This window comes from Phyllobacterium sp. 01N428, from assembly GCF_056399405.1.
The window spans coordinates 169,770-283,163 of the sequence record NZ_JBFTRH010000002.1 but is presented as its reverse complement, the minus strand read 5'-3'; the positions used below and the strand labels follow the sequence as shown (position 1 = coordinate 283,163).

Sequence of the window (113,394 nt, the reverse complement as noted above, 5' to 3'; positions counted from 1 at the left end):
GAAATGAAACACATTTGACAGGGCAAAAAAATTCGAGATCACGATAAAATGTTCCGATATGGGGCATATCTTTGCACTGCAGCATTTTTGCCACTAAAGGGCGCAGAGGCCCGTTTCAGCCACAATTGGGCCATAATTGGCCCGTTCGTGGATATGTCGCTTTATTGAAAACTTTAGGTTTTTTACCGTTTTCGCATTGCGGTTATCAGGCGGCCGTCAATAGTCAACAGTCCGAGCGCGATGAGCCCCATCCCAAGAAAATCATGCGCGGCGAGCCGTTCGCCAAGAAAAATTGTTCCAAGCAGGATGGCGCTGACCGGGACAATCAGCGTCACGAGCGAAGCGTTGGTCGCGCCTGCCGTCTGCACGATGGAAAAATAAAGGATATAGGCATAGGCAGTGGACAGGAGACCAAGACCGAGGATCGCGGCCCAAACTCCGCCATCGATCGTGGCGACCTGCGGGACGCCGTCCCAGAACAGGACAATAGGTATCATGATCAACGTCGCCGCGGTCATCTGGCCAGTGGAGGTGACGGTTGGCGGAACGCCTTTGAAGCGCTTGGCGAGAATGCCCGCAAAGGCGTAGGACAGCGTTGCCGCGATCACCAGCATTTCCGCCCATAGCGGTCCGCCCAACCCGGTCAGCGCCCCTGGACCAATGAGAGTAACGATGCCGGCAATGCCGAGCAGGATGCCGGCGATCTTGTTGACGGTGACCTTTTCATCGACTGTTAGAAACGCGGCAACAACGACAGTCCAGATCGGAGTCGTTGCGTTGAGGATGGCCTCCACTCCAGCGCCAAGGGCCGTCTGGCCGATGAACAACAATGAAAACGGTATGACGTTCATCAGCAGGCCGAGCCCGGCAAATTTGAGCGCGTGTTGCCGGTAGCTCCAGAAATTGATGCCGCGTGCAAGCAAATAGAGATGAAGAGCAAGGGCGGCTATGGCGACGCGAAAGAGCACAAGGGTAAGCGGCGGGACGACCTGAACTGCGATGCGGGCGAAGAAAAACGAGCCGCCCCAGATAGCGCCGAGAAGAAACAATTGCGCCCAGGCGAAGCCTGTCATGGCAAGGGGTCTTGGTGCGATGGTTTGGGATGACAAGGTTTCAATTCCTCCAGAAGCCTGCCCGGCGTTCCACATTCACGGCAAAACAGGATCAAGGCCACCCGATTCCTGCCGGACAAGAAGCGACTTTCGTCCGTCACGTTCGCTTGCTAAGAGTTTCGTATGACGCAGAACGACAAGATGCAACGATTCGCCTCGGCCCGTGAAGCAGCGCTTACCTTACGGCCCGATCAACCCGTCTACTGCTTTCGTCCCCATGTCCTCATCAAGGATGCGGACCGGTTCATGAAAATGTTCCCGGGCGAGACAGCCTATGCGGTCAAGACAAATGGCGAAGATCTCGTTCTCGATACGTTGGCGCGCAATGGCGTCAGCACATTCGATGTGGCTTCCCCCGGCGAATTCGCGGCCGTTCGCAAGGTCGCCCCGAATGCGCAGATGCTCTACATGCATCCGATCAAGGCGCAGTCTGACATTCGCCTTGCTCTGGAAACCTATGGCATCCGCGTCCTTGCCGTCGATCATGAGGACGAGATCGCCAAGATCACGCGCATCGTCCGCGCGCTCGATATCGATCCGGCCAGTATTACGCTTTATGTTCGCCTGCAAACCAAGGGCCATGCCGCCTATGAACTCTCGAAGAAGTTCGGCGCGGCGCCCGCACATGCCATCGAGCTCCTGCAGCGCTCGGACAAAATCGGCTACAAGGTCGGCTTGTGTTTTCACGTCGGCAGCCAGATCGAGGATCCCGATACCTATGAGAATGCGTTGCGCTCCGCTGACTGGGTGCGCAATCGCGCCGGCGTCCCGCTCGCGGGGCTGGATATTGGCGGCGGCTTTCCGGCCGAATATGGCCACGATCCGAAGCGCAAGCATGTGGAAATGCCCTCGCTCGGGCAACTGATGTCGCGCCTGCGCGGCGATATCAAGGAATACGGCTTCGGCGATCTCCCGCTTGTGGCCGAACCCGGCCGCGTCATTGTCGCTCGTGCCTTCTCGCTCATCGTGCGGGTGCTCCTGCGCAAGGGCAGGCGGCTCTATATCAATGATGGTATCTGGGCGTCGCTATCGGATTCATGGACGGGCAAGATCACGCTGCCGGCGCGCTTCATCCCCGATCCTGCCAAGAAATTGCGGCACGGGGATGTGGAGGAGATCGTACCGTTCCGCGTCTGCGGCGCTACGTGCGATTCCGTCGATATTCTGTCGCGGCCTTTCTGGTTGCCAGCGACCGTCGAAACGGGCGACTGGATCGAGATCGGCCATATCGGCGCTTATTCCCTATCGCTTCGCACGCGCTTCAACGGATTTTATCCGGACACGTTTGTCGAAGTCGATACGGCTTTCGATGAAGGCAGCGAGCCGGAAGGCTTCGCATCCCTCGAAACGATGGCTCCGCCGCAATAGCGCTTCGTTTTAGAGCTTGCCGAGCAATTCCGGCGTCGGCCAGGAATCGGCGGGCATGCCGAGGCGGATCTGCTCATCTCTCACGGCATCGCGCGTCAGGATGCCGAACACGCCGTCGATCTTCGGCCCCATGTCGTGGCCGCGTGCCGCAAGCTTGTTCTGCAGTTCCTTCATCTGGTCGGGGTTGAGCCCGACTTCAGGTGTCGTCGCCTGCAGCGGTCCGGCTCCCGCCAGGCGCGTGGCGAAATAGGCCGCCGTGGTGGCGTAGATGATGGATTTGTTCCATTCGACGAACACGTCGAAATTGGCATAGGAAAGGAAGGCTGGTCCCTTGCGGCCCATAGGCAGCAGAAGGGAAGCATCGCCATCATCCGGCCCGAGAGGACCATTCATGCCGGTCACGCCCCACTCCGACCATTTGGAATGCGGCAGCCGGTTGGTGCGGATGGCGTTTTCCCAAGGCAGATCCTTGGTTAGCTTGACCTCTTCGAGCCAAGGTTCACTGCGCTTCCAGCCGAGATCGCGCAGGACGCGGGCCGCGGTCATGATCGCGTCCGGCGCACTGTGCTTCAGATCGACCTTGCCGTCGTCGTCGCCATCGACGCCGCGTTCCAGATAGTCGGTGGGGAGCATTTGCATCTGCCCGATTTCGCCGGCCCAGGCGCCGGTCGTCTTGGCATCGACGACGCCGTTGTCGAAGAGCTTCAACAGCGCAATCAGTTGCGGCCGGAAGAGTTCGGGCCTGCGGCAATCGAACGAGAGCGTAAGCAGTGCATTCAGTGTGTCGAAATCGCCCTGGACTGCCCCGAAATCGGTCTCGAGACCCCAGAATGCGGCGATGACCGGACCGGGCACGCCGTATTCCTGCTCGGCCTCGGCGAAAGTCGAGGCATATTTCTTGAGGTTGGCTGCGCCCTGCTTCAACCGGTAATCGGAGACCATGCGCGAGGAGAAAGTCAGGAATGTCTGGCTGAAGACACCCTGTGCGCGATCGCGCTCCAGGACCTTGTCGTCGAGCGAAGCCTTCAACAGCTCGTTCAGCCCACGTTCCCCTACGCCGGCACTGCGGGCTTCGGCAATAAGGCCGTTGAACCAGGGTTCGAGTTCGCCGCCGCAAGCAGGCTTTTCAGCCGGTGTCTGCGCAGGCGCTACCTGATCCAGCGCATAGGACGCGCTCGATGTCAGAAGAAGGCCGGCAGCGGCAAGGGCAGTCGAAAGTCTGTTCATCAGGGAAATCTCGTTCTAACGGGCACGCCCAAGCGCGCAGATGCCCTGCTAATGCACGAATATGCAGTTGAGGTGAAGTCAAAGAATCGCGAAACAGGGCGGGGGCCTTGCCCTTTATTGCACCTTGTTGCGCACCAGCCACTCTTTCCAGGATTTTTCGCTTCCGGCAAAGACATTGATGTCCGCATCGCCGCGCATTCCGGGGATGGAGCCGGTGCCGGTATATTGCCAGAAGGTCCAGGGGTGCGACCCGTATTTCTCGTCGGGATGCCCGGCTACCGAGCGCAACCAGAAGGGATAGCCGACAAATTGGCGCAGGTCATTGTCGTCAAAGAAATCGACCGTCGTATAAATGATCGGACGCTTGCCGTAGTAGCGTTCGACGATATCCATGAAGGTCTTCATCTCGCTGCGCACGATCGCGGCATTGGGCCGGAGTTTGCAGGTTGGCGAGGCGGCGTTCCACTCCATGTCGAGGACCGGCGGCAAGGCGCTTGGGTCCTTCGGGACGTGCTGGATATACCACTTGGCCTGATCCTTTGCCGTGCGGCAGAAATAATAGAAGTGATAGGCGCCGCGTGGAACGCCGGCTGCGCGCGTCGCGGCCCAATTCTGGGCGAAGCGGTCATCCACCCGGTCGCCGCCTTCGGTCGCCTTGATGAAGGCGAAGGAAATGCCATTGGCCCGGACGGTCTGCCAATCAACCGTAGATTGATATTTCGATATGTCCGTCCCGTGGATTGGATAGTGCCAGGGCGTCTTCCCGGTCCAGTCGTGCGGATCGCGGTCGCCGAAGCGCGGCGCCTTTACGTTGCCTGTCGGCGCGGCGATCTGCTGGACAGGCCTTGTCTGTTTGGCATCGGAAAAATCATAGTCGACGGTCGTGCAGCCGGTCAGAAGAACAGTCAGCAAACCTGCTGCAAGTCGTTTCATATATTTACGGTCCATCATCGAATCGTGGCGGGATCAGTGCTCATCCACTAGAGATGCGCGATTATGCTTAACAGATGATGAGCGTGAGCGCGCCTCGTCGATGCTGTTCTGATTGCATATTTTTGCATGCTGCATCGAATCTTAAGCCGTGATACTCGTTGCAAACAGCGTTTGGTGCGAGGGGCGGGACGATGAGAAAACTTGGTTTGCTGGTTTTTCTTGTCGCGCTGGTTGCGCTCGCCAATGCCTTTTTCGCATCGTGGGTTACGATCAACAGGGATGATCTGGCGATATCCGTCAGCCAGTCCGGCAGTTGCGTTCGCCCGGCAATACCGAGTTTCTGGCGCAACTATAGAGGGTACCCCGATTACGACAACGAGCTGATTTCCGACTATTTCGGCATCTATGCCGCTTACGCTTCCAACGTCTACGCGCCATCGAACCGAGACCGTTTCAATCTCAAACCAGAAATATTCGGCTGGGCTCCGCAGGGCGGGCCGATCATCCGGCCGGGTGGGTTCTACGCTGAGCTTTTCTACAAGCGCAGCCCGGTGCGGCTTTCGGTAATGCTCGTCATCAGAGGCAAGGACAGCGCGTTCAACCTGCCGGATCTGATCAGCGAGAACACCTTGTTTACCCAGATGATCAATCCGTGGGATCAATACCGGACTGTGCGCAAGGAGTTTTCGCGTATCCGCCGTGAGGCGCAAAGCGGATCGGCGGGCCTGCCGGTCGAATATATCGTCGTCGGGCATGGGCTTGGCGGCGGACTTGCGCGCCACCTTGCGGCAGCGTTTCCATGTACTGCGGCGGTTACCTTCGATTCCACCTTCGTTTCCAACAATCGGCGCCTGGCCGAGCCCTATGACGGCCAGGTCGTCGATCTCTTCGCCGACAATGATTTGCGCTCGCGGCTCGCAGTCCTGCCAAATCCGCGCGCCTTCTTTCGCATTTCGCGGGTCCACCAGTGGTACCGCGTGCGCAATGCCGGAGATTTCTCGGGTCCCGCCGGCATGCAGAGGGCTGCCGTTGCGATGGCACGCATCCCGGTCATGTGCCTGCTGCGCGATGATTGCGAGTTGAAGCGACCGACAAGCGGCGATAGCGGCGAAGAGAACCCGCAAAGCGGGCGTTCGGCTGCGGAAATGTCAATGCTCTTTTGCCTCGCGGGCCCGGGTTCGGCCGGCCCCAAAGCCGACCTTTGCCAGTAGGTCAGGCGTGACGGCGGATTACTGAAATCCAGGCAAAGCCGCGATATAGCCTATGGATTTCGGCCTGCGCATTGGCGGCCAGGGCGATCTTGCCTGCAACATCGAACAGGTCGTTGCGAGGCGTCACGTGGTACCATTCGAGCCATTTGTAAAGCCCACGCCGCGCGAAGGCAGGCAGATCGCGCAGATCGCCAAAATCGACAACATGCAGCGCGCCACCCGGCGTGAGATGGTTGATCGCTTCGCGCATCACCGCCTGCCATTGCGGGATCATGGATACGGCATAGGAGATGAAAATGCGGTCGAACTCGCGTCGCCCGAGGATCGCTTCAGGTTCGAACTTTGCCGCGTCGGCATAGGCGAGCGTGGCGCGATCACCAATTCCTGCCGCAGCTATCTTCTTGCGTGCCGTTGCCAGCATTTCATTGGAGATATCAATGCCGTAGAGCGAAGTCTCAGGATAAGCCCGCCCGGCAAGCACCAGGTTGCGGCCTGTACCGCAGCCGATCTCCAGGATACTGCCACTCGTTGGCGGGGTGAGCCCGGCAAGCATCGGGTCGCGGCCAAGCAGGTAGTATTTGCGGGTAGCGTCATAGAAGTGACGCTGATGCCGGTACACCCGGTCCATCAGCGGGCCGTGTTCAATCTTGGCAAACATCAGGCGCGGTCCTTGCGAAGGTAGAGGTGAAAGCCGCCATAGATCGACGAGCGATCGCGCTCGTGCAGCGCGCGGGAAAGTTCTTCCTGATAGTCCCATCTCTCGAGCAACGTATCGTCGACGCGGCCAGGCAGGATCGTAGGTTCGGCCGCCGTGCGGAAGATGACGCGTGCGCCCGGCGCGGCGGTGCGGGTAATCTCTGCCCATAGTTCGTTGAGCTGGGTGTCGTTCATCCAGTCCTGCGCATCCAGAAGAATGAAGCGATCGACCGAGGCGTCGGGTTTTGCCGCGAGGAATTCGGTGAAGGAGGCATTTACGACGCTCATCCGGCCGGCCCGGTGGCGCACGGTGGCGAAATTGCTGCGGGAAAGGTAGGGCGGCAGCGGGCCGGTCTCGGCATTGTCGCTGTAGCCGCGGCCAAAAGCCTGCCAGGCAAAATAGTTTTCCGAGAGCGGAAAGCCGCAGGCGAGCTTTTCCAGCCTGCCGCGCAGCACCTGCGCCATATTGCCATCGCCGGCGGTGGCGAGCGCATCATATTGCTGCGGAGGAATGCCTAGTCCGAACAGCGACGACTTCCGCTTCGTCGCCCAGCGGATCATGCGCTTATCGAAGAGCGGGGCGAGGGCCGTATCGAAATAGGCGCGCTGCTCCTCCATGGTGGATGCCTTGAGCAGATCGCGCGGGTCGATGCCATACAGCCTGGCAATGCGATGCCCCATGCCGATGAAGAGCCCGAGCAGCCCGTGCCGATAGAGGTCCCGTGAGAAGATGGTGATCCGGCGCCGGCCCGAAAGCATGCGCTTTTCCCAATAGGCGCGGCTCGTCGCGTCGAGGTGCGGCTGGATGAAACGTTCATAGGCAGCAAGATTGGCCCTGTCGTCGGCCGTGCCATAGAAGCGGTAGAAGGCGTCGTAATTGGGCAGGCGGGCAACTGCTGCAAGCTTGAGGCGGTTGAAGGCGACATGCGCGGTGTTGAGGTCGACGGCTTCGACGCTGGCCGGATCGGCCGTCAGGTAGGACATGGCGTTGCAGCCGCCAGAGGCGATGGTGACAATCCGGTGGCCAGGCAGAATCTGCAGTGCTTCCATGTCCACCTCCGGGTCTTCCCAGATTTGCGGATAGACCAGCCCCTTGAAGACATGGGCGAAGAGGCGTTCCGAAAGGCCGGCTTTCGAAAGGAGCCTGTTTTGCCGGACCGCCTTGTTGAGTTTCTCGTTGCGCGGGGACAGTTCGTTGGATTGTCTAGCAAGCGGCATCTAATCGAATCCCCTTTATTGGAAATTCCTGCCCGCCTAGCATCCCCATGTAACAAATGGGTGACGCACGCCATTGCAGCGGCTTGCCAAGTTGATTCAACTTAAGCGGGCAAGTAATTGAGCTTGCACGGCGAGGAAGTGTGACGGCCGTGCAAAGGCAATTTAGCAGGTGTCGTTCGTTTCGTGTTTTATCGACGTTTCGTTGCCGCCACTCCGCCAAGCCAGTTTCAGCGTAAATCCAGGCGCAGGTGCTCGTCGTCATAGGACTTGCCGTCGTAACGCAACGCATCCTTCTCAAAACCAAAAACGGTAAATCCGAGACCAAGATAGATATTGCGCGCGGCGAGGTTGGTTGCCATCACCGTCGCATGAAGAACGTCGACATGCTGCCTCGCATGTTCGATCACGGCCGCAGTCAATCGTCTGCCCAAGTCATGACCTCGCCAGGCGGGATCGACGAAGACACCCCATAGCAGACCTACGTGGCGCTTCTTGACCTTCGGACTGACGGCAAAGCCGGCAAGGCCAATGAGCAGGTCACCGGCGAAGGCGCCGAACGCCGCGTTTGGCTGCACCTCCAGCATCGAGCGTACGTCGGCGATGTCGCGGCCGCACTCTTCCTCATAGCTCGAACCGAATGCTTCGGGTGCAGTCTGCAGGCAATGCAGCCGCAGGGCCTGGAAACGTTCTGCATCGTCGCGGGTGAGGCGCCTGACCGCAATCTGCACCGGTTCAACCATCATTCTTTCCATAACCGCCGGGGGTGGGTGTGGTGAGTATCACGGCTTCACCGGCGTCGAGGACGGTCTGGTCGCAGGCTTTGAGCATTTCGGTCGTTCCATCGTTGCGACGCACTTGCGTCTTGCCTGTCTCGCCATTGCCGCCGCCGTCGAGGCCTTGGGGCGGCCGGCTGCGATGCGACGACAGGATGGCGCAATCCATCCGTTCGAGGAAACGGATCGTCCGCTGCGTGCCGTTGCCGCCCGGGTACGTCCCGGTGCCGCCCGAACCGTCGCGGATATGAAAATCCTCGAGCAGGACCGGAAAGCGCATTTCGAGGATTTCGGGATCCGTGAGGCGTGAATTGGTCATGTGCGTATGGACGGCGGCGGTTCCGGCAAAGCCGGTGCCGTCGTTGAAATGGCCTGCGGGCGATCCCGAGCAGATCGTCTCGTAATATTGATAGCGCGCGTTGCCGAAGGTCAGATTGTTCATCGTTCCTTGCGAATTCGCCATCGCGCCCAAGGCGCCAAACAGGGCGTTGGTGACATGCTGCGATGTTTCAACATTGCCGGCAACGACGGCCGCCGGGTAGGTGGGCTTCAGCATCGACCCATCTGGGATGATGATGTCGATAGGGCGCAGACAGCCGGCATTCATCGGTATCGCGCCTTCGACCATGACACGGAATACGTAGAGCACCGCAGCGCGCGCCACAGGCTCCGGCGCATTGAAGTTGTTTTTCATGACCGGTGACGTGCCGGTAAAATCCACCGTTGCCCGGCGCTCGTTGCGATCGACGGTAATCTTCACCGCAATCGTCTGGCCGGTGTCGGTCTCGTAGCTGTATTCGGATTGCTCGGGCAGCCGGTCGAGCACGGCCCGCACACTCTCCGCCGCATTGTCCTGGACATGGCCCATATAGGCTTCGACCACGCCGAGCCCGAACTGGCCGATCATCTTTTTAAGCTCAGCAACGCCCTTTTCGTTAGCGGCGATCTGCGCCTTCAGGTCGGCGATGTTCTGATGGACATTGCGCACAGGGAAAGGGTGATCGGTGAGAAGCGCAGTCAATTCCCGTTCACGAAAGCGGCCACGCTCGACGAGACGGAAATTGTCGATGAGAACACCTTCTTCATCGACGGTCGTCGCGAGCGGCGTCATCGATCCCGGCGCGGAACCGCCAATATCGGCATGATGGCCACGTGAGGCGGCGTAGAAGAGAATGTTTTTTCCCGCATCGTCGAAGACCGGCGTCACCACAGTAATATCCGGGAGGTGCGTGCCGCCATTATACGGAGCATTCAGGGCAAAGACATCGCCCGGATGGATATCGCCGGCATTGAGCTTGATGATCGTCTCGACCGAGCGGTCCATGGAGCCGAGATGAACGGGCATGTGCGGTGCGTTGGCGACGAGGGCGCCGCTGCCGTCGAACACGGCGCAGGAAAAATCGAGACGTTCCTTGATGTTGACCGAATAGGCGGTGTTCTGCAGCGTCACGCCCATCTGTTCGGCGATCGACATGAAGAGATTATTGAAAACCTCGAGCATGATCGGATCGGCTTCGGTGCCGAGCGCGGCCGTGCGAAGCTTCTTTTCGGCGCGGCGCATGAGGACATGGTTCAAGTCGGTGATCTGCGCGCGCCAGCCTGGCTCGACGACGATGGTCTGATGCGGCTCGATGATCAGGGCCGGGCCCTTGATCTCATGCCCGGGTGCGAGGTTTTCGCGCCGGAACGCCGGAGCGTCGTGAAACGCACCCCCTGAGAAAATCCGGCATGTGTTTTCGTGCCGCGGTTCTGCCGCAACCGGAGCCTGCTTCTTTTCGACTTGCGTCCGCTCGCGGGAGTCCATGCCCTCGACGCCGACTGCTTCGACCACGATGCCCTTATTGTCGTATATAAAGCCGAACTGGGCCTTGTGAGCAGCTTCGAAGGCAGCGCGCGCTCCATCAATCGCAAAGGCGCTGAAATCGATTGGTATCGTCGTATCGGTTCCGTCATAGCGCAGATGCACAATGGGACGCGCCGCAATTGCCTCGGCCGGAACACTCTGGCCTGCAAGTTCGGTCGTCACGGCAGCCGACAGGCGCGCAACGAGTTCGCGGATTTCCTCAAGGTTTTCGGAAGAAAGCGGTTTGACGAGCGCCTGTTGGCGTGATGCGAATATCGAGGAAAGGCCGATACCATAAGCTGAGAGCAGGCCGGAGAAGGGGTGGATAAGCACCGCTTCCATGCCGAGCGCATCGGCAACAAGGCACGCATGTTGCCCGCCCGCGCCGCCGAAGCAATTCAGGAGATAGCCGGTGACGTCGTAGCCACGCTGCACCGATATCTTCTTGATCGCATTCGCCATATTCTCGACTGCGATCGTCACGAAGCCTTCGGCAACCTCTTCCGGCGTCTTGCCGTCGCCGATTTCTGCCGCAAGCTGCGCAAACTTTCTCGCAACGATCTCAGCATCGAGCCGCTTGTCTTGCCCGGGACCGAAGATCGCCGGAAAATATTCGGGCCGCAGCTTGCCGAGCATGACATTGGCGTCCGTAACCGCAAGCGGCCCGCCGCGCCGGTAGCAGGCGGGGCCAGGATTGGCACCGGCCGAATCGGGACCGGCCTGGAAGCGCCCCGCGCTGTAGTGCAAAATGGAACCGCCGCCTGCGGCGACCGTATGAATGCGCATCATCGGCGCGCGGATGCGCACGCCGGCGACTTCCGTATCGAAGGCGCGCTCATAATCCCCATCGTAGTGGGCGACATCGGTGCTGGTCCCACCCATGTCGAAGCCGATCACCCGGTCGAACCCCGCAAGCCGTGCCGTCTCGACCATGCCGACGACGCCGCCCGCAGGACCGGACAAAATGGCGTCCTTGCCCTGGAAAAGATCGGACGCCGTCAGCCCGCCTGATGACATCATGAAGGAAAGGCGCGGCCCCTGTTCCGACCCGTCGCTCGCCCCAAGCTCGCCGGCAACCCGATCAACGTAGCGCCGCAGGATTGGAGACAGATAGGCGTCGACGACGGTGGTGTCGCCGCGCCCGACGAGCTTGGCGAGCGGCGAAACTTCATGGCTGACCGACACCTGTCCGAACCCGAGGTCCCGCGCCACCCCGGCTGCAAGCTGTTCGTGTGCCGGATAGTTCCAGGCATGCATGAAAACGATGGCGACGGTATCGATCCCATCCGCTTTGGCCCCGGTCAACAAGGCGCGTATCTGCGCGGCATCCGGCGCAACTTCCACTGTGCCGTCCGTTCGCACCCGCTCATCGATCTCGACGACGCGCTCGTAGAGCTGTTCGGGAAGAATGATTTCCTTCGCAAAGATGTCGGGCCGCGCCTGATAGGCAATCCTCAGGGCATCGCGGAAACCGCGTGTTATGACGAGCAAGGTCCGGTCGCCCATGCGCTCAAGCAGCGCATTGGTTGCGACAGTCGTCCCCATCTTCACCTCGCCGATACGCTTGGACGGAATGTGATCGCCCGGCTCGACGCCGAGGAGTTCGCGAATGCCCTGGATGGCCGCGTCCTTATAGGCTTCGGGATTCTCGGAGAGGAGCTTATGGGCATGAAGCTGCCCAGCCGGATCGCGCGCAATCACATCGGTGAACGTGCCACCGCGATCGATCCAGAAATCCCATCTGTCCTTCACGGGCAGCCTCCGTCTTCAGGTGATTCGGCGGCGCGGAAAAAACCTCGCACATGCCCCAAGTGAGAATAAGCCAAACGGCAGCAAGCGCAATCATGGAAGATTTTACATTAAGATTCGCGTGAAACTGTTGATATCCACGGGAAAATTAACTGAGAGCGCAAACAAACCGCCGCCAGCCGCCAATTCGTTTTAAGGTGAAGGCGAGGGGCCAGTTTTAGCGATGGAGAGGAAACGATGAAGAACAGACTTTTTGTGGCGATGGCGACAGCCTCACTTCTCGTGCTTGCCGGTTGCGGCGAGAGCGAACAGAAATCGGAACAGGCTCCGGCAAAGACCGAAGCGCCAGCTCCGGCTCCCGCCCCGGCACCAGCGCCTGCGCCTGCTGCCCCGGCGGCAACCGAGACGCCTGCGGCTCCCGCTGCCCCTGCCGCGACACCCGCAACGCCGATGAATGCTCAAGACACGTTGAACAAGCTGAAAGAGCAGGCAGCGACCATGACGCCCGAGCAGAAGCAGTCAGCGGTAGCGACGGCGCGCAAGGCTGCTGAAGACGCTGCTAAATCGGCTGGTCAGACCGACGACCAGGCCAAGGTCGCTGCCGACGAGGCGGAGAAGGCCATCAAGGACGCCCTCGGCATGCAATAACGCTTGCTTTTCGGCCGGGCGCTCCGCTGTCCGGCCGAAGGTGGTGCGCGCCATGCGGCAACGCGTCCACCGCCGCGACATTGATATGGCTCTCGCATTTGCGAATGAATTTGAATAAAACGAAGTCATGTCGATTTGGCGCCGCATCAGCGATTTCATTACCAGCACTGCGATCGATGCATTCTCGAGCATCATCGAAGCCGTCCGAACCACGTTTGAGGGCGATCCGGAGACGCGCCGGCGCGTGGCTTTCTCCATTGCGATGATTGCGCTTTCGGCGAAGATGGCAAAGGCTGACGGCGTCGTGACGCAGGCCGAGGTGAATGCCTTTCACGAAATATTCCACGTCCCGCCGCAGTATCAGGAGCAGGTTACGAGCCTTTACAATCTCGCCAAGCAGGACGTAGCCGGCTATGAGGCCTATGCGACGCAATTGTCCGGGCTTTGCGGCACCGGCAAGCCCAATTGCAAGATGCTGGAAGACATTCTCGATGGGCTCTTTCACATCGCCAAGGCCGACGGCGCCCTGCATGACAAGGAACTCGTTTTCCTCGGAACCGTGGCCGAAATCTTTCAGCTCGACGAGGAACAGTTCGACCGGATACTCGCGCGCCATGTGGGTCTAAGCCAGACGGATCCCTACAGGGTCCTCGGCCTTTCGCACGGCGTCAGTTTCGAAGAGGCCCGCAAGCAGTACCGCGCGCTGGTGCGTGAAAACCACCCGGACGTTTTGATCGCTCGGGGCGTGCCGGAGGAATTCATTGCCATCGCCAACCAGCGCATCGCAGCGATCAATGCCGCCTGGGACCGGGTTGAAAAAGACCTGAAGGCGTATGAGCGGGTTTAAGCCGGACCACCTTTCCGCCGACGTCCATGCCTCGCCAAATTTCGGGCCGCGCAAGGACGGCAAGCGACCGTCATATCTCATATTGCATTATACCGGCATGGAGACCGGCGAGGCTGCCCAGAACTGGCTCTCCAATCCCCAAAGCGAAGTCTCCGCGCACTACGTCGTCCATGAGGATGGGCGGATCGTGCAGATGGTGCCCGAGAGCGAACGGGCGTGGCATGCAGGCCAGAGCTTCTGGAAGGGTGAGACAGACATCAACTCCTGCTCGGTGGGTATCGAGATCGTGAACGGCGGTCCGCTTCTCGGTTTTCCCGATTTCGAACCCGTGCAGATCGATGCCGTCATAGATCTTTGCAAGGGCATTGTATCCCGCCATGGCATCCGGCCCGAGGCGGTGCTTGCACATTCCGACATCGCTCCGGCGCGCAAGATCGATCCAGGCGAAAAGTTTCCCTGGCCTGTCCTTTACGATGCCGGCGTCGGTCACTGGGTGAAAGCGTCGCCGATCAGAGGCGGGCGGTTCTTCACGCGCGGCGATCAGGGCCAGCCGGTCGAGGCGCTGCAGTCGATGCTGGCACTTTACGGCTATGGCGTCCCTATCGACGGGGTCTTCGGAAACGCGACACAATTGGGCATTTTAGCGTTCCAGCGCCATTTTCGCGCCGAAAAGGTCGATGGAGTCGCCGACATGTCAACTATTGAGACCCTGCATCGACTACTTTATTCGCTGCCTGCTCTCTCTGCGTAAGCGTTTGAACCAAAAAACCTTTTCCGGCTCGTTTTGTGCAATGCAACCTATATATATCAATGGGTTACATTTTGTTATTTGGCCGATCAATATTCGGCTGCATTGGACCGTCAAATCCTTGGCCAGTGTTCCGGCTCTGCCCTTTTGATTTTTGGCACGGAACGATCCCGGTGTGCACATTCGTGTCGCCCAAGCTTCTAGACGGAAAACGATGAACAAAAAATTTGGTATGATTCTCGCCCTTTTCGGGGCGATGGCCCTCTATGGCTCAAATTCAGCACTCAGCAGCCCGGCAGAGCCGAACAGTATCGCTGATTACATCAAGTTGAAGCGTGAACGGGAAGCCCAGGCAAAGGCCAAGGCAGCTCCGGCCGCAAAAATCACCCAGTCGAAGGAAAAGGGTAAACGCATCGTCGCCAAGGCGCCGGCAACGAAAAAGGCAGCTGCCAAGCAGCAGCGCGTCAGCAAGAAATCCGCCTCGCACAAGCGCCCGGTCGTTCAGGCCAAGGCCCGCATCAAGACCACTGTCGTCAACGAGACCATTGCCAGCGTCGATACGATGACGACGGGGAGCATCGCCTCTGCCGGCGCTTCGGCGATCGGCGGGACCAAGTATTCGACGATCATCAATTCCTACGCCGCCTCCTATGGCGTACCGGTCGCCCTTGCCAATGCCGTCATTCGCGTTGAAAGCAATTACCAGCCGAACATGACGGGCAGCGCCGGCGAAATCGGCCTGATGCAGATCAAGTATGAGACGGCCCGCGGCCTCGGCTATACCGGTACGCGCCAGGCGCTCTACAACCCGGAGGAAAATATCCGCTGGGGGATGAAGTATCTTGCCGGTGCCCATAAGCTCGGCAACGGCACCACCTGCGGGACGATCCTGCGCTACAATGCAGGTCATGGCGCGACGCGCATGAACCCGGTTTCGGCCAATTACTGCGCCAAGGTGAAGCTGGAGATGGCGTCCAACTAGGCTTTGGGTGCAATCATCGCATGATTTGAAAGGCCGGGCCCGACGCCCGGCCTTTTTTCGTTTGCGTTTTTCGCGCGAAACGCCTTTATACGCGTCGCCAGCTGGCCGGGCAGCCGCGCATGTCAAAAGCCGAAAGGCGGCATGTGAGGAAAGTCCGGGCTCCAGGGAAACACGGTGCCGGATAACGTCCGGCGGGGGCGACCCCAGGGAAAGTGCCACAGAAAGGAAACCGCCCCGCCTGTATTTCGGCTGCGACCGCGCAACGCGGTCCGAGCCCAAATACTGGCGGGGTAAGGGTGAAAGGGTGGGGTAAGAGCCCACCGCGCAACTGGTAACAGGGGCGGCATGGCAAACCCCACCGGGAGCAAAACCGAATAGGGACGGCGTGCCGGGCGCAAGCCTGGCGATCAGTTTCCGGGTCAGTCGTCCGGGTGGGTTGCAGGAGGCGGGCGGCAACGTCCGTCCAAGATGAATGGCTGCCGCGTCGGGCGCGAGCCCGGCCATACAGAACCCGGCTTACAGGCCAGCTGGCACTTCAATTTCCACGGGATGATCGATCACTGTGAAGCCGCTCGGCGAGCGACTTCACAGTGGTGCGAACGCGTAAATGTGGCCTTTCCTAACGCTTCATTAAGCTTAATGAGCGATAAATTTCAGAATCGCCGGTCGTGCGCCGAATTGACGGCTCATTCCCTATCCGTGTCCGCTGGTCCCATTGACGCCCATAGTGCCCCATGATACCGATTGACTTCATCAGTAGCGTTCATTCGACACGGTGTCCCCCGCATTACGAACACGCATGCCAGGGCTGGCCATGGGCTGACCATGCCGATGCCTTGTCCGAACCATCGGAAGTTAGAACCATTGGTACCCCGAAAAATGCGGACGGGGCGGAAACGGCGGTGTTACGTCTTGAACCGGTTCCTCGGAAATATAACGAACAGGATCGACGCCAAGGGGCGGGTCTCGGTGCCGGCGCACTTCCGTTCGATTATCCAGAAGGCCGGTCACGCAGAGCTCTATGCGCTGCGTTCTCTGCATCTGCCTGCCCTCGATGTGGGCGGGCCGGAGCTTCTGAGCCGGTTCGACAAGCGTCTGGAGAGCGAGGATCCTTTCGCGGAGACGGCGGACGACATGTCCTTCTACCTGCACGCCGACGGCGGCTTTCTGAAGCTCGACGGGGAGGGGCGGATTACGATCACGGATTTCATCCGGGAGCATACGGGCGTCTCGTCGGATGTGACCTTTGCGGGCGCCAACACCCACTTTCAGATGTGGCATCCGGATCGTTTCGAAGCGCATCGCACAACGGTGCGGGAACGCCTCGCGGAAAAGCGCCAACTCGAGACGCTGAACGGGGGCACTCGATGACGGCATCCGACGACCGGCACATTCCCGTCCTGCTCGACGAAGTCATCACGGCGTTGCAGCCGCAGCCGGGCGAATTGATTATCGACGGCACGTTCGGCGCGGGCGGCTATACGCGCCGCGTTCTCGAAACAGGCGCGTCGGTTACGGCGATCGATCGCGACCCTTCCGCGATCGAGGCAGGCCGCGCCATGGAAAAGGAGTTTTCCGGGCGTCTCACGCTTGTCCAGGGCACGTTCTCGACGCTCGATCAGGTTGCCTTGCTGGGCGGCGCGCCCGATGGGGTCGTTCTCGATATCGGCGTCTCCTCCATGCAGATCGACGAAGCAGAGCGCGGTTTTTCCTTCCAGAAGGACGGGCCGCTCGACATGCGCATGTCAAGTTCCGGACCAAGCGCCGCCGATGTCGTCAACCGCCTGAAAGCGGGCGACCTTGCGCGCATCTTCAATTTCCTCGGCGAGGAGCGCCATGCCGGACGTATTGCGCGCATGATCGAAAAGCGCCGCGCGAGCGAGCCGTTCATCCGCACACGCGATCTCGCCAACGCGATCGAAGCGCTGGTCGGGCGCAATCCGAAGGTGCCGATCCATCCGGGGACGCGCGTGTTCCAGGCGCTGCGCATCTTCGTCAATGACGAGCTGGGCGAGCTCGTGCGCGCGCTCCACGCGGCCGAAAGAGTGCTGAAGCCGGGCGGGCGTCTTGTCGTTGTCACGTTTCATTCGCTGGAAGACCGTATCGTCAAGCGATTCTTCGCCGATCGTTCGGCAAGTGGCGGCGGATCGAGGCATCTGCCGCAGGTCGAACAGCGGCTGGCAAGCTTCACGCCGATCGGCAAGGGCATTGTTGCGCCGAGTGAGGCTGAGGCCGAGCGCAATCCGCGCGCCCGGTCCGCAAAGCTGCGCGGCGGCGTTCGCACAACCAATCCACCGCTTGCCGAGGACCATTCCATTTACGGCCTGCCCAACCTGCCCGCATTCCAAGATAAGGCGAGGAACTGATCCGTGCTGCGCACCTTCGATATCATATTGATAGGACTGATGATTGCGGCGGCCGCCGTGACCTACAAGATAAAGCACGATGCGGAAAAGCAGATGGCGCAGGTCAGCAAGCTCGAACGCATGATTGCCGATGAGCGCGACACGATCGACCTGCTCAAGGCCGACTGGAGCCTGCTCACCCAGCCCAATCGCCTGCAGAAGCTGGTGGAGACCTTCCAGGGCCAGCTCGACCTGCAGCAGATGGAAGCGCAGCAGATCGTCAACATCGACGAACTGCCGCAGCCAAAGCCGGCATCGGACGGGCTTGATGATGTCGCGAACATCATCACCGAGGCGAATGCGGGCAATACGATAAAGACGGACGCGACGCTGACCGGCAGCGTCAAGAAAAGCAGCGCAGCCGTTCCAGGCGCAAAGCCGAAGGGGCATTGATGATGGCAGCGCTGTGGATCAAACGGAAAAAGAACCTTCTCGAAGCAGGCGTTGCGCCGGCCTTCGCGCTTGACGCGAAGAAGAAGAAATCCGGCAATCGTGCACGCAATCGCGTTGTCATGGCCATTGCCGGTTTCATGGGCATATACGGCATTATCAGCGGCCGCCTGATCTATTACGGCATGCAGGAAGATACGACCGGTTATAATGGACCGACTGGCGCCGTGCTTGCCTCGCGTCCCGATATTCTCGACCGTAATGGCGAGGTGCTGGCTACCGACATCAAGACCGCGTCCCTCTACGCCGAGCCGCGCAAGATCATCGATCCCGACGAGGCGATCGAACTTCTATCGACCGTGCTGCCGGATTTGAACTTCGAGCAGACCTATAACCGTCTGAAGAGCAATGCGGGCTTCGCCTGGCTGAAGCGCGGTTTGACGCCCCAGCAGAAGAGCCAGATCATGGCGCTTGGCATCCCCGGCATTGGCTTCAGGACCGAGAAATCACGCTTCTACCCGGGCGGGCCGACCGCTTCGCATATTCTCGGCCTCGTCAATATCGACAATCAGGGCATTGCCGGTATGGAGAAATACATCGATGAGCAGGGTCTTTCGGACCTGCGCGATGTCGGGCTCGCGGACAGCCGTTCGCTCGAGCCGGTGAAGCTGTCGATCGATCTTCGCGTCCAGCACGTCGTCCGCGATGTCGTCGTCAATGCGATGCAGCGCTACCGCGCCATTGCCGCGGGCGCCGTCGTCCTTAATGTTCATACGGGCGAAGTCCTGGCGATGGCCTCGGCACCGGATTTTGATCCGAACAATCCGTTCAACGCGCTCGACAAGGACAGGCTCAACCGCATGTCCGCCGGCACCTTCGAGATGGGCTCGACCATCAAGAGCTTCACGACGGCGATGGCGCTCGATTCCGGCAAGGTCAATATCAACAGCACCTTCGACGCCAGCCGCCCGATCACGATCGGCCACCAGACCATTCGCGACTTTCACGGCAAGCACCGCGTGCTGACCCTGCCTGAAGTCTTCATTTATTCGTCGAACATCGGTTCGGCAAAGGAAGCCGACGTCGTCGGCATCGAGGGTCACAGGGCGTTTCTGCATCGTCTCGGTCTGCTCGACCGCATGCAGACGGAGTTGCCGGAAGTAGCGCGCCCGATGGAACCGAAAGTCTGGAAGAAGGTTCACTCGATCACCATTGCGTTCGGTCACGGCATGGCGACAACACCGTTGCAGACGGCCGTCGGCGCCGCCGCCCTGATGAACGGCGGCAAACTGATAGAGCCGACATTCCTGCCGCGCACGGAGGAGGAAGCCACCAAGGTTGCCAAGCAGGTCGTCAGCGAGAAGACGAGCGAGGACATGCGCTATCTCTATCGCCTGAACAGCGAGAAGGGCTCCGGCGGTTCAGGCGCGCGGGCGAATGTTCCGGGCTATCGCGTCGGCGGCAAAACCGGAACGGCGGAAAAAGTCGTCAACGGCCGCTATTCGAGCGATGTCAGGTTCAATGCGTTTGTGGCGGCGTTCCCGATCGACAAGCCCGAATATGTGGTGTTGACCATCATCGACGAGCCGAAGCCCGAAGAGGGCAAGGTTGCGGCAACTGCCGGCTTGAACGCGGCGCCGATGGTTGCGGACATTATTCGCCGTTCGGCATCGTTCCTCGGCGTCAAGCCGGATTTCAAGGAAGAGAACATGGCAGCGCCAACGATGGTGTCGTTCGATGAATAGCCACAGCTTCGCTCGCGAATGCCCCAGAAACGACTCAAAACGATGCGTTTTGCGAGCAGAATCGATGATTCTTGACCTTATGAGATGAAAAGTTTTTGAAAATGGGTTCCACTGCGGCCATGCAACTTAAAGATCTGAACGGAATTCCTGAAATCGCTATCTCCGAACTCGGCGATAAGACGATAACGGGATTGACGTCGGATTCGCGCAAAGTGGAACGCGGTTTCCTGTTTGCCGCGCTGAAGGGCTCCAAGGCCGATGGCGCAACCTATGCGGCGGACGCGGCGTCGCGCGGGGCCGCGATCATTGTTACCTCCAAGGGTGCGAAGCTTGGCAAGATTGCCGTTCCGATCGTTTATGTCGACGATCCGCGCCGTACCCTCGCGCTTGCTGCGGCAAGCTTCTACAAGCTTCAACCGGATGTGATGGTGGCGATCACCGGCACGAGCGGCAAGACGTCGGTCGCATCCTTCACCCGCCAGATTTGGGCGCAGGCCGGCTTTGCCTCCGCCAGCATCGGCACCACCGGCGTCGTATCGCCCAAGCGCGACGATTATGGTTCGCTGACGACGCCCGACCCGGTCGAACTCCACAAGCTGCTCAGCGAGCTCGTCGACGAGGGCGTTACCCATGCCGCCATGGAGGCATCCTCGCATGGTCTCGACCAGCGCCGCCTCGACGGCGTGCGGCTCTCGGCCGGCGCCTTCACCAATCTTGGCCGCGACCACATGGACTACCATGCGACGGTCGAGGAATATCACGCCGCCAAGCTGCGGCTGTTCACGGAACTGCTGCCGAAGGGTGCGCCGGCGGTCATTTTTGCCGATGACGCCTTTTCCAAGCCGACGATCGCTGCTGCCACCGACGCTGGCTGCAAAGTCCTGACCGTCGGCCGCAAGGGCGATTTCATCACCTTGAAACGCGTCGAGCACGAGCGCTTCCGCCAGCACGTGGAGATGCACATTGCCGGGGAAATCTTCGAGATTACCCTGCCGCTCGCCGGCGACTTCCAGGTGGCGAACGGCCTTGTCGCGGCAGGACTTGCTATCGCGACCGGCGTTCCGCCTGCAGCGGCCGTGCGCGGCCTCGAACGCCTGAAGGGCGCGCCGGGGCGGCTCGACCTCGTCGGTGCGACAGAGGAGGGTGCGCCCGCCTATGTCGATTACGCCCACAAGCCCGACGCGCTGGAAAACGTCCTCGCGTCGGTGCGTCCGTTCACGACCGGCCGCGTCATCGTCGTCTTTGGCTGCGGCGGCGACCGCGACAAAGGCAAGCGCCCGATGATGGGCGAGATCGCGACGCGTCTCGCCGACGTGGTGATCGTCACCGACGACAACCCCCGTTCAGAAGTGCCCGCCACCATTCGCGCCGAAATCCTTGCGGCAGCGCCGGGCGCCATAGAAATCGCCGACCGCCGCGAAGCGATCCGCCATGCGGTTTCGATGATGAAATCCGGCGACACGCTGATCGTGGCCGGCAAGGGCCATGAAGAAGGCCAGACAGTCGGCGATGTCGTTCTGCCGTTCTCCGATCATGCAGAAGTCGGCTCGGCGCTGAACGACCGTCTGGCACGGGAGAGCGGCGCATGAGCCTGCTCTGGACCTCCGATGCCATGATCGAAGCGATGAACGGGCGGCCCGTCGGCAAGTTGCCGGAGGGGATCACCGGCATTTCCATCGATACCCGTAGCCTGAAGCAGGGCGAGGCATTCTTCGCCATCAAGGGTGATGCGCTGGACGGACACGATTTCGCCACCGCGGCGGTCGCCGCGGGCGCGGCGCTGCTTGTCGTTGCGGAAGCGAAACTGCCGGCGCTCGGCAAGTTGAAGGCGCCGATGATCGTCGTCGATGACGTGCTCGCGGCGATGACGCGGCTCGGCATTGCTTCACGGGCGCGCTCCAATGCGCAGATTATCGCGGTGACCGGATCGGTCGGAAAGACTACGACCAAGGAAGCGTTGCGGCATGTGCTTGCCACCAGCGGGAAGGTTCATGCCTCGGCGGCGTCCTTCAACAACCACTGGGGTGTACCGCTGACGCTTGCCCGCATGCCGGCCGATACCGATTACGGTGTGTTCGAGATCGGCATGAACCATCCCGACGAAATCCGCCCCCTGGTCAAGATGGTGCGCCCGCACGTCGCGCTGATCACGCTCATTGCGGCGGCGCATCTTGGTCATTTCAAGAATCTTCAGGAAATTGCTACCGCCAAGGCGGAGATTTTCGAAGGCGTCGTTCCCGGCGGCTACGCGCTTCTCAACCGAGACGACAAGCATTTCAAACTGCTCGAGAAAATGGCGAAGGATGCGGGCGTCGAGCACATCAAGACCTTTGGTGAGAACGCCCGGGCAGATTATAGACTGATCAAATTGAAACTCCTCGGCGATTGTTCCTGCATGACAGCGCGGCTCGCCGGCGAAGAAGCCGTGGTCAAGATCGGAGCGCCCGGCCGACATATTGTGCAGAACGTTCTTGGCGTCCTCGGCACGGCGCATCTGGCCGGTGCAGACATGGCCAAGGCGACGCTTGCTCTCGCCTCGCTGCGCCCGGAAAGCGGGCGCGGGGCGCGCCATACGCTGGAAGTGGCAAAGGGTACGTTCACGTTGATCGACGAGAGCTACAATGCCAACCCGGCCTCCATGCGCGCCGCGATCGAACTGCTTGCGGCGGCAACCCCGACCGGACGCGGGCGGCGCATCGCCGTGCTCGGCGACATGCTCGAACTTGGCAAGCAGGCGCCGAAACTTCATGCGGAACTCGCTTCAGTGATTGCCGACAACCATATCAACATGGTTTTTCTCGGCGGTCCTGAAATGGCGGCGCTCAAGGCGGCCATGCCGGTTGAATTTCATGCCGAATACAGGCAGAGCGTAGAGGAACTGCAACCGCAATTGCTGAAGACGATCCGGGCTGGTGACGTGATCATGATCAAGTCATCCAAGGGGACTGGATTCTCCCAGATCGTGAAAACGCTCTTGCAGAAATACAATTCCATCGAGCCTGCCGGTCCAGCCGAGTAAGCTGCGGGGATGGGGAAAGGGCTCTAGCCACATGCTTTATTATCTCGCCGGTCTGGCGGAACATATCCAGGCGCTGAACGTGTTCCGCTATATTACGTTTCGGACCGGCGGTGCGCTGATTACCTCGGCGCTCATCGTTTTTCTGTTCGGACCCCGCATCATCGACTCGCTGCGCATCAGGCAGGGCCGCGGCCAGCCGATCCGCGCCGACGGCCCGCAGACGCACTTCAAGAAGGCAGGCACGCCAACCATGGGCGGCCTCATGATCATGACCGGGATTCTCCTGTCGTCGCTGCTCTGGGCCAACTGGTCGAATGTCTATGTGTGGATTGTTTTGCTCGTCGCGCTGTGCTTCGGCGCCATCGGCTTCTACGACGATTACCTCAAGGTCAGCAAACAATCGTTCAAGGGATTTTCGGCCCGCGGGCGTCTCGGCATCGAGTTCCTGATCGCGGGGCTGGCCGGTCTCGGCATCATGTGGGCGGGACAGGAACCTTTTTCGTCGTCGCTGACCTTCCCCTTTGCCAAGCAGTTCATCATCAATCTCGGCATCTTCTTCATCCCGTTTGCTGCCTTCGTGATGGTCGGCGCGGGCAACGCCGTCAATTTCACCGATGGTCTCGATGGTCTTGCCACCGTCCCGGTGATGATCGCCGCAGCTTCCTTCGGGGTTATCGCGTACCTTTCCGGTAACGCGATTTTCGCCGATTATCTGCAAATTCACTTCGTGCCCGGCACCGGCGAGCTCGCCGTCGTCCTTGGGTCCGTCATCGGCGCGGGCCTTGGGTTCCTCTGGTTCAACGCGCCTCCCGCTGCCATCTTCATGGGCGACACCGGCTCGCTGGCACTTGGCGGTCTCATCGGGGCTGTTGCCGTCGCAACCAAGCACGAGATCGTCCTTGCCATCATCGGCGGCGTCTTCGTCATGGAAGCGATGTCCGTCATCATCCAGGTGGCGTCGTTCAAGATGACCGGCAAGCGCGTGTTCCTGATGGCGCCGATCCACCACCATTTCGAAAAGAAGGGCTGGACCGAGAGCCAGGTCGTGATCCGCTTCTGGATCATCGCCGTCATTCTCGCCCTGATCGGCCTTTCGACGCTCAAGCTCCGGTAGGCCGCATGATCCCCGCCCATTCCATGAAGGACAAGACCATCGCGCTCTTCGGGCTCGGTGGATCGGGCATTGCGACCGCGCAGGCGATCGCCGCGGGCGGGGCCAAAATTATTGCATGGGACGACAACCCGGAAAGCGTCAGGAAGGCGCAAGGCGCCGGCATCGAAACCGGCGATCTTCGAAACGTCGACTGGAAGCAGTTTTCCTCCTTCGTCCTGTCGCCCGGCGTACCGCTGACGCATCCGCGCCCGCACTGGAGCGTCGATCTTGCGAGAGCAGCAGGCGTTGAGATCATCGGCGACGTCGAGCTTTTCGTGCGCGAGCGCAATCGCGCCGGCAAGAACAGCCCGTTTATCGCCATTACCGGCACCAATGGCAAGTCGACGACAACTGCCCTCATCGCGCATATCATCAAGGCTTCGGGCAGGGACGTGCAACTTGGCGGCAACATCGGCACGGCGGTCATGACGCTGGAGCCGCCGGCGGATAATCGCTTCTATGTCGTCGAATGCTCGTCCTACCAGATCGACCTTGCGCCATCCCTCAATCCGACGGCAGGCATACTCCTCAATCTGACCCCGGATCACCTCGACCGGCACGGCACGATGCAGCACTACGCCGAGATCAAGGAGCGTCTGGTGGCAGGAAGCGAAACGGCGATTGTCGGTGTCGATGACAGCTACTGCGCGGCGATAGCGGAGCGGCTGGAGCGGACCGGCAAGCATGTGATTCGCATCTCCAAGCGCATGCCCATCGAGAACGGCTATTTCGCCAAGGGCTCCGATCTCGTCCGCGCCAGGAACGGCGATGCGTCGGTAGTCGCCACTCTTGCCGGCATCGGTTCGCTCAGGGGCGAGCACAATGCCCAGAATGCGCTTGCCGCGCTTGCTGCCTGCCTCTCAGTCGGGCTGTCGATGGAAGAGATCAATGCGGGCCTGCGCACCTTCCCGGGTCTTGCGCACCGCATGGAGCAGGTAGCGAAGCTCGGCAATACTCTGTTCGTCAATGATTCCAAGGCCACCAATGCCGACGCGGCGGCGCCGGCGCTGTCGTCGTTTCCACGCATCTACTGGATCGCCGGCGGCCTGCCCAAGGAGGGCGGCATTGCCTCGCTTGCGGGCTTCTTTCCGCGCATTGCCAAGGCCTATCTGATCGGAGAAGCCGCTCCGCAATTTGCCGCGACGCTCGGCGACGCAGCGCCCTTCGAGATTTCCGGCACCATCGCCGCTGCCGTCGAACATGCGGCCCGCGATGCCGCAAGCGACAGTTCCGGCGAACCTGTCGTGCTGCTTTCGCCTGCCTGCGCCAGCTTCGACCAGTTTCAGAACTTTGAAAAACGCGGCGAGGCATTTCGTTCCGCCGTCCTCGCGCTTGAGGGCGCATCACCAATTGGAGGCATAGATGGTTAGTCGTATTGACCGTGGTCCCGTCGCCGACTGGTGGTGGACAATAGACCGATTTCTGCTGGCGGCCTGCCTGGCGCTGATGGGCCTCGGGATTCTTTTGTCTTTTGCCGCAAGCCCCGCCGTTGCCGAACGCATCGGCCTCGAGAGCTTCTACTTCGTCAAGCACCAGTCGATGTTCATGGTGCCGGCAGTTGTCGTGATGTTCGCCGTATCGTTCATGGCGCCGCGCACCATCCGCCGCTTCGCCATCATCCTGCTCGGCGTTTCACTCGTCGCGATGGTAGGGGCGCTGTTCTTCGGCATCGAGGTCAAGGGCGCGCGGCGCTGGGTTTCGCTTGCCGGCGTTTCGATCCAGCCGTCGGAATTCATGAAGCCGGCCTTTGTCATCGTCTGTGCCTGGCTCTTCGCCGAGAACGAGCGCCACAAGGATATTCCCGGCAATCTCTTCTCCATGATGCTCTTCGGCGTGGTGGCCGCGCTCCTGGTGGCGCAGCCCGATCTTGGACAAACGATCCTTACGGCAGGCACCTGGGGCGCCATGTTCTTCATGGCAGGGGTTCCGTGGCTTTGGATCATCAGCCTCGGCGTGCTCGGCATGGTCGGGTTCTTCGGCGCCTATACGGTGTTTCCGCACGTCGCTGGTCGTATCGACCGATTTTTGACCGGTGAAGGCGACACGTTCCAGGTCGATGCCGGCCGCGAGGCGATCATACGCGGCGGCTGGTTCGGGCAGGGACCAGGTGAAGGCACGATCAAGCGCATCATCCCCGACAGCCATACGGACTTCATCTTCTCGGTGACGGCTGAAGAGTACGGCATTGCCCTGTGCCTGCTCATTGTGGCGATCTTCGCCTTCATCGTCATTCGCGGGCTGACGATCGCACTCAAGGAGCGAGACGACTTCACCCGCCTTGCAGTGTCGGGTCTCGTCATTCTCTTCGGCTTCCAGTCGATCATCAATATATCGGTCAATCTCCACCTGATGCCGGCCAAAGGCATGACCCTGCCATTCATTTCCTATGGCGGCTCGTCGCTTATCTCGGTCGCCATATCCACCGGGCTGCTGCTTGCTCTGACGCGGCGCAGGCCTGAAGCGCGGCGGTCGGCCACGCTCGGCAGCGCGAACATGCCTTCCATGGCCGGCGCACGCTGAGGGGTCATGGCAAAGGGGATTATCTTTCTTGCCGCCGGCGGAACCGGCGGTCATCTTTTCCCGGCTCAGGCGCTCGCACATGAGTTGATCGCCCGCGATTGGGAAGTTCATCTTGCCACAGACGACCGGGCGGAGCGGTTTACCGGCGCATTTCCGGCAAAAGCAATTCACGTCGTACGCTCGGCTACGATTGGCGGGCGCAATCCCTTTTCGCTCGCCAGGACGTTCTGGACCCTGTGGCAGGGCAATCTCGATTCACGCAAGCTGTTTCGGGCGATGAAGCCGAAGCTCGTCGCCGGCTTTGGCGGCTACCCGACGCTGCCTCCGCTCTATGCGGCAACATCGCTGCATATTCCGACGCTCATTCACGAGCAGAATGCGGTCATGGGCCGCGCCAACAAGGCGCTTGCGGCGCGCGTGACCGCAATTGCCGGTGGCTTCCTGCCCGATAATGGCGGGCCATTCGCGCAGAAGACGGTGTTGACGGGCAATCCCGTGCGGCCCGAGGTTCTGGCCGAGGTCGGAAAAACCTATGAGCCAGCGCAGGTATCGGGGCCGTTCCGTTTCCTCGTCTTTGGCGGCAGTCAGGGCGCGCAATATTTCTCGGCGGCGATCCCCGCGGCGATCGAATTGCTGTCACGCGAGAACCGGGCGCGACTGGTGGTGACGCAGCAAGCCCGCCCCGAAGACGAAGCCAAGGTCCGCGCTGCCTATGATGCGCTCGGCATCAGGGCGGAGGTCGCTCCCTTCTTCAAGGATATGCCGCGCCGCATCGCCGAGGCGCATTTCGTCCTCTGCCGGTCGGGGGCGTCGACGGTTTCGGAGATCGCAGCCATTGGACGACCGGCCGTGCTCGTGCCGTTTCCGCATGCGCTCGACCATGACCAGGCGGCCAATGCCGCGGCGCTCGCGGCGGCCGGCGGCGCGGAAGTGATCAAGCAGTCGGAACTGTCGCCGGAACGCATCGCCTCGATCCTTGCCAATGCCATGAACGAGCCCGACCGGCTGGCCATGACCGCCGAGAAAGCCCGAAGCACCGGCCAGCCGGAGGCGACAAGGTTGCTTGCCGACCTCGCAGAGGCTATTGCAACCGGCCAAAGCGTCGAAAAATTCAAAAAAGGAGTGCGTCCATGAAGATGCCGCTCAACATAGGTCTCGTTCATTTCATCGGTATCGGCGGTATCGGCATGAGCGGCATTGCCGAGGTTCTGCATAATCTCGGCTACAAGGTGCAGGGGTCGGACCAGTCCGACAGCGCCAATGTGCAGCGTCTGCGCGAGAAAGGCATCGAGGTCTTCGTCGGTCACGCGGCCGACAATCTCGGCGACGCGGAAGTGGTGGTCGTCTCGACGGCGATCCGAAAATCCAACCCGGAACTCGTCGCGGCGCGCGAAAAGCTGCTGCCCGTCGTTCGCCGCGCTGAAATGCTCGCCGAACTGATGCGTTTCCGTCAGGCGGTTGCCATTGGCGGCACCCATGGCAAGACCACGACGACCTCTATGGTGGCAACATTGCTCGACGCCGGCAATCTCGATCCGACGGTGATCAATGGTGGCATCATCAACGCCTATGGTACGAATGCACGCATGGGTGAGGGCGACTGGATGGTCGTCGAGGCGGATGAAAGCGACGGCACGTTTCTGAAGCTTCCCGCCGACATTGCCGTCGTGACCAATATCGATCCCGAGCATCTCGATCATTACGGGACCTTCGACCGCGTGCGGGAGGCTTTCCGCCAGTTCGTCGAGAACGTGCCGTTCTACGGCTTCGGCGTCATGTGCCTCGATCATCCGGAAGTGCAGTCGCTGGTCTCGCGCATCGAGGACCGCCGGGTCATCACCTATGGTGAAAATCCGCAGGCCGATGTGCGTTTCGTCAACCTTGCCGTCAATGGCGCAAGCTCGACATTCGATGTCCAGATCGCCAAGCGCAAGACCGGCGATACGATGGTGATCGAAGGTCTGCATCTGCCAATGCCCGGCCGGCACAATGTGTCGAACGCCACGGCTGCAATCGCCGTCGCCAATGAGCTCGGCATTTCGGCCGAGGACATCAAGAAGGGGCTCGCATCGTTCGGCGGCGTCAAGCGTCGGTTCACCCATACGGGTTCATGGCAGGGCGTCGAGATTTTCGACGACTACGGCCATCACCCGGTTGAGATCAAGGCGGTGCTGCGGGCAGCGCGCGATTCCGCCAAGGGCAGGGTGATAACCGTCATGCAGCCGCATCGCTTTACCCGGCTCGCCAGCCTTTTCGACGACTTTGCCGCCTGCTTCAACGATGCCGATACGGTTATCGTGGCGCCGGTCTATACGGCAGGGGAGGATCCGATCGAGGGCGTCAATTCGGAAGCTCTGGTTTCGCGCATCCGCACGGCCGCTCACAGGGACGCGCGCTATATCAGCGGGCCCCAGGAAATCGCGCCGCTGATTGCCCAGATTGCCAAGCCAGACGATTTCGTCATTTTTCTGGGTGCCGGCAATATCACGCAATGGGCCTATGCCTTGCCAAAGGAACTGGCGGCGATCTAGATTTGGCGGTTGCGCCGCCAGCGGGATGTGCGGCGCTGTGAACCGTTGGAAGGATAATATGTACTCACTGGTTGACGGCGAGGCCCTGCTGAAGAAGCTGGGCGATCGATTTTCGAAGCTGCGTGGCCGCTTGACCCCCAATATGGGCATGGAGAAAGTCACCTGGTTTCGCGCCGGGGGACCGGCCGAAGTCATGTTCCAGCCAGCGGATGAAGAAGACCTTGCCGAATTCCTCAAAGCAGTACCTGCTGAGTATCCGATCCTCACGGTCGGCATCGGTTCCAACCTTCTGGTGCGCGATGGCGGTATTCCGGGATTCGTCGTTCGCCTCTCCGCCAAAGGGTTTGGCGAAGTCGAGCGGGCCGGTGACGTGCAACTGCGCGCAGGCGCAGCAACGCCGGACAAGCGCGTTGCTGCCGCAGCGCTCGAAGCCGGAATCGCCGGCTTTCATTTCTACCACGGCATCCCCGGCGGTATCGGTGGAGCCTTGCGCATGAATGCGGGCGCGAACGGCGTCGAAACGCGCGAACGCGTCGTCGAGGTGCGCGCGCTCGACCGCAAGGGCGAGCGTCATGTGCTTTCCAATGCCGACATGGGCTACGCCTACCGCCATTCGGGTGCGGCGAGCGATCTTATCTTCACCTCGGCCCTGTTCGAAGGCACACCCGGCGACAGGGCCGAAATTCAGTCGGCGATGGACGCGGTTCAGCACCACCGCGAGACCGTTCAGCCGATACGCGAAAAAACCGGCGGCTCGACCTTCAAGAATCCGGAAGGGTCGTCGGCCTGGAAGGAAATAGACAAGGCCGGCGGGCGCGGATTGATGATCGGCGGCGCCCAGATGTCGCCCATGCACTGCAATTTCATGATCAACACCGGCACGGCGAGCGGACACGACCTCGAGACCCTGGGCGAGACGATCCGCGCCAACGTCCTGAAGAACTCCGGCATCCGGCTCCATTGGGAGATAAAGCGCTTAGGGCGGTTCCGTACCGGCCAGGATGTGCAGGAATTCATGGGGCAGTTGTTGTAGGACCGTCGTTTTTTTAATAGCTTTTACAATCCTTTGCCAAAAAATCAATTTTCAGTGGTACTTAAATATGGTACTAAATCTAAAGCGTCGCCATTGCGTGACCCTGCAGCAAATATTTGCGCGGCCGGCCAGCGGCTCCATTCGCTGGTCGGATGTCGAGGCTCTATTGCTTGGTTTGGGCGCTGAACTCACGGAGCGCGAAGGGTCGCGTCTTGGCGTCTTTTTGTTCGGTGAAATCAGGGTGTTTCACCGTCCGCATCCTTCACCGGATACCGATAAGGGCGCCATTGCAAGCATTCGAAAATGGTTGGAGAGCCACGGTATAAGGCCATGAAGAACGTTATCCAGATTGAAGGCCACAAGGCGGTCGTTTCCTACGACCCGGATATCGAGATGATCCGGGGCGAGTTTCTCGGTCTGTCCGGAGGAGCCGATTTCTACGCGGATAGTGTTGAAGGGCTGATGGAGGAAGGCCGCCGGTCGCTAAAGGTCTACCTCGATATGTGCGCGGAAAAGGGTATTGCCCCGTTCCGTGAGTACTCGGGGCGTTTCAATGTCAGGCTCCCTGCGGAAATCCACGAGGCTGCCGTTTTGGCTGCGGCATCTGAAAACAAGAGCCTTAATGAGTGGGTGGCGGAAGCCATTGAAGCCGCGGCACGCGCTGCCTGAGTACCCGCATTTTTTTACGGCGAATTTCATTGTTGAATCATTGAGGGCTTGTCAGCGAATCAACTCTCTGATTCTTTAGGGACAAGCGTTAACTGATTTGAGTCGGCTGCTTTTTTGCCAGCCTTGGGTGTCTGCGGTCCCGGCCGCCGGACGTGCCCGGACTCATGTCTTTTTTCGCGTTGATGGGGAAATTCGAGGGGATGCCTTGATGGCGAAAAAGCATGTTGCAGTGCTGATGGGCGGCTTTTCATCGGAGCGTCCGGTGAGCCTTTCTTCCGGCAATTCCTGCGCCGATGCTTTGGAGGCCGAAGGCTATGCCGTCACCCGCGTCGACGTCGACCGCAACATCGCCAGCGTCCTGAACGACCTTCGGCCCGACGTCGCCTTCAATGCCCTTCACGGTCCCTTCGGCGAGGACGGTACGATCCAGGGTATCCTCGAATTTCTTGAAATTCCCTATACCCATTCCGGCGTGCTGGCCTCGGCGCTTGCCATGGACAAGCAGCAGGCGAAAATCGTTGCCAAGGCGGCCGGCGTGCCTGTCGCGGAAGCGAAGGTAATGAACCGGTTCGACTTCACGTCGGCGCATCCGATGAAGCCGCCCTATGTCGTTAAGCCGGTCAATGAAGGTTCGAGCTTTGGCGTCGTTATCGTCAAGGAGGATCAGTCGCATCCGCCCCAGGTCATCACTTCGCCCGACTGGAAATATGGCGATACGGTCATGGTCGAACGCTACATTCACGGCCGCGAATTGACCTGCGCTGTCATGGGCGATGTCGCCATCGGCGTGTGCGAAATCATCCCCGTTGGCCACCAGTTCTACGATTATGATTCAAAATACGTTGCCGGCGGATCAAATCATGTGGTGCCGGCTAAAATTTCACTAAAAATTTACCAAAAAGTACAAACACTGGCACTCAAGGCGCATCAGGCAATTGGATGTAAAGGAATTAGCCGGTCGGACTTCCGTTACGACGACCGTTTTTCCGAAGATGGCGAGCTTATCTGGCTGGAAGTGAATACCCAGCCCGGCATGACGCCAACATCCCTTGTACCGGATATCGCCAAAGCTGCGGGGCATACCTTCGGTGAATTGTTGAGTTGGATGGTGGAGGACGCATCGTGTTTGCGTTGAAGGCTAAAAATGCGCATCCGCGCGCTGCAGTGACGGTCGGTTCGGACCGCACGGCGGGTTTTGGCCGCTTCCGCGTCGTCCTGCCGAAATTCCTGCGCAAGCCGGTCCGCGTCTTCTCGCGCCTCGTCGAAGGCGAGCTCACGATCCCCAATCATGTTGGCACCATCGGCGCGGTTGCCTTCTTTGCCTTGACCGGCGCCTATGGTGCGATCCTCGGCGGACATGCCCCGGAGGTCGTGAAAGTAACGACTTCGACCTTCGGCTTTGCCATCGAGGACGTGAAGGTTGTCGGCAACAGTGAAACTTCGGAGATCGATGTCCTCGGCGCGCTCGGGCTCGACGGTGAGACCTCGCTGGTCGGACTGAGCGCAGCGGATGCGCAAAAGGCGGTTGCGACGCTGCCCTGGGTCGAATCCGTCGATGTTTTCAAGGTCTATCCCAACACCATCCAGATCTCGATCCACGAGCGCACCGCGCTGGCGGTCTGGCAAAACGGCTCCGAGCTTTCGGTGATCGATGCGGATGGCCGCGTGATCGTCCCCTATACGGGCGGACGCAGTGCCACGCTGCCGCTGGTTATCGGTGCCGGCGCCGAAAAGCAGGCGAAGCTGTTGTTCGCGCAGATGGCGGCGTTCCCGCAGATCGCAGCTGAGGCAAAAGCCTATGCGCGCGTTGGCGATCGTCGCTGGGACCTGTTCCTGAAGAATGGCGTGACGGTGATGCTGCCCGAGGGGCAGATCAAGCAGGCTCTCGCCGACATCGTCGAAATGGACAACAAGTCCGGCATCCTGTCGCGCGACATCGCCTCGGTGGACATGCGTTTGACAGACCGCGTGGTCGTGCGGCTGACGCCCGACGCGATGATGCAGCGTGTTGAGTATTTGAAGGCGCGGGACAAGGCGCCAAAGCGTTCGGAGAAGCGTGTATGAGTATTCTGAACGGAAAGAGCACCTCGAATGGAGCGCCATCCGCCAAGCGGACGCGCTCCTTGACGGTTCTCGACATCGGCTCGAGCAAGGTTTGCTGCATCATTGCGCGGTTGCGTCCGCGCGAGGAAAGCGCGCTTCTGCCTGGCCGTACCCATCGCATAGAAGTGCTCGGCATCGGTCACCAGAAGTCGCGTGGCATCAAGTCCGGCGTCATCGTCAATCTCGATGCGGCCGAACAGGCGATCCGCCTTGCCGTCGACGCGGCGGAGCGCATGGCAGGGCTCACGGTCGACTCGATGATCGTCAATATTTCATCCGGACGGCTCAAGAGCGAGACGTTCTCCGCCAGCATCAATCTTGGTGGCCATGAAGTCGACCAGGCCGACATCCGCCGCGTTCTTGCCGCCGGCGCCAAGCAGGCGCTTGCCACCGAACGGCATCTCGTCCACTCCCTGCCGGTTGCCTACGGTCTCGATGGCGAGCGCGGCATCCGCGATCCGCTCGGCATGATCGGCGATACGCTCGGTGTCGATATGCACGTGCTGACGGCGGATGCCGCTCCGCTGCGCAACCTTGAGCTTTGTGTCAATCGCTGCCATCTCTCGGTCGAGGCGATGATCGCGACACCCTATGCCAGCGGCCTTTCGGCCCTCGTCGACGACGAAGCCGAGATGGGTGCCGCCTGCATCGACATGGGCGGGGGCACGACCACCATCTCCGTCTTCTCCGAGGGCAAGTTCATTCATGCCGACGCCATCGCCATCGGCGGCAATCACGTGACGATGGACGTCGCACGCGGCCTCTCCGCGCATATGGACGATGCCGAGCGGCTGAAGGTGATGCACGGTTCGGCCCTGCCGAGCGCGGCCGACGATCGCGATCTCATCAGCGTGTCGCCGCTCGGCAACGATGCGCGGGATGTCCCCAATCAATATCCGCGTGCCGTGCTCACGCGCATCATCCGCGCCCGCGTCGAGGAGACGCTGGAGCTTGCGCGCGACCGTCTCAATCAGTCCGGTTATGGGCAGATCGTCGGCAAGCGCGTCGTACTTACAGGTGGAGCCAGTCAGTTGGCAGGGCTGCCGGAAGTCGCCCGCCGCATCCTGGCTCGCAATGTGCGCATAGGTCGTCCTCTCGGCGTTACGGGGCTTCCCGAAGCAGCCAAGGGTCCGGCCTTCTCCGCAGCGGTCGGTCTTTTGATCTATCCGCAGGTAGCAGGCATCGAAGAGCGTTCTGTAAAGGCCGGTTCATCATCGCTGATGACAGGTACAGGTGGGCGTTTTCAGCGTATCGGCCAGTGGCTGAGAGAGAGTTTTTGATCAATCGGGGAAACCCAAAAGAAAATGCCGCAGCGGCGAGGCGGTAAGGACGAAAAGGAACGAGACACATGAGCATCAATCTGCAAAAGCCGGATATTACCGAGCTTAAGCCCCGCATCACCGTGTTCGGTGTTGGCGGTGGCGGTGGCAATGCGGTCAATAACATGATCAATGCCGGCTTGCGCGGTGTTGAGTTTGTTGTGGCCAATACCGACGCACAGGCGCTGTCGCAATCGAAGGCGGAACGCCTCATTCAGCTGGGCGCTGCCGTTACCGAAGGCCTCGGCGCTGGATCGCAGCCGGAAGTCGGCCGCGCAGCCGCCGAAGAGTGCATCGACGAGATCATTGATCATCTGTCGGGCACCCATATGTGCTTCGTTACCGCCGGTATGGGCGGCGGTACGGGTACGGGCGCTGCACCGGTCGTTGCCCGTGCGGCGCGCGAAAAGGGCATCCTCACCGTCGGCGTCGTCACCAAGCCATTCCATTTCGAAGGCCAGCGCCGCATGCGCACCGCCGACATGGGCATCGCCGACCTGCAGAAGAATGTCGATACGCTCATCGTCATTCCGAACCAGAACCTCTTCCGCATCGCCAATGACAAGACGACCTTTGCCGACGCCTTCGCGATGGCCGACCAGGTTCTCTATTCGGGCGTTGCCTGCATTACCGACCTCATGGTCAAGGAAGGCCTCATCAACCTCGATTTCGCCGACGTTCGCTCGGTGATGCGCGAGATGGGCAAGGCCATGATGGGCACCGGCGAAGCCTCGGGCGATGGCCGCGCAATGGCTGCCGCGGAAGCTGCGATCGCCAACCCGCTCCTCGACGAAACCTCGATGCGCGGCGCCAAGGGCCTCCTGATCTCGATCACCGGCGGCCGCGACATGACGCTGTTCGAGGTGGACGAGGCTGCAACGCGTATCCGCGAAGAAGTCGACCAGGATGCCAACATCATCCTCGGCGCCACATTCGATGAAAGCCTCGAAGGCATCATCCGCGTTTCGGTCGTCGCTACCGGCATCGACAAGCAGGTTGGGGAATCGGCGCCTGCGCCGATCGAATTTCGCCAGCCGATGAAGCCTGTGGCGAAGCCCGCGCCGCAGCCGGCAGCACGGATCGAGACAGTAGCCCGCCCGGTTGTACAGCAGCCGGCCGTCCGCACCGCCGATCCGGTCGCCGATGTGATCCGCGCCGCCGAATACGACGTTCCGCAGCGCGCACCGCAGCCAATCGAGCAGGAGTTCCGTCCGCAAAGCCGGATCTTCCAGGCTCCTGCACCGGAAGTCTTCGATGCACCGATCGCTGCCGCACCGGTTCAGCCCGTGCATCAGCCTGCACCGCAGCCGCAAATGCAGGCCGCTCCCTTGCAGCCTGCTGCGCCACGCATGCCCAACGTCGCCGATTTCCCGCCTGTCGTTCAGGCGGAACTCAGCGCACGGGATATGGCGTCGCGCGATCATGGCCGCGAGCAGGCCGCTTACGAGCCGCAGGAAGACCGCGGACCGATGGGCCTCCTCAAGCGCCTGACCGCTGGCCTGACCCGCCGCGAAGACGAGACCGCACGCCTCGAGCCGGCGCAGCCGCGCGAACCGGCAATGCGCCCGGCCGAGCCGCGCCGCCCGCTGTCGCAGGATGCGTCGATCTACGCGCCACGCCGTGGACAGCTCGACGATCAGGGCCGCGTGCAGCCGCAGTCGCGTCAGGCTTCCGAAGACGACCAGTTGGAAATCCCGGCCTTCCTGCGCCGGCAGGCCAACTGATCTGATCACGGATTGTTAACGATTATGAATTCCGCCACTCAAATCGTGGCGGAATTTCTCTTTAAAACCATTGAATTGGCATGAAAACGACTTAGCTGCACGCATGGCGGTTTCGTTACAAATGTCCCGAAACCGTGATTTTGCTTCGCAAGGCGCCATCTGTATCTTGCGCTGCAATATGACAGGGTGGTTGATTCCGCGGCAACGCCGCGCGTCAGTCAGATGTCCAGACCGGATATCGATCCGGCAAGTTCACAGGCAAGGGGTTCAATGCGCGATTTCCAGACGACGATTGCAGGACGCATCACGCTTTCCGGAGCGGGCGTTCATAGCGGCGCCCCCGTCAGCCTGACCTTCCTGCCCGCCGATCCAGATACCGGCATCGTATTCCACCGGGTGGACGGCAAGGGCGATACGCACCCGATCAAGGCGCTGGTGTCGCAAGTCGGGACGACCGATCTTTCGACGACACTGACGAATGGTGCCGGTCTCACGATCAGCACTGTCGAGCATGTCACGGCTGCGATTGCCGGCGCTGGCATCGACAACATGACCATCGAAATCGATGGGCCGGAAGTGCCGATCCTCGACGGGACGTCGCTCGCCTTTCTCGATGCCTTCGAAGAAGCCGGATTTGTGCGCCAGGCGGCCAAGCGCCGTTTCATCCGCATTCTCAAGCCGACGCGGATCGAGTCGGGCGCTTCCTGGGCCGAGTTTCGGCCCCATGACGGCACGCGCTACGAGGTTGAGATCGATTTCGAGACGCCGGTTATCGGCCGTCAGAAATTTGCCGCCGACATGGACGAGAAGACCTTCCGCAAGGAGATCGCACGGGCGCGCACCTTCGGGTTCATGCGCGATGTCGAAAAGCTCTGGGCCGCCGGCCTGGCGCTCGGTTCCTCGCTCGACAATTCGCTCGTCATCGGCGACGACAATTCGGTGATCAATCCGGGCGGCCTGCGCTACAAGGATGAATTCGTGCGTCACAAGACGCTCGATGCCATCGGCGACCTTGCGCTTGCGGGTGCGCCGTTTATCGGTTGTTTCCGTTCCTATCGGGGCGGACACCGGCTCAATGCGGCTATGCTGCGCGCGCTTCTGTCGGATCATTCGGCTTTCGAGATCGTGGAAATGGCCGGAAAGCGCAGCCAATCGCGCGGGGCGACGCTTGTCGCGGTCAACGCGCCGGTATTCGCACCCTGGGTCCTGTAGTCCGATAAATTGAAACTGGCTGCGCCGGCGTCGCCACGTAGAAACAGGGTTTCAAACGCTCATCGGATTCGGTCGTCGGACGGCGGACTAACACTAGCACGGCCGCTGGGACGATATTCTCATCCTGGGGTTTGCTCCTATCGTTCGACAGATACAGCGCTGCGCACCGCCTCGGTCATGATCGAGGCGAGGCGAAGGGTTGCCGGTTCGGCATGTGCTTGCGAGCGATGCAGGAGGAGACTGAGGGACGGAAGCCCAGGAAGGCGGCTTTCGGCCGGCGCCAGAGGCTGGACGCTGGCGGGCAGTCCAACCGGTGTTCGAACAGTTACGCCCAATCCTGCCGCCGTTGCCGCCCACAGCCCGGCAAGGCTGGGGCTGGTAAAGGCGAGGCGCCAGGCGATGCCGGCATGATCAAGGGCGTTGGTGGCGGCAGTGCGCAGCAGGCAGGGCGCTTCGAGGCATGCCAAGGGCAGAGGCTCGCCAGCAGCCGCCAGCCGGTCAATTGACGCGTTGGCCGGACCTACCCAGCACATCGGCACCTCGGCAATGCGCTCGCAATAGGGCGTAACCGCCCCGTCGCTCCAGGCGAGGGCCAGATCCAGTTTCCCGGAGGTGACGCGATCGATCAATTCGGCGTTGCGCGCAACACGGGCTTCGATGCGAACCTTTGGATGGGCGCGTGCAAACTGGCCCAAAACCTGTGGCAAAATGGTCTCGCCGAAATCCTCCTGCAGGCCAAGCCGCACCCAGCCTTCGAGTTCGCTGCCGTGGATCGCTACAATAGCCTCGTCATTGAGATCGAGCAGGCGGCGGGCATAAGCCAGCATGGTTTCTCCGGCATCCGTCAACCCAAGGCCGCGACCTTGCTTGATGAAGATATCCGTGCCGGCCTGCTGCTCCAATTTTCTCAATTGCGAACTGACCGCAGAGGTTGAGCGCCCAAGCTTGTCAGCAGCCTTCGCGAAGCTGCCAAGCTCGACGCCAGCGACGAATGTCCTCAGCACCTCGAGATCCAATGTGATCTGCCGCATTTTAACTATCCTATATTTTAGGATCAATTGTTTAAATTATTCCAATTTTAAGGATTATGATGAGCGCGTATAGTCGCTGCGTCAAGCAAAGTTACGCAGCAATCAAAGGACTATAACGATGCCATTCACTCGGATCACACTGCTGGAGGGAAAGTCGCCGGAGTATTTGAAGGGGCTGTCCGACAGCCTGCATCAGGCGATGGTGGAAACATTCGACGTGCCGGCGGCGGATCGATTCCTGGCGATCCACCAGTTGCGCCCCGGCGAACTCATATTCGATCGCAGCTATTTCGGCGGGCCGCGCTCCGACGATTTTGTCGTCTTTACCATCACCACGGGCAAGCCACGCGACACGGCGACCAAGAGAGCGTTCTACAAGCGGCTCGTGGCATTGCTCGCAGAGTCCCCGGGAGTGAGACCCGAGGACGTCATGATCATCGTCAGCACATCGAGCCGGGACGAGTGGTCGTTCAGCAATGGCGAAACCCAGATGCTGGATGGCGCTGCCGTCGAGGAGGCCCGGACATGATCGCCATGCAATATAGCTTCACGCTGCCTGCGGACTACGACATGTCGATCATCGACAGAAGGATCGCCGAAAAGGGGCCGCTTCTCGATAACCTGCCCGGCCTTAAGTTCAAAGCCTACCTGACAGCGCGCAAAGGCAGCAGAAATACCGAAAATCTCTACGCGCCCTTCTATCTCTGGGACGATGAATCCGGCCTGGCGGACTTTATCTGCGGTGATGGTTTCGCCAACCTGACGCACTCGTTCGGCTGGCCGACGGTCCGGACCTGGTTCGTCTGGGAGGCGCAGATCGCGCGTAACATCCGGGAAGCAGTCACGGCAACGCGTCAACTTCGCGAAACGCCGGCCTATGCGCCGCTTGCGGATTTGCGCAGGCGCGAGAGCGCCGACGTGTTAGAGGATGTCGAGCAGAATGGCGCGCTGGCGTCGATTTCTGCTTTCGAGCCGACGACCTGGACGCGCGTGCGCTTTCAGCTATGGGGCGAGAGAAATTCAGCCAGACAAGGTCAGGGGATCGAGACGTTCGATGTCGGGCACGTTTCCTTTCCGGGAGGGGCACAACCCGATTAGACTTTCGTAGGGCTTTTAACGGTTGTATGTCCATGCAACGAGTAACGCTGTCGGCATCCGCAGGTCCAGCGAGACCGACGCTCGTGGAGCCGGTCGTGAATTCGGAACTGAAGACATCGCTAGCCAGCCGTTCGCTCATTGCACTCGCCATGCTGAATTTCTTCTTGGCTGATGCGCGCGATGGGCTTGGTCCGTTTCTCGACGGGTTTCTGGCAACGCGCGGATGGACGCCGGTAACGCTCGGCTTCATAGCGATGCTCGGCGGCATACTCGGAATGGTGGCGACCCCATTATTCGGAGCCATGGTGGATGCGTCGCGGCACAAGCGCCTGCTGATCATTGTCCCTGTCGTGCTGGTCAATGCCGGTGCGCTTTGGACACTTGTCAGCCCCGACAACCTGTCGGTGTTCGGTGGGCAGTCTGCGACCGCTATTGTCGGCGCGATCATCGGCCCGGCGCTCATGGGCCTCACGCTTGGCCTCGTGGGCGAGAAGAAGTTTCCGGGACAGGTAGCCAGCAACGAATTCTGGAACCACGCCGGAAATGTCGTTTCCATGGCCGGAACATTCGGCGCCATCCTTATGTTCGGCGAAAGTGGCGTGGTCGTTCTCATGCTGATCACCGCCGTCGCCAGTATCCTTGCCGTACTGGCAATCGACCCGGATGAAATCGACAATGACGTCGCGCGCGGCCTTGTTCCTGAACGCGATAATGACAACGGCCCGTCCGGCTTTGCCGTGCTCTTCGACAATAAGGGCTTGATCTTTCTTGCCGTAACGCTGCTGATCTTTCATTTTGGCAATGCACCCATCACGCGGTTGATAGCGCAGAATTTTTCGGTCCAGCTTGGGACGCCGTTCCGGACGACGGCGATTACAATAGGGGTCGCGCAGCTGGCGATGATCATTGCCGCGCTCGCCGCGCCAATGCTGATCAGGCGCTTTGGCCTCGCTTCCGTGTTCATTATCGCGCTTGCCGCGCTGCCCATACGCGGCGCGATTGCCGGAACGCTGACAAGTTTTGTATCGATCTTCCCTGTACAGATCCTTGACGGCGTTGGCGCAGGTCTGATCGGCATTGCGACGCCGATCGCGGCGGAACGGATTCTGTCGGGAACCGGACGCTTCAATGTCGGCCTTGCCGCAGTCATGACAGTGCAGGGCATCGGCGCTTCACTCAGCAATGCGGTCGCCGGTTGGCTCACTCAAATCGGCGGTTACGCCCTGGCCTATTGGGTGCATGGCGGCGTAGCGGTGCTGGCGCTTCTCCTGTTTCTTGCCACAAGAACCTCCATTGCGCCGGACAGCCCAAGAACGCGAGCACGTGGGCCGAAAGCGCCTGCAGAATCGCCTTGAGCATTCATAAAATGGAAGAGCTGTGAAATTGCCGAGCTTCAAGGCTTTGCGGAACCTGCATTCAACAATTGCCTCAACCTTATGATTTGAAGCGTATTATCCGGTTTCCGAAGTAATCTTTACTGCTTATTCCGCCACCTTTTTGAGCTCCGCCACAAAATTGGACGATTGGATGGCAATAAGATTGCTGATTCTTTCGGCTTGTGGTTTATGAACGCCCAACCGACGGTAAGATTGACTTTGTTTGAGCATGAGTCGCAAGCGTGGCCAACAGGTTTGCGAGTGATGCTCTTGAATTATGTGTGGGGCCGGAGAGAGCATGGCGAACTGCAGAATGTCGATGAATAAGCGGTTTGGCGGCAAGGCCAGACTGACCCTTCTCCTTGTTCCGATCGCCGGCGCATTGGCAATTACAAGTTGTGCATCTAAGGATGACGATATCGATCTCAACGCCTATGTCGACACGATCGAGCCCGCCGACGTTCTTTACAATCAGGCGCTCGCCAATCTGAATTCCGGCCGTCTTGACGAGGCCGCCAAGAAGTTCGACGCGGTCGACCGCCAGCATCCCTATTCGGAATTTGCGCGCAAGTCGCTGGTCATGGGCGCTTTCGCCAATTACCGCGCCGGCAAGTATGACGAAGCGGTCAACATGACCAAGCGCTACATCGCGCTCTATCCGAACCAGCCGGAAGCGGCTTACGCCTATTACATCACGGGCCTTGCCTATTATCGGCAGATCCCGGACGTGACGCGCGAACAGAGCATGACGCGCCGTTCGATTGCCGCCTTCAACGAGGTGGTCGAGCGTTTCCCGGATTCCGAATATGTCGAAGACTCGCGCGCGAAGATACGCTTCGGCCGCGACCAGCTCGCCGGCAAGGAAATGCAGGTGGGCCGCTATTATCTGGAGCGGAAGGATTATGTCGCCGCCATCAAGCGCTTCCGCGGCGTTGTCGAGCAATATTCGAACACCCGCCACGTTGAAGAAGCTTTGGCGCGCCTGACCGAGGCTTACTATGCCTTGGGCGTTACTAACGAAGCGCAGGCCGCGGCCGCTGTGCTCGGCCAGAACTATCCGGACAGCCAGTGGTACAAGGACAGCTACAAGCTCTTGCAAAGCGGTGGATTGCAGCCGCGTGAAAGCGCTGGATCGTGGCTTTCCAAAGCCGCAGCGGCTATTACTGGTGGTAAAGACGGCGTCTGACCCTAACCTGAGCGATCCATGCTTTCGCATTTGTCGATCCGCGATATTGTTCTGATTGAACGGCTCGACATCGAGTTTCGCGATGGCCTGTCGGTGCTGACCGGCGAGACAGGTGCCGGCAAATCCATCCTTCTCGACGCGCTGTCGCTGGCTCTCGGAGCGCGCGGCGACGCCTCGCTCGTTCGTCATGGGGCCGACCAGGGCCAGGTAACGGCCGTATTCGATGTGACCGGCGGTCATCCGGCCCGTGCCTTGCTGCGCGACAACGACATCGATGACGATGGCGACATCATCTTGCGCCGCGTCCAGACCGCTGACGGCCGCAGCCGCGTGTTCATCAACGATCAGGCGGCAAGCGTGACCCTGCTGCGCGAGCTCGGAAAGCGGCTTGTCGAAATTCACGGACAGCACGACGATCGTGCTCTTGTCGATATCGACATTCATCGCACGCTGCTCGACGCCTTCGGGGCGCTGGAAGTCAAGGCGGCGCTGGTTCGCGATTTGCACAAGGCATGGCGCGACGCTGAGCATTCGCTCGTGCGCCACCGGGCCAAGGTTGAGGCCGCCGCGCGCGAGGCCGACTATTTGCGCGCGTCCGTCGAAGAACTCGCCAAGCTCGATCCTGAGCCACAGGAAGAAGAGACGCTGGCGATCAAGCGGACAGATATGATGCGATCCGAAAAGATTGCGGGCGACGTCAACGATGCCAATGAGGTGCTTTCAGGCAACGGGTCGCCAGTGCCGTCGCTGGCGAGTCTGGTTCGCCGGCTCGAACGCAAGGTTCCCGAAGCGCCGCAACTGCTTGAACCGCTCGTCAAGGCGATCGATGAAGCGCTCAATGCACTCGCCGAAGCGCAAAATGGCGTCGAACATGCGATTCGCGCCATTGATTTTGACCCGCGCGTCCTCGAACAGACGGAGGAGCGACTTTTTGCTCTGCGTGCAGCGGCGCGTAAATATTCGGTCGCAGTCGACGATCTTGCCGCGCTGCGCGATAGGATGGATGCCGATCTCGCCGATATCGATGCAGGCGCCGAGCGGCTTGCCGCGCTGGAACTTGAGGCAACGGCAGCGCGCGATGCCTATGATCGAGCAGCGACTGTGCTTTCCGCCGATCGCCGCGAAACCGCTGATCATCTCAAGCAGGCGGTGATGGCCGAACTGCCGGCGCTCAAGCTCGAGCGCGCCGAGTTCATCGTCGAAATCAAGACGGATCCGGCAAACCGCAGCGCCGATGGCATCGACACGATCGAATATTGGGTGCGGACAAACCCCGGCACGCGTGCCGGGCCCATGATGAAGGTTGCGTCCGGCGGCGAACTTTCGCGCTTTCTGCTGGCGCTCAAGGTGGCGCTTGCCGATCGTGGTTCGGCCCCGACCCTCGTCTTTGACGAAATCGACACGGGCGTGGGCGGCGCTGTTGCCGATGCGATCGGCCAACGGCTGCGTCGCCTTGCCGGTCAGGTCCAGGTGCTTTCGGTAACGCACGCGCCGCAGGTGGCTGCAAGGGCACAGACACACTTTCTCATTGCGAAATCAGCAGCCGGCGATGACCGGGTTGCGACATCCATCCGGGCGATGGAAACGAACGACCGGCAGGAGGAAATCGCCCGCATGCTTGCAGGCGCCAGCGTCACCGACGAGGCCCGCGCCGCGGCGGTCCGGCTTTTGCGCGAGAACGCCGCCGCCATTTCCTGAGTTATGGCAGGAGGTGGCGGCTGCGCCCCCAACGCGCAGATTGCACGATGCTTTTCGCAATATGTTAGGCTAATCTCCCGTCCGAATCCGTATATTCAGCGTCGGACAGGCCATGGCAGACACCCCCGTAGAAAAACTGACTGAGCCGGAAGCGGCCGAGGAACTTGGCCGTCTGGCGGCAGAGATCGCCCAGCACGACTATCGCTATAATACGGAGGACGCGCCGATCATCTCGGATGCCGAGTATGACGCCCTGCGCCGACGCAACCTTGCCATCGAGCAGCGCTTCCCGCACCTGAAGCGCGAAGATTCGCCCTCCAACAAGGTCGGCGCCAGCGTTTCGGAAAAGTTCGGCAAGGTTACGCATGCCATTCCGATGCTGTCGTTGGACAACGCTTTTTCCGACAGCGACGTTGCGGATTTTGTCGGCCGTATCCGCCGCTTCCTAAAGCTTGGCGCCGATGCCCCGGTAGCCATCACTGCCGAGCCGAAGATCGATGGCCTGTCGCTGTCCCTGCGCTACGAACTCGGGCGGCTCGTGACGGCGGCGACGCGCGGCGACGGGGCGACCGGCGAGAATGTCACGCTCAATGCCCGTACCGTTGCGAGCATTCCGAACGTCCTCAGCGGCAAGCCGCCAGAGGTGCTCGAGGTGCGCGGCGAGGTTTATATGAGCCATGCGGATTTCGCCGCGCTCAATGAACGCCAGGCCAAGGAAGGCAAGCAAATCTTTGCCAACCCGCGCAATGCCGCGGCAGGATCGCTGCGCCAGCTTGATGCCACGATCACGGCGTCGCGCCCGCTGCAGTTCTTTGCCTATGCCTGGGGCGAAATCAGCGAGATGCCGGCGAAGACCCAGATGGGGATGGTTGCGGCCTTCAAGGACTGTGGATTCCGCGTCAACCCGCTGATGCAGCGGTTCGAGACGGTGGAGGGGCTGGTCAAGCATTACCACCAGATCGAGGAACAGCGCGCGCTTCTCGGCTACGACATCGACGGGGTGGTCTACAAGGTCGACGAGCTTGCCCTGCAGCAGCGGCTTGGCTTCGTTTCGCGCAGCCCGCGCTGGGCCATCGCCCACAAGTTCCCGGCGGAACGGGCGATGACCATACTGCGCGGGATCGATATTCAGGTCGGACGCACGGGGGCGCTGACGCCGGTTGCGCGGCTGGAACCGGTCACGGTAGGCGGCGTTGTCGTCACCAACGTCACCCTGCACAATGAAGATTACATCAAGGGTATTGGTCAGAACGGTCAGCCGATCAGGGAAGGTCGCGACTTGCGCATCGGCGATACGGTCGTCGTGCAACGCGCCGGCGACGTCATTCCGCAGATCGTCGATATCGTGGCCGACAAGCCGCGCGGATCGGCTCCTTACGTCTTTCCCGACACATGCCCGGCTTGCGGCTCCCATGCCGTGCGCGAGGAAGGCGAGGCGGTGCGTCGCTGCACCGGCGGGCTGATCTGCCCGGCCCAGGCCGTGGAGCGGATACGGCATTTCGTCTCGCGCAACGCGTTCGACATTGAGGGACTTGGCGAAAAGCAGGTCGAGTTTTTCTTCAAATCGGACAATCCCGCGCTTCATATCGGTACGCCAGCCGACATCTTCACGTTGAAGAAGCGGCAAGCCAACTCCTTGGCGAAGCTGGAAAATATCGACGGTTTTGGCACCCTATCGGTCAAAAAGCTCTATGACGCCATCGACGACAGGCGGGAAGTGTCATTGAGCCGCTTCATCTACGGCCTTGGCATACGCCATGTCGGCGAAGTCAATGCGAAGCGGCTGGCGAAAGCCTTCCGCTCCTATGCACGGCTGGCCGAGACAGCCATGGCGGCCGAGATGCCGAAGGACAGATCCGACAAGGGCAACGATGCCTGGCGCGAACTCAACGACGTTGAAGGTATCGGCAGCATCGTCGCCGAGGCGCTCGTCGATTTTTACGCGGAGGAACACAACCGCGAGGCGCTTGCGGCGCTTCTTGCCGAAGTGACACCGCTCGACGAGGAAGTGAAGACAGTCAACGACTCGCCCGTGGCGGGCAAGACGATCGTCTTCACAGGGTCGCTCGAGCGCATGTCGCGCGACGAGGCGAAGGCGATGGCCGAACGCTACGGCGCGAAGACCGCGGGGTCCGTCTCCAAGAAAACCGATCTTGTCGTTGCTGGGCCCGGCGCCGGCTCGAAGCTCGCGCAGGCGCAAACGCTCGGCATCGAAGTCATTGACGAGGATTCGTGGTTTACGTTGGTGGGGGCATGAGCGAGCCGCTGTTCAAGGGCTTTGGCGACAAGGCATTGCCTTTCCTCAAAGCGCTGGATTTCCATCAGAATCGGGAATGGTTCCTCGAAAACAAGGATCTTTTCGAGGCCCATCTCTACGAACCGCTCGGCGATCTCGTCGAAGACCTGATCGCCCGCTTCGAAAAGGCAGGCCTCCCGTTTAAAGGCGATCGCAAGAAGTCGCAGTTTCGGATAAAGCGCGACACGCGCTTCGCCAAGGACAAGAGCCCCTATAACCGGCATCTTTCGGCATTGCTTTCTCCGGATGGCAGCAAATGGACCGAAACCGGGTGCTTTTACGTTTGCGTCGGGCTTGAAGATTATCGCGGCTGCTATGCGGCGGTGGCCTGGTGGCAGCCGAAGGGCGAGCTCCTCACCGCCATGCGCAAATCGATTGTCACGAAGCCGGAGAAATACCGTGCGATGGTCGAGGCCCTGCGCAGGAACGGCCTTGAATTGCGCGACAGCGACCGGTTGAAGCGAACGCCGCGCGGCTTCGACCATGTGACGGATGCGGATCTGATCGAAGCGCTGCGCAACCGGGGTTTCGTCGTGCGCCACGCCATCGACCCTAGGGCGATTACCGCGCCGGAGCTTGCCGATGATCTGTTTGATTTCGCCTTGCGATCCAGACCGTTGATCGACTGGGGTCGATCCATCGAGGGCACGCTCGTCACTGAAGTCGTTACATTGTAAACGTATCGGCAGGTGGACCGGATAGGGTTCACTGCAGCAACATTGATCTTATCGATCAACAAATGTCGCGTGACACACCCGCGCGTATGGCCTAGAGCACGGCGATGGACGAACAAATATATCAGCGGACGGCCACCGGCGAGACGAGTTCCCGCACGCAGTTTTGGGAAGGCTTTGTAAAGGGCCTGCCTATCATGGTCGCGTCGGCGCCATTCGGGCTGCTGTTCGGCGCACTTGCCATCGATAATGGTTTTACTGTCGGCGAAGCAGTGTTCATGAGTGCGTCGATTTTCGGCGGCGCCAGCCAGATGGTCGGCATCGAACTCTTTGGCCATAATGTTCCCGCCTGGCTGATCGTCTTTTCGATCTTTGCGGTCAATTTCCGGCACGTGCTCTATTCGGCAGCCGTCGGACGGCGTATCGGCCATTTCAAGCCACTCCAGAGCCTTTTGAGCTATTTCCTGCTCACCGATCCGCAATATGCGGAAACCGAGAAGCGGGCTGAATCCGGCAAGCCTGTAACCTTTATCTGGTACCTCGGCGTTGCGACGCCGATCTATATCATGTGGGTGCTGGAAGCCTGGATCGGCGGCCTCTTCGGCAATCTCATTTCAGATCCCCATGCGCTTGGCATCGACATGCTGCTGCCGATCTATTTTCTCGGTCTCGTCATGGGGTTCCGCAAGCGCGATAATTGGGGACCTATCGTCATCGCCAGTGGCGTCGTATCGATCATCGCCTACAAGACCATCGGCTCGCCTTGGCATGTGAGCATTGGCGCACTTGCCGGCATACTCGTCGCTGTCATCGTCGCCAAAGCTGAAAAAGCGCAAGGGAAGGACTGAGATGTCGTCGATCTTCTGGATTACGGTTGCCGGCGCGATCCTGACATTCCTGACCCGTATCGGCGGGCACCTCGTACTCTCGCGCTTTGAGCGCATTCACCCGCGCGTCGAGGTTGCCCTCAATGCCGTTCCCGCGGCGGTATTGACGACGCTTGTCGCGCCTGCCATCGCCACCGCCGATTGGCGCGGGCTGGTTGCGCTCGTCTTTGCCGGGCTGGTTTCGCTGCGCTTCAATGCGCTGACGATGTTTCTTGCCGGCGCAGCAATGATCATCCTGCTGCGCCAGTTTTCCTGAGCCGATCTCAGCCCTTCGGTTCGTGGCCGAAGGGCTCGGTCGCCGCGATCAGCCACTCGCGTTCCTCGCCGCTCGCATGCGGCAGCAGGGTTTCGCGCACGCGGGCGTGATAATCGTCAAGCCAGACGAGTTCATCGCGCACGAGAAGATCGGTGTCGATGAGGCGCTTGTCGATCGGGCACAGGGTGATCGTCTCGAAACCCATCATCGGCAAGTCGCCGCCCTCCGGCACCGACGGCTCGGTGACGATCAGCAGGTTCTCGGTACGGATACCGTAGCCGCCGGGCTTGTAATAGCCGGGCTCGTTCGAAAGGATCATGCCCGGAAGCAGCTCATGGACGCCGCGCTTCGAGATGCTCTGCGGCCCCTCATGAACGGACAGGAACGAGCCGACGCCGTGGCCGGTGCCATGGCCATAGTCGTAACCCTGCTTCCACAAGGCAATACGGGCGAGAACGTCGATATCCATGCCGCGTGTCCCCTTCGGAAAGCGCGCCGTGGAAATGGCGATCATGCCCTTGAGCACAAGGGTGAACTTGCGCTTCATGTCCTCGGTCGGCGTGCCGACTGGCAGAGTGCGGGTGATATCGGTGGTGCCGTCGCGGTATTGGCCACCGCTATCGATCAGATAGAGTTCGCCGTCCTGGAGCACGCGGTTCGACTGGGTGCTGACGCGGTAGTGGGCGAAAGCGCCGTTCGGACCAGCGCCGGAAATGCTGTCGAAGGACAGGTTTTCAAGCGGCATCTGGAAACCTTCGGCCACCTTGCGCCGCGTTTCTTCAAGCCTGGTCGCCGCCTTGATCTCGTCGATCGTGCCGGGTGCCTGCGTGTCGATCCACGACAGGAATGACACCATGGCGACGCCGTCGCGCTCATGCGACTTGCGGGCGCCCTGAAGTTCCACAGCATTCTTCACCGCGCGTGGCAGGCGTGCGGGATCAAGACCGTCGGCCACCTTGCCGCCTGCCTGCTCGATGATCAGGCGCAGTTTTTCTGCTGCAAGCGCCGGGTCGAGCATCACCGTCTTGCCTCCAGCGGCAAAGGCAGCAACGTCGCCTTCGAGGGTCGACGGCGCGCGCAGCGTCGAAAGCTGGGTAAGGTATGCTTCGGTCTCGATCGGCAGCTTGCGCTTGTCGATGAAGAGAAGCGGCTCACCGCTCGCCGGGATGAGGGCAAAGGCGAGGGGGAGCGGCGTATTGCTGACATCGTTGCCGCGAATGTTGAAAGCCCAGGCGATCGATGACGGATCAGTGAGGATGGTCGCATCGGCCTTGGCCTTGGCAACCGTCTCGGCCATCTCATGCAGTTTCTCGCTGGCAAGCTTACCGGCATATTTTTCGGGCTGGATCGTGACCTGTTCGAGCGGCGCCGAGGGCTGGCCGTCCCAGATCAAATCAACGAGATTATCCTTCACCGCAACGAGCGTGCCGCCATTTTTCTCGAGCGCCTCGCGCAGCGCCTTGGTTTCGCTTACCGTATGAAGCCAGGGATCGAAGCCGATCGTGAATTTCCGTTCGGCGTTGCGCAGCCATACCGGCGGCGGCGTATCGACCAGGCTTTCCACGGTGAAAACGTTGGGATCGGTCTGTTCCGCCGCCTGCAATGTGTAGCGGCCATCGACAAAGAGATAGGCCTTGTCCTTCATGATCAAGGCGACGCCGGCCGACCCGGTGAAGCCGGTCAGCCATGCGAGCCGCCGTGCGCGGGCGGGCACGTACTCGCCCTGATGCTCGTCGGCGCGCGGTACCAGAAATCCGTCAAGACCAACGGATTCGAGTTCGGCGCGCAGTTTTGCAACGCGGGGGCCGCCGGTAGCTGGATTGCTGACGACCTCAAACGACTGGAACATGATTAATCTGACCTCTTTTGTTGGAGGCCGAACCTATCGCCACGGCCGCGCTCGCGCAATGGAAGAGGCGATGCGCAGAGCGAATTTTGCCGCGGGAATCAGCAGCCGCACAGGAAGATTGCAGAATTATTGCGGGGCGCATGTGTGAGGTGCATCACTGCCATGCGTGAACCGCGCTGGCGGGAGGCGGGCAAAATCAGCTAGATTCGAAGCGGGAGGATCGGTCTGCCACCATAATCACGGAGATGAGACATGGCCCAGAAGATCCGCGGATTTTTCAAGACAGCCCTTGAAAACCTGGTTTCCTGTCGCACGGCCCAAATGGGCCGCTATGCCGTGCGCGCCATCGACGCGCCGCGCGAAAGATACCGGCACAGGATCTATTCCGTTTGACGCTTCAGTAGGTTGCGCGGGACTTGAGATGCAGCGTCACCCAGCCTTCGCGGTGCAACGTCTTCTGGTGGAATAGCCCCTGGATACGATAGGCTGCCAAAACCTTTTCGCGCTGTGACTCCAGTATTCCAGAAAGGATCAGCGAGCCGCCATAGGCGAGGTGCCTGCGCATTTCGGGCGCTAACTGCATCAGCGGCCGCGCCAGGATATTGGCAACGATCAGATCGAATGGCGCCGCAAGACGCATTGCCGGATGGTGGAACCCGGTCGCCGTTTCGGTTTTGACGCGAGCGGCGACACCGTTCTTGACGACATTTTCGCGGGCGACCGCTACCGCAACAGGATCGATATCGGTCGCAAGCACCGGGATCGGTGCGAGCTTGGCAATGCCGATGGCAAGGACGGCACTGCCTGTGCCGAGATCAAGCGCGTTTTGCGGATGGTCCCTGCGGATCACTTCCCCGATCATGTCGAGACAACCGGACGTGGTGCCGTGGTGGCCGGTACCGAAAGCCTGGCCGGCGTCGATCTCGATGGCGAGATCGTTGATCCGCCGCTTGTCGCGATCATGCGAGCCATGGACGAAGAAGCGTCCGGCGCGCACAGGTTTCAGTCCTTCGAGCGAATGCGCCACCCAGTCGATATCCGGCACCTGTTCGCGCTGGAGCTCAAGACCGAACATATCGCTGCCGAGTACGTCGCGCATGCGCGCCTCGATCTCGTCGGGCTCGAACGTATAGACCGAGACTTCGAAGATTTCGCGATCCTCATCGATTTCCGAGGAAGATATCGGCAGGCCGTCCTCTTCGAATGCGCGCTCCAACAGGGCGAAGACGCGGCTGGCCTCGATCTTGCCGGCGGTGAGGAAAAGACGGGTCTGCGTGGTCATCAGGGAACTTTCAGCTCTTGGCGAGGCGTTGCAATTTCTCGACAGCCGTATCAGGATTTTCGCCATAGGCAATGGTGCCGAAGAAGCCACCCTTGCTGTCGAGCAGATAGATCGACGCAGTGTGGTCCATGGTGTAGCCATCACCTCCCTCTACGGGAACCTTGCGGGCGTAGACGCTGTAGCCCTTGAGCATGGCGGCAAGCTTGTCGGGCTCGCCGGTGACGCCGACGATGCGATCGGAAACATTACCGACATAGGCTTTCAGCGTTGCCGCGTCATCCCGCTCCGGATCGACAGTGACGAAATAGGCGTTGACGCCGTCCGCCTCGGGTCCGAGCTTTTTCAGCCAGCCGTCAAGTTCGAAGAGGGTCGTCGGGCAGATCTCCGGGCAATGGGTGAAGCCGAAGAAGATTGCCGAGGGCTTTTGCCGGAATGCTGCTTCGGTGATCGGCTCGCCATTCATCGTCGTCAGTTGAAACGCTGAACCGAACGGGCCTTGCGCCCCGCCTGCGCTCTTGCGCGACGCCTCAAAAGTGACCCATCCGGCCGCGGCCACAACAAGCAAGGTCGCCGCAATGAGCAGGGGCAGCAGGCGTCTATTCATGGATGAAGGCTCCGGGACGGCGTGGCGGCTACATGCACCAGGCAAGACCCGCATTAATGAGAGAAAGAAAGATCGAATCGCTATTGTTGAACCATGCGGCAAAGGTCAGCCCCGTTGCGACTGACGCGCCGAGCGCGAGCGCTGCGTAGAGCGTCAATCTGGGTGTGCTGACCGACGGCGATGTTTTCATGACGCGAATATAGGATTTGCCGGCGGTTTATGCAAAAGAAATGCCGTGGGCCCGATGCCCGCCAACCAGTTTCGAGAAGATGCCATGGCTGACACCAACGATCCCCGTTTCATGAACGAGCAGCCGCGTATCCATCCGACCGCGCAGCTCAAGGGCGTCAAGCTCGGCAAATATGCGGAAGTCGGTGAAAGAGTGATCCTGCGCGACGTGACGGTCGGCGATTTCTCCTATCTGGAACGGCACAGCGAGGGTATCTACGCCGACATCGGGCGCTTCTGTTCGATCGCCGCCAATGTTCGCATCAACGCGCTCGAACATCCCATGGAGCGGTTGACGATGCACAAGGTCAGCTATCGCCCCAATGAATATTTCCGCTTTCAGGGCATCGACAACGCGTTTCGCGCCCGCAGACAGGCGAAGCGGGTCCGCATCGGCCACGATGTCTGGATCGGCCACGGAGCGGTGATCATGCCCGCTGTCGAGATCGGGCACGGCGCCGTCATCGGCGCCAATGCCGTGGTCACGCGCAATGTCGAGCCCTATATGATCGTCGCCGGCAGCCCGGCAAGGATGATACGGCCGCGTTTCCCGCAGACGATCGCGCCACGCCTCATCGAACTTGCGTGGTGGGACTGGCCGCTCGACAGCATCTTCGAGGCAATCCCCGACATCCAATCGCTTTCCATCGAAGACTTCCTGGCAAAGTGGGAAGGGCATCGCCCCGGCTCATAATGGCTTGCAATCGCCGCCTTAAATCGCCAACTGTCTCTGGCGAACGTTTTGAACCTCCGGAGATTTGAATGAAGAAGACATTGATTGCACTCATGCTTTTCGGCGTCGCGGCATTCCAGCCGGCAAAAGCCGAGGAGGTCGGCAAGGTGGGCGTCGACTGGTTCGGCAATGATATCGTCATCGATGCGGTCCATGATCCGAAAGTGGAGGGCGTGACCTGCCACCTTGCTTCTTTCTCCCGCGGGGTTATCGATCGGCTGCAAAAGGGCAACTGGTTCGAAGACCCGTCCAATGCGTCGATTTCGTGCCAGCAGACGGGCCCGGTGACCATTGGCGATATCGAACTCGGCGAAGGCGGGGAACGCGTATTCTCCGAGCGCACCAGCCTTATCTGGAAGAAGCTCGTCATCACCCGCATCTACGACAAACCCAACAATTCGTTGATCTATCTCGCGCATGCGACGCAGGTTCAGGACGGCTCGGCCAAGACCTCGATCTCGACCATCCCGCTCTTTGCCGGCAATGTGACCTGGAGCAAGGGCAAGCCCGAATAGAGGGTGGCCGGCTACGATGGCGGATTATGGTAGCCCTTTCGTCTAATAGGAATTTATTCTTATAACGTATAGGTTAGGACCAGTTCTGCATCAAGGAAACTGGTCATGAAATTCACGATTAAAAATCATAGGCTTGCTTCGATCGGTTCCCAGATTCCGTTCATTGCTTCGCCCAATGTCGGCGGCGCGCTGGCCCCGAAATTCATCGTTATTCACTATACTGCAAGTGGGCCGGACGCCGATATCGCCCGATATTTTTCGCAAAAGTCCGCCAACGTCGCGGCTCACCTCGTCGTGCCGCGCGATGGGTCGATCTTTCAGTGCGTGCCCTTCGACAAGGTTGCATGGCACGCGGGTCAAAGCCGCTGGACCGGCAAGGGCGGCCGGCAGTATTCCGGCCTCAACAATTCTGCGATCGGCATCGAGATCGAGAACTGGGGACCTTTGAAGAAGAGCGGCGCCGGCTGGGTATCGTGGACGGGTGCGCCGGTCGAAGGTCAAAAGGTTATCGAAGCCAGGCACAAGTTCGGCGCGCCCGATTGCGGGTGGGAGGTTTTCACGACGGCGCAGGTCGAGACCGTGCTCGCGGCGGTCCAGTCGATCTGCGCCGAATATGCCATCGAGGATATTCTCGGCCACGACGATATCGCGCCCGGCCGCAAGTCCGATCCGGGCCCGGCCTGGGACATGGCGACGTTCAAGGCCAAGGTGAAGGGCGAGGCCGAAGATGGGGATGCGGTGATGGTCGTGCATTGCCCGAGCGGGCTCAACATCCGCTCCGGCGCAGGGGCGTCGTTCCCCCTGGTTCATAATATGCTGCCCGATGGTACGAAGGTTCTGGTGCACGAAGCCAGCGGCAAATGGCGCTACGTTTCGGTGCTCGAGGCTTCAGGAAAGCCAGACTTTTCAGGCTGGGTTCACGGCGATTGGCTGGTTTAATCCAGCCAATCAAATCGCCTGGACGAAACTGTCGAGCACGCGCTTCTGGCCGGCCTTGTCGAAATCGATCGTCAGCTTGTTGCCTTCGATCGAGGACACGTTGCCGTTGCCGAATTTGATATGGAAGACGCGGTCGCCGACGTCGAAGTTGGAGGGCGTTTCGCTGACGGATTTCGCCACGAGTTCGCCATCGATGGTGCGGCCCTTTACCGAGCCGCGTCCGGCGCCGAAGCCCGAATCCGTCTCGCCATAGCCGATCCGCTCCACCTTCGCGCCTGAGCGTGAGCCCCAATTATTGCGTGTGGCGTCAGAGCGATGCTGCTGCGCGCGCTGCCAGCCGGGGGTCGAATAGCTGTTCTCGAACGGGTCGGCGCGGTCGAAACGCGACTGGCCATAACCGCCGCGTCCGCCATAGCCTCCATAGGAATCGCCACCCGCGACAACGTCCACATGCGCTTCCGGCAGTTCTTCGAGAAAGCGCGAGGGGATCGTCGATTGCCACAGACCATGGATGCGCCGGTTGGAGACGAACCAGATGTGAAGGTTCTTCTTGGCGCGGGTCAGCCCAACATAGGCGAGGCGGCGCTCCTCTTCGAGGCCGGACCTTCCGCCTTCGTCAAGCGCCCGCTGGTTCGGAAAAAGACCTTCCTCCCAACCGGGGAGAAATACAGTCTCGAACTCCAGTCCCTTGGCCGAATGCAGCGTCATGATATTGACCGCGTCAAGGTTCTCGTTCCGCTCGGCATCCATGACCAGCGCGACATGTTCGAGGAACGAGCGCAGCGACTCGTATTCCTCCATCGAGCGAATCAATTCCTTGAGGTTTTCCAACCGGCCAGGCGCTTCGGCCGACCGATCCGCCTGCCACATCGCGGTATAACCGGATTCGTCGAGGATTTGCTCGGCGAGTTCCGTATGCGGGGTATTGTCGATGAGCGCCTGCCAGCGCTTGAAGTTCTCGATGACTTCGCGCAGCGCTGAACGCGGCTTCGGCTTCAGCTCTTCGGTTTCGACAAGGTCGACGGCGGCATCGAACATGCTGATGTCGCGGGCGCGGGCATAATCATGCAATTGGCGGATTGCTGCCTCGCCAAGCCCGCGCTTCGGCGTGTTGACGATGCGCTCCAGGGCAAGATCGTCGGAAGTCTGCGCCACGACACGCAGATAGGCGAGGGCATCGCGTATCTCGAGGCGTTCGTAAAAACGCGGTCCGCCTACAACCCGGTAGTTCAGTCCGAGCGTGACGAAGCGGTCTTCGAATTCGCGCATCTGGTGGGAGGCGCGCACGAGGATTGCCATGTCGTTGAGATTGTGGCCGCGACGCTGCGCCTGCTCGATTTCCTCGCCGACAGCGCGGGCTTCCTCTTCGGAATCCCAGGCGGCGTGGACGTTGACCTTGGCATCGTCTGGGTTTGCCGCATCGGTGAAGAGCGTTTTGCCGAGCCGGCCTTCGTTGTGCGAGATGAGGTAGGAGGCAGCTCCGAGAATGTGTGCGGTCGAGCGATAGTTGCGCTCGAGGCGGATGACCTTGGCCCCGGGGAAATCCTTCTCGAAGCGCAGGATATTGTCCACCTCCGCGCCGCGCCAGCCATAGATGGACTGGTCGTCGTCGCCGACGCAGCAAACATTCTTCGACCCCTGCGAAATCAGGCGCAGCCACATATATTGGGCGGTGTTCGTGTCCTGATACTCGTCGACCAGAATGTAGCGGAACTTTGCGTGATATTCCTTCAGAACATCCGGATTGGCGCGGAACATGCGGATCGGATGACATAAAAGATCGCCGAAATCGCAGGCATTGAGCGTCTTCAAGCGGTTTTGATAGGCCGTATAGAGTTCGCGCCCCTTGCCGTTGGCAAATGACCGCGCATCGCCCTCCGGTATCTCAGCCGGACCGAGGCCCTTGTTTTTCCAGCTGTCGATCATCAGCGCGAATTGCTTGGCGGGCCAGCGCTTGTCGTCGATTCCCTCGGCCTGGATAATCTGCTTGATGAGGCGGATCACGTCGTCCGTATCGAGAATGGTGAAATCGGATTTGAGCCCGACGAGTTCGGCGTGCCGGCGCAGGAGCTTGACACCGATCGAGTGAAACGTGCCAAGCCAGGGCATGCCTTCGACGGCGCCGCCGACAAGGACCCCGATGCGCTCTTTCATCTCGCGCGCGGCCTTGTTTGTGAAGGTCACGGCGAGTATCTGGCTCGGATAGGCTTTGCCGAGCGAGAGGATATGCGCGATGCGGGAGGTCAGAACCCGGGTCTTGCCCGTGCCGGCACCGGCGAGGACGAGGACAGGTCCCTCCGTCGTCTCCACGGCAAGGCGTTGCTCGGGATTGAGGCCATTGAGGTAAGGCGGTGCGCCGCGCGCCTGCATGGCGCGCGCAGCTATGCCCGATGGACGCCGCGGCGCCTCAGGTTCATCGAAGAATGGAATATCGTCAGGCAATCCGGCCATTTGAACCCAATGTAATGATTCGGGATCGAAAAACTAGATAAAAGCGATACAAAAAGAGAACGGGCGCGCGCTGAGAGGGCTTGAGCGGTGTATATCTCCGGTTGCATTGTTCCTTAGTCGATATTGCTTCAAGCAATTTAAAGGCTTACCCATTTTGACCAGAGCCGACTCTGGCAGCCGCCGGCGCATTCGCAGCCGCATGCCAAGGCCACCGAACCGAACCTGATTGAGCCTGGAAAGGACCCCCACCATGGCAATCACTCTGACGGCGCTCATCTTCTTCATCTTTGCAGCGGTGCTTGGCGTCGGCGGGATCTGGCTCATTATTCTCGGCGGCAGCTGGTACTATCTCATCGCTGGCATCCTCTTCCTTGCCACGTCGATCCAGCTTTTTCGCAAGCGCAGTTCCGCCCTCATCATCTACGCCGTTCTGGTCATAGGCACATTGGCCTGGGCGATCTGGGAGATCGGGTTCGACTGGTGGCAGCTTGCGCCGCGCGGCGGCGTGATCATGCTTTTCGCGCTCTGGTTACTGACCCCATGGATCCGGCGTGAGCTCAACGAGGAAGAGGGAAGGTCGCCCTCTGATTTTCTGCCGGCACTGCCATTGGCCATCTCGGCAATCGTCGGGCTCGGCGTTGCCGGCTACGCGATGACAGGCGATCCGCTTGAGATCGTGGGCGAACTCAGCAAGGAAGTCATCGTTGCCACGCCTGACCTTGGCGGCAATGTGCCGGACAATGAATGGCACCAATATGGCCGCACGCCCTACGGCCAGCGCTATTCGCCGTTGAAGCAAATCACGACCGAGAATGTCGGCAACCTGCAGCTCGCCTGGCAATATCAGACCGGCGATGTGAAGCTGCCTCAGGACGTTGGCGAAACCACCTATCAGGTCACGCCGCTCAAGGTCCACGATACGCTCTATCTGTGCACGCCGCACAATTGGGCGATCGCTATCGATGCGGCGACGGGCAAGGAGAAATGGAAGTTCGATCCGAATGTCGGTCTCAACCCGGATCGCCAGCATCAGACGTGTCGCGGCGTCTCCTATTATGCCGATCCGAATGTGACGGCGGGGCAACCTTGCGCCGAGCGCGTGTATTTGCCGACATCTGACGCCCGTCTGATTGCCCTCGATGCCGCCAATGGCCAAATCTGCCCGTCCTTCGGCGACAAGGGCACAGTGCATCTTGAAAAGGGCATGCCCTACAATCCCGCCGGCTATTACTACTCGACATCGCCGCCGGTCATCGCGGCTGGCAAGATTATTGTCGGCGGCGCCGTCAATGACAATTACTCGGTCCACGAACAATCCGGGGTCATCCGCGCCTTTGACATCAATACCGGCGCCCTGATCTGGAACTGGGATTCCGGCAATCCGGACGTAACGACGCCGTTGCCCGAAGGACAGACCTATACGCATAACTCACCGAACAGCTGGTCGGTATCCAGCGTCGATGAGAAGCTTGGCCTCCTCTTCGTGCCGCTCGGCAACCAGACGCCCGACCAGCTGGGAGCGGGGCGCAGCGAGAATGTCGAGAAATTCTCCTCATCCATCGTTGCCCTCGATCTGAACTCCGGGCAGTTGCGCTGGGTGCGCCAGACCGTGCATCACGACCTCTGGGATATGGACATCCCGGCCCAGCCGGTGCTTGTCGATATCAACACGGCTACGGGCTCGGTGCCGGCCCTGGTCGGACCCACCAAGCAGGGCGACATCTATGTTCTTAACCGGCGCACGGGCGAACCGATCATACCGGTCAACGAAGTGCCGGCGCCAACGGGCGCCATCGAAGGCGATTTCACGTCACCGACGCAGCCGGTTTCGGACCTTACCTTCATGCCGCAGCGCCTGACGGGCAAGGACATGTGGGGCGTGTCGATGTTCGACCAGCTCGCCTGCCGCGTCGAGTTTCTTCGCCTGCGCTATGACGGGCGCTATACGCCGCCCTCGCTGCAAGGCTCGCTGATCTATCCCGGCAATTTCGGTGTGTTCAACTGGGGCAGTGTCGCGGTTGATCCGGCGCGCCAGGTGATGTTCGGCATGCCGACCTATCTCGCCTTCACCTCGCGGCTGGTGCCACGTGCCGAAGTGCCGCCGCCCGGCGCGGGTACGAAAGGCAGCGAGCAGGGCCTCAACCGCAATGAAGGCGCCCCCTATGCGGTCTATATGGGCCCGTTCGTCTCGCCGCTTGGCTTGCCTTGCCAGGCGCCGCCGTGGGGCTATGTCGCCGGGGCGGATCTGCGCACCGGCAAAATCGCCTATAAGCGCCGCAACGGCACTGTCCGCGATTCTTCGCCGCTGCCCTTGCCATTCAAGGTCGGGGTGCCGGGCATCGGCGGGCCGATGATCACGGCAGGCGGCGTCGCCTTCCTCGGCGCGGCTGTCGATGATTATCTCAGGGCCTACGATCTCACGAGCGGCAAGCAATTGTGGGAGACGCGGTTGCCAGCCGGTGGCCAGTCGACGCCGATGACCTATGCGCTCGCCGACGGCAAGCAATATGTCGTCATCGTCGCCGGCGGTCACGGTTCGGTCGGTACCAAGCCCGGCGATTACGTCATGGCCTATACATTGCCGAAGTGAGCATTATCGCTGCGGCAATTTCAGCGGTGCGCCGGTCTTCACCGTCCGGATGGCGAAGTTGGAGCGTATATCGGCGACGCCGGGCAAGAGGAGCAACTTGTCGGTGAGGAAGCGTTCATAGGCGCTGAGGTCTTCGACCACCACTTCGGCCAGAAAGTCTGCCGTACCTGAAATGAGGAAAGCGGCGGTGACCTCGGGCATCGCCAGGAGCGCGGCCTGCTGCGCTTCCGAGTTTTCGCGGCTGTGGTGCCCGACCTTTATTTCCACGAAAACCGTCAAGCCGAGGCCTACGGCCTTGCGGTCGATGTCGGCCCGGTAGCCACGGATCACGCCAGATTTTTCGAGGTTGCGGATACGGCGCAGGCAGGGGGACGGGGAGAGGTTCACCTTCTCGGCGATCTCGACATTGGTTGCACGCGCATCCTCCTGCAACGCCTCAAGAATGCTGATATCAAAATTATCCATATTTGGCATAAATGACCTTTTATAGAGATAAAACTTCCCGAAAGTTGCTGAAAGCATAGGCAGAGCGGCAGCAACTTGCAAGGACATGCTTCGACGGTTTGCCGTATTGTTCTCTCAACCGAACGATGTTTCGGACGAAACGAAAGGACATTCCGATGGTTGCTCTTGCCCCCGAAATGAAGAAGTCCAATTCACTGGGAGCCGGTTACGCCGGCGCATTGATTACCATCCTTATCTGGGCGACGTGGATCATCGCCACCCGCCACAGCAGCGCAACACACCTTGGCACCATCGATCTCGGCTTGATCCGCTATGGTGTTCCGGCGCTCGTCCTTGCGCCAGTCTGGCTCAGAACCGGACTCATTCCGCGCGGCGTGCCGGTCATGCTTGTCGCCATCATGGTCTGCGGGGCAGGGGCACTCTTCTTCCAGATCACCACCTCTGCCATCCATTCCACGCCTGCTTCCGCGGTGGGCGTATTGCTCGGCGGATCGATGCCGCTGGCTGCCGCGCTGATCGGCGTGGTCGTCTTCGGGGAGCGGCCTGATTTCACCCGCTGGCTCGGCCTTGCCGCAATAGTGGCCGGTCTTGCGATACTTCTTACCATCGCGCTCGGCAGCCACGCGATCGGGTGGATCAGCGTTACCTTTCTGCCGCTGGGAGCTCTGCTGTGGGCAGGCTATACGCATGCGTTCAAGCGCTCCGGCCTCACGGCGCTTGAAGGCGGCGCGTTGATTGCGGTCTGGTCTATCATCATCCACATTGGCCTCGCGCTTGTCTTCGGTACGGCCATCACCAGCGTTCCCCTGGCGGAGATCGGGTTGCAGTTTCTCAGCCAGGGCATCCTGTCGGGCCTCGCCGCCATGCTCGCCTATGGGATCGCTGTGCGTGTGCTCGGCGGCAGCCAGGCAGCGGCCTTCAGCGCCCTTACGCCGGTTCTTGCCGCGCTGGGTGGTGCCGTCTTCCTTGACGAACCGGTCGGCGTCTGGGAGATTGCGGCAGCATTGATAACCGGGCTTGGCGTTGCCCTCTCAACCGGTATCCTTTCACACCGCTGCAAGCGCTGATGTGAAAGGTCGGCGCCTCGCCCCCCAACAAGGGTGAGGCTGTCATGAATGATCCTAACGCTACTCCGAAAATCACGCAGGCCATGGTCGATGCCTATGACGAGTATACGCACCTGACGCTTGACCGGCGCTCTTTCATGGACAAATTGACCAAGCTTGCGGGCTCCGGTGCTGCGGCCGCCATGATCGCCCCGCTGCTGGCGGCAAATTCCGCGAGAGCGGCCATCGTCGCTGCCGACGACAAGCGCCTTCTCACGAAGGATGTCGTGTTTCCCGGATCCAAAGGCGAGATCAAGGGCTATAGGGCAAGCCCTGCAGATGCGTCCGGCAAGCTTCCCGGCGTTGTCGTCATTCATGAAAATCGTGGCTTGAACGATCATATCCGCGATGTCGCGCGGCGCATGGCGCTCGAAGGCTTTGTTGCGCTCGCGCCTGACCTTTTGTCCGTTTCGGGGGGAACGCCGCCGGATGAGGACAAGGCCCGCGACATGATCGGGGCGCTCGATGCCAGCACGGCGATTGCCGAAGGTGTCGCGACCATCGACTATCTGAAGAACGACAAGGCCACCAACGGCAAGGTCGGGGTCGTCGGCTTCTGCTGGGGCGGCGGGCTTGTCAATGACCTTGCCGTCAATGCGCCCGATCTTGGCGCAGGTGTCGCCTATTACGGGCGCCAGCCCAAGGCTGAAGACGTGCCGAAGATCAAGGCGCCGCTCCTCCTGCACTATGCCGGGCTCGATACACGCATCAATGCGGGCATCGACGCCTACAAGAAGGCGCTCGAGGCGAACGGCAAGACCTTCGAAATCTTTGTCTATGATGGCGCCAATCACGCTTTCAACAATGATACTTCGGAGGCGCGTTACGACAAGAATGCCGCCGAGCTTGCCTGGGGCAGGACAATCGGCTTCTTCAAGAAGAACCTGGGCTAGCGCGAAACAGCGAACGAGGCCAACAGCTTGCGGGAAGCGTCGCGGAGCACTACTTCTGGATGACGTTCACGTAAGGAACCGCCAATGCGCCTGGTCACAATTGCCCTAAGCTTTCTGATGTTGCTGCTCGCCGGCATTGGGGCAAGCCGCGCTGATGATGTCGTATTTCCGGGCGGATCGAGCATAGGGCTTGTCCCGCCGCCCGGGCTGGTGCTTTCCACCAATTTCAGCGGTTTCGAAGACGCAGCCAAGGGCACCTCCGTCGTCGTCACCGAAATGCCCGCCGACGCCTACGCGGCACTGGCGGCGAAATTCAATCCCGAGGGCCTGCGCGAGACGGGCATCGAAACTGTGGGCCAGCCTGAAAACTGGCCAGTTCAAGGGGCGGTCGTCTCCAAGCTCATGCGCGGCAGCCAGATGGCGGCAGGCATAAAATATCGCAAGTGGATCGTGCTCGTCGGCGCACAATCGACGACTGCCATGGTCACGGTGCAAATTCCCGATGGCGTCGAAGGCGGCCTGTCCGATGCCGATGTCGATCAGGCGCTGCGCAGCATCGTCGTTCGCCCGCCGCCAAGCCTCGATGAACAGATCGCATCGCTCCCCTTCAAGCTGACCGACATGGCAGGCTTTCGTCCTGTGCGCGTCATCGCCGGCGCGACGTTTCTTTTGACCGAGGGAGCAAATGACGTTGCGACGAACTCCACACAGCCGATGGTAATCATTGCCTCAAATCTCAATACGGCGCCCGAGCCGTCCACGCGCATGGACTTTGCCAGGCAAGCGTTTGCGTCGCTGACCGGCATCAAGGATGTCAGTTCCGACAATGAATCGAGTTCCGAAGCCGACGGCGCCGAATGGGTCGAGATCGACGGCAGCGCCAAGGATGCGGCAAGCGGCGATCCTCTCTACGTCGCTCAAATTGCCCGTTTCGAGGCCAGCCGCTATGTCCGTGCCATCCTGATCGTTCGTGACAGTGAGAAGGCCAAATATGCCGATCGCTTCCGTAAACTAGCCAAATCCATGACGATCAATTAAAATTAGTCATGGAAAAGAGCTATCGACTCAGTGAAGACCAGATACGGCCATTGATTCGCAACTATGGTGGCTGCATCGCTACGGACACGATAACGATCGATGGTTTTCCGGTGCGTTTCATGTACCGCGAAGACCCCGACAACGAGTTCGACAGTGGCTGGCGCTTCCTTTCCGGGTTTGAGAGCGACGACTACATGGAAGATCCGGAGAACAGCGGCATCTTTGACGTCAATACGATCGCCAATTACGATCCGAGCATTATCCCTTTGCTGGACGCTCCGGTCGGCAGTGTCTTCGAGAAGACTGGCCAGCAGGAACGCTTCGTCGCGGTGACCGATTGGCATCCGGACGATGATGACGACGAGGAAGACTGACACGCGGCGTTGCGACGCGCTGGGCCTTCAACTTTCACACTGAGTTACAACTGGACAAGTCACGTGCATTCCCCGAAAATGCAGCGATAATCGATGAATCCTCGATTGTTGTGCCCAGCCCTCGCTTGTGCGCGGGTGGTGGTGAAAAAGAGTGTGCGAACGCGCATGCATGAGTTTGTGGCCGGTTTCGGCCGTAAACCATGCGCGGAAGGGTGGAGACTGAAATGGCACTGGCAGACGCAGAGGCATTGCTGCGCAACGAGAACGGAATTGCAACTGTCGTATCGATTCTCAAGAAGCGCTTCGGCGATAATGCCCAAACCGGCAAATCCATTCGCGAACAGCATGCCCACACCACGAGCTACGTTCCGAATCAGGCTCCCGATCTCGTCGTCTTCGCCGAATCCGTCGAGGATGTGCAGGAGGTCGTGCGCCTTTGCGCAGAGTGGCAGGTACCGGTCATCGCGTTTGGAACAGGTACTTCCCTCGAAGGCCATGTAAACGCGCCGGCCGGCGGCATATCGATCGATCTGTCGCGCATGAACCGCATTCTCAAAGTCTATAGCGAAGATCTGAATGTCGTTGTCGAACCTGGCGTTACGCGCAAGGAGCTTAACGAATATCTGCGCGATACCGGGCTGTTCTTCCCGATTGATCCCGGCGCAAATGCGAGCCTCGGCGGCATGGCGGCAACGCGTGCCTCGGGAACGAATGCAGTGCGCTACGGCACAATGCGCGAGAATGTTCTGGCTGTGAAAGCCGTGATGCCTGACGGTCGTCTCATCACCACGTCGAAACGGGTAAAGAAGACATCCGCGGGCTACGACCTGACGCGGCTTCTCATAGGTTCCGAAGGCACGCTTGGCATCATCGTTGAACTCACGCTCAAGCTATACGGCATTCCGCAGGCGATTTCTGGTGGCATCTGTGCGTTTCCCGATCTCGAGAGCGCCTGCAACACAGTGATCGAAACCATCCAGATGGGCATCCCCGTGGCGCGCATCGAACTGGTCAACCAGCTCGAAATGCAGGCCATGATCGCCTATTCAAAGCTCGACTACGAACCGGCGCCCTACCTCTTCCTCGAGTTCCACGGCAGTGAAACCGGGGTGGCGGAACAGGCGGAGCTCTTCGGCGAAATCGCTGCGGCCAATGGCGGCGGCGCGTTCAAATGGACTGCCAATGTTGAGGAGCGGGAGAAACTCTGGTCGGCGCGGCATAACTCCTACTTCGCCTGCATGACGCTCGCTCCGGGCAAGCAGTCGCTGTCGACGGATGTCTGCGTGCCGATCTCGCGATTGGCGGAATGCATTGTAGAGACGGAAACCGACATCGAGAGCAGCGGCCTCATCGCGCCGATCGTCGGCCATGCGGGAGACGGCAACTTCCATGTGCTCGTGCTGTTCGATGAAAAGAACCCCGAGGAGATACAAAAGGTCGAAGCCTTCGTCGAGCGCCTCAATTTGCGGGCCATTGCAATGGATGGTACCTGCACCGGTGAGCACGGCATAGGGCAGGGAAAGATCAAGTTCCTGAGAGCAGAGCTTGGCGGCGCGGTCGACGTCATGGAAACGATCAAGCGCGCCATCGATCCGGGCAATATCATGAATCCCGGCAAGATCTTACGGCTTTGAGCTTGCAAGTTGATTCGGGGCGCTGAACCTTTTTCTGAGGATTGCGTGCGAGCGAGACGCTCGTCACGCCCGCGTGCGCAATCCTCTGTTATAGCGCCCAAGATAGAGTGATCGGAGCAGGAACCTGGCACGCCTTTTTGTTTTCATTGGTGGACTCCTCGTCCTGGTGCTGACCGCAGCACTGATCGTGCCTTATTTCGTCGACTGGGCCGGTTATCGTTCGTCGTTCGAGCGGGAGGCGTCGGCGCTTCTGGGCCGGCCCGTTACGGTTGCGGGCAGCGCGAGCGCACGTCTCCTGCCGTTTCCTTCGGTAACATTCTCCGATGTGCGAGTCGGCGATCCCGGCACCGAGCCTGTCATGACGATCGACAAGTTCTCGATGGATGCCGAGCTTGCGCCCTTTATACGCGGCGAAATCCTGATTTTCGACATGCGCATCGAGAACCCGCGGGCCACCGTTCGGATCGACAAGGACGGGGCGTTCGACTGGGCGATCCGTCCGCGTACGCCGTTTCATTCCGCGCAGGTACGGCTTGAAGACATGCGCATCACGGACGGATCGATCATCATCCGCGATGCTTCCACGGGAACGACGCGTACGGTTACCAATCTCGATGCCACGCTTGCAGCGAACGATCTGTCCGGACCCTGGAGCTTCGATGGCACGCTGTTCTTCAACGGCAAGAAGACCGCCGTTACTGCATCCACGGGCGCGGTCAAACCCGATGGTACGATGAACCTGCGCACTCGCTTCACCCCTGACAGTGTTCCGGCCTCGTTCGAGACCGACGGTCTCGTTTCGCTTCAGAACAGCGGCCTTAAATATACCGGCAGTATCGCCATTCGCTCGGCCGATGAAGTCGCGGCGGCAACGGGCGCCAAAGTCGAACCGAAAAAGGCAAAGCCGCTATTGTCCAGCCTGCGCGTGACAGGCCGCTTCGAGGCCGACCACGCCAAGGTGACGATCCCCGAGTTCCGCATGGAGCAGGGGCCCGTGGACGATCCTTATGTGGTCAATGGCACCGCCTTGTTCGATTATGGCAAGAACCCCCACTTCGAAGTGACGGCAGATGGGCAGCAGGTCACGTTCGCGGAGCAGGCTCAGCCGGCGAAAGGCGCAACGCCGACCCCGATAACGGCGGCCGAGCGTCTGGCGGTGTTCCGTCGCCTCATGGACCAGCTGCCAATTCCAACAGTGCCGGGCAGGATCGACCTCAAACTGCCCGCGATCGTTGCGGGCGATACGACCATCCGCTCCGTCACCATCGACGCTGCGCCATCCGCAGCCGGCTGGACGATCAACCAGTTGCGGGCCGAACTGCCGGGACGCACGCAATTCGAGGCAAAGGGCACCTTAAGGGTCGGTGATGATTTCGGCTTCGACGGCCGGTTGCTCGTCGCTTCGCGGCAACCCTCCGGGCTCGCAGCATGGCTGACCAATTCGGTCGATGAAGCGATCCGGCGTCTGCCGGGCGCGGGCTTTTCCGGCGATGTAAGCCTGCGCGATGACTTGCAGAAGATCGACAATCTCGAGGTGGCCCTTGGCGGGGCCTCGCTGAAGGGTTCGCTTCTGCGTAGCGCCAAGGGCGAATCCCTGCCACTGACGCAACTGGTGCTCGAGGGCGGCGCGCTCGACGCGGATGCGCTTGAAGCATTTGCTGCCATCTTCGGCAATAATGGCCAGCCTTCGGACGATGGTTCACCGCAATTGCGCGGACAGGACCTCGATGTGCATCTTAAAGCCGGACCCGTTACCCATGGCGGTCTTGTCGCAGAAACGCTCGACACCTCATTCCGCCTGCGCGACGGCGTCTTCGATATCGATCGCCTGACGATCGGCAATGTCGCCGGGGCAACCATTACCGCAACCGGCAAGCTTGAACCCTTCAAGGCGGAACCATCCGGCTCGATCGATTCGACCGTGCTTTCCGACAACCTTGCTCCCTTCGTGACGGCCATGGCGCGAAGGTTTCCCGACTTCCCATTCATAACGTCGCTCAGCCAGCATGCGGCAAGCTATCCCGGCCTCTTCGAGGAAACCAAGCTTAACGTTCTCGCCAATAGCCTGCAGGGAAAAAGCGGTGCCAACGAGTTCTCCTTAAGCGCGGCCGGCAAGACCGGCGGGATGGACGTCACGCTTTCAGGTACGACTTCGAAGAACAGTGAGGGTTTGCGAAGCCTTGAACTCACCATGGATTCGCGCAGCGAACAGGCGGAAGCCCTGATGGCGTTCATCGGCCTGCCGGCGCTGCCCCTTGGAATGGCGGGCGGGCTTGAAGCGGATCTTGCCTTGAAGGGCAACGAGAAGGATGGGCTGCAGACGCAACTTTCGCTGAAATCATCGGACGGACAGGCGCTGGTCGATGGCGTGTTTCGCAATACCGGCGATGTTCTCAGCGGCGAAGGAAGGGCGTCGATCAAGGCGGCGGATCTCGAACCCTACATCGCGACGGCAGGCTACACGCTTCCCGGCTTTGGCGATGGCATGCCCGTGGATCTCGCCAGCAGCTTTCAACTGGGCAAGGGCAGGCTTAACCTTCCCGATCTTGCGGGCCAGGTGAGCGGCACCAAGGTCGGCGGACGGCTCGGAATAGAAATCGCCAACCAGGTGCCTGACGTTCAAGGCGATTTGAATGTGGCGCATCTCGATCTTGCGACTCTCGGTGACTTCATGCTCGGGACCAGCGCACTCCAAGCGGAGGCGCGCGCGCCCTGGCCGACGACGACGTTTTCGGGCACGCCGCTGTTTCCCCTGAATTTCAAGCTGAAGCTTAATGCAAACGAGGCGGATGCCGGTTTCCTCGGGACGATCGGCAAGTTTCAGGCAAACACGGCGCTGAAAGACGGATCGCTACGCTTCGATGACGCGAAGGGGGATATTCTCGGCGGCAATTTCAACGGTATGTTCGAACTGCGCAATACCAGCGGAACGGGACTGGCAACAGGTCAATTCACCCTGGACGGTACGGCGCTCGATACGCTTTACAAGCCTGATGAGGACGTAATCCCCTTCGTACCGCTCCGCGGCAAGACAAAAATATCGGCATCGGTCAATGCAACCGGCACGTCAGTGGCGGAGATGATGCAGTCGGTGGCGGGTTCCGGTGTCATTTCTGTCGCCGATCTTGCGATCAATGCCCTCAACCCAGCGGCATTGACGCCGATTGTGACCGATACGGATGCGGCCGACGGGCCGGTTACGCCGGCAATGATCGACGCCACGATCGGCAAATATCTCAACACTGGCGAGTTCAAGGCCGGCGCTGCCGAATTCGCCTTCACCATCGCCGGCGGCATGGCGCGCACTTCGACGTTCCAGTTGGCGAGCGAAGGGGCAACGCTTGGCGCCGATCTTCGTGTCAACTTTCCGGATCTCACCGTAGCATCGCAGGGACGTTTTGTTTTCGATCCCGGAAAATCGACGGTGGCCGGGGCCGATCCCGTCGTCGAGTTTAGCCTCTATGGGCCATGGGCAGCACCGAAGGTGACGCTCAACCAGCAGCCATTGGAGCAATTCCTGACGCAGCGGGCGCTTGAGCGCGAGCAACAGCGGGTCGACGCCATGCAGGCGGCGCTTGTCGAAAAGCAGCGGCTGCGCCGCGAGGCGCAACTCTTCCAGGCGCGTGCGGACGAAAGGCAGCGTCTTGCCGAAGAGGCGCGGTTGAAGGCTGAACAAGAGGCAAGGGAAGCGGCTGAACGCGCCGAGGCGGAAAAACGCGCCGCCGAGGAGCGGGCGGCAGCGGCAAAGAGAGCGGCGGACGAAGCCGCGGCCCAGAAGGCCCTTGAACAGGGCCAAACGCCGCCCGCGCAAGGGCAGGGCGGCGCAGCTGTGGCCCCGTCACAGGGATCTGGTACGATAAACAAGCAGTCCGTCGACGAGTTTTTGAAGACGCTCGAACCAAAATTTTAGGTCGGGGAGAATTCCTTCGATGAGCGCTGTCTATCCGGCGTCATAGGCACGTTGCAGCTCGGCGATTTCGAGCTTGTGCATATCCATCAATGCATTCATGACGCGCGTAGACCGGTCCACGTCCTTGTCCTGCAGCATTTCCATGATCAGCGATGGAACGATCTGCCATGACAGGCCAAACTTGTCCTTGAGCCAGCCGCATGGTCCGGGTTCACCGCCATCCGCCGTCAGTTTCTCCCAGTAGTAATCGATTTCTTCCTGGTTGGCGCAGTCGACGGTGAGTGAGACAGCCTCGGTGAATCTGAACTGCGGCCCGCCATTGAGGGCGAGATATTCCTCGCCTGCCAACTGGAACTTGGCGATCAATACCTTGCCTTCCTTTTCCGGATCGCTCTTACCCCAATGGGTTATTTCAAGAACCTTCGAATCTTTAAAAACCGACAAATAGAATTCAATCGCGTCCTCAGCATTTCCGTCGAACCAAAGGCATGGCGTAATCTTCTGGTTGGCTGGCATCTATCCTTCCTTTCGATTTGAATTCAACCGCTCCGAGGACGAACGAAGATGGGCCGGACCGACACCGCGCCGATATTTTTTTGCAGAGTCGCAACAGCTATTACGGCCGATTGTTGCAGGCGTTTCTCACCCAGTCGAGAACATAAAGCCTTAACGCCGACGAAAGATTGGAATTGCGGTCGCGCGTCTCATCCACTTCGGCAATGAGCCCGGCGATGGTCAGATTGCGGGCTTTGGCGATGTCGAGCAAAAGATCGTAGAAGGCGTCTTCAAGCGAAAAGCTCGTGCGGTGGCCATGAATGGAAACCGAGCGCTTGCGGACGGCGCTCACGTCTTGTCCGTAGGCACGTCAGCCGGGTCGGCGGCGTCGGGCTTTTCCAGCCTATTGACGTCGAGAAAGCGCGCGGCCTTGTTGGTCTCATCGCGTTCGAATTTCTTTTCGACCTTGGTGCGACCGTACCGGATGCGGTTCTCGGCGGCGTGCTTGTCCTTTGCGTCCTTGGCCCTGCGCTTCTTGACCAGGCGAAGGTTGACGATCTCCCCCACGGCTATTTTTTCTTGCGAAAGGAGTCCAGCGATACGACGGAAGCCGATGATTTTTCGCCGTTTTCCTCAGCAGCTTCACCGCCTGCCTTTGCAGGCTTCTTCGCTGCCTTGACGGGCGGCTTCGGCTTGGCGCTCGGCGTTGCGACCTTGGGCTTTTCGGGCTGGGCAGGCGCGATGCTGGTGACGCCCTGATCATTGTCCCCGACCGTTTCGGCAATCTCGACATCGAATTCAAGTTCGAAATTGACCGAAGGATCATAAAAGCCGCGAATGGCCGAGAACGGCACGACGAGGCGCTCCGGCACGTCGCCGAAGGAGAGACCAACCTCAAACTGCGTGTCGGTCACCTGCATGTCCCAGAACTGATGCTGCAACACGATCGTCATCTGCTCGGGATATTTCTCGTGCAGCCGGGTCGAGATTCGCACGCCGGGCGCGCCAGTCAGGAAGGTGACGAAGAAATGATGATTGCCCGGGAGACCTGCCTTGGCAACTTCGCCGAGCACTTTGCGGATGACGCCCCGAAGCGCTTCCTGGGCAAGTATATCGTAGCGGATCATATCTTGTGGCATGCATTCTTATCCCATGGATTCACCCCTGCCTGTCAAGCGAAAGGGTGACCGAATTTCGACCATTATGGCGCATGGCTAAAGGAATTGCGACCGCTTGTCAGCACTGCGCTTAAATTTAACGTGATGGGCCACGCGGATCGTTAAGCGCAGTGAGCGGAGAGGGAAAATGGCGGCAATATTGATCAGCCGACAACGGAAAGCGCCGGGCTCGGGCGGTTCGAATCGTTGCCCTGGGGGGCATAGGCGCGAAGGAACGTGCGGACCGCATTGCGCGACGCGCTCTCCATCTGTTCCGGGCTCGGCGTTTCGCCGAACAGCGTTACCATCTGCAGGTCGGCGTTGACGAGCGCAAGAAACTGGCGCGCGGCGACATCGACATCGTCGATGTCGAGGATAGCTTTGTGGTTGAGGCGGGCGAACAGCGCGGCGAGAGCCGTGGTAATCTTGCCCGGCCCATGCTGGCGCCAGGCCTCGAACAGATGCGGATAACGTTCGCCCTCACTTTGGACAAGCTTGCGCAAAAACCGCCCGTCCTGATTGCAAAGGCAATTCTGGGTCAAACGTATGGCAAACCCCGTCAGTTCGTTCTCGAGATTGTCACTTTTCTCGGGAAAGGTCGCAAGGACCGAAAAGAGCGCGGCATTGGCCCGGTCCATAACATCGGCGACGACGGCGGTAAACAGCGTTTCCTTCTCGCGGTAGTGGTTGTAGATGGTCTGGCGCGAAACGCTGGCCTCGACGGCAATTTCGTCGATACTCGCTCCGGAAAAGCCTTCGCGGCAAAACACGTTGGCAGCGGCGTCGAGGATGGAAAGGCGTTTGGCGCATTGGCCACGCATGGTGGGCCCCGCGGATTTCAGGGCAACGTCACGATTTGTCATGAATGAAAGATAAGGCGTCTTGACGTTTTAGACAATGGTGTCTAATTTGACACTCGTGTCCAAAATTGTTGACACGCCAATTAACGCGGTACGTGTACTTCCTCCCAAGACTGTGCGCTCCGTCAAACCTCATCCTGATCGCAAGGCACCGCGGAAACAATCCGGTTTCTGCGCCGCAGCTTTTGAAAGATTTGGCATCATGACGACATCCTTCTTTCGCAACGCTCTCATCCTCGGTCTTCTCACTGCGATCGGCCCATTTGCCATCGACATGTATTTGCCGGCCATGCCCTCGATCGGCAGGGAACTCGGCGCAGAAAACAGCGCCGTACAGCTGAGCCTGCTGGCATTCTTCATTTCCTTTGCAATTTTCCAGTTGCTGTACGGTCCCTTGTCCGACATGTGGGGCCGCAAGGCGCCCCTCTACATAGGCATCGGCCTCTTTGCCGTCGCCAGCATCGGCTGCGCCCTTGCGCAGGATATCGAAACGCTCGTCGCCTTCCGCTTCCTGCAGGGAATTGGCGGCGCCGCCGGCATGGTCATTCCGCGGGCGATCGTCCGTGACATGCACACGGGCGTCCAGGCGGCCCGCCTCATGTCGCTGCTGATGCTGGTCTTCAGCATTTCGCCGATCCTGGCGCCACTGACGGGCAGTGCCGTCATCGAATTTTACGGTTGGCGCGGTGTTTTCTGGGCGGTGATGATCGCCGCCTTCATCGGCCTTATCCTGCTATCGACGCAGCTCAAGGAAACGCGCCCATCCGCGGCGCGTGCCGAAAGCGGCCTTGGCAGCGCCATGTCGGCCTACCGCCTGCTTCTTGGCGACCGGAATTTCCTGACGCTCACCTTTATCGGCGGCCTCGGCATTTCCAGTTTCCTTGTCTACCTCGCGAACTCGCCATTCGTGCTGATCGATCACTATGGGCTGACGCCAACCCAATACAGCATAGCGTTCTCGATCAATGCCGTGTCGTTCTTTGCTGTATCGCAATTGACCGGCTGGCTCGGCGACCGCTTTGGCCTCGTCCGCGTCATGCGTATGGCGGTCACGGCGTTCGCGCTCACCATGGCGGCGATGGTCGTGGTCATGAGCCTTGGTATCAATCAACTGCCGGTGATGGCGGCGTTCCTCTTTGTTGGATACGGCTTCCTCGGCCTCGTCATCCCGACAACCTCGGTTCTGGCACTCGAGGACCACGGCGAAATCGCCGGTACGGCGTCAGCGCTGATGGGTACGCTGCATTTCGTCACCTCGGCGATAGCGATGGTCATTGCCGGCGTGTTTTTCGACGGCACGGCCCTGCCGATGGCCATAGGCATCGCTCTTTGTGCGGTTGGCGCTTTCGTTCTTACCCAGGCAACAATCGGCAGGCGCCGCGTCGTTGAGGCGGAAGCCGCTGCCGAATAATTCTGATCCTCCGTCAGAAGCATGCGAAGGCTCCCGGAACGCGCGTTCCGGGAGCCTTTGTCGTCAGGTGACGGCGCCTATGGTTTCGATAAGGAAGGCGACCCGCTCCGAAATCGGCACGCGTGGAACCTCGACGAGCGCATAGCCGCAATCGCTGTAGGCCGAAACCATTGCGTGAAAGGTCCGCTCGGCCTCTTCAAGCGTTTGTTTGCGCTCTGTATCCTGTGTGAATATCTCCGGCCACGGCGGCAGAATGAAAACCGTCGGGTTGTAGCGGAATATCCGTGCTGCCTTGCGGACATGGGCGGGAACTTCAAGGCCGCTAAGCTCCAGATAGCCGACAATGTCGGGCACGCCGCGATCGAAGAAGACGAGGTCGGCGCTTTCAGCGGCGCTATCGTAGGAACGCATCTCCCACGACAACATCAGTTCCGCGAAGATGGCGGGGTCCTTCCATGGCAGGGCGGGGCCATCCACTATCTGGTGATGGCGGATGATTGCACGCCCGGCCTCGGTCGAGGTTGCGTATCCGCGCTGGCCAAGTGCTGAGATCAGGCTCGTCTTGCCCGAGCCCGGACCGCCGGTGAGAATGATGAAATTGTTCTGGATGTGTTGCTGCATAAATTGCTCCGGCTCGACGCTTGCGGAAAGATCGCAACTCGTCACGCGTTGACGTCAGGCACAGACTGCTAGGTCCTGGCCGATTTAAAATTTGGGAAATTTGGAAAGCGCGCATGGGCAAGCGGGGGGAGGGTGCACCAGCACCGAAATCGAATGCCATCGCTATCATAAGGGCGGCGACGAACCATCGCCACCCAAATTCGAAGTCCGAACTATTCGCGCGCGAGCAGAGCTTCGAGACGATCGAAGGCGCTGTTCCAGCCGCTGACATGGCCGTCGCAACTTTCCGCCGTCTCGAAGACGCTCTGGCGGAATGTCATCAGCGTCTTCGCCGCCTGATCTTCGAAGGTGATGTGGACAAGCGTCTCGTATCCAGGCCGACCGTCCTCCTGGTCCCAGGCAAAGGTGAAGGCCAGCGTTCGATTGGGTACAATCTGCTGGTAGACGCCGCCGTGCCAGAGTTTTTTCCCCGTCGCGGCCGAATCGAGGCACGCGCGCCACTTGCCGCCAACGCGAAAGTCCGCTTCCACCTGGGTTGCCGGATAATCACGCGGACCGAGCCACTGCATCATCCGTTTCGGGTTGGCGAAGGCCGTGAAGACGACGGCGGGGGGCGCATTGAACAATCGTGTGATGGTAAGGACGCGTCCCGCAGTGTCATTCATAACGTGGGCCCTATCGGTATCAGCCATCTTGCTCTCCGTTGTTTTGTACTTCGTGCAGATAGTCTTCCAGGCGGTCGAAGCTGCTTTCCCAGAACTGGCGGTAGCGTTCGAGCCAGTCGGTCGCTTCCTTCAAAGGCTTGGCATCGAGACTGCAGGGGCGCCACTGCGCTTCACGGCTGCGGATCACAAGGCCCGCGCGTTCAAGCACCTTCAAATGTTTGGTAATTGCGGGTCCTGACATGTCGAACGGCTGCGCGAGTTCAGTGACCGAGGTTGTTCCAAGCGACAAGCGCGCCAGGATTGCACGGCGCGTTGGGTCAGCGAGCGCTGAAAATATTGTGTCGAGTCGATCAGGCGTCATCTTAACAGAACCGAATGGTTATTTAACTTGTGAGTTTAATACACCTTCCGTTAACGGCGGTCAAGCCGTCGTCGACAAATGCAAACGTCCATCGGGCGAGGTCCGAGGCGAATTTTTTTAAAAAGAAGCAGCGAGGGAAGTGGAGGCTTCTGTTGCCAGGTGCCTCCGAACCCCGCCTAGAAGTGCGAACCCCTAGGACTTGATTTGAAGCTATCGCACCGCATTAAGCGGCGAGACGTGCTTCCGCATAGTTGTCGTTTGCAACTACTGAGTTAGCCCGATAACGGTGGTACAATGCCGGGCAAAAGAGCGATCTTTACACCCTTGTCGATCCTGTGTCGCCCCCGCCACAAGGCAGCGCCTAGGCTGCATTGTGGTGGAGGCGCCGGGTACTGCCCCCGGGTCCAATGGGCTTATTGCATCGTCCGTTTATCACCATAGCCGACCGAAGCCGGCACGACTTATATAGGGCCTGATTTGTTGAATTGAAAGAGTGCATTGACTTCAAATCGTTGCTGGGGAATGTTTCGACTCGTATACAGAGTCACCGCCTCATGCGTCGGCCAGTCGCGAGGCGTCTTCAGGTTTCAGGGAGGCTGCAATGCGGGGCATTGCACCCAGCAAGCAGGGGAATTTCCATGACTGACTATTTGAAGGATGTACGCCATTACGACGCAGCTGCCGATGAGGCGACTGTTGCCAAGATCGTCAAGCACCTCGGCATTGCCTTGCGCAACCGCGACTCGTCGCTGGTATCCTGCACGGACCCTGATGAACTGAAGCGGGTACGTACCAACTGGGTGGAAAAGAAACTGGGCCTCACCGACACCGCCAAGGCGGAAGCCGCGATGGAGTCGGTTTGTGCCGCCATGAAGGCTGACAACACCAAGAGCCGTGTCACCTTCTACTATTTGACGGCGAAAGCACTCGGCGCCCTCGGAAGCCTCTGATCCACGCTTTCCTGATCGATGTGAAATCCCTGGCCGTGCGCCGGGGATTTTGCGTCAGGAGGCCGCGCGGCCGGCGATTTCAAACCGCTCCAGCCTATAAGGCGCCAGCCGTTCGTCGACAGCTTGGGTCATGATTTCGCCGCCGACCATGGTGCCTACCAACGGGGCGAGGGTGACACCTGAATGCATGACGGCAATGTAAAGACCGTCGCAGCCTGCTGACCGGCCAATGACGGGAAATCCGTCCGCAGGCGTCGGGCGATATCCTATCGTGTGAAACTCAAGGGCAAGATCGTCTGCATCACGCAACATGGCCTTGACCTTGGCGAAAAGAGCATCCGCCGTTTGGCCAGGATCGTCGCCGGGCTCGCTTCCCGCGAAATCGCTGCCGGCAATGATGCGCCCGGCCGCCGTCTGGCGCATGTGAACTTCGGGCGCAATTACCAATCCATTCAAACGCTGCCGTGTTGGCTTGGAATGAACGATCAAGCCTGGCGGTGTCTCAAGCGGCACTGTAACGCCGACAGACGCCGCAAGCTTGGTAACAGCGGCTCCGGCGGCGAGCACCACCATGTCGGCCGTCATTTCACCGGAAGAGGTCCGGACGCCGGTAATACGCCCACCTTCCTCGCGCAGGGCGGTGACGGTCACATTGTCGATCAATGTTGCGCCGTGTGCTCGCGCATCGGCAAGCAGTATGCGCGCGGCGTCGACCGGCTCGACTGCGCCTTCCTCCGCAACCGCAACCGCGAACTCCGGATATTCTGCGAGGTTTGGTTCCAGATTGGAGGCTTCAGCACGGCCAACTTGCCTGATATCGTAGCCCCAGCGTCCATGCTCGGTCAGATAGGCATGCAATTCATCAGGTGCGAGGTCCCAGCACAGGCTGCCGCACCAGCGCAGCGGCATGTCCGGCAATTGCGATGCAAGCTGCCGCCACTCGGCCATCGCGCTACGTCGCAGCCGGAAATAGGGTTCCGGATTGCCCCAGCTCGCGTTGATCCAGGCGAAGGAAGCAGCGGTCGCAACGCCGCCCGCGTGCTCGGCGAGCACGGTGACTTCAGCGCCGGTTTTCGCCAGCGAGCGGGCAATTGATGCGCCGATAATGCCGGCGCCGACGACGATAATTTTCATGGACCTCATTTGCTCTCGAAATTGCGACGGCTGGGATCCGTACTGGGGAGAAAACCGGCAAATACATCGCCGGATGCGGCATCCGACACTTGGGGGAGCAGCCGGCCCACTTCACCGCGATGATAGCCGCCATGGGTAATCACATGCGCTCTTGTATTCAATCAAATTCATAATGACGGGTCACCAACAAGCAGATGTTGAAAAACTAAGACAAATCGAAGCGATCAGAGCTTGATGCTCACCGGCGAGGCTTATGCCCTCATGCGCCCTGAAGCGGGGATGCTGTGGATTGGCGAAAGCGATGGTTTTTCGCCGGTCGAATCTGCTAAGAAGGAGGCATGCGCACTTATCTCGATCTTCTCCAGCATGTGCTGGACACAGGCGTCGACCGCGGCGACCGGACCGGCACCGGGACACGTTCCGTGTTCGGCTACCAGATGCGGTTTGATCTTTCGGCTGGCTTCCCGCTGCTGACGACGAAGAAGCTCCACCTCAGGTCCATTATCCATGAGTTGCTGTGGTTTCTTGAGGGCGATACCAACATCGCCTATCTGAATGAAAACGGTGTCACCATCTGGGATGAGTGGGCCGATGAGAACGGCGACCTTGGGCCGGTATACGGCTACCAGTGGCGTTCCTGGCCGGCCGCCGATGGGCGGCACATCGACCAGATTGCCAATGTGGTCGAGGCGATAAAGACCAACCCGCATTCGCGGCGCCTGATTGTTTCGGCGTGGAATCCGGCGCTTGTCGACGAGATGGCCCTGCCGCCATGCCATTGCCTGTTCCAGTTTTACGTTTCGGATGGAAAGCTTTCCTGCCAGCTCTACCAGCGCTCGGCCGATATTTTCCTTGGCGTGCCGTTCAACATCGCCTCCTACGCGCTGCTGACGATGATGGTGGCGCAGGTAACAGGCCTGAAGCCCGGCGATTTTGTCCACACGCTTGGCGATGCGCATCTTTATTCGAACCATTTCGAACAGGCCAGGCTTCAGCTTGGCCGGACGCCCGGTCCCTTGCCGAAGATGCACATCAATCCGGCGGTAACCGACCTCTTTGCCTTCAAATATGACGATTTCCGTCTGATAGATTACCTCGCCGAATCCAGCATAAAGGCACCGATCGCCGTATGAGTGCCGTTGGCGAGGCCACTTTCCCGAAAGCCGGAGCGGTCCATGCCAACTATCCTTCGCCTTAATGGGTTCAGATTCTTTTTCTACAGCGACGAGGGCAGCGAACCGCCGCACATTCATGTTACAAATGGTGAGGCTGTCGCCAAATTTTGGCTGTTGCCGGTTGAGCTTGCGAACTCGAAAGGTTTACGCGCCAACCAATTGAATGATATTCGCTTGCTGGTTGTCGAACACTGCGACAAGCTGCTGGAGGCATGGCATGACCACTTTAGTTCTTGAAACCGAACCACTGGCCATCGATGTGGCTGTCTCCGACATTGTTCTGAGTGTAACGCTCGACGACGGCAGGCAACTTACGGTCCCCTCGGTCTGGTTCCCGCGACTCTTGAGTGGTTCGCAGCAGTCCCGTGATCGCTGGGAACTGATCGGGCGGGGCCAGGGCATCCATTGGCCCGAGCTTGATGAGGACATATCCGTTGCGGGGCTGCTCGCAGGTCGCCGCGACCAGACGAAGCCGGCAAAAACCAAAGCGGCGTAATAACAGGACCGGCGTCTCTACTATGATCAGTTTCGTGGTTGCAATTGCCGAAAACGGCGTCATCGGACGAGAGAACGGCCTGCCTTGGCGGCTGTCTTCGGATCTGAAGCGCTTCAAGGCGACGACAATGGGCAAGCCCATAATTATGGGTCGCAAGACCTGGGATTCGCTCGGCCGCCCGTTGCCCGGACGGACCAATATCGTCGTAACGCGCGACGCTGCCTTCGGGGTCGATGGCGTCATTGCGGTTCGCTCCGTCGATGAGGCGCTGGTCGTCGCCGGCAGTCATGCCTCTGCCGACAAGGTCGACGAGATCTGCATCATTGGTGGGGGCGAAATCTTTCGCCAGACCTTGAACCGCGTCGACCGGCTCTATGTGACCTGGGTGCTCGCTGATATCGATGGCGACGTGCACTTTCCGCCGATCGATCCCAAGATCTGGGCCGAGGTTTCCAGCGAGGAATTCCCGGCCGGCGAGAAGGACAATTATCCGACGCGGTTTGCCGTCTACGAGCGCCGCTGAGTGCACGCCTAAACTGCGCGCGATATGAAAATATCGTGATAAGGAACCATAATCGTTCGGCTTTTTACCAAATTCGCGCGAAATCCGGCCGCGCGCGTTGAAAGCGTGCCCTGCCATCCCTATAAACGGGACATCGTGACAGTGGGAGGAAGCCAAGGGGTTGGCGTTTTCCTTCAAAATATGAGGTAGGAATGCCCTGGAGTAATCAGAACGGCGGCGGCGGCCCATGGGGTGGCGGCGGTAACAATAGTGGTGGTGGGGGCCCATGGGGCCAGAAGCCGCAAGGGGGCGGTGGCGGTAATCCGCCGGACCTCGAAGACATACTCCGTCGCGGTCAGGATCGTTTGCGTCAGGCTCTGCCTGGGGGTTCCGGCGGCAGCCCTGCTTTTTGGGGTATTGCAGCCCTCGTTCTCGTTGCTTTCTGGCTCTTCCAGTCTGTCTATACGGTGCAGCCGGATGAGCGCGCCGTTGAACTGCGCTTCGGCAAGCCGAAGCCCGATATCGCCGAACCTGGCCTGCATTTCCATTTCTGGCCGATCGAATCCTATGAAAAGGTCGAGATCGTCGAAAAACAGAAGAACATTGGTGGTCAGGGCGCACGCGGCGCCAAGGAAGGCCTGATGCTCTCGGGCGACCAGAATATCGTCGACGTCCAGTTCTCCGTGCTCTATCGCGTTTCCGATCCCGTCGCCTATCTCTTCCATGTCGAAAATCCGGAAAATCTGGTGCAGCAGGTGTCCGAGAGCGCCATGCGCGAGATCGTCGGCCGCAGTCCGGCGCAGGACATTTTCCGTGACAATCGTGCGGGCATTGCCAACGACGTGCGCGGTATCATCCAGAAGACGCTCGACGATTATGGCGCTGGCATGCAAATCAATGCCGTATCGATCGAGGATGCGGCACCGCCGCGCGAGGTTGCCGATGCCTTCGATGAAGTGCAGCGCGCCGAGCAGGACGAAGACCGGTTCGTTGAAGAATCGAACCAGTATTCCAACCAGAAGCTCGGTCAGGCCCGCGGTGAGGGCGCTCAGATCCGCGAAGATGCGGCCGCTTACAAGAACCGTATCGTACAGGAAGCCCAGGGTGAGGCGCAGCGCTTTACCTCTGTCTACGATCAATATGTGAAGGCGCCCGAGGTTACCCGCAAGCGTCTGTTCCTCGAAACAATGGAGCGTGTCCTGAAGGACTCCAATAAAGTGATTGTCGATCAGAGCGGCCAGGGCGTCGTTCCTTATCTGCCTCTGACGGAACTGACCAAGCAGCAGCAGCGTCCGGCAGCCGAGGGGGCGAAGCAATGACCCAGAACCGCCTCCCCATCATCGTCGGCCTCATCGCCCTTGTCGCCTTGCTGGTCTATTCGTCGATTTTCGTCGTTCGCGCCGGTCAGCAAGCCATCGTCCTGCGCTTCGGCCAGATCGTCGATGTGAAATCCGACCCCGGCATCTATTTCAAATTGCCGTTCGGCTTCCTCGAAGCCGACAATGTCCAGATGATCGAAGATCGCCTCCTGAGCTTCGAACTTGACAATATCCGCGTGCAGGTCTCCGGCGGCAAGTTCTACGAAGTCGATGCCTTCCTCGTTTACCAGATCACCGACCCACGCAAGTTCCGGCAGACAGTGTCGGGGGACGTTACACTGGCGGAAGCCCGGTTGCGCACCCGTCTCGATGCCTCGTTGCGTGGTGTCTATGGTTTGCGCGGTTTCGAAGCTGCGCTGTCTGATGAGCGCGCCGGCATGATGCATGAGGTACGTGAACAGCTGCGTCCCGATGCGGAATCGCTTGGCCTGAAGATCACCGACGTGCGTATTCGCCGCACTGATCTCACCCAGGAAGTCTCGCAGCAGACCTTCGACCGGATGAAGGCGGAGCGCCTTGCGGAAGCCGAACGTCTGCGCGCCCGCGGCCGTGAAGCAGCCCAGCGCATCAAGGCCATCGCGGACCGCCAGGTGGTCGAGATCATCGCCGAAGCCCGCAAGGAATCGGAAATCATGCGAGGCGAGGGCGAAGGTGAGCGCAGCCGCGTCTTTGCCGAAGTGTTCTCCAAGGATCCGGATTTCTTCTCGTTCTACCGGTCGATGACGGCCTATGGCACCGCCCTCGACAATACGGGAACGACGATGGTGCTTTCGCCCAATTCCGAGTTCTTCCGCTATTTCCAGGACTCGAATGGAAACCTTCCTCCGGTGAGCGGCGCCACACCGCCGGCGCCGGCCGCTCCTGCGCCTGCCCCGCAATAGGGGCAGGCTCTCATGGTAGACTTTCTCGATGCCGTAGGGCTGTTCCTCGTGTTCGAGGGCGTGCTCTACGGCTGTTTTCCCGTGGTAGCAAAGCGCGTCGCACGCGACGTCAGCGAGCAGCCTGACGGGTTCCTGCGTATCGCCGGCGTGGCGGCGGTGGCGATCGGCGTTGCCATCGTCTGGCTTGCACGCGGATAAGTGGTCAAGGCCGCCGTTCATCAAACCTTTGTGTCGGCGGCCATATTTTTGTCTACTCTCACCGTTCTGTTGTATTATTTCCACGTTAACCGATAGGGGACCGAACGCATGGTTCTAAACACTGGTCGCACCTTCTTCCGTTCCACCACGGCAGCAGCGGCCCTGATTGCATTGGTTGCAGCGGGCGCTACTCCCTTGTCGGTCAACCACGCATTTGCGCAGGCGCAGGCGGCGCCGGTACCGAACAGCCTGCAGCCGCGGGCTCAAGGTCCGGCTTCGGTCGCTGATCTTGCCGAAGGGCTTCTTGACGCCGTGGTCAACATCTCGACATCCCAGACCGTCAAGGGTCAGGATGGCGAATCAGGCCCGGTACCCATGCCGAAGGTTCCGGAAGGCTCGCCCTTCCAGGAATTCTTCGATGAGTATTTCGGCAAGCAGAAGCCCGGACAGAACAATCCCTCGCATCAGGTCCAGTCGCTTGGCTCCGGCTTTGTGGTCGATGCGGCGCAAGGCATCGTCGTCACCAACAACCACGTGATCGCCGACGCCGACGAGATTGAAGTCAATTTCAACGACGGCTCGAAGCTCAAGGCAGAACTCGTCGGCAAGGACACGAAGACTGATCTTGCCGTGCTCAAGGTCGATCCGAAGAAGCACAAGCTCGTTGCCGTCAAGTTCGGCGATTCCGCCAAGACGCGGATCGGCGACTGGGTCATGGCCATCGGCAATCCGTTCGGCCTCGGCGGCACGGTTACGCTCGGCATTGTCTCGGCGCGCAATCGCGATATCAATTCCGGACCCTATGACAACTTCATTCAGACGGATGCGGCCATCAACCGGGGCAATTCCGGTGGCCCGCTGTTTGACATGTATGGTGAGGTGATCGGCATCAACACTGCGATCATTTCGCCGACCGGCGGGTCGATCGGCATCGGCTTTGCCATTCCGGCAGAGCTTGCCTCCGGCGTCATCGCCCAGTTGCGCGAGTTCGGCGAAACGCGCCGCGGCTGGCTCGGCGTGCGCATTCAGCCGGTTACCGACGAGATTGCCGAAAGCCTCGGTATGCCGTCGAGCAAGGGCGCGCTCGTCGCCGGGATCATCGATGGCGGCCCCGTCGCCGATGGTTCGATTCTTGCCGGCGACGTAATCACCCGTTTCGACGGCAGGGAGGTCAACAATGTCAAGGATCTGCCGCGCGTGGTTGCGGAGAGCCCGGTTGGCAAGGAAGTCGATGTCGTCGTCATCCGCAAGGGCAAGGAGCAGACCGTCAAGGTCAAGCTCGGCAGGCTCGAAGATACCGATCAGCAGGCCAAGAAGGATGATCAATCCAGTCAGGGCGAGGACAACAATGCCCTGCATGGCGTCGATGTCCTCGGCATGACCCTCGGGTCGCTCGACGATGACAGCCGGAAGTCGTTCGGCATCGCCAAGGAAGTGCAGGGTGTTCTCGTCACCGAAGTGCAGAAAGACTCGATTGCCGCCAACAAGCGTATCGAAGCCGGCGACGTCATAGTCGATATCGCGCAGGAAACCGTTTCGACGCCTGAGGACGTCGCGGCACGCATCGAAAAGCTCCGCGACGAGGGCCGCAAGAACGCGCTGCTCATGCTGGCTTCAAAAACCGGCGAGTTGCGGTTCGTTACACTGCAGATGGATTGATGGAGCGCGGCGGGCTAGTCCGCCGCCTCAAATTACGAAATCCTTCTTCTGGTAACCCTGCACGTAAAGCAGGGCTGTCAGATCACCGTGGTCGATGCGAACGCGTGCCTGCTCGGCAACGACAGGCTTGGCGTGAAGCGCAACGCCGGTTCCGGCGAGTTGCAGCATGCCGAGGTCATTGGCTCCGTCGCCCACGGCAATCGCTTCACTTGGCGACAGGTTGAAACGGTCGCAGATCGATTTCAAGGCGGCGACCTTCGCTTCGCGGCCAAGAATGGGCTCCCGGACTTCGCCGGTCAGCACCTTTCCGTCGTCGAGCAATGTATTGGCGCTGTTTTCATGAAAGCCGATCATATCGGCTATGCGCTGGGTGAACACCGTGAAGCCGCCGGAAACGAGGGCGGTATAGGCTCCGAATTTCTTCATCGTCCGCACCAGTTCAGGACCGCCCGGCATCAGTGTGATGCGGCTGGCAATGACCTTGTCGATGACACTGTAGGGGAGGCCCTTCAAGAGCAGAACACGTTCGCGCAAGGCTGGCTCGAAGGCGATCTCCCCGTTCATCGCCCTTGCCGTGATGGCCGCAACCTTGTCGCGCAGGCCTGCTTCCTCGGCGAGTTCGTCGATGCATTCCTGCTGGATCATGGTGGAGTCCATGTCGGCGATCAGGATCTTCTTGCGCCGTGCATCCTGATCCTGCACGACGATATCGATGGGGTTGCCGCCGAGCGCATCAGCAAGCAGCGCATGGGCTTCAGTCGGGTCGGTGCCATCTTTCAGCGCAATATCGCAGGCAATTCCATCGGCCAGCCAATAAACACCTGTTGCATTGACCGCCGCCGAGGCTTTAATCCCGAGCGAAGGCGAAAGGCCCGCCATGGCGGGATTTGCGATGAGGGTGGCCATTAAAGGCATGGGACAATTTCCGATCGGGCGGTTGATGTGACAAGACAGGCGATCCTGATAGCTGGACCGACGGCAAGCGGCAAGTCGGCGCTTGCGCTTCGTTTGGCAAGCGAAGCGGGCGGGGTGATCGTCAACGCCGATTCAATGCAGGTCTACGACGTATTGAACCTTCTGACCGCGCGGCCGAGTGCCCACGATATCGAGATCGCGCCACATTATCTCTACGGCCATGTTTCGCCTGCATTTGCCTATTCGACCGGCCGCTGGCTTGCAGATGTCGAAGCGCTGCTGGGGCGTGCGGAACTGTCAGACAAGCCTGTCGTATTTGTAGGCGGCACAGGCCTTTATTTCCGGGCGCTTTTGGGCGGGCTCTCGGCCATGCCGGATATTCCCGCAGAAATCAGAGCGCACTGGCGGCGTCAGGACGCGGAACACGGAGCCAACAAATTGCATGCGATCCTTGCCGGGAAGGACCCGCTGGCTGCATCGACCTTGCGGCCCTCGGACAGCCAAAGGATTGTGCGTGCACTGGAGGTTATCGATGCATCGGGCCGTTCGATCGTCGATTGGCAAAAAGAGACCGGACGCCCGCTGATCGATGCCCGGACGACTCGTAAGATCGTCATCGATCCGGACAGGGCGTGGCTCGGCGAGCGCATTGCGCTGCGCTTTCAAACCATGATGACATCGGGCGCGATCGAGGAGGTCAGCCAACTGCTGGCCCTGCAACTTCCAAACGAATTGCCTGCGATGCGGGCGATCGGCGTCAAAGAGATCGCGGACGTCATTGAAGGCCGGTCGAGCGCCGAGGAAGCGGCCAATCGCGCCATTATCGCCACGCGCCAATATGCCAAGCGGCAAATGACGTGGTTTCGCAACCAACTCGGCGACGAGTGGGAACGCTTGGCCTATCCTTGATCAGGGCTTGTCGGTGCGGAAGGTGCGGATGAGATCGCTGGCGCGGAAACGTTCGCTGCTTTCCTGCTGCGGCTTGGCTTGCTCGTCATTGCGCATCGCCGCATCGAGCGTCCGCCATTGCGCGCGGACCGGATCCGTCGCGACAGTCGGCTGAGGACGTGGCGCTGCAAACGACTGCGGCGTCGCGTGAGCCATTATCCCGTCAAGATCATCGAAGTCGCTGTCGTCGCCGCTATTGTTTTCCGCCGCGTTGAGCTGGCGCATGCGCGTCAGGATCATGTCGAGCGAAACATGTGTATCGCGAAGCCGGGACGATTGCTGGGTCCTTGCCATGTGCGCGGCAGGCAATTGATCCGGCGCAATCGTCTCGAACATCATGCGCATCGGGGTCGGAACGGCTTCCCCAAAGGCTATGGCCTCGCGATTGGCGATGGATGAGAGAAACCCGATCGTACTCTGCGACGCGCCGGTTATGGCGCCACGAATGATTTCCTGGTCGCGCTCATTGCCGAGCCGCATGGCGAAGACCGTGCTGCATTGAGACAGGATCGTCGGGTCGAGTTCGCCCGGCCGCTGCGTGATGACGGCAAGATAGACGCCGTACTTGCGTCCTTCCTTGGCAATACGGGCAACGGCTTGGCGCGTCGGCCAGAAACCGCCATTTGGATCGGCGGGAATATAGCGGTGTGCTTCCTCGCACACGACAAGGGTCTGCACGCGCCCGTCGCTCGAAAGTGCAAGGTCAAACGCCAGGCGGCATAGCACCGAGGCAACGGAGTTCACGACTTCGGAGGGCAGGCCGGCCAATTGGAAAACGCAGATCGGCCGGTCGTTCTTGGGTATGCGGAATATGTGGCCGATCGTCTGGCGCATCGTGTCCATGGTCGTCGGCGCCGAGAACATGAAGCGGTAGCGCGGATCGGCAACGAGTGCCTGCAAGCGCTGCTTCAATGCCTTCATCGTCGGGCGGTCGGGCTTGCCTTCGAGCTGGCCGATACGCTCATCAATGAGCTTTATCAGGTCCGTGATCCGGTAGGGCGAGGGCGTATCAGCCGTCATGGAAGAATAATCGCGGTCCTTTTTGAGGAGCGATGCGCTGGTAGTCCCTTCGGCACTGGCAAAGCGCTCCTTGGCGAGCGGGATCAGATCACGCAATATATCGACTTCCGCCGCAACCGATGGGCGCCCGCGGAAGACTGCCTCTGCGAATTCCTCCAGCCGAAACAGCCAGTAGGGCAGGTCGAATGTTGTGTAATCGATCGAAATGGCGTGCTCGGGAAACGCACTCGAAAATTCATTGTGCGGGTCGAGGATCAGGACGCGCAGATCGGGACGCTGGGCGATAATCTTGCGCAGGAGCAGCGAGACTGCACTAGACTTGCCGACGCCGGTGCTGCCGAGGACGGCAAAATGGCGCGATACGAGGCTGTCGATGGAGATCAGGGCGGGAATATCGGCATTTTGCGACAGGTGACCGACCGACACGGTGTTGGTCATCGTAGCGTTGTAGATTGCCGCGAGGTCTTCAGAGCGAATACGGTGCCCCACCGCTCCCATGTAGGGATAGGTGGCGATGCCCGACGAGAACCGCAGCGTCCCATCGCTGAGGGTATCGACCTGTCCGACGAGTTCGATATGGACGTGAATGATCTGGTCTTCGCCAGGTTCCCATTGGGCGTTGGGCAGATCGACCTTGTAGACCAGGCCGACGACCCGGCTGTGAGCGACCTGTATCGAGATGAGCTGGCCTACCGTCCAGTAGTCGTCCGACGCTGAGACGGACGGTCCGGACTTCGCATGGATGATCGCCTTTTCGCCGTTGCACTCGATGACATGGCCGTCGGTTCGATTGCGAAGGAAGGGACGGGGCTGCTGGGAAGGCAAAGCTTCTGAACTCATTGGCGGCGTTCAATCCTGGGCGAGGAGGAATACTGATATCGTTCACAACAACCCTAAGCTGAGACGCATTGAGATTATGTTAGTCCGGTAGTTTGCATTTGAACGATATGCGCAGGCCCCGTGCCGCAATCGCGATTCATTTGCCAAAACCCTGCATTTTTGCCGTTGACGGATGGAAAATGCCAAATTATCGTCCGCGACCATGAAAACAGTTCTTATCGTCGTGGGATCGCGCATGGGCAGGGTGTTGTAAGCACCCGGCGAAAGCTCCCATGCGCGAAACACAGGCTCCTTCGGGGGCCTTTTTTATTACCAGCATCTCAGTTAAACGAAATCATCTTCTGAAGGGCCGAGAGCCACAGGATCGAACGGGAAGAGACCGATGACCGCAGAAAAACAGGATAGTGACAGCCACGCATCGCAACGACGCGAAATGACCGGCGCCGAAATGGTCGTCCAGGCGCTTATCGACCAGGGCGTCAAGGATATTTTCGGTTATCCAGGCGGTGCTGTCCTTCCGATCTATGACGAGCTCTTCCAGCAGGACAAGATCAATCACATCCTCGTGCGCCATGAGCAGGGCGCGGGCCATGCGGCCGAAGGTTACGCCCGCTCGACGGGCACGGTCGGCGTCATGCTGGTGACCTCGGGGCCGGGCGCGACGAATGCGGTGACTCCGCTGCAGGATGCGCTGATGGACTCGATCCCGCTTGTCTGCATCAGCGGCCAGGTCCCAACCAGCCTGATCGGCTCCGATGCATTCCAGGAATGCGATACGGTCGGCATCACGCGCCCCTGCACCAAGCACAATTGGCTGGTCAAGGACGTCAACGATCTGGCGCGCGTACTGCACGAAGCCTTCCACGTCGCCAAGACCGGGCGGCCCGGTCCGGTTCTCGTCGACATTCCGAAGGACGTCCAGTTCGCGACCGGCATGTATACGCCGCCGGAAACCGCACCGCGCACCAGCTACAATCCCAAGGTCCAGGGCGATATCGAGGCGATCAAGCACGCGGTGGCGCTGCTCGCCTCCGCGAAGCGTCCGGTCATCTATTCGGGCGGCGGCGTCGTCAACTCCGGCGATGAAGCCAGCAGGCTTTTGCGCGAACTCGTGGAGATCAGCAATTTCCCGATCACATCGACGCTGATGGGCCTCGGCGCCTATCCGGCATCGGGCAAGAATTGGCTCGGCATGCTCGGCATGCATGGCACCTACGAAGCCAACATGGTCATGCACGATTGCGATGTCATGCTGAACATCGGCGCGCGTTTCGACGACCGCATCACCGGCAGGCTCAACGCCTTTTCGCCGAACTCGAAGAAGATTCATATCGATATCGATCCGTCTTCGATCAACAAGTCCGTTCGCGTCGATATTCCGATCATCGGCGATGTCGCCAACGTTCTTGAAGACATGGTGCGCCTGATGCGCGCCTCGTCGGTCCAGCCGGACAAGAAGGCGATCGGCGAATGGTGGTCACAGATCGACAAATGGCGCGCACGCAAATCCCTGTCCTATACGCGCAACAAGGACGTGATCATGCCGCAACACGCGCTGGAGCGTCTCTACGCGCTGACGAAGGATCACGACACCTACATCACGACCGAGGTCGGCCAGCACCAGATGTGGGCGGCGCAGTTTTACGGCTTCGAAAAACCCAACCGCTGGATGACGTCCGGCGGGCTTGGGACGATGGGTTATGGCCTGCCGGCGGCGCTGGGCGTGCAGATCGCGCATCCGAATTCGCTGGTCATCGATATTGCCGGCGACGCTTCGGTGCAGATGACGATGCAGGAGATGAGCGCGGCGGTGCAGTACAATGCGCCGATCAAGATCTTCATCCTCAACAACCAGTACATGGGCATGGTGCGCCAATGGCAGCAACTGCTGCACGGCAACCGCTTGTCGCATTCCTACACGGAAGCCTTGCCTGATTTCGTCAAGCTGGCGGAGGCCTATGGCGGGCACGGAATACGCTGCGAGAAGCCGGGCGACCTCGATGATGCGATCCAGGAAATGCTCGACGTCAAGAAGCCGGTTCTCTTCGATTGCCGCGTCGCAAATCTTGCCAACTGCTTCCCAATGATCCCGTCGGGCAAGGCGCACAATGAAATGCTGCTGCCCGATGAAGCAACGGACGAAGCGGTCGCCAATGCCATCGATGCCAAGGGCAGGCAGCTCGTTTAACCGAACCAGAGAAAGAAATATCATGAACGCGCAAAACCTTGCCTCCGGCTCGGCCTACTTCATCGCCAAGGAGACCGAACTACCGGTAACGACGGTCCTGTCGGTACTCGTCGACAATGAGCCGGGCGTCCTTGCCCGCGTGATCGGCCTCTTTTCCGGACGCGGCTACAACATTGAAAGCCTTACGGTTTCGGAGACGGAGCACGAGCAGCACCTGTCGCGCATTACCATCGTGACGCGCGGCACGCCGCATGTCCTCGACCAGATTCGCCACCAGCTCGAGCGCATCGTGCCGGTGCATCGTGTCGTCGACCTGTCGGTACGTGCAGGCGAGCTTGGCAATGAAAAGCCGATCCAGCGCGAGCTCGCCCTGGTCAAGGTTGCCGGTTTCGGCGACAACCGCAATGAAGCGCTGCGCCTCGCGGAGGCATTTCACGCCAAGGTCGTGGACGCGACTGTCGAGCACTTCATTTTTGAGATAACCGGCAAAGGCTCGAAGCTTGACCAGTTCATCGCCATCATGAAGCCGATCGGCCTCGTCGAAATATGCCGCACGGGCGTGGCTGCGATGAATCGCGGCGCACAAGGCATGTAATCTCCAATGGAATGGCGTCAAATGTCAGGGATGCGCAATTGTATCCCTGACAAGATTGGCGTTGAGCCTGATATCGAGCGACCATATAGTTTGAGCCATTCATTTATACTCCATTTATACATGGTTAGATCATGACGCTCGAAATTTTCCTGACGCTGCTCGTCTTTGCCTTTGTCACCTCCATAACCCCCGGTCCGAACAATCTGATGCTGCTGACATCGGGTGTGAATTTCGGTTTCAGGCGGACGATTCCGCATATGTTCGGGATCGGCAGCGGGTTCTTCACCCTGCTTATCGCGGTGGGGTTGGGCCTCGGTGCGCTCATTCACAATTTTCCGCTGGTATACACTGCCCTCAAGTTCGCCGGCGGGGCCTACCTCGTCTACCTTGCCTACAAGATCGCGACATCGCGCTCGCTCGGCACGGTCGATGGCAATGCACGGCCGATGACGTTTCTCGAAGCCGCTGCGTTCCAATGGATCAACCCTAAAGCCTGGGTCATGGCCGTTACCGCCATGGCAACCTACACCTCGTCGGATGCCTATCTGCTGACGGTTCTCATCGTCGGTATCGCCTTTGCCATCGTCAACGTCCCTTCGGTGTCGAGCTGGGCAGCGTTTGGCCAGATGATGCGGGGATGGCTTGCCGATCCCGTCCGGCTTAAATGGTTCAACATCACGATGGCGCTTCTCCTCATTGCGAGCCTCTGGCCAATGCTGAAGTGAGCTTGCACCGGGGCAGGAAAAGGTCTTAAGATTTTTCCATGGCACACGATCACCCCGAGCATCACCACGACAACGAACTCGATCCCATGGCCGCGCGCGTGCGGGCGCTCGAGACGATCCTGACGGAGAAGGGTCTCGTCGATCCGAAGGCCATCGATGCGATCGTCGATACTTACGAGACGAAAGTCGGACCGCGCAACGGCGCAAGGGTGGTCGCGAAGGCTTGGTCCGACGCGGAATTTGCCGGTTGGCTGCAACGCGACGCCACCGAAGCAATTGTCTCGCTCGGCTATGCCGGGCGCCAGGGCGAACATATGCAAGCGGTGTTCAACACCTCCGATACGCATAACCTTGTGGTCTGCACCTTGTGCTCCTGTTATCCGTGGTCGGTGCTCGGCTTGCCGCCAGTATGGTACAAGGCGCCGCCCTATCGCTCGCGGGCAGTGATCGATCCGCGCGGCGTGCTTGCGGAGTTCGATGTCATTCTCCCCGAGACGACGAAGATCCGGGTCTGGGATTCGACTGCGGAACTGCGCTACCTCGTTGTGCCTTTGCGTCCGGCAGGTACCGAGGGTTTCAGCGAGGAACAGCTCGCGGAACTCGTCACACGCGATTCGATGATCGGCACCGGACTGGCGCTGACTCCGGAGGCGGCATGAACGGCCCGCAGGATCTCGGCGGGCAAATGGGATTCGGCCCGGTTGCGCCGGAAAAGGACGAGCCGCTGTTTCATGCGGAATGGGAAAAGCGCGCACTCGGCCTGACCATAGCCGCCGGGGCAATGGGGCATTGGAACATCGATGAAAGCCGGCACACGCGCGAAAGCCTGCACCCTGCCGATTATTATTCATGCACCTACTATGAAATCTGGATAAAGGCGCTCGAGCGATTGCTGCAGCGCCATGGTTTCGTGTCCGCCGAGGAACTTGGCAAGGGTCATGCCACAGGCAGGGGCACGGAGCCGAAACGCGTCCTCAAGGCAGAAAACGTCGCTGCGGCCCTGGCGAAGGGTGGACCCTGCGACCGGCCGATGACTGCGCAGCCGCGCTTTTCCGCGGGCGACAGGGTGCGAACACATAATTTCAATCCGCAGACGCATACGCGGCTGCCGCGCTACGCCCGCGGCAAGGCAGGAATCGTCGAGGCTGTGCGGGAGGGCTTCGTCTTTCCGGACACCAACGCCCACGGCGAGGGCGAGAATCCGCAATTCGTTTATACGGTGACCTTTCCGGCTGCGGAGATCTGGGGCGACGGGGCCGACCCGACGCTGACAGTCAGCATAGATGCCTGGGAGAGCTATCTTGAGCCTGCGTGACCTGATCACGCACTCCAAGGGTCTTCCGTCGCATGATGGCAGTCCTGTCTTTGCCGAGCCCTGGCAGGCCGAGGCATTTGCCATGGTCGTTGCCTTGCACGACAGGGGCCTGTTTACGTGGGATGAATGGGCCCATGCGCTCTCGGCTGAATTGAAGCGCCCTGGCGCGCTGGAGGATGCCAGCGATTACTATCATTGCTGGCTTGAGGCGCTTGAAGCCCTTGTCGTCACCAAGAATGTTGCGGCAAGAAGCGAAGTAGAAGCGCTTGCCGCATCCTGGCAACGCGCCGCCCGCGCGACGCCGCACGGCGAGCCTATCAGACTTGAAAACGACCCGGATCGATCCTGAAATGATGATTTCCCTCAACGTGCGCCGGAAGGCGTTTCTCCTTCTTGCGTGCGCAATGCTTGTTCTTGGCGGAGCCGCCATGGCGCAGGAAGCCGATTGGCCAACCTCCAGCGAAGACGAATTGCGCAAGCTTATCACCGGGGCGACGCTGACAGGCGAAGTGAAGGCCGAGCCGCCGTTCAATTTCAGTGAATTCCTTGCCTCCGACGGAAAGTCGCGCGGCAAGATGATCGAATGCTGCAAGCCGGAGCAGGTCGTCAGCAACGGCATGTCCTATGCCGGCGAGTGGACGCTGGAGAAGGATAATCTGTGCGTTACCTATGAAGGTGAAGCGGACAAGATCTGCTGGCGCCTGCAGGTGAAGGGCGACCGGTTTCGCATGACCGACCAGAAATTCGGTCGGGTCGGCGAGGGGCAGATCCGCGCGGGAAATCCCGATAATCTATAGTATAAGCCGATAGCGCGGCATTTTCCTTGCCCTTTGGCGGCGAATCCTGTCAGTCAGACCCATGCAATTATCTCCGCAACAGGACGAAGCGCTACGAGCGGTTTCGACATGGCTGAAGGAAGGGCGACGGCCGATCTTTCGCTTGTTCGGCTATGCCGGCACCGGCAAGACAACGCTCGCCCGTTACTTCGCCGAACATATCGATGGCGACGTCCAGTTTGCGGCCTTTACCGGTAAAGCGGCGCAAGTGTTGCGCTCGAAGGGCGCGGCCAATGCACGGACGTTGCATTCGCTGATTTACCGGCCGCGCGGCGAAGAGGCCGTCGAAGACCAGACGACGGGCAAGACCAGTATCGCGCCGACTTTTTCGCTGAACCGGCAAAGCCCCGTTGCCAAGGCCAAGCTCATCGTCGTCGACGAATGCTCGATGGTTGATGAACAGCTTGGCAAGGATCTGCTGAGTTTCGGCACGCCTATTCTTGTTCTCGGCGATCCCGGGCAGTTGCCGCCGATTTCCGGCGGCGGTTTCTTCACCGAGCACGAGCCGGATTTTCTCTTGAGCGAGATTCACCGGCAGGCGCGGGATAATCCCATCATCCGGCTCGCACTCGACGTGCGCGAAGGTCGCGAATTCGGCTATGGCGACTATGGCGCAGCCAAGGTCATCTCCAAGACCGACGTGACCCAGGACCTCGTGCTTGGCGCCGACCAGGTGCTGGTCGGAACGAACCGCACACGCCGCCGCTACAACCAGCGCCTGCGCGAACTCAAGGGCTTTTCCGCCGCCTTTCCGCAGGCTGGCGACAAGCTGGTTTGCCTGCGCAACGACCCGGCCAAGGGATTGCTCAATGGCTCGCTGTGGAAGGTTATGACCTCGTCGCGCGAGACCGTGAAGCCGGGCATCAATCTTCTCGTTTCGCCTGAAGATGAGGAACCGGGCAGGGGCGTTGCCAAGATCAAGCTCCTGAAGGCCCAGTTCGATGATCCCGACGCCGAAATTCCATGGCAGACGAAAAAGCGCTTCGACGACTTCGACTATGGCTATGCGCTGACGACCCACAAGGCGCAGGGTTCGCAATGGGACGATGTCGTGCTCTTCGACGAAAGCTTTGCATTCCGCGATACCCGCGAGCGCTGGCTCTATACGGCCATCACCCGCGCTGCCGAGCGGTTGACGGTTGTCCGGTAGGGCCGACCATGCGTCCGTGACATGGATCGTTCAAATTTCGATCCGCCCTTGAACGAATTACCAATGTCTTATGTCGTATTTCTCAGATAGAACTGTGTGAGACGTTCCTGCGTGGAAATTCGACGATGACTGCAACACTTTCCGTCAACCTCAACGCTATTGCGATGCTACGCAACCGCCGCGACCTGCCGTGGCCGAGCGTGACCGGCCTCGGGCGCATAGCGCTGGCGGCCGGAGCGTCCGGGCTGACGGTTCACCCGCGACCGGACGAGCGCCATATACGTTTCTCGGATCTGCCCGAAATTCGTGCGCTCATCGATGATGAATTCCCCGACGCCGAGTTCAACATAGAAGGCTATCCGACGGCGGAGTTTCTCGAACTCGTCGCCAGGAACGAGCCGGAACAAGTGACCCTTGTTCCCGACGATCCATCGCAATCGACGTCAGATCACGGTTGGGATGTCGTCGCGAAGGCAGATTATCTGCGCCCGATCATCGCCGGGCTGAAAGAGCGCGGCGCGCGCGTCTCCCTGTTCATCGATGCCGATCCGGAAGCGCCGGCCGGCGCGCAGGCACTCGGGGCTGACCGCGTCGAACTCTATACCGGTCCCTATGGCGGTGCCTTCGACGATCCGCGCCGTGCGGCGGAAGAGCTTTCGAAGCTGGAAGTTACCGCTGCGGCAGCTGCGAAGGCGGGAATAGCGGTCAATGCCGGACACGACCTGACCGTCGCCAACCTGCCGCCTCTGGTCAAGAAAGTGCCAAATCTGGTTGAAGTTTCAATAGGTCATGGCCTGACCGCCGACGCTTTGACCCACGGAATGTCGCGCTCTGTGGAAAGATTCCTCGATGCGCTACGAGCTTAGCCCCTTGATAAGGGTGCGCGATTTGATTTGCCATGCGTTTTTGCATACCGTGAGTCTAGAGCTATGAAGAAATGGCGATTGATATTGCGATGCAACACGGCTAACTCGTCCGCCCACGCTGTCAGAGCGAGGAAAAAATTGCATGAGTGACCAGCAATTGGCTGACGAGAACTACTACAAAGATCCCGTCACCCATGACCCGGATATGCATCACCACAAAGAGACGTTTCCGGTACTTGTGCTTGGGGCACTCGGCGTCGTCTATGGTGATATCGGCACGAGCCCGATCTATGCTTTCCGCGAGGCGCTTCATGCTGCTTCCCTTGATGGAAGCCTGAGCCGGACTGACGTGCTCGGCGTCGTCTCGATGATCTTCTGGGCCCTCACGGTCATTGTCACCATAAAATACGTGCTTTTCGTGCTGCGCGCCGACAATGATGGGGAAGGCGGCATTCTTTCCTTGATGGCCTTGGCACGGGCGAGCTTCAAGACTCGCCCGCAACTTATTCTGGCCCTCGGGATTATTGGCGCGTCGCTGTTTTACGGCGATGCGGTGATCACGCCGGCGATTTCCGTGCTTTCGGCGGTAGAAGGCCTCGAGATCGTCACGCCCACGTTGGAGCCGTTCATCGTCCCGATTACGCTGGTCATTCTGCTGACGCTGTTTTCCATCCAGCGCTTCGGCACGGCGCGTGTCGCAACCGTTTTCGGTCCGATTACCTTGCTCTGGTTCCTTGCCCTCGGCTTCTTCGGTCTTTGGCATCTCGCCGATGACCTCAGCGTCTTTGCCGCTGCCAATCCGGTCTATGCCTTCGAATATATCATCGACAATCCGGCTACCGCCTTCCCGACCATCGGTACGGTATTTCTGGCCGTCACCGGTGCGGAGGCGCTTTACGCCGACCTCGGGCATTTCGGTCGCAAACCCATAGCCACGGCGTGGATGTGGGTCGTTTTTCCGTGCTTGCTCTTGAACTATTTCGGTCAGGGCGCCTTCATTCTCGCGCATGGCGATGCGGCCAAGAATCCGTTCTTCGAAATGTTTCCGAACTGGGCGCTTCTGCCCATGGTCATTCTCGCCACGATGGCGACGGTCATCGCCAGCCAGGCGGTCATCTCGGGAGCCTATTCGCTGTCGCGCCAGGCCGTGCAACTCAATCTTCTGCCGCGTCTGAATATCGAGCACACCTCGGAGAAACAGTCCGGCCAGGTCTACCTGCCACGGGTCAATGTACTCCTCGGCCTCGTCGTCATTCTGCTGGTTCTGGGCTTCGAGCGCTCGTCCAATCTTGCATCGGCCTATGGCATTGCGGTCACCGGCAACATGCTGGTCACGACGACCCTGCTGTTCATCGTCATGCTCCGCATCTGGAAGTGGCGTCTGTGGGTCGCAATCTGCCTGACGCTTTCCTTCCTCATCATCGATCTGACCTTTGTCAGCGCCAATCTGATCAAGGTCGTCGATGGTGGCTGGGCTTCGCTGGTCGTCGCCTTCCTGATCATCCTCGTCATGTTCACCTGGGTGCGCGGCAGCCGCCAGCTCTTCGAAAAGACCCGCAAGGGCGAAGTGCCGCTTGATCTGATCTCGCGCAAGATGGCCGAGAACCCGCCAACGCTGGTTCCCGGTACGGCCGTCTTCCTCACCGGCGATCCAAAGAGCACGCCGACGGCACTGATGCACAGCCTCAAGCACTACAAGGTCTTGCATCAGAACAATGTCATCCTCACCGTCATCACCGCGCCGACGCCGCTGGTAAAGAAGAGCGAGCGCGTGCGGATCGAGCCGATCAACGACCTGTTCATGCGGGTGACGCTGACCTTCGGCTACATGGAGCGTCCCAATATTCCCCGCACCCTCGCCATCTGCCGCAAGCAGGGCTGGAAGTTTGACATCATGACGACGTCATTCTTCCTGTCGCGGCGTTCGCTGAAAGCTTCGGCGCGGTCCGAAATGCCGCGCTGGCAGGATCGGCTGTTTATTGCGCTTGCTCGCACCGCAAGCGACGCGACGGAATATTTCCAGATCCCGACGGGACGTGTCGTCGAAATCGGTACCCAGGTGAATATTTAGAGCATTCCTGTTTAGTTAGGACATGCTCGAGGCGGCATCCCGCCAGGGTCAAGCCCCTGGCCGCCACGCCACGCCGGTTCATTCCATATCTAAAAATATTTGCGCCATCGCGCTTGCCAAATACCCTGCATCGTATTAGAAACCCCGCCGTAACGTACGGTACGGTACGGCAGGGAGTTAACGCGTGCACCCCACAGTCGATGTCAGCGAAAGCGGCTTGACCGAGCGTCAGAAGGACGTGCTCGATGCGGCGCTCGCGCTTCTCGTTGAGGCCGGCGACACGCTGACGATGACAAGCGTTGCGCGCCGTGCCAGCTGCTCGAAGGAAAGCCTCTACAAGTGGTTCGGCGACCGCGACGGTCTCTTGACCGCAACGGTGCAATGGCAGGCCCTGAAGGTGAGGGGCGTACCGGTCGATCCAGAGGCTTTCAACCTTGCCTCGCTGACCGCGGGGCTCGAAGGCTTCGCTGCCGATTGGCTGCGTGTGTTGTCGGGCAATATTTCGGTCGCGCTCAACCGGGTCGCCGTTGGCCATGCCGGCAGCGACAAGCACGATCTTGGCGCGATCGTCCTCGAAAACGGCCCGTTCGCCATGGCGCGGCGCTTGAAGCCCTTGCTGCAGCTCGGGCGGGAGACCGGCCTTTTGCAATTTCAGGAAACGGACGAGGCGTTTCGCACTTTCTTCGGACTTGTCGTCCGGGACGTGCAAATCCGGTTGCTGCTTGGCGACCGGCTCGGATTGAACGAGACGGCGATCGACCGTGACGCAAGGCGAGCGACACAGCAGTTTCTGGCTCTTTACGGAATTAACACCAACCAGGCCGGGAACGGCCACCAATCCTAACCAAGGGAAGGAATAGATCGATGCGCGTATATTATGACCGCGATGCGGACGTCAACCTCATCAAGTCGAAGAAGGTTGCCATTATTGGCTATGGTTCGCAGGGCCGCGCCCATGCGCTGAACCTCAAGGACTCCGGCGCCAAGGACGTGCGCATTGCGCTTCGCCCTGGCTCCGCCACCGCCAAGAAGGCCGAGGCCGACGGCTTCCAGGTCGTCAGCGTGGCCGAGGCTGCAAAATGGGCCGATCTGATGATGATGGCAACGCCGGACGAGCTCCAGGCCGACATCTATAAGGAACATATCGCCGACAACATCCGCGACGGCGCTGCGATCGCCTTCGCGCACGGCCTCAACGTGCATTTCGGCCTTATCGAGCCGAAGAAGAGCGTCGACGTCGTCATGATCGCCCCGAAGGGCCCGGGCCACACGGTACGCGGCGAATACCAGAAGGGCGGCGGCGTTCCCTGCCTCATCGCCATCCATCAGGATGCTTCCGGCAATGCGCATGATCTCGCGCTTTCCTATGCTTGCGGCGTTGGGGGCGGGCGTTCGGGTGTCATCGAGACCAATTTCCGCGAAGAGTGTGAAACCGACCTCTTCGGCGAGCAGGTCGTTCTGTGCGGCGGTCTGGTCGAACTGATCCGCGCCGGTTTTGAAACGCTGGTCGAGGCTGGCTATGCGCCGGAAATGGCCTATTTCGAGTGCCTGCACGAAGTGAAGCTCATCGTCGACCTCATCTATGAAGGCGGCATTGCCAACATGAACTATTCGATCTCGAATACGGCCGAATGGGGCGAATATGTCTCGGGTCCGCGCATCATCACCGCCGAGACCAAGGCCGAGATGAAGCGTGTTCTGAAGGATATCCAGACCGGCAAGTTCACGTCCGACTGGATGCAGGAATACAAGGCCGGCGCGTCGCGCTTCAAGGGCATCCGCCGCATGAACGACGCCCACCAGATCGAAGAAGTCGGCGAAAAGCTGCGCGGCATGATGCCGTGGATCGGCAAGAACAAGCTGGTCGACAAGGCCAAGAACTAAGACATTATCGTCTGAAGCAGAAAGGCCGGTGGAGCGATCCGCCGGCCTTTCTTGTCTTGCTTCATGTGTGGTTCAGAACCTGACGGTCAAATCGGCCTTGACGGCATTGTCGCTCGCCGCATTCGCGAACTGCCCGACATAGCTCAAGCCGAGCGTCAGAGCGCGGCCACGTAAGTAGCCGCATGTTCGCCCGAAATGACATAAGACAAGTTCCCGGTTCTTGTTGTTGAGTTCGTAAATGGGTATGTAATAATTTCATTCGTATAAATGCGTGCCTTCAAAGAGTGACTCTACTTATTAAGTATAGGTAAAACAAATGCAACGGAATGATCATAACAATATCGTCGTAGAACTAAAGTATAATAAGAGGGTCTCACCCTCTGCAACTACAAATCACATTGCCGCCGTGGTGCATTATACGGCTGGAACGTGTTGTCGGAAGGGCGGTACGACTGGTAGCGCGCGCGGCAGCGTTCGACCTGGCTCGGTCCGGACGGCCCGACCGGACGGCGAACGCGAAAATCGTAGCAGCGCGACGAACCCGTACAATCAGGCGAGGCAATATTCGCAGGCGAACCATTCTTGAGGATGATCGGCTGGCGCGGGATGACGTCGAGGCCACGCGGCGCCGGGCGATAGGTCTGCACTTCCTGTGCCGATGCGACGCTCATCGAGGTCGTCGCGGCGAGGCAGATGGCGAGGGCAATTGGGAGGTTTTTCATTTGTCCGGTCTTTCCATTCGCACACAATATAGGAGCGGAGGGCCACGATAGCCACTGGTGGTCATCGCCGAACCCGATTAGGTTCCTGAAAAGCAACGTTGCTTTGTACCGAATGGTTTCAACCTGGACCCCTCTGCATGCCCGTCCGCATCGCTACCTTCAATGTCGAGAACCTGATGAGCCGGTTCGATTTTTCCGGGTTCCGCAACAATCTCAACATGGATCGTTCGCTCCAGCTCTTTCAGATTCAGGACGAGGCGCAGTTCAGGCAGCTCGAACAGGCCCGCGCCATTGCGCATGCGGACGATACGCGCCAATTGACGGCGCTGGCGATTGCCGAAACCCATGCCGACATATTGTGCCTGCAGGAAGTCGACAATATCGGCGCGCTGAATGCTTTCGAGTTCGGCTACCTGTTCAAGATGGTGGGCGAGGGCTACCGCCACAAATACATGGTCGAAGGCAATGACAGCCGCGGCATCGATGTCGCCGTGCTCCTGCGCGACCAGACGCGCTATGGCGAACCGATCGAATTCGTGTCCATGACCAGCCACGCGCATGTGACCTATGACGATTTCGGGCTTTACGATCCGCAGCTTGGCCTTGTTGGGATTACCGCCAATGAGCGCATTTTCAAGCGCGACTGTCTGGAAATCGACGTACGCATAGCCGGCAAGCCGCTCAGCCTCTTCGTCTGCCATTTCAAGTCGATGGGCTCGCCGCGCAATGGTCTCGATGGGCGAACCTCGACCATGCCTGTCCGCCTCGCCGAGGCGAAGGCCGTGCGGCGCATCATCAGCGAGAAGTTTGCGACAAGCGGCGGCCCGGGGGACAAGCACTGGGTGATCTGCGGCGATTTCAACGATTATCGCGAGCGCGTCCTGATCGGCGGCGATTCCATGAGCGGCTATACGTTTGCCCCGGTCAACGACCCGGTCAGCTGCGTCGATGTCCTGCTCGAAGGCGGATTCTGCGAAAACCTGGTGGAGAGGCGGCCGATCATGGACCGCTGGACGCTTTATCATACGCGCGGCCCGCAGGAACGGCATCTTTGCCAGCTTGACTATATTCTGGCCTCGCCGGAGCTTGCCCGTTCCAACGGCAAGGTTCTCCCCGACATCATCCGCAACGGCCAGCCGCACCGGACAATCTTTCCGCCCGGCCAGGAGGTCGATCGCTTTCCACGCACTGGCTGGGACCGGCCCAAGGCCAGTGATCATTGCCCGGTGGCAGTCACTCTCGATATGGTTTGAACAATGCTGGATATTCCGGAAGGTGCGGTCATTCCGCTGAAGAGCGCGACCGTGCGCATCGACGGCGCACCCTTGGCCTATGAATTGCAGAACAGCGCGGATATTGCGGCAAACTGGTCGCGCGCGACCGCCGACAACCCTGCCTTGTTCAATGGTCCGTTCTTCATGGCGGAAGAGGCATCGGTTGCGGGTGGCGATTTTCGCGCGCGATATCACCGCACGCGCTTTGCAACGATGATGCACTGGAAGGGCAATGCGTCTGTCGAAAAGCCCTGGCACATTTTTGGCGTGGGTGTCATCGTTTCCAGCGACAACAGGTTGATCGCTGGCCGTATGGCGCCTTCGACGTCGGCAGCGGGCCGCATCTATTTTCCAGCCGGATCCTTCGACGAGGACGATGTCGCCGGCGACCATATCGATATTGACGGCAATATGATGCGTGAAGTCGAAGAGGAAACCGGCATTGATCTTTCGCGGGCGGCAAGCAGGGACGATGCCATTTATCTCGTAACCGTGAACCGCAGCATCGCACTGTTCCGCCGCCACTATTTCGATCTGACCGCCGCGACCATTCTCGATCGCATCCGCGCGCACATTGCCGCGGAAACCGATCCGGAACTCGATGATATCGTTGCGATTTCCGGCGCCGGTGCAATGCGCGAGGCGACGCCGCCGACATTCCGCGCCTTTGCAGACTGGCACTTCGACCGGTCTTGAGCTTGCGCCGCAAGAGCGTAAGCTTTCAGGCCTCGGACCCGCCCAGAATGTAACCGTCACAAGCTTTGGCTTGAATGGGCGGGACCATCCACTAATTTCTGCGCATTCACGCGGGGAGAACGCAAATGGCTGGTCGGAGCTACGAAGTCTACGACGTCTTTACTGACAAGGTACTGGCGGGAAATCCCTTGGCTATCGTCCACGATACCGATGGGCTCGACAGTGAGGCAATGCAGAAGATTGCGCGGGAGTTCAACCTTTCCGAAACGGTGTTCGTGCTTGCGGCAAAAAATCCGGCACATACGGCCTGGGCGCGTATCTTCACACCGGACTATGAGATGCCGTTTGCCGGTCATCCGACCGTGGGCACGGCGATTTCGCTGGCGCAACGACGCTTTGGCGCCGTCGAGGAGGATCAGGACGCACTGATCATTCTTGAGGAGCAGGTTGGCCCGGTGCGCTGCGGCGTCCGCCTTACCGCAAGGGGTGCCTTTGCGGAGTTCGACCTGCCGAAGCTTCCCGTGCAGATACCCTACAATTACGACAGGATCGCAATTGCCAACGCGCTGCGGCTCGAACCGCGGGAGATCGGCTTCGAAAACCATGTGCCGAGCATCTGGGACGCGGGCGTGCCATTCATGATGGTCCCGGTCCACGGTCTCGAATCGGCTGGCCGCATCCGTATCAACCAGACGGCGATGAAGGATGTTGCACCGACCATCGGACATCGCCAGTTGCCGGTCTACTGCTATTGCCGCGAAACTATCCTGCACGACAACCATTTCCATTCGCGCATGTTCGTCACCGACGACGGCACCTACGAGGATCCTGCGACAGGCTCGGCGACGGCGGCCTTTGCCGGCGCCATCCACGCCTTCGACAGGCCGCTCGACGGAGTGCTGCGGCTCTCGATCGAACAGGGCTACGAGATGGGCAGGCCATCGCGGCTGCAACTGGAGCTGGATATTGCCGAGGAGAAGCTCCTTAGCGCGCGTATTGGCGGTTCGGCGGTCAAGATCGCGGAAGGCCGTCTTTTTGCTTGATATGCTGCATTGCGCTATTCGTGTGCGCGGCCGTCATAAAGTTTTCAAGAAGGGCTGGACAGGCAGGAAATGCCCCGTTATAGAGCCCTCACTTTCGGTCGTCACAGCGGCTGACGGGCACATAGCTCAGTTGGTAGAGCAGCTGACTCTTAATCAGCGGGTCGTAGGTTCGATCCCTACTGTGCCCACCATTCTTTCGAAAAAAGGGCCGCATGGCCCTTTTTTCATGCACGCGAGGCAGGCTCCACCTGCCGGCAAACGCTAGAGGAGACTTCCCATGAGCATCCGTCGTATTGAAGTTGGTCCACGCATGAGCCAGGCCGTTATCCATGGCAACACGGTATATCTCGCCGGGCAGGTGGGTGGCCCGGGCAAGAGTGTTACCGAGCAGACCAAGGATGTGCTTGCGGCCGTCGATCGCCTGCTCAAGGAAGCCGGCACCGACAAGTCGAAGCTGCTCCAGGCAATTATCTGGCTCGACGACATGAAGGACTTCAGCGAGATGAACGCCGTGTGGGATAGCTGGGTCGATCCGGCCAATACGCCCGCGCGCGCAACCGGCGAAGCCAAGCTCGCAACGCCCGAATACAAGGTCGAGATCATCATCACCGCCGCTCTCTGATTCGGTTTGGCGCGCTTCAATGCTCGCCATTATTGAAGCGGCTGCGACTATCCTGCCTTAAAAGGCGGTTTCTTTGCAGCAAAGCCCGAGTAAATTGCTCGGGCAGGCTGGATTTTTGGTGCGGAAATGCATAAAGTCCGCGCTTCTCCGGATTGCCACAGGGGCAATTCTTCAAACGCTTGTCTGATTGTAGCCAATTGCTATTGCGCAAGACGAGGCAAGCATGGGTAAGGAAAACGATTGCAAGTACTCGTTCGAGACAACAATGTTGAACAGGCCCTCCGGGTCCTGAAGAAAAAGATGCAGCGGGAGGGTCTCTTCCGCGAAATGAAGGCGCGCCAGGCATTCGAAAAGCCGTCCGAGCGCCGTGTCCGTGAAAAAGCTGAAGCCGTCAGCCGCGCCCGCAAGGCAGCGCGCAAGCAGGCACAGCGCGAAGGTCTCCTGCCGGGGCCGAAGAAGAAGGAACGCCCGCCGCGTCCGAATGGCAATGCCGGTGGCGATTTCAACCGATAGTCGGTGACCGGCCCGTCCGGTCATTTTTACAGCGAGAAAACCCGCACGGCCTTGCCGGGGCGGGTTTCGTTTTTCCTGGCCCTGTATGGTCGGCCGGGATCATCGCTTGGGCGGTTTCCAGAAAGTGCCTCCTTGCGCGGCCCAACGGCCTGCCTATTCATGCAGGCATTCAGTCATGCATCATGGAGACAAGCATATGGCACTCAAGCTCAATATTATCATTGCCAGCACACGCCCCGGTCGTGGCGGCCCGGCAGTCGCAAAGTGGTTTCATGAATTTGCCGGCCAGGATGCCCGGTTTGAAACCACGCTGATCGACCTTGCCGAGATCAATCTGCCTCTCCTTGATGAACCGCATCATCCCCGCATGCAGAAGTATGAAAAGGCTCATACCAAGCGTTGGAGCAACCTCGTCGATGCGGCAGACGCAACCGTTTTCGTTACCCCGGAATATGATTATTTTGCTCCCCCATCGCTCATCAACGCTTTGATTTACCTGTCCAAGGAGTGGAATTACAAACCGGCCGGATTTGTCAGCTATGGCGGCGTATCCGGCGGCTTGCGCTCGGTCGAGTCGGTAAAAGGGCTGGTTGCGGGCTTGCGCATGATGCCGATTCCCGATGGCGTTGCAGTGCATTCGTATCAGCAGTTCATCGATGATGAAGGCGTCTTCCAGCCCACCGAATCGATGACGGGCAGCGCGGCGACAATGCTGGCGGAACTTGCCAAGTGGGCAGAGGCCCTGAAGCCGCTGCGCGCCTGAACTGACGTATTGACCCGCTTGACAACGGCGTTGCGGGCGGGTCTCTTAGAGATATTCACCAGGGGGGTCCCGACAAGGGGCTGAGATACTGCTGGCCATCGGCAAGCGCAGTGACCCGTTGAACCTGATCCAGTTCATACTGGCGTAGGGACGGTGCAAAAGTCTGCGCGGGCCAGGGATCTCCTGTTGTAGTTCGCACAAGCCTTTCATCCTTCCGGCACAGAACTGGGTTTCGCGCCTGCATGGCCATCACGCCATGCGGGCAATTTGAACTTGCGGGCGTTTTTGGAGCGTTCGCGGAGCAAAGGAACCTGATGATGACCGCAATTACTCCAATCGTTTCGACCGGCGCGCTCCCTGCATCGACCAAGGTCTACAAGCCCGGGCGCATATATGCGGATTTGCGCGTACCGATGCGCGAAATTGCCGTGCATCCAACGGCGGGCGAGCCCAACGTCACCGTCTATGATGCGTCCGGCCCCTATAGCGATCCGCTCGTGACGATCGATATTGCGCAGGGCCTGCCACGCATGCGGGAGGCCTGGCTTGAGGCGAGGGGCGACACGATTGTTTATGACGGCCGCCACGTTCTCCCCGCCGATAATGGCTTTGCGACCGGCGAACGCCTGACGCCGGCTTTCTCCGGCCTCAGCAGGCCAAGCAGGTCCAGGGATGGGCGTGCGGTTACCCAACTCGCCTATGCGCGGGCAGGCATCGTTACGCCGGAGATGGAGTTTGTCGCCATTCGCGAAAACCTTGGCCGCGAGGCGGCCAAGAGCGCGTTGGTGCGCGACGGCGAATCCTTCGGAGCGGCGATACCGGACTATGTGACGCCCGAATTCGTGCGCGACGAGATCGCGCGGGGCAGGGCGATCATCCCGGCCAATATCAACCACCCCGAACTCGAGCCGATGATCATCGGCCGCAATTTCCTCGTCAAGATCAATGCCAATATCGGCAATTCCGCTGTCACCTCTTCGATGGCCGAGGAGGTCGAGAAAATGGTCTGGGCGACGCGCTGGGGCGCGGATACGGTCATGGACCTTTCGACCGGGCGCAATATTCACAATATTCGCGAGTGGATCATCCGCAACGCGCCAGTGCCGATCGGCACGGTTCCGCTCTATCAGGCGCTGGAAAAGGTGGGCGGTATCGCCGAGGATCTGAGCTGGGAGATTTTTCGCGACACGCTGATCGAACAGGCGGAACAGGGCGTCGACTATTTCACCATCCATGCCGGGGTGCGGCTTCATTACATCCCGCTCACCGTCAACCGGGTGACCGGCATTGTCTCGCGCGGCGGTTCGATCATGGCGAAGTGGTGCCTGCATCACCACAGGGAAAGCTTCCTTTACGAGCATTTCGCGGAAATCTGCGATATTTGCCGCGCCTATGATGTCTCCTTCTCCCTGGGCGACGGGCTGCGGCCTGGGTCGATCGCCGATGCCAACGATGCGGCGCAATTTGCCGAACTCGAGACGCTTGGCGAACTTACCCGGATCGCCTGGGCCAAGGATTGCCAGGTGATGATCGAAGGGCCCGGCCACGTGCCGATGCACAAGATCAAGGAGAACATGGACAAGCAGCTCACGGATTGCGGCGAGGCTCCATTCTATACGCTAGGACCGCTGACGACAGATATCGCACCCGGCTACGATCACATCACCTCGGGCATCGGCGCGGCAATGATCGGCTGGTTCGGCACAGCAATGCTCTGCTATGTCACACCCAAGGAGCATCTCGGCCTGCCCGATCGGGACGATGTCAAGGTCGGCGTCATCACCTACAAGATCGCCGCCCATGCGGCCGACCTTGCCAAGGGCCATCCGGCGGCGAAACTGCGCGACGACGCGCTGTCGCGGGCGCGTTTCGAGTTCCGCTGGGAAGACCAGTTCAACCTGTCGCTCGATCCGGAAACCGCGCGCCTCTACCACGATGAGACCCTTCCGAAAGAAGCGCACAAGGTGGCGCATTTCTGCTCGATGTGCGGGCCGAAATTCTGCTCGATGCGTATTTCGCACGACATCAGGGCGGAGGCGCAGAAGGAAGGCATGGCGGCGATGGCCGCGAAATTCCGCGAGGGCGGCGATCTCTATATGCCGCTGGAAAATGGCGGTTGATCCATGGCGGTGCTTGTCAAAGGTGCTGGCGTTGCCGGCCTGGCGGTCGCGCATGAACTGATGGTGCGCGGTATCGAGGTGACCGTGGTCGATCCAGCGCCCGGAGGCTTAAGGGCTGCATCCTGGTATGCCGGCGGCATGCTCGCGCCCTATTGCGAAAGGGAAAGCGCCGAGCAGGCCGTCGTCGAGCTTGGACGAGGGGCGGCCGATTGGTGGGAGGAAGCACTGCCCGGCAGCGTGACCCGGAACGGCACGCTGGTCCTCGCCCCGGCGCGCGACCATAAGGAACTCGACCGCTTCGGCGCGCGCACGTCCGGCTTCGAAATGGTCGATGAAGGAGGGATCGCGGCGCTTGAGCCCGACCTTTCCGGCCGCTTTCGCAAGGGGCTTCATTTCCCCAGCGAAGCGCATCTCGATCCTCGCCATGCGCTGGTCGGTCTTGCCGCAAAGCTTGCCGCCTGCGGTGTCTGTTTCGAAACCGATCTGTCGGCCCGGTCGGGCTTCGACTGGACCATAGAATGCGTCGGCCGCGCGACGCAGGACGAGAACATTCGCGGCGTGCGCGGCGAAATGCTGCTGTTGCGCACGCCGGATGTTGCCCTGTCGCGGCCGATACGGCTCATTCATCCCCGCTTTCCCGTCTACATCGTGCCAAGGGCAGGACAGACCTTCATGGTCGGCGCAACGATGATCGAAAGCGATGCGACCGGGCCGATCACGGCGCGCTCGATGATGGAACTGCTGAATGCTGCCTATAGCCTGCATCCCGCCTTTGGCGAGGCTGAGATCGTGGAGACGGGTACCGGTATCCGGCCGGCCTATGCCGACAACCTGCCGCGCGTCGTCCGCAAAGGCAATGCAATCAGCATCAATGGACTTTTCCGCCACGGTTTCCTGCTTGCTCCCGCCATGGCGCGGCAGGCTGCGGACATGATTTTTGATGAAAGGAACAAGGCGCAATGAAACTCATCGTCAATGGTGAAACGCGTGAGGTCGCGGCGCAATTCCTCAACGCGCTGCTGAGCGAGCTGGAGTTCGAGGGCGAATGGCTGGCGACAGCGCTGAATGGCGAACTCGTCCGCTCAGCCGAGCGCGCAGGTTGCGCGCTCCGGGAGGGGGACCGCGTGGAAATTCTGACGCCGCGGCAGGGAGGCTGAGCATGCTGACGCTTTACGGCACCGAACTTCATTCACATTTGCTGCTCGGAACCGCGCAATACCCATCGCCGGCAATTCTGCTCGACGCTATTATGGCCTCCGGCACCGGGGTCGTCACGGTTTCCTTGCGCCGCGAAACGGCGGGTGGCAGTTCCGGCGAAAGGTTCTGGTCGTTGATCCGCTCGTCCGGCGTGCGCGTGCTGCCGAATACGGCCGGCTGCCATTCGGCCAAGGAAGCGGTGCTGACGGCGCAAATGGCGCGTGATCTCTTCGCCACGGATTGGATCAAGCTCGAAGTCATCGGCAATCACGACACGCTGCAACCGGATGTTTTCGCCCTGGTCGAGGCCGCGGGTATCCTCAGCAACGAGGGATTCAAGGTCTTTCCCTATACGACCGACGACCTGGTCGTCGCGGGGAGGCTGATCGATGCCGGCTGCGAGGTGCTGATGCCATGGTGCGCTCCGATCGGCTCGGCGCAGGGCCCGCTCAACCTGCATGCGCTGCGCTCGCTGCGCGGCCATTTCCCGGATGTCCCGTTGATTGTCGATGCCGGCCTCGGCCGTCCGTCGCATGCGGCGACTGTGATGGAACTCGGCTTTGATGCGATTCTGCTCAACACGGCCGTGGCGAAGGCGGGTGATCCGGTGGCGATGGCCGGTGCCTTCGCCAAGGCGACGGAGGCCGGCTACGCCGCATTTCGCGCCGGCATGCTCGAGCCGCGCGATGTTGCCGTGCCGTCAACGCCGGTGATCGGCAAGGCGGTTTTTGGCTAGCAAACGCCTCGGCCTGTCAGCTATCAAGCAAGGCTGCGACGTTGTGGTTTTCGCCGTAGACGAGGCAATCGGCTATGGTTGTCTTATCGAGGACGCCCCGCGTCACATTGGCCACCTCGTTGAAGACATGGCGAATCTCGCAGGTCGCTTCGCTGGCGCAATCCTCGCAGCGGCGATAGGCGATCTTGCTGAGGCAGGGGAGTGGCGCAATCGGCCCGTCGATGAGCCGGAGCACTTCGCCGAAAGTGATGTCCTCCGCGGACTTCAGCAGCAGATACCCGCCCATCTTGCCGCGACGGCTCATGACGATGCCTTGATGCTTCAGGTCGAGAAGAATCTGCTCGAGGAACTTCTTTGGGATGTTCTGCTCGTCGGCGATGTCGGAGATAAAGAGCGCTTTCTCGGCATCCGCCCTGGCGAGCACGACAAGAGCCCGCAGTGCGTATTTGGCTTTTTGCGATATCATTTTCTCTGCCTGACCACCGTTTCAGCTGCAGTCATAGTCCGTCGCATACCATTTTCCAGTGTAGAAGTGTTAAAAATCTTAAGTTTTTTTGCGGCGGAGGAATGGCTTAAAAATGGCGTGTAAGGCGCTGAAAAATAAGAATTCATTAAGATATTTGCCTCTTTGCCGAAGATAGCTTCACACGATTGATACACGATTGAACCGGTAGAGATTATTGACAAATGATTTCAAGCCGTCATCATCAGCTATCGGTTGACCCCAAAAAGGCAACTGCACTCTGCAACCGAAACCATTATCGGAGGTCGCGATGTACAGTGAAGTATCGAGCATTTTCAATCGGGCCGAACGCTTGTGGCGTGACGTATTTGCAGCAGAAACGCTGGAACTGGATACCGGCGACTCCAAGAAGCGCGACTGCGATGAAGCGTCCGCCAAGCGCCATCGCAATTGGACGGAAGAAGACTTTCTCTGGTGCTGGCAGCATCGCGGTTTCTGGTAATCGCGGGCATATCCGGCGGTCGGAGCGACGCGCTGCAGGCAGTTGCTCCGCGCCACAATAGTTGTAGAATTTGGTTTCATTTATTGCATTAACAATAGAACAAAAGTCCTTCCGCGTCGGGCGTGCTGCGGCCATTCTGGCAAAAATTGCCCATCTTGAACCAGAGTGGCAATGGTCATCATTGCCGGTGCGTTCGCTCCCGGCCTGTGCGGGAGTTTTCCATGAAAAGACTATTGGTTTTGACGGCTGTGGCGCTCGGCCTCAGCCTTAATGCGGTGAAAGCGGCTGACGAGCCGAGCGAAATCCTCAACGTTTCCTACGATATTTCGCGCGAACTCTACGAGCAGATCGACAAGGCGTTTTCCGCTGCCTACAAGAGCGAGAAGGGCAAGGACATCACCGTCAACCAGTCGCATGCCGGTTCGTCCAAGCAGGCGCGCTCGATCCTTGAAGGCCTCGACGCCGATGTCGTGACCTTCAACCAGGTCACCGACGTTCAGGTCCTGCACGACAAGGGCAACTTCATCCCTGCCGACTGGCAGTCCCGCCTGCCGAATAATTCCTCGCCCTATTACTCGCTTCCCGCCTTCCTGGTGCGGGCGGGAAATCCCAAGAACATCAAGAACTGGGATGACCTTGTACGCGACGACGTCAAGGTCGTGTTTCCCAACCCGAAGACATCGGGCAATGCGCGCTATACCTATCTGGCTGCCTACGCCTATGCGCTCGAAGCCAACAACAAGGATGAAGGGAAAGCGCAGGAGTTCGTCAAGAAGCTGTTCGCCAATGTGCCGGTTTTCGACACGGGCGGGCGCGCGGCAACGACAACCTTTGCCGAGCGCGGCATTGGCGATGTGCTGATTACATTCGAGGCGGAAGTGCTCGGAACGCGCAAACAGCTTGGCGAAGACAAGTATGAAGCCGTCGTGCCGCCGGTCAGCCTCCTTGCCGAATTCCCGGTGACCGTCGTCGACAAGGTGGTCGACAAGCGCGGCTCGCGCGCCATCGCCGAGGACTACCTGAAGTTCCTTTATACACCGGAGGGTCAGGACATCCTTGCCCAAAACTTCAACCGTGTGAACGACGCATCGGTGAAGGCGAAATATGCCGCGCAGTTTCCGGAAACGCGGCTCCTGACGGTGGAAGATGTCTTCGGCGGCTGGGATAAGCTGTCCAAGGAGCATTTCTCCGAAGGAGGCATTCTCGATAAGGTGTTCACCAAGCGTTAAGCGGACCGGCCAGCATGGCATATGGCGCAGCGGCGATGCTGCGCCATTCTATTTTCAACCACGACTTGCATTCGGACATGCACAGGCTAGAAAGCTGGAATGTCATTGTTTTCAAGGTCTTCTTCGCGCGGAATTCTGCCAGGCTTCGGTCTCACCCTTGGTGTGACCTTGCTCTATTTCGTGGTGATCGTAGCGCTGCCGCTTGTCGCCATGCTTTATAAGTCGGCCAATCTCGGCTTTGCGGACTTCTGGGCGATCGTCACCTCTGAAAGAGCGCTTGCCACCTATCGCATCACGGTCTCGACGGCTGCGCTGGCAACCCTTCTCAATGCGATGTTCGGCATGCTGCTCGCCTGGGTGCTGGTGCGCTATGAGTTTCCGGGTCGCCGGTTGCTCGATGCCATTGTCGATTTGCCTTTCGCGCTGCCGACTGCGGTCGCAGGTCTTGCTCTCGTCACCGTATTTTCGGCCAATGGCTGGTTCGGCCGCTATCTCGAGCCGCTCGGTATCAAGGTCGCCTATGCGCCTCTCGGCATCGCGCTCGCCATGATGTTCACCAGCATCCCCTTCGTCATCCGTACGGTGCAGCCGGTACTGGAAGATCTTGCCAGTGACGTGGAAGAGGCGGCAAGATCCCTCGGCGCCTCCAATTTGCAGATATTCACGAGGGTCATCTGGCCGGCAATTTTGCCCGCCTTTATAGCGGGTTGTAGCCTGTCCTTCGCGCGCAGCCTTGGCGAGTTCGGGGCCATCGTCTTCATCTCCGGCAACCTGCCTTTTGAAACCGAGGTGATGTCGTTGCTCGTTTTCATCCGGCTCGATGAATATGACTATCCGGCCGCCGCAGCGCTGGCGACCGTGATGCTGGTCACCGCCTTTCTCATGCTCGTCATAACCAACTCGATCCAAGCCTGGCATTTGAGATATGCAGAACGCAACTGAATCCGCGCTGCCCGCGCTGGCCGTCACGGCCTATTCTTCGCACCGGCGCGGCAAGCCCGCGGCGAGCGCAGTGCATCGCGTTCTCATCGGCGCCGCGTTCATCCTTTCGGCGCTTTTCATCGGCGTCCCGATGCTGGTGATCTTCACCTATGCGTTCCGCGAAGGCATGGGCGTCTACTTCTCGCAGATCACGCAGCCGGCGACGCTGCATGCAATCTGGCTGACGGTGCTTACCGCGATCGTGGTCGTGCCTATCAACATGGTGTTCGGCATCTGCGCCGCGTGGCTGGTGACACGGTATCGCTTCCCGGGACGCCAGCTGCTGATCAGCCTTATCGAGATTCCATTTTCGGTCTCGCCGATCGTTGCCGGCGTGACATATTTGTTTCTCTACGGAAGCCAGGGACTGCTCGGGCCGCTACTCGAAAGTTATGACATCAAGATCATGTTCACCGTGCCGGCGATCTTTCTCGTCAGCCTGTTCGTGACGAGCCCTTTCGTCGCCCGTGAGCTCATTCCGCTGATGCAGGCGCAGGGCAGCGAAGACGAAGAGGCAGCCATCACGCTGGGCGCCACCGGATTGCAGACGTTCCGCTATGTGACGCTGCCGAACATCAAATGGGCGCTGCTCTATGGCGCGGTGCTGTGCAATGCCCGCGTCATGGGCGAGTTCGGCGCGGTATCCGTCGTGTCCGGCGCCATTCGCGGCCAGACCAATACATTGCCGCTGCAGATCGAATTGCTGTTCAACGATTACAATGTTACCGGCGCCTTTGCCGCTTCATCGACATTGGCGTTGATCGCAATCGTGACGCTGGTGTTGAAGTACGTGCTCGAACGCAAGCAACGGGCTGGCTAAGGAAGTCAGGCGGCGCGCTGTGGCCGGTAGTCTCGCTGCGGGCGTCGCAGGGAGTTGGCAAGGACATAGCCATCCGGCCATGCGCCAAAGCCCGCTTCTACGTTGATGTGGCCGGCATATTGCAGGTCGACAAAACCCGAACCCCAGACGCCGGCAAGGGCTTCCGCCTTCTTGAACGACATGTAGGGGTCGTTGCGGCTGGCGACGACGATCGACGGGAAACCGAGATTGTAGCGGGGCAGGGGCGCAAAACTCGCAAACTTCGAATCCTGCGATGCCATGCGCTCAGCGTCGGCGGGCGCAACGAGTACGGCTCCCGCAATGTGAGCCGCCGAGGGCCGGCTTGCGAGATGAGAAACGAGAACGCAGCCGAGGCTGTGCGCAACGAGAACCGCATCCGGAGTTTCGGCAAGCTTTGCTTCCAGCACGTGCAGCCACTGTGACAGGACCGGGTTTTCCCAATCGTCCTGCTCGACGAGATGGGCGGTATCATCCTCGGCAAGCCATTGCCTTTGCCAATGGCCGCTTTCGGATCCGCGATATCCCGGAATGATCAATGTCGTCATCGTTGCCACAACTCCCTTGATGCAAAATCGCCTGAAGGAACTCTGATGTGGCCCAAAAATAAGGTTGCCGCGGCAATTCTTGAAGAAACAGCCCACTAAAGAGCCGGCATAATGGGAAAATCTGGCCCTGCAAAACCGAGCTTGTGTGGAAAGCGCCCCTTAGGTTTCTCCATCTTTCTTGTACCAGCGGATGAGAAGCTGGGAGCGTTCGAAATAGAGCACTACCAGCAGCGACAGGGCAAAGGGGATCAGGAGATAGAACAGACGGAAGATGATGAGCGCGGCGAGAACGTCGGCATGGTTCATGTCGGGCAATCCGGTCAGGAATACGAGTTCAAGGACGCCGAGACCGCCAGGCGCATGGGAGATGAGAGCTGCTGAAAACGACACGAGAAAAATGCCGAGAATGATCAGAAACCCGGGATTTCCTTCGGCGGGCAGCGTGAAATAGATGATAGCCGCAGCGCCGATGAGTTCCAGCGGTCCGACGATCAGCTGCTGCGCGACAACCGAGAGACGCGGATATTCGAGCGTGAACTGGCGAATCCGCAAGGGTTTGAATTGCAGCCAGCTGCCAAAGACATAGAGGAGGACGATGACCAACGAGCCATAACCAAGGACATAGCCCACGGAAACCGGCAAATCCGCGTTGAAGCGCTGAAGTAGTTCCGGCTCGATCAAAAGCACGAAAGCACTAAGCGTCAGTATGCCGAGCATGAAAGTGAAGGAGCAGAAGGCAATCAGCAAAGCGATTTCAGATCCGCTCATCCCTTGCGAGGAATAGGCGCGATAGCGAACGACGGCTCCTGAAAGCACCGACGCGCCGATATTGTGGGACAGCGCATAGGTCGTGAATGAACAAAGCGCAATGAACAGCCACGAAATCTTGCGGCGAAGATGCAGGAGCGCTACGCGATCGTAGCCGGCGAGGGCGGCGTAGGCGGCAAGCGAGGACAGCGCGGCGAGGACCCAGCGATGCGGAGGAATCGCGTAGATGCTGTCGATTACGTCATCCAGCGAGATGCTCCGCAACTCCTTGTAGAGGAGCCATACGGAAATCGCGACGGCAGCCAGTCCGACAACCGGCCATACATAATCCTTCAGCTTCATACTCGGTCCTGCCCACTCATACCGGTCGCTTTTATTGTTGTCTTTATTCAGTCAATGGTGCGGGCAACGGCTCATCGAGACCGAGAATCTGGGAAACCAGACCGCGCGCGATCTCGCGTTCGCCCATGATCACCGTATCGGCGCCGAGGTCCTGCAAGTGCTGCACTTCGGCGTCCGAATGGGCGCGCGCCAGAATGTTGATCGTCGGGTTCGCGGCGCGTGCCTTGACGACGACCTGCCCGGCCTCGAAAGCATTGGGGATCGCCAGAATCAACTGCCGGGCTCCAACCAGATTGGCCGCCGCAAGTACGTCGCCATTGGCGGCGTTGCCGACGATGGTCTCGATATTGTCATCCCGCAACCTGGCGACGGTCTTGTCGGCATCTTCAATAACGAGGAACGGCTTGCCTCGTTCCTTGAGCGCCTCGCCAACGAGACTGCCCACCCGG

109 protein-coding genes, 1 tRNA gene, 2 other RNA genes, 4 pseudogenes and 1 riboswitch (1 of these 117 cut by a window edge) are annotated in these 113,394 nt (G+C 59.9%); of the genes and pseudogenes, 84 read left to right on the top strand and 32 right to left on the bottom strand.

The genetic code is table 11. The features are described 5' to 3' along the window. Positions 1–182: 182 nt before the first annotated feature. Complete coding sequence (locus AC1DNI_RS09425; RefSeq protein ID WP_091923638.1) at positions 183–1,073, bottom strand: DMT family transporter; 891 nt, start codon at positions 1,071–1,073, stop codon at positions 183–185. 180 nt (positions 1,074–1,253) lie between these two features. Between AC1DNI_RS09425 and AC1DNI_RS09420 the strand changes: the two genes are divergently transcribed. Next, a complete protein-coding gene (locus AC1DNI_RS09420; protein ID WP_153669476.1) occupies positions 1,254–2,480 on the top strand; it encodes an alanine racemase in 1,227 nt (408 codons plus the stop codon). 9 nt (positions 2,481–2,489) lie between these two features. Here the strand turns inward: AC1DNI_RS09420 and AC1DNI_RS09415 are convergent, their stop codons facing one another. Together AC1DNI_RS09415 and AC1DNI_RS09410 are read right to left on the bottom strand one after the other, a co-directional pair. After that, complete coding sequence (locus tag AC1DNI_RS09415) at positions 2,490–3,707, bottom strand: lytic murein transglycosylase (protein ID WP_477691689.1); 1,218 nt, start codon at positions 3,705–3,707, stop codon at positions 2,490–2,492. Between the two features lie 114 nt (positions 3,708–3,821). After that, positions 3,822–4,640, bottom strand: coding sequence for a glycoside hydrolase family 25 protein (locus AC1DNI_RS09410; RefSeq protein ID WP_027231922.1), 819 nt, complete (start codon positions 4,638–4,640; stop codon positions 3,822–3,824). A gap of 191 nt (positions 4,641–4,831) precedes the next feature. On the opposite strand from AC1DNI_RS09410, the gene AC1DNI_RS09405 reads away from it, so the two are divergent. Beyond that, positions 4,832–5,851: a hypothetical protein gene (locus tag AC1DNI_RS09405; RefSeq protein ID WP_228017965.1), complete on the top strand. Its 1,020-nt coding sequence runs from the start codon at positions 4,832–4,834 to the stop codon at positions 5,849–5,851. Position 5,852: 1 nt separating this feature from the next. Here the strand turns inward: AC1DNI_RS09405 and AC1DNI_RS09400 are convergent, their stop codons facing one another. The 4 genes from AC1DNI_RS09400 to AC1DNI_RS09385 all read right to left on the bottom strand — a co-directional run bounded on the left by AC1DNI_RS09400 (position 5,853) and on the right by AC1DNI_RS09385 (position 12,133). Then, the gene (locus AC1DNI_RS09400) at positions 5,853–6,509 is read right to left on the bottom strand and encodes a class I SAM-dependent methyltransferase (protein ID WP_477691688.1); all 657 of its coding nucleotides are present in this window, start codon (positions 6,507–6,509) and stop codon (positions 5,853–5,855) included. Continuing rightward, positions 6,509–7,765 (bottom strand): BtaA family protein, encoded by a 1,257-nt coding sequence (locus AC1DNI_RS09395; RefSeq protein ID WP_477691687.1) that lies wholly within the window; start codon positions 7,763–7,765, stop codon positions 6,509–6,511. Before AC1DNI_RS09395 ends, AC1DNI_RS09400 begins: the two co-directional genes overlap by 1 nt. A gap of 227 nt (positions 7,766–7,992) precedes the next feature. Next, a complete protein-coding gene (locus AC1DNI_RS09390) occupies positions 7,993–8,508 on the bottom strand; it encodes an N-acetyltransferase family protein (protein ID WP_477691686.1) in 516 nt (171 codons plus the stop codon). Continuing rightward, a complete protein-coding gene (locus tag AC1DNI_RS09385; protein WP_477691685.1) occupies positions 8,498–12,133 on the bottom strand; it encodes a hydantoinase B/oxoprolinase family protein in 3,636 nt (1,211 codons plus the stop codon). Before AC1DNI_RS09385 ends, AC1DNI_RS09390 begins: the two co-directional genes overlap by 11 nt. Positions 12,134–12,367: 234 nt before the next feature. Between AC1DNI_RS09385 and AC1DNI_RS09380 the strand changes: the two genes are divergently transcribed. The 24 genes and pseudogenes from AC1DNI_RS09380 (at position 12,368) to lpxC (ending at position 37,178) form a co-directional block, all read left to right on the top strand. After that, complete coding sequence (locus tag AC1DNI_RS09380; RefSeq protein ID WP_139202489.1) at positions 12,368–12,778, top strand: hypothetical protein; 411 nt, start codon at positions 12,368–12,370, stop codon at positions 12,776–12,778. 127 nt (positions 12,779–12,905) lie between these two features. Beyond that, complete coding sequence (locus AC1DNI_RS09375) at positions 12,906–13,625, top strand: TerB family tellurite resistance protein (RefSeq protein ID WP_477691684.1); 720 nt, start codon at positions 12,906–12,908, stop codon at positions 13,623–13,625. Beyond that, positions 13,612–14,376 (top strand): peptidoglycan recognition protein family protein, encoded by a 765-nt coding sequence (locus AC1DNI_RS09370; protein WP_477691683.1) that lies wholly within the window; start codon positions 13,612–13,614, stop codon positions 14,374–14,376. Before AC1DNI_RS09375 ends, AC1DNI_RS09370 begins: the two co-directional genes overlap by 14 nt. A gap of 211 nt (positions 14,377–14,587) precedes the next feature. Further along, on the top strand, positions 14,588–15,355 hold the full coding sequence (locus AC1DNI_RS09365; protein WP_477691682.1) for a lytic transglycosylase domain-containing protein: 768 nt from the start codon (positions 14,588–14,590) through the stop codon (positions 15,353–15,355). Between the two features lie 97 nt (positions 15,356–15,452). After that, an RNA gene (rnpB, locus tag AC1DNI_RS09360) (RNase P RNA component class A) lies at positions 15,453–15,890 on the top strand. 377 nt (positions 15,891–16,267) lie between these two features. Beyond that, on the top strand, positions 16,268–16,726 hold the full coding sequence (gene mraZ, locus AC1DNI_RS09355; RefSeq protein ID WP_153668634.1) for a division/cell wall cluster transcriptional repressor MraZ: 459 nt from the start codon (positions 16,268–16,270) through the stop codon (positions 16,724–16,726). After that, entirely contained in the window at positions 16,723–17,721 is a 999-nt protein-coding gene (rsmH, locus tag AC1DNI_RS09350; RefSeq protein ID WP_477691681.1) for a 16S rRNA (cytosine(1402)-N(4))-methyltransferase RsmH, read from the top strand. The genes mraZ and rsmH overlap by 4 nt, the downstream gene beginning before the upstream one ends. Positions 17,722–17,724: 3 nt before the next feature. Further along, a complete protein-coding gene (gene ftsL / locus AC1DNI_RS09345; protein WP_027231910.1) occupies positions 17,725–18,153 on the top strand; it encodes a cell division protein FtsL in 429 nt (142 codons plus the stop codon). An 83-nt stretch (positions 18,154–18,236) separates the two neighbouring features. Next, positions 18,237–19,895: pseudogene (locus AC1DNI_RS09340) on the top strand (peptidoglycan D,D-transpeptidase FtsI family protein); the annotation flags it as partial. 119 nt (positions 19,896–20,014) lie between these two features. Then, the gene (locus AC1DNI_RS09335; RefSeq protein ID WP_477691789.1) at positions 20,015–21,484 is read left to right on the top strand and encodes a UDP-N-acetylmuramoyl-L-alanyl-D-glutamate--2,6-diaminopimelate ligase; all 1,470 of its coding nucleotides are present in this window, start codon (positions 20,015–20,017) and stop codon (positions 21,482–21,484) included. After that, a complete protein-coding gene (locus AC1DNI_RS09330) occupies positions 21,481–22,914 on the top strand; it encodes a UDP-N-acetylmuramoylalanyl-D-glutamyl-2,6-diaminopimelate--D-alanyl-D-alanine ligase (protein WP_477691680.1) in 1,434 nt (477 codons plus the stop codon). The genes AC1DNI_RS09335 and AC1DNI_RS09330 overlap by 4 nt, the downstream gene beginning before the upstream one ends. 31 nt (positions 22,915–22,945) lie before the next feature. Further along, entirely contained in the window at positions 22,946–24,028 is a 1,083-nt protein-coding gene (gene mraY / locus AC1DNI_RS09325; protein WP_027231906.1) for a phospho-N-acetylmuramoyl-pentapeptide-transferase, read from the top strand. 5 nt (positions 24,029–24,033) lie between these two features. Then, a complete protein-coding gene (gene murD, locus AC1DNI_RS09320) occupies positions 24,034–25,437 on the top strand; it encodes a UDP-N-acetylmuramoyl-L-alanine--D-glutamate ligase (protein ID WP_477691679.1) in 1,404 nt (467 codons plus the stop codon). Continuing rightward, entirely contained in the window at positions 25,430–26,587 is a 1,158-nt protein-coding gene (gene ftsW / locus AC1DNI_RS09315; RefSeq protein ID WP_027231904.1) for a putative lipid II flippase FtsW, read from the top strand. Before murD ends, ftsW begins: the two co-directional genes overlap by 8 nt. A gap of 6 nt (positions 26,588–26,593) precedes the next feature. Further along, positions 26,594–27,721: an undecaprenyldiphospho-muramoylpentapeptide beta-N-acetylglucosaminyltransferase gene (gene murG / locus AC1DNI_RS09310; RefSeq protein ID WP_477691678.1), complete on the top strand. Its 1,128-nt coding sequence runs from the start codon at positions 26,594–26,596 to the stop codon at positions 27,719–27,721. Further along, positions 27,718–29,118, top strand: coding sequence for a UDP-N-acetylmuramate--L-alanine ligase (gene murC / locus AC1DNI_RS09305; protein ID WP_477691677.1), 1,401 nt, complete (start codon positions 27,718–27,720; stop codon positions 29,116–29,118). Before murG ends, murC begins: the two co-directional genes overlap by 4 nt. A 58-nt stretch (positions 29,119–29,176) precedes the next feature. After that, a complete protein-coding gene (murB, locus tag AC1DNI_RS09300; protein ID WP_477691676.1) occupies positions 29,177–30,151 on the top strand; it encodes a UDP-N-acetylmuramate dehydrogenase in 975 nt (324 codons plus the stop codon). Further along, positions 30,120–30,485 (top strand): type II toxin-antitoxin system HicA family toxin, encoded by a 366-nt coding sequence (locus AC1DNI_RS09295; RefSeq protein WP_477691675.1) that lies wholly within the window; start codon positions 30,120–30,122, stop codon positions 30,483–30,485. Before murB ends, AC1DNI_RS09295 begins: the two co-directional genes overlap by 32 nt. Continuing rightward, positions 30,482–30,820, top strand: a complete 339-nt coding sequence (locus AC1DNI_RS09290; protein WP_027231899.1) for a type II toxin-antitoxin system HicB family antitoxin — start codon at positions 30,482–30,484, stop codon at positions 30,818–30,820. The genes AC1DNI_RS09295 and AC1DNI_RS09290 overlap by 4 nt, the downstream gene beginning before the upstream one ends. 208 nt (positions 30,821–31,028) lie before the next feature. After that, positions 31,029–31,955 carry a D-alanine--D-alanine ligase gene (locus tag AC1DNI_RS09285; protein WP_091945037.1) on the top strand — a complete coding sequence of 309 codons (927 nt, stop codon included), beginning with the start codon at positions 31,029–31,031 and terminating at the stop codon, positions 31,953–31,955. Next, the gene (locus AC1DNI_RS09280) at positions 31,943–32,884 is read left to right on the top strand and encodes a cell division protein FtsQ/DivIB (RefSeq protein WP_477691674.1); all 942 of its coding nucleotides are present in this window, start codon (positions 31,943–31,945) and stop codon (positions 32,882–32,884) included. The genes AC1DNI_RS09285 and AC1DNI_RS09280 overlap by 13 nt, the downstream gene beginning before the upstream one ends. Next, a complete protein-coding gene (gene ftsA / locus AC1DNI_RS09275) occupies positions 32,881–34,203 on the top strand; it encodes a cell division protein FtsA (protein ID WP_027231896.1) in 1,323 nt (440 codons plus the stop codon). Before AC1DNI_RS09280 ends, ftsA begins: the two co-directional genes overlap by 4 nt. 68 nt (positions 34,204–34,271) lie before the next feature. Beyond that, the gene (gene ftsZ / locus AC1DNI_RS09270; protein ID WP_477691673.1) at positions 34,272–35,966 is read left to right on the top strand and encodes a cell division protein FtsZ; all 1,695 of its coding nucleotides are present in this window, start codon (positions 34,272–34,274) and stop codon (positions 35,964–35,966) included. 270 nt (positions 35,967–36,236) lie between these two features. After that, positions 36,237–37,178, top strand: coding sequence for a UDP-3-O-acyl-N-acetylglucosamine deacetylase (lpxC, locus tag AC1DNI_RS09265; RefSeq protein ID WP_477691788.1), 942 nt, complete (start codon positions 36,237–36,239; stop codon positions 37,176–37,178). A gap of 137 nt (positions 37,179–37,315) precedes the next feature. Here lpxC and AC1DNI_RS09260 read toward each other — a convergent pair whose 3' ends face one another. Continuing rightward, positions 37,316–38,209, bottom strand: a complete 894-nt coding sequence (locus AC1DNI_RS09260; RefSeq protein WP_477691672.1) for a LysR substrate-binding domain-containing protein — start codon at positions 38,207–38,209, stop codon at positions 37,316–37,318. Between the two features lie 118 nt (positions 38,210–38,327). On the opposite strand from AC1DNI_RS09260, the gene AC1DNI_RS09255 reads away from it, so the two are divergent. The 9 genes from AC1DNI_RS09255 (at position 38,328) to AC1DNI_RS09215 (ending at position 47,680) form a co-directional block, all read left to right on the top strand. Then, positions 38,328–38,738: a tautomerase family protein gene (locus AC1DNI_RS09255; RefSeq protein WP_477691671.1), complete on the top strand. Its 411-nt coding sequence runs from the start codon at positions 38,328–38,330 to the stop codon at positions 38,736–38,738. Then, on the top strand, positions 38,735–39,307 hold the full coding sequence (locus AC1DNI_RS09250; RefSeq protein WP_477691670.1) for a DUF4865 family protein: 573 nt from the start codon (positions 38,735–38,737) through the stop codon (positions 39,305–39,307). Before AC1DNI_RS09255 ends, AC1DNI_RS09250 begins: the two co-directional genes overlap by 4 nt. Before the next feature lie 149 nt (positions 39,308–39,456). Then, positions 39,457–40,662: an MFS transporter gene (locus AC1DNI_RS09245; RefSeq protein ID WP_477691787.1), complete on the top strand. Its 1,206-nt coding sequence runs from the start codon at positions 39,457–39,459 to the stop codon at positions 40,660–40,662. 340 nt (positions 40,663–41,002) lie between these two features. Then, on the top strand, positions 41,003–41,869 hold the full coding sequence (locus tag AC1DNI_RS09240) for an outer membrane protein assembly factor BamD (RefSeq protein ID WP_477691669.1): 867 nt from the start codon (positions 41,003–41,005) through the stop codon (positions 41,867–41,869). 18 nt (positions 41,870–41,887) lie between these two features. Beyond that, positions 41,888–43,567: a DNA repair protein RecN gene (gene recN, locus AC1DNI_RS09235; protein ID WP_477691668.1), complete on the top strand. Its 1,680-nt coding sequence runs from the start codon at positions 41,888–41,890 to the stop codon at positions 43,565–43,567. A gap of 112 nt (positions 43,568–43,679) precedes the next feature. Next, on the top strand, positions 43,680–45,824 hold the full coding sequence (ligA, locus tag AC1DNI_RS09230) for an NAD-dependent DNA ligase LigA (RefSeq protein WP_477691667.1): 2,145 nt from the start codon (positions 43,680–43,682) through the stop codon (positions 45,822–45,824). Further along, on the top strand, positions 45,821–46,540 hold the full coding sequence (locus AC1DNI_RS09225; protein ID WP_477691666.1) for a DUF2461 domain-containing protein: 720 nt from the start codon (positions 45,821–45,823) through the stop codon (positions 46,538–46,540). Before ligA ends, AC1DNI_RS09225 begins: the two co-directional genes overlap by 4 nt. Before the next feature lie 104 nt (positions 46,541–46,644). After that, positions 46,645–47,385: an AzlC family ABC transporter permease gene (locus tag AC1DNI_RS09220; RefSeq protein ID WP_477691665.1), complete on the top strand. Its 741-nt coding sequence runs from the start codon at positions 46,645–46,647 to the stop codon at positions 47,383–47,385. 1 nt (position 47,386) lies between these two features. After that, entirely contained in the window at positions 47,387–47,680 is a 294-nt protein-coding gene (locus tag AC1DNI_RS09215) for an AzlD family protein (protein WP_027231884.1), read from the top strand. Positions 47,681–47,687: 7 nt separating this feature from the next. On the opposite strand, the gene AC1DNI_RS09210 is transcribed toward AC1DNI_RS09215, so the two are convergent. Continuing rightward, a complete protein-coding gene (locus tag AC1DNI_RS09210; protein WP_477691786.1) occupies positions 47,688–49,532 on the bottom strand; it encodes an aminopeptidase P family protein in 1,845 nt (614 codons plus the stop codon). Positions 49,533–49,781: 249 nt separating this feature from the next. On the opposite strand from AC1DNI_RS09210, the gene AC1DNI_RS09205 reads away from it, so the two are divergent. Further along, positions 49,782–49,922, top strand: coding sequence for a hypothetical protein (locus AC1DNI_RS09205; RefSeq protein WP_153668675.1), 141 nt, complete (start codon positions 49,782–49,784; stop codon positions 49,920–49,922). Between the two features lie 4 nt (positions 49,923–49,926). Here the strand turns inward: AC1DNI_RS09205 and AC1DNI_RS09200 are convergent, their stop codons facing one another. From AC1DNI_RS09200 to AC1DNI_RS09190, 3 genes are read right to left on the bottom strand one after another with little or no spacing between them, the layout of a single operon-like run. Beyond that, positions 49,927–50,811, bottom strand: a complete 885-nt coding sequence (locus tag AC1DNI_RS09200) for a 50S ribosomal protein L11 methyltransferase (RefSeq protein WP_477691664.1) — start codon at positions 50,809–50,811, stop codon at positions 49,927–49,929. A gap of 10 nt (positions 50,812–50,821) precedes the next feature. Next, positions 50,822–51,415 (bottom strand): SCO family protein, encoded by a 594-nt coding sequence (locus AC1DNI_RS09195; protein WP_153668679.1) that lies wholly within the window; start codon positions 51,413–51,415, stop codon positions 50,822–50,824. A gap of 28 nt (positions 51,416–51,443) precedes the next feature. Continuing rightward, positions 51,444–51,572, bottom strand: coding sequence for a hypothetical protein (locus tag AC1DNI_RS09190; RefSeq protein WP_477691663.1), 129 nt, complete (start codon positions 51,570–51,572; stop codon positions 51,444–51,446). A gap of 117 nt (positions 51,573–51,689) precedes the next feature. Between AC1DNI_RS09190 and AC1DNI_RS09185 the strand changes: the two genes are divergently transcribed. The 3 genes from AC1DNI_RS09185 (at position 51,690) to AC1DNI_RS09175 (ending at position 53,830) form a co-directional block, all read left to right on the top strand. Next, entirely contained in the window at positions 51,690–52,337 is a 648-nt protein-coding gene (locus AC1DNI_RS09185) for a DapH/DapD/GlmU-related protein (RefSeq protein ID WP_477691662.1), read from the top strand. A 68-nt stretch (positions 52,338–52,405) separates the two neighbouring features. Next, entirely contained in the window at positions 52,406–52,891 is a 486-nt protein-coding gene (locus tag AC1DNI_RS09180; RefSeq protein ID WP_477691661.1) for a CreA family protein, read from the top strand. A 105-nt stretch (positions 52,892–52,996) separates the two neighbouring features. Then, the gene (locus tag AC1DNI_RS09175) at positions 52,997–53,830 is read left to right on the top strand and encodes an N-acetylmuramoyl-L-alanine amidase (protein ID WP_477691660.1); all 834 of its coding nucleotides are present in this window, start codon (positions 52,997–52,999) and stop codon (positions 53,828–53,830) included. A 9-nt stretch (positions 53,831–53,839) separates the two neighbouring features. Here AC1DNI_RS09175 and AC1DNI_RS09170 read toward each other — a convergent pair whose 3' ends face one another. After that, a complete protein-coding gene (locus tag AC1DNI_RS09170) occupies positions 53,840–56,281 on the bottom strand; it encodes an ATP-dependent helicase (RefSeq protein ID WP_477691659.1) in 2,442 nt (813 codons plus the stop codon). 250 nt (positions 56,282–56,531) lie between these two features. On the opposite strand from AC1DNI_RS09170, the gene AC1DNI_RS09165 reads away from it, so the two are divergent. Then, positions 56,532–58,871, top strand: a complete 2,340-nt coding sequence (locus AC1DNI_RS09165; protein ID WP_477691658.1) for a glucose/quinate/shikimate family membrane-bound PQQ-dependent dehydrogenase — start codon at positions 56,532–56,534, stop codon at positions 58,869–58,871. 3 nt (positions 58,872–58,874) lie between these two features. Here the strand turns inward: AC1DNI_RS09165 and AC1DNI_RS09160 are convergent, their stop codons facing one another. Next, positions 58,875–59,345: an Lrp/AsnC family transcriptional regulator gene (locus AC1DNI_RS09160; protein ID WP_477691657.1), complete on the bottom strand. Its 471-nt coding sequence runs from the start codon at positions 59,343–59,345 to the stop codon at positions 58,875–58,877. Between the two features lie 146 nt (positions 59,346–59,491). Here AC1DNI_RS09160 and AC1DNI_RS09155 point away from each other — a divergent pair, with 146 nt between their 5' ends. The 6 genes from AC1DNI_RS09155 (at position 59,492) to AC1DNI_RS09130 (ending at position 68,291) form a co-directional block, all read left to right on the top strand. Further along, complete coding sequence (locus AC1DNI_RS09155) at positions 59,492–60,403, top strand: DMT family transporter (protein WP_477691656.1); 912 nt, start codon at positions 59,492–59,494, stop codon at positions 60,401–60,403. A gap of 44 nt (positions 60,404–60,447) precedes the next feature. Next, complete coding sequence (locus tag AC1DNI_RS09150) at positions 60,448–61,335, top strand: dienelactone hydrolase family protein (RefSeq protein ID WP_477691655.1); 888 nt, start codon at positions 60,448–60,450, stop codon at positions 61,333–61,335. An 84-nt stretch (positions 61,336–61,419) separates the two neighbouring features. Next, positions 61,420–62,373, top strand: coding sequence for a hypothetical protein (locus AC1DNI_RS09145; RefSeq protein WP_477691654.1), 954 nt, complete (start codon positions 61,420–61,422; stop codon positions 62,371–62,373). A gap of 8 nt (positions 62,374–62,381) precedes the next feature. Continuing rightward, entirely contained in the window at positions 62,382–62,747 is a 366-nt protein-coding gene (locus AC1DNI_RS09140; RefSeq protein WP_027231871.1) for a DUF2185 domain-containing protein, read from the top strand. A 224-nt stretch (positions 62,748–62,971) separates the two neighbouring features. Continuing rightward, the gene (locus AC1DNI_RS09135; RefSeq protein WP_477691653.1) at positions 62,972–64,381 is read left to right on the top strand and encodes an FAD-binding oxidoreductase; all 1,410 of its coding nucleotides are present in this window, start codon (positions 62,972–62,974) and stop codon (positions 64,379–64,381) included. 124 nt (positions 64,382–64,505) lie between these two features. Continuing rightward, positions 64,506–68,291, top strand: coding sequence for an AsmA family protein (locus tag AC1DNI_RS09130; RefSeq protein WP_477691785.1), 3,786 nt, complete (start codon positions 64,506–64,508; stop codon positions 68,289–68,291). Positions 68,292–68,321: 30 nt separating this feature from the next. Here AC1DNI_RS09130 and AC1DNI_RS09125 read toward each other — a convergent pair whose 3' ends face one another. The 5 genes from AC1DNI_RS09125 to AC1DNI_RS09105 form a co-directional block, all read right to left on the bottom strand. Beyond that, complete coding sequence (locus AC1DNI_RS09125) at positions 68,322–68,807, bottom strand: VOC family protein (protein WP_027231868.1); 486 nt, start codon at positions 68,805–68,807, stop codon at positions 68,322–68,324. Positions 68,808–68,907: 100 nt separating this feature from the next. Then, on the bottom strand, positions 68,908–69,138 hold the full coding sequence (locus tag AC1DNI_RS09120) for a ribbon-helix-helix domain-containing protein (RefSeq protein WP_477691652.1): 231 nt from the start codon (positions 69,136–69,138) through the stop codon (positions 68,908–68,910). Continuing rightward, positions 69,135–69,353 (bottom strand): DUF4169 family protein, encoded by a 219-nt coding sequence (locus tag AC1DNI_RS09115; RefSeq protein WP_091922241.1) that lies wholly within the window; start codon positions 69,351–69,353, stop codon positions 69,135–69,137. Before AC1DNI_RS09115 ends, AC1DNI_RS09120 begins: the two co-directional genes overlap by 4 nt. Before the next feature lie 2 nt (positions 69,354–69,355). Then, positions 69,356–69,925, bottom strand: a complete 570-nt coding sequence (locus tag AC1DNI_RS09110) for an SspB family protein (RefSeq protein ID WP_027231866.1) — start codon at positions 69,923–69,925, stop codon at positions 69,356–69,358. 182 nt (positions 69,926–70,107) lie between these two features. Next, on the bottom strand, positions 70,108–70,764 hold the full coding sequence (locus AC1DNI_RS09105) for a TetR/AcrR family transcriptional regulator (protein ID WP_477691651.1): 657 nt from the start codon (positions 70,762–70,764) through the stop codon (positions 70,108–70,110). A 241-nt stretch (positions 70,765–71,005) separates the two neighbouring features. Here AC1DNI_RS09105 and AC1DNI_RS09100 point away from each other — a divergent pair, with 241 nt between their 5' ends. Then, positions 71,006–72,214, top strand: a complete 1,209-nt coding sequence (locus tag AC1DNI_RS09100; protein ID WP_477691650.1) for a multidrug effflux MFS transporter — start codon at positions 71,006–71,008, stop codon at positions 72,212–72,214. Between the two features lie 63 nt (positions 72,215–72,277). On the opposite strand, the gene AC1DNI_RS09095 is transcribed toward AC1DNI_RS09100, so the two are convergent. The 4 genes from AC1DNI_RS09095 to ssrA all read right to left on the bottom strand — a co-directional run bounded on the left by AC1DNI_RS09095 (position 72,278) and on the right by ssrA (position 74,356). Continuing rightward, on the bottom strand, positions 72,278–72,835 hold the full coding sequence (locus AC1DNI_RS09095; RefSeq protein ID WP_477691649.1) for an AAA family ATPase: 558 nt from the start codon (positions 72,833–72,835) through the stop codon (positions 72,278–72,280). 212 nt (positions 72,836–73,047) lie between these two features. Next, positions 73,048–73,527: an SRPBCC family protein gene (locus tag AC1DNI_RS09090; RefSeq protein WP_477691648.1), complete on the bottom strand. Its 480-nt coding sequence runs from the start codon at positions 73,525–73,527 to the stop codon at positions 73,048–73,050. Then, positions 73,520–73,861: an ArsR/SmtB family transcription factor gene (locus AC1DNI_RS09085; protein ID WP_027231862.1), complete on the bottom strand. Its 342-nt coding sequence runs from the start codon at positions 73,859–73,861 to the stop codon at positions 73,520–73,522. The genes AC1DNI_RS09090 and AC1DNI_RS09085 overlap by 8 nt, the downstream gene beginning before the upstream one ends. Before the next feature lie 138 nt (positions 73,862–73,999). Beyond that, positions 74,000–74,356: a transfer-messenger RNA gene (gene ssrA, locus AC1DNI_RS09080) on the bottom strand. 143 nt (positions 74,357–74,499) lie between these two features. On the opposite strand from ssrA, the gene AC1DNI_RS09075 reads away from it, so the two are divergent. Beyond that, positions 74,500–74,811, top strand: coding sequence for a DUF2853 family protein (locus tag AC1DNI_RS09075; protein ID WP_477691647.1), 312 nt, complete (start codon positions 74,500–74,502; stop codon positions 74,809–74,811). A gap of 54 nt (positions 74,812–74,865) precedes the next feature. On the opposite strand, the gene AC1DNI_RS09070 is transcribed toward AC1DNI_RS09075, so the two are convergent. Together AC1DNI_RS09070 and AC1DNI_RS09065 are read right to left on the bottom strand one after the other, a co-directional pair. Beyond that, the gene (locus tag AC1DNI_RS09070) at positions 74,866–75,945 is read right to left on the bottom strand and encodes an NAD(P)/FAD-dependent oxidoreductase (RefSeq protein WP_477691646.1); all 1,080 of its coding nucleotides are present in this window, start codon (positions 75,943–75,945) and stop codon (positions 74,866–74,868) included. 5 nt (positions 75,946–75,950) lie between these two features. Beyond that, a pseudogene (locus AC1DNI_RS09065) lies at positions 75,951–76,094 on the bottom strand (DinB family protein); the annotation flags it as partial. Positions 76,095–76,283: 189 nt separating this feature from the next. Here AC1DNI_RS09065 and AC1DNI_RS09060 point away from each other — a divergent pair. From AC1DNI_RS09060 to AC1DNI_RS09025, 8 genes and pseudogenes are all read left to right on the top strand, one after another. After that, on the top strand, positions 76,284–77,078 hold the full coding sequence (locus tag AC1DNI_RS09060) for a thymidylate synthase (RefSeq protein ID WP_477691645.1): 795 nt from the start codon (positions 76,284–76,286) through the stop codon (positions 77,076–77,078). A 42-nt stretch (positions 77,079–77,120) separates the two neighbouring features. After that, on the top strand, positions 77,121–77,357 hold the full coding sequence (locus AC1DNI_RS09055; protein WP_477691644.1) for a DUF4160 domain-containing protein: 237 nt from the start codon (positions 77,121–77,123) through the stop codon (positions 77,355–77,357). Continuing rightward, a complete protein-coding gene (locus AC1DNI_RS09050) occupies positions 77,338–77,616 on the top strand; it encodes a DUF2442 domain-containing protein (RefSeq protein WP_477691643.1) in 279 nt (92 codons plus the stop codon). Before AC1DNI_RS09055 ends, AC1DNI_RS09050 begins: the two co-directional genes overlap by 20 nt. A gap of 22 nt (positions 77,617–77,638) precedes the next feature. Continuing rightward, positions 77,639–78,139, top strand: a complete 501-nt coding sequence (locus AC1DNI_RS09045; RefSeq protein ID WP_091922233.1) for a dihydrofolate reductase — start codon at positions 77,639–77,641, stop codon at positions 78,137–78,139. Between the two features lie 191 nt (positions 78,140–78,330). Then, positions 78,331–79,437, top strand: a complete 1,107-nt coding sequence (hflK, locus tag AC1DNI_RS09040) for an FtsH protease activity modulator HflK (RefSeq protein WP_027231857.1) — start codon at positions 78,331–78,333, stop codon at positions 79,435–79,437. Then, positions 79,434–80,378, top strand: a complete 945-nt coding sequence (gene hflC / locus AC1DNI_RS09035; protein ID WP_153668722.1) for a protease modulator HflC — start codon at positions 79,434–79,436, stop codon at positions 80,376–80,378. Before hflK ends, hflC begins: the two co-directional genes overlap by 4 nt. A 12-nt stretch (positions 80,379–80,390) precedes the next feature. Next, positions 80,391–80,576, top strand: coding sequence for a DUF2065 domain-containing protein (locus tag AC1DNI_RS09030; RefSeq protein ID WP_027231855.1), 186 nt, complete (start codon positions 80,391–80,393; stop codon positions 80,574–80,576). Between the two features lie 261 nt (positions 80,577–80,837). Beyond that, positions 80,838–82,235 (top strand): annotated as a pseudogene (locus AC1DNI_RS09025) (DegQ family serine endoprotease); the annotation flags it as partial. A 27-nt stretch (positions 82,236–82,262) separates the two neighbouring features. Here the strand turns inward: AC1DNI_RS09025 and serB are convergent. Next, entirely contained in the window at positions 82,263–83,150 is an 888-nt protein-coding gene (serB, locus tag AC1DNI_RS09020; RefSeq protein WP_477691642.1) for a phosphoserine phosphatase SerB, read from the bottom strand. A gap of 27 nt (positions 83,151–83,177) precedes the next feature. Here serB and miaA point away from each other — a divergent pair, with 27 nt between their 5' ends. Then, entirely contained in the window at positions 83,178–84,059 is an 882-nt protein-coding gene (gene miaA / locus AC1DNI_RS09015; RefSeq protein WP_477691641.1) for a tRNA (adenosine(37)-N6)-dimethylallyltransferase MiaA, read from the top strand. On the opposite strand, the gene AC1DNI_RS09010 is transcribed toward miaA, so the two are convergent. Then, a complete protein-coding gene (locus tag AC1DNI_RS09010) occupies positions 84,060–85,958 on the bottom strand; it encodes an ATP-binding protein (RefSeq protein ID WP_477691640.1) in 1,899 nt (632 codons plus the stop codon). Positions 85,959–86,340: 382 nt separating this feature from the next. Between AC1DNI_RS09010 and AC1DNI_RS09005 the strand changes: the two genes are divergently transcribed. The 12 genes from AC1DNI_RS09005 (at position 86,341) to ilvC (ending at position 97,588) form a co-directional block, all read left to right on the top strand. Next, complete coding sequence (locus AC1DNI_RS09005) at positions 86,341–88,146, top strand: acetolactate synthase 3 large subunit (protein ID WP_091945109.1); 1,806 nt, start codon at positions 86,341–86,343, stop codon at positions 88,144–88,146. A 22-nt stretch (positions 88,147–88,168) separates the two neighbouring features. Continuing rightward, complete coding sequence (gene ilvN, locus AC1DNI_RS09000) at positions 88,169–88,741, top strand: acetolactate synthase small subunit (RefSeq protein ID WP_027231850.1); 573 nt, start codon at positions 88,169–88,171, stop codon at positions 88,739–88,741. 131 nt (positions 88,742–88,872) lie between these two features. Then, positions 88,873–89,466, top strand: coding sequence for a LysE family translocator (locus AC1DNI_RS08995; protein ID WP_153668728.1), 594 nt, complete (start codon positions 88,873–88,875; stop codon positions 89,464–89,466). A gap of 38 nt (positions 89,467–89,504) precedes the next feature. Then, the gene (gene nthA / locus AC1DNI_RS08990; RefSeq protein WP_477691639.1) at positions 89,505–90,125 is read left to right on the top strand and encodes a nitrile hydratase subunit alpha; all 621 of its coding nucleotides are present in this window, start codon (positions 89,505–89,507) and stop codon (positions 90,123–90,125) included. Next, positions 90,122–90,781, top strand: coding sequence for a nitrile hydratase subunit beta (nthB, locus tag AC1DNI_RS08985; protein WP_477691638.1), 660 nt, complete (start codon positions 90,122–90,124; stop codon positions 90,779–90,781). Before nthA ends, nthB begins: the two co-directional genes overlap by 4 nt. Beyond that, positions 90,768–91,130, top strand: coding sequence for a nitrile hydratase accessory protein (locus AC1DNI_RS08980; RefSeq protein ID WP_477691637.1), 363 nt, complete (start codon positions 90,768–90,770; stop codon positions 91,128–91,130). Before nthB ends, AC1DNI_RS08980 begins: the two co-directional genes overlap by 14 nt. 1 nt (position 91,131) lies before the next feature. Then, positions 91,132–91,578 carry a hypothetical protein gene (locus AC1DNI_RS08975; RefSeq protein WP_477691636.1) on the top strand — a complete coding sequence of 149 codons (447 nt, stop codon included), beginning with the start codon at positions 91,132–91,134 and terminating at the stop codon, positions 91,576–91,578. Between the two features lie 61 nt (positions 91,579–91,639). Beyond that, entirely contained in the window at positions 91,640–92,767 is a 1,128-nt protein-coding gene (locus AC1DNI_RS08970) for an ATP-dependent DNA helicase (RefSeq protein WP_027231844.1), read from the top strand. A gap of 125 nt (positions 92,768–92,892) precedes the next feature. Continuing rightward, a complete protein-coding gene (locus AC1DNI_RS08965; protein ID WP_477691635.1) occupies positions 92,893–93,633 on the top strand; it encodes a pyridoxine 5'-phosphate synthase in 741 nt (246 codons plus the stop codon). A 205-nt stretch (positions 93,634–93,838) separates the two neighbouring features. Further along, positions 93,839–95,704, top strand: coding sequence for a potassium transporter Kup (locus AC1DNI_RS08960; protein ID WP_228019398.1), 1,866 nt, complete (start codon positions 93,839–93,841; stop codon positions 95,702–95,704). Positions 95,705–95,888: 184 nt separating this feature from the next. Next, positions 95,889–96,548 carry a TetR/AcrR family transcriptional regulator gene (locus AC1DNI_RS08955; RefSeq protein WP_370462185.1) on the top strand — a complete coding sequence of 220 codons (660 nt, stop codon included), beginning with the start codon at positions 95,889–95,891 and terminating at the stop codon, positions 96,546–96,548. Positions 96,549–96,568: 20 nt separating this feature from the next. After that, entirely contained in the window at positions 96,569–97,588 is a 1,020-nt protein-coding gene (gene ilvC, locus AC1DNI_RS08950; RefSeq protein WP_477691634.1) for a ketol-acid reductoisomerase, read from the top strand. Positions 97,589–97,974: 386 nt separating this feature from the next. On the opposite strand, the pseudogene AC1DNI_RS08945 reads toward ilvC, so the two are convergent. After that, a pseudogene (locus AC1DNI_RS08945) lies at positions 97,975–98,097 on the bottom strand (BA14K family protein); the annotation flags it as partial. Between the two features lie 350 nt (positions 98,098–98,447). Between AC1DNI_RS08945 and AC1DNI_RS08940 the strand changes: the two are divergent. From AC1DNI_RS08940 to AC1DNI_RS08890, 11 genes are all read left to right on the top strand, one after another. Beyond that, entirely contained in the window at positions 98,448–99,563 is a 1,116-nt protein-coding gene (locus tag AC1DNI_RS08940; RefSeq protein ID WP_477691633.1) for an endonuclease/exonuclease/phosphatase family protein, read from the top strand. 3 nt (positions 99,564–99,566) lie between these two features. Next, positions 99,567–100,280: an NUDIX hydrolase gene (locus tag AC1DNI_RS08935; RefSeq protein WP_477691632.1), complete on the top strand. Its 714-nt coding sequence runs from the start codon at positions 99,567–99,569 to the stop codon at positions 100,278–100,280. Between the two features lie 125 nt (positions 100,281–100,405). Next, entirely contained in the window at positions 100,406–101,323 is a 918-nt protein-coding gene (locus tag AC1DNI_RS08930) for a PhzF family phenazine biosynthesis protein (RefSeq protein ID WP_477691631.1), read from the top strand. 115 nt (positions 101,324–101,438) lie between these two features. Next, a tRNA-Lys gene (locus tag AC1DNI_RS08925) sits at positions 101,439–101,514 on the top strand. 86 nt (positions 101,515–101,600) lie between these two features. Continuing rightward, positions 101,601–101,945 (top strand): RidA family protein, encoded by a 345-nt coding sequence (locus tag AC1DNI_RS08920; RefSeq protein ID WP_153668751.1) that lies wholly within the window; start codon positions 101,601–101,603, stop codon positions 101,943–101,945. Positions 101,946–102,185: 240 nt separating this feature from the next. Next, a complete protein-coding gene (gene rpsU, locus AC1DNI_RS08915; RefSeq protein ID WP_091945143.1) occupies positions 102,186–102,458 on the top strand; it encodes a 30S ribosomal protein S21 in 273 nt (90 codons plus the stop codon). A gap of 196 nt (positions 102,459–102,654) precedes the next feature. Continuing rightward, a complete protein-coding gene (locus tag AC1DNI_RS08910; protein WP_477691630.1) occupies positions 102,655–103,221 on the top strand; it encodes an NADPH-dependent FMN reductase in 567 nt (188 codons plus the stop codon). A 50-nt stretch (positions 103,222–103,271) separates the two neighbouring features. Next, positions 103,272–103,390, top strand: a riboswitch (TPP riboswitch). A gap of 148 nt (positions 103,391–103,538) precedes the next feature. Continuing rightward, a complete protein-coding gene (gene thiC, locus AC1DNI_RS08905) occupies positions 103,539–105,341 on the top strand; it encodes a phosphomethylpyrimidine synthase ThiC (RefSeq protein ID WP_477691629.1) in 1,803 nt (600 codons plus the stop codon). Positions 105,342–105,344: 3 nt separating this feature from the next. Continuing rightward, a complete protein-coding gene (thiO, locus tag AC1DNI_RS08900) occupies positions 105,345–106,304 on the top strand; it encodes a glycine oxidase ThiO (protein ID WP_477691628.1) in 960 nt (319 codons plus the stop codon). Further along, positions 106,301–106,498, top strand: a complete 198-nt coding sequence (gene thiS / locus AC1DNI_RS08895) for a sulfur carrier protein ThiS (RefSeq protein WP_477691627.1) — start codon at positions 106,301–106,303, stop codon at positions 106,496–106,498. Before thiO ends, thiS begins: the two co-directional genes overlap by 4 nt. 2 nt (positions 106,499–106,500) lie before the next feature. After that, positions 106,501–107,274: a thiazole synthase gene (locus AC1DNI_RS08890; RefSeq protein WP_477691626.1), complete on the top strand. Its 774-nt coding sequence runs from the start codon at positions 106,501–106,503 to the stop codon at positions 107,272–107,274. A 16-nt stretch (positions 107,275–107,290) separates the two neighbouring features. Here the strand turns inward: AC1DNI_RS08890 and AC1DNI_RS08885 are convergent, their stop codons facing one another. After that, positions 107,291–107,740, bottom strand: coding sequence for an RrF2 family transcriptional regulator (locus AC1DNI_RS08885; RefSeq protein WP_477691625.1), 450 nt, complete (start codon positions 107,738–107,740; stop codon positions 107,291–107,293). Positions 107,741–108,047: 307 nt separating this feature from the next. On the opposite strand from AC1DNI_RS08885, the gene AC1DNI_RS08880 reads away from it, so the two are divergent. The 4 genes from AC1DNI_RS08880 to cysW all read left to right on the top strand — a co-directional run bounded on the left by AC1DNI_RS08880 (position 108,048) and on the right by cysW (position 111,269). After that, the gene (locus AC1DNI_RS08880) at positions 108,048–108,239 is read left to right on the top strand and encodes a hypothetical protein (protein ID WP_477691624.1); all 192 of its coding nucleotides are present in this window, start codon (positions 108,048–108,050) and stop codon (positions 108,237–108,239) included. A gap of 221 nt (positions 108,240–108,460) precedes the next feature. Next, positions 108,461–109,468 carry a sulfate ABC transporter substrate-binding protein gene (locus AC1DNI_RS08875; RefSeq protein ID WP_477691623.1) on the top strand — a complete coding sequence of 336 codons (1,008 nt, stop codon included), beginning with the start codon at positions 108,461–108,463 and terminating at the stop codon, positions 109,466–109,468. Positions 109,469–109,567: 99 nt separating this feature from the next. Then, complete coding sequence (gene cysT, locus AC1DNI_RS08870) at positions 109,568–110,410, top strand: sulfate ABC transporter permease subunit CysT (RefSeq protein WP_153668765.1); 843 nt, start codon at positions 109,568–109,570, stop codon at positions 110,408–110,410. Further along, entirely contained in the window at positions 110,394–111,269 is an 876-nt protein-coding gene (gene cysW, locus AC1DNI_RS08865) for a sulfate ABC transporter permease subunit CysW (RefSeq protein ID WP_477691622.1), read from the top strand. Before cysT ends, cysW begins: the two co-directional genes overlap by 17 nt. Positions 111,270–111,274: 5 nt before the next feature. Here the strand turns inward: cysW and AC1DNI_RS08860 are convergent, their stop codons facing one another. The 3 genes from AC1DNI_RS08860 to ybaL all read right to left on the bottom strand — a co-directional run. Continuing rightward, complete coding sequence (locus AC1DNI_RS08860) at positions 111,275–111,835, bottom strand: alpha/beta hydrolase (RefSeq protein WP_477691621.1); 561 nt, start codon at positions 111,833–111,835, stop codon at positions 111,275–111,277. Positions 111,836–111,994: 159 nt separating this feature from the next. Next, positions 111,995–112,945 (bottom strand): lysylphosphatidylglycerol synthase domain-containing protein, encoded by a 951-nt coding sequence (locus AC1DNI_RS08855; protein ID WP_477691620.1) that lies wholly within the window; start codon positions 112,943–112,945, stop codon positions 111,995–111,997. Positions 112,946–112,988: 43 nt separating this feature from the next. Further along, on the bottom strand, positions 112,989–113,394 hold the 3' end of the coding sequence (ybaL, locus tag AC1DNI_RS08850) for a YbaL family putative K(+) efflux transporter (RefSeq protein ID WP_477691619.1). It continues 1,352 nt past the right edge of the window; only the last 406 of its 1,758 coding nucleotides appear in the window; its start codon lies beyond the right edge, outside the window; the stop codon is at positions 112,989–112,991.

Excerpts from the sequence above, each read along its gene's own strand:
- AC1DNI_RS08910 (WP_477691630.1), top strand. The coding sequence starts at position 102,655 with ATGGCACTCAAGCTCAATATTATCATTGCCAGCACACGCCCCGGTCGT.
- thiC (WP_477691629.1), top strand. The coding sequence starts at position 103,539 with ATGACCGCAATTACTCCAATCGTTTCGACCGGCGCGCTCCCTGCATCG.
- ftsW (WP_027231904.1), top strand. The coding sequence starts at position 25,430 with ATGGTTAGTCGTATTGACCGTGGTCCCGTCGCCGACTGGTGGTGGACA.
- AC1DNI_RS08960 (WP_228019398.1), top strand. The coding sequence starts at position 93,839 with ATGCATCACCACAAAGAGACGTTTCCGGTACTTGTGCTTGGGGCACTC.
- AC1DNI_RS09405 (WP_228017965.1), top strand. The coding sequence starts at position 4,832 with ATGAGAAAACTTGGTTTGCTGGTTTTTCTTGTCGCGCTGGTTGCGCTC.
- AC1DNI_RS09045 (WP_091922233.1), top strand. The coding sequence starts at position 77,639 with ATGATCAGTTTCGTGGTTGCAATTGCCGAAAACGGCGTCATCGGACGA.
- AC1DNI_RS09285 (WP_091945037.1), top strand. The coding sequence starts at position 31,029 with ATGGCGAAAAAGCATGTTGCAGTGCTGATGGGCGGCTTTTCATCGGAG.
- AC1DNI_RS09250 (WP_477691670.1), top strand. The coding sequence starts at position 38,735 with ATGATCGCCATGCAATATAGCTTCACGCTGCCTGCGGACTACGACATG.
- AC1DNI_RS09105 (WP_477691651.1), bottom strand. The coding sequence starts at position 70,764 with ATGCGTGGCCAATGCGCCAAACGCCTTTCCATCCTCGACGCCGCTGCC.
- AC1DNI_RS08930 (WP_477691631.1), top strand. The coding sequence starts at position 100,406 with ATGGCTGGTCGGAGCTACGAAGTCTACGACGTCTTTACTGACAAGGTA.
- AC1DNI_RS08885 (WP_477691625.1), bottom strand. The coding sequence starts at position 107,740 with ATGATATCGCAAAAAGCCAAATACGCACTGCGGGCTCTTGTCGTGCTC.
- AC1DNI_RS09390 (WP_477691686.1), bottom strand. The coding sequence starts at position 8,508 with ATGATGGTTGAACCGGTGCAGATTGCGGTCAGGCGCCTCACCCGCGAC.
- murD (WP_477691679.1), top strand. The coding sequence starts at position 24,034 with ATGATCCCCGCCCATTCCATGAAGGACAAGACCATCGCGCTCTTCGGG.
- AC1DNI_RS09010 (WP_477691640.1), bottom strand. The coding sequence starts at position 85,958 with ATGAGTTCAGAAGCTTTGCCTTCCCAGCAGCCCCGTCCCTTCCTTCGC.
- AC1DNI_RS09055 (WP_477691644.1), top strand. The coding sequence starts at position 77,121 with ATGCCAACTATCCTTCGCCTTAATGGGTTCAGATTCTTTTTCTACAGC.
- AC1DNI_RS09185 (WP_477691662.1), top strand. The coding sequence starts at position 51,690 with ATGGCTGACACCAACGATCCCCGTTTCATGAACGAGCAGCCGCGTATC.
- cysW (WP_477691622.1), top strand. The coding sequence starts at position 110,394 with ATGCAGAACGCAACTGAATCCGCGCTGCCCGCGCTGGCCGTCACGGCC.
- AC1DNI_RS09075 (WP_477691647.1), top strand. The coding sequence starts at position 74,500 with ATGACTGACTATTTGAAGGATGTACGCCATTACGACGCAGCTGCCGAT.
- AC1DNI_RS09260 (WP_477691672.1), bottom strand. The coding sequence starts at position 38,209 with ATGCGGCAGATCACATTGGATCTCGAGGTGCTGAGGACATTCGTCGCT.
- AC1DNI_RS09135 (WP_477691653.1), top strand. The coding sequence starts at position 62,972 with ATGGCACTGGCAGACGCAGAGGCATTGCTGCGCAACGAGAACGGAATT.
- AC1DNI_RS09400 (WP_477691688.1), bottom strand. The coding sequence starts at position 6,509 with ATGTTTGCCAAGATTGAACACGGCCCGCTGATGGACCGGGTGTACCGG.
- ligA (WP_477691667.1), top strand. The coding sequence starts at position 43,680 with ATGGCAGACACCCCCGTAGAAAAACTGACTGAGCCGGAAGCGGCCGAG.
- AC1DNI_RS09425 (WP_091923638.1), bottom strand. The coding sequence starts at position 1,073 with ATGACAGGCTTCGCCTGGGCGCAATTGTTTCTTCTCGGCGCTATCTGG.
- AC1DNI_RS09410 (WP_027231922.1), bottom strand. The coding sequence starts at position 4,640 with ATGAAACGACTTGCAGCAGGTTTGCTGACTGTTCTTCTGACCGGCTGC.
- AC1DNI_RS09330 (WP_477691680.1), top strand. The coding sequence starts at position 21,481 with ATGAGCCTGCTCTGGACCTCCGATGCCATGATCGAAGCGATGAACGGG.
- AC1DNI_RS09030 (WP_027231855.1), top strand. The coding sequence starts at position 80,391 with ATGGTAGACTTTCTCGATGCCGTAGGGCTGTTCCTCGTGTTCGAGGGC.
- AC1DNI_RS08880 (WP_477691624.1), top strand. The coding sequence starts at position 108,048 with ATGTACAGTGAAGTATCGAGCATTTTCAATCGGGCCGAACGCTTGTGG.
- AC1DNI_RS09255 (WP_477691671.1), top strand. The coding sequence starts at position 38,328 with ATGCCATTCACTCGGATCACACTGCTGGAGGGAAAGTCGCCGGAGTAT.
- thiO (WP_477691628.1), top strand. The coding sequence starts at position 105,345 with ATGGCGGTGCTTGTCAAAGGTGCTGGCGTTGCCGGCCTGGCGGTCGCG.
- mraY (WP_027231906.1), top strand. The coding sequence starts at position 22,946 with ATGCTTTATTATCTCGCCGGTCTGGCGGAACATATCCAGGCGCTGAAC.
- AC1DNI_RS09170 (WP_477691659.1), bottom strand. The coding sequence starts at position 56,281 with ATGGCCGGATTGCCTGACGATATTCCATTCTTCGATGAACCTGAGGCG.
- AC1DNI_RS09180 (WP_477691661.1), top strand. The coding sequence starts at position 52,406 with ATGAAGAAGACATTGATTGCACTCATGCTTTTCGGCGTCGCGGCATTC.
- AC1DNI_RS09370 (WP_477691683.1), top strand. The coding sequence starts at position 13,612 with ATGAGCGGGTTTAAGCCGGACCACCTTTCCGCCGACGTCCATGCCTCG.
- rsmH (WP_477691681.1), top strand. The coding sequence starts at position 16,723 with ATGACGGCATCCGACGACCGGCACATTCCCGTCCTGCTCGACGAAGTC.
- AC1DNI_RS09420 (WP_153669476.1), top strand. The coding sequence starts at position 1,254 with ATGCAACGATTCGCCTCGGCCCGTGAAGCAGCGCTTACCTTACGGCCC.
- AC1DNI_RS09175 (WP_477691660.1), top strand. The coding sequence starts at position 52,997 with ATGAAATTCACGATTAAAAATCATAGGCTTGCTTCGATCGGTTCCCAG.
- AC1DNI_RS09395 (WP_477691687.1), bottom strand. The coding sequence starts at position 7,765 with ATGCCGCTTGCTAGACAATCCAACGAACTGTCCCCGCGCAACGAGAAA.
- AC1DNI_RS09375 (WP_477691684.1), top strand. The coding sequence starts at position 12,906 with ATGTCGATTTGGCGCCGCATCAGCGATTTCATTACCAGCACTGCGATC.
- AC1DNI_RS08995 (WP_153668728.1), top strand. The coding sequence starts at position 88,873 with ATGACGCTCGAAATTTTCCTGACGCTGCTCGTCTTTGCCTTTGTCACC.
- AC1DNI_RS09335 (WP_477691789.1), top strand. The coding sequence starts at position 20,015 with ATGCAACTTAAAGATCTGAACGGAATTCCTGAAATCGCTATCTCCGAA.
- AC1DNI_RS08860 (WP_477691621.1), bottom strand. The coding sequence starts at position 111,835 with ATGACGACATTGATCATTCCGGGATATCGCGGATCCGAAAGCGGCCAT.
- AC1DNI_RS09215 (WP_027231884.1), top strand. The coding sequence starts at position 47,387 with ATGTCGTCGATCTTCTGGATTACGGTTGCCGGCGCGATCCTGACATTC.
- murB (WP_477691676.1), top strand. The coding sequence starts at position 29,177 with ATGTACTCACTGGTTGACGGCGAGGCCCTGCTGAAGAAGCTGGGCGAT.
- AC1DNI_RS08940 (WP_477691633.1), top strand. The coding sequence starts at position 98,448 with ATGCCCGTCCGCATCGCTACCTTCAATGTCGAGAACCTGATGAGCCGG.
- AC1DNI_RS09085 (WP_027231862.1), bottom strand. The coding sequence starts at position 73,861 with ATGACGCCTGATCGACTCGACACAATATTTTCAGCGCTCGCTGACCCA.
- AC1DNI_RS09415 (WP_477691689.1), bottom strand. The coding sequence starts at position 3,707 with ATGAACAGACTTTCGACTGCCCTTGCCGCTGCCGGCCTTCTTCTGACA.
- AC1DNI_RS09290 (WP_027231899.1), top strand. The coding sequence starts at position 30,482 with ATGAAGAACGTTATCCAGATTGAAGGCCACAAGGCGGTCGTTTCCTAC.
- AC1DNI_RS09110 (WP_027231866.1), bottom strand. The coding sequence starts at position 69,925 with ATGCCACAAGATATGATCCGCTACGATATACTTGCCCAGGAAGCGCTT.
- AC1DNI_RS08935 (WP_477691632.1), top strand. The coding sequence starts at position 99,567 with ATGCTGGATATTCCGGAAGGTGCGGTCATTCCGCTGAAGAGCGCGACC.
- AC1DNI_RS09060 (WP_477691645.1), top strand. The coding sequence starts at position 76,284 with ATGCGCACTTATCTCGATCTTCTCCAGCATGTGCTGGACACAGGCGTC.
- hflK (WP_027231857.1), top strand. The coding sequence starts at position 78,331 with ATGCCCTGGAGTAATCAGAACGGCGGCGGCGGCCCATGGGGTGGCGGC.
- nthB (WP_477691638.1), top strand. The coding sequence starts at position 90,122 with ATGAACGGCCCGCAGGATCTCGGCGGGCAAATGGGATTCGGCCCGGTT.
- AC1DNI_RS09150 (WP_477691655.1), top strand. The coding sequence starts at position 60,448 with ATGAATGATCCTAACGCTACTCCGAAAATCACGCAGGCCATGGTCGAT.
- AC1DNI_RS09195 (WP_153668679.1), bottom strand. The coding sequence starts at position 51,415 with ATGAATAGACGCCTGCTGCCCCTGCTCATTGCGGCGACCTTGCTTGTT.
- ftsA (WP_027231896.1), top strand. The coding sequence starts at position 32,881 with ATGAGTATTCTGAACGGAAAGAGCACCTCGAATGGAGCGCCATCCGCC.
- AC1DNI_RS09125 (WP_027231868.1), bottom strand. The coding sequence starts at position 68,807 with ATGCCAGCCAACCAGAAGATTACGCCATGCCTTTGGTTCGACGGAAAT.
- AC1DNI_RS09225 (WP_477691666.1), top strand. The coding sequence starts at position 45,821 with ATGAGCGAGCCGCTGTTCAAGGGCTTTGGCGACAAGGCATTGCCTTTC.
- AC1DNI_RS08855 (WP_477691620.1), bottom strand. The coding sequence starts at position 112,945 with ATGAAGCTGAAGGATTATGTATGGCCGGTTGTCGGACTGGCTGCCGTC.
- AC1DNI_RS09200 (WP_477691664.1), bottom strand. The coding sequence starts at position 50,811 with ATGACCACGCAGACCCGTCTTTTCCTCACCGCCGGCAAGATCGAGGCC.
- AC1DNI_RS09165 (WP_477691658.1), top strand. The coding sequence starts at position 56,532 with ATGGCAATCACTCTGACGGCGCTCATCTTCTTCATCTTTGCAGCGGTG.
- AC1DNI_RS09155 (WP_477691656.1), top strand. The coding sequence starts at position 59,492 with ATGGTTGCTCTTGCCCCCGAAATGAAGAAGTCCAATTCACTGGGAGCC.
- murG (WP_477691678.1), top strand. The coding sequence starts at position 26,594 with ATGGCAAAGGGGATTATCTTTCTTGCCGCCGGCGGAACCGGCGGTCAT.
- ftsZ (WP_477691673.1), top strand. The coding sequence starts at position 34,272 with ATGAGCATCAATCTGCAAAAGCCGGATATTACCGAGCTTAAGCCCCGC.
- AC1DNI_RS08920 (WP_153668751.1), top strand. The coding sequence starts at position 101,601 with ATGAGCATCCGTCGTATTGAAGTTGGTCCACGCATGAGCCAGGCCGTT.
- AC1DNI_RS08965 (WP_477691635.1), top strand. The coding sequence starts at position 92,893 with ATGACTGCAACACTTTCCGTCAACCTCAACGCTATTGCGATGCTACGC.
- AC1DNI_RS09005 (WP_091945109.1), top strand. The coding sequence starts at position 86,341 with ATGACCGCAGAAAAACAGGATAGTGACAGCCACGCATCGCAACGACGC.
- AC1DNI_RS09245 (WP_477691787.1), top strand. The coding sequence starts at position 39,457 with ATGCTGAATTTCTTCTTGGCTGATGCGCGCGATGGGCTTGGTCCGTTT.
- AC1DNI_RS08970 (WP_027231844.1), top strand. The coding sequence starts at position 91,640 with ATGCAATTATCTCCGCAACAGGACGAAGCGCTACGAGCGGTTTCGACA.
- AC1DNI_RS08875 (WP_477691623.1), top strand. The coding sequence starts at position 108,461 with ATGAAAAGACTATTGGTTTTGACGGCTGTGGCGCTCGGCCTCAGCCTT.
- AC1DNI_RS09070 (WP_477691646.1), bottom strand. The coding sequence starts at position 75,945 with ATGAAAATTATCGTCGTCGGCGCCGGCATTATCGGCGCATCAATTGCC.
- AC1DNI_RS09100 (WP_477691650.1), top strand. The coding sequence starts at position 71,006 with ATGACGACATCCTTCTTTCGCAACGCTCTCATCCTCGGTCTTCTCACT.
- AC1DNI_RS09160 (WP_477691657.1), bottom strand. The coding sequence starts at position 59,345 with ATGCCAAATATGGATAATTTTGATATCAGCATTCTTGAGGCGTTGCAG.
- AC1DNI_RS09140 (WP_027231871.1), top strand. The coding sequence starts at position 62,382 with ATGGAAAAGAGCTATCGACTCAGTGAAGACCAGATACGGCCATTGATT.
- ilvC (WP_477691634.1), top strand. The coding sequence starts at position 96,569 with ATGCGCGTATATTATGACCGCGATGCGGACGTCAACCTCATCAAGTCG.
- serB (WP_477691642.1), bottom strand. The coding sequence starts at position 83,150 with ATGCCTTTAATGGCCACCCTCATCGCAAATCCCGCCATGGCGGGCCTT.
- nthA (WP_477691639.1), top strand. The coding sequence starts at position 89,505 with ATGGCACACGATCACCCCGAGCATCACCACGACAACGAACTCGATCCC.
- lpxC (WP_477691788.1), top strand. The coding sequence starts at position 36,237 with ATGCGCGATTTCCAGACGACGATTGCAGGACGCATCACGCTTTCCGGA.
- murC (WP_477691677.1), top strand. The coding sequence starts at position 27,718 with ATGAAGATGCCGCTCAACATAGGTCTCGTTCATTTCATCGGTATCGGC.
- ilvN (WP_027231850.1), top strand. The coding sequence starts at position 88,169 with ATGAACGCGCAAAACCTTGCCTCCGGCTCGGCCTACTTCATCGCCAAG.
- AC1DNI_RS09365 (WP_477691682.1), top strand. The coding sequence starts at position 14,588 with ATGAACAAAAAATTTGGTATGATTCTCGCCCTTTTCGGGGCGATGGCC.
- AC1DNI_RS09095 (WP_477691649.1), bottom strand. The coding sequence starts at position 72,835 with ATGCAGCAACACATCCAGAACAATTTCATCATTCTCACCGGCGGTCCG.
- cysT (WP_153668765.1), top strand. The coding sequence starts at position 109,568 with ATGTCATTGTTTTCAAGGTCTTCTTCGCGCGGAATTCTGCCAGGCTTC.
- recN (WP_477691668.1), top strand. The coding sequence starts at position 41,888 with ATGCTTTCGCATTTGTCGATCCGCGATATTGTTCTGATTGAACGGCTC.
- AC1DNI_RS09380 (WP_139202489.1), top strand. The coding sequence starts at position 12,368 with ATGAAGAACAGACTTTTTGTGGCGATGGCGACAGCCTCACTTCTCGTG.
- AC1DNI_RS09205 (WP_153668675.1), top strand. The coding sequence starts at position 49,782 with ATGGCCCAGAAGATCCGCGGATTTTTCAAGACAGCCCTTGAAAACCTG.
- hflC (WP_153668722.1), top strand. The coding sequence starts at position 79,434 with ATGACCCAGAACCGCCTCCCCATCATCGTCGGCCTCATCGCCCTTGTC.
- AC1DNI_RS09145 (WP_477691654.1), top strand. The coding sequence starts at position 61,420 with ATGCGCCTGGTCACAATTGCCCTAAGCTTTCTGATGTTGCTGCTCGCC.
- AC1DNI_RS09090 (WP_477691648.1), bottom strand. The coding sequence starts at position 73,527 with ATGGCTGATACCGATAGGGCCCACGTTATGAATGACACTGCGGGACGC.
- AC1DNI_RS08975 (WP_477691636.1), top strand. The coding sequence starts at position 91,132 with ATGATGATTTCCCTCAACGTGCGCCGGAAGGCGTTTCTCCTTCTTGCG.
- AC1DNI_RS08890 (WP_477691626.1), top strand. The coding sequence starts at position 106,501 with ATGCTGACGCTTTACGGCACCGAACTTCATTCACATTTGCTGCTCGGA.
- AC1DNI_RS09220 (WP_477691665.1), top strand. The coding sequence starts at position 46,645 with ATGGACGAACAAATATATCAGCGGACGGCCACCGGCGAGACGAGTTCC.
- thiS (WP_477691627.1), top strand. The coding sequence starts at position 106,301 with ATGAAACTCATCGTCAATGGTGAAACGCGTGAGGTCGCGGCGCAATTC.
- AC1DNI_RS09050 (WP_477691643.1), top strand. The coding sequence starts at position 77,338 with ATGACCACTTTAGTTCTTGAAACCGAACCACTGGCCATCGATGTGGCT.
- AC1DNI_RS09240 (WP_477691669.1), top strand. The coding sequence starts at position 41,003 with ATGAATAAGCGGTTTGGCGGCAAGGCCAGACTGACCCTTCTCCTTGTT.
- AC1DNI_RS09295 (WP_477691675.1), top strand. The coding sequence starts at position 30,120 with ATGTGCAGGAATTCATGGGGCAGTTGTTGTAGGACCGTCGTTTTTTTA.